General features: G+C 56.5%; 111 protein-coding genes, 1 tRNA gene, 1 other RNA gene, 1 CRISPR repeat array and 2 riboswitches (1 of these 116 running past the window's edge). Of the genes, 63 read left to right on the top strand and 50 right to left on the bottom strand.

Annotated elements, in window-relative coordinates; translation table 11 throughout:
* The 3 genes from Q8O73_RS19560 to Q8O73_RS19550 form a co-directional block, all read right to left on the bottom strand.
* A protein-coding gene (locus Q8O73_RS19560) for a TAXI family TRAP transporter solute-binding subunit (RefSeq protein ID WP_305559889.1) crosses the window boundary here: on the bottom strand, positions 1–192 show its start. It extends 759 nt beyond the left edge of the window; the window shows 192 of its 951 coding nt (coding positions 1–192); its start codon is at positions 190–192; the stop codon falls past the left edge of the window.
* A gap of 458 nt (positions 193–650) precedes the next feature.
* On the bottom strand, positions 651–2036 hold the full coding sequence (locus tag Q8O73_RS19555; RefSeq protein ID WP_305559888.1) for a sigma-54 dependent transcriptional regulator: 1386 nt from the start codon (positions 2034–2036) through the stop codon (positions 651–653).
* The gene (locus Q8O73_RS19550) at positions 2033–3805 is read right to left on the bottom strand and encodes an ATP-binding protein (protein WP_305559887.1); all 1773 of its coding nucleotides are present in this window, start codon (positions 3803–3805) and stop codon (positions 2033–2035) included. The genes Q8O73_RS19555 and Q8O73_RS19550 overlap by 4 nt, the downstream gene beginning before the upstream one ends.
* Positions 3806–4060: 255 nt before the next feature.
* Here Q8O73_RS19550 and Q8O73_RS19545 point away from each other — a divergent pair, with 255 nt between their 5' ends.
* The 7 genes from Q8O73_RS19545 to ptsP all read left to right on the top strand — a co-directional run bounded on the left by Q8O73_RS19545 (position 4061) and on the right by ptsP (position 10580).
* Positions 4061–4777 (top strand): response regulator transcription factor, encoded by a 717-nt coding sequence (locus Q8O73_RS19545; RefSeq protein WP_305559886.1) that lies wholly within the window; start codon positions 4061–4063, stop codon positions 4775–4777.
* Between the two features lie 71 nt (positions 4778–4848).
* The gene (locus Q8O73_RS19540; RefSeq protein WP_305559885.1) at positions 4849–6501 is read left to right on the top strand and encodes a stimulus-sensing domain-containing protein; all 1653 of its coding nucleotides are present in this window, start codon (positions 4849–4851) and stop codon (positions 6499–6501) included.
* A 78-nt stretch (positions 6502–6579) separates the two neighbouring features.
* Complete coding sequence (locus Q8O73_RS19535) at positions 6580–7014, top strand: HPr kinase/phosphorylase (RefSeq protein ID WP_305559884.1); 435 nt, start codon at positions 6580–6582, stop codon at positions 7012–7014.
* Complete coding sequence (rapZ, locus tag Q8O73_RS19530; protein WP_305559883.1) at positions 7011–7961, top strand: RNase adapter RapZ; 951 nt, start codon at positions 7011–7013, stop codon at positions 7959–7961. The genes Q8O73_RS19535 and rapZ overlap by 4 nt, the downstream gene beginning before the upstream one ends.
* 13 nt (positions 7962–7974) lie before the next feature.
* On the top strand, positions 7975–8379 hold the full coding sequence (locus tag Q8O73_RS19525) for a PTS sugar transporter subunit IIA (protein WP_305559882.1): 405 nt from the start codon (positions 7975–7977) through the stop codon (positions 8377–8379).
* 63 nt (positions 8380–8442) lie between these two features.
* Complete coding sequence (locus tag Q8O73_RS19520) at positions 8443–8718, top strand: HPr family phosphocarrier protein (protein WP_305559881.1); 276 nt, start codon at positions 8443–8445, stop codon at positions 8716–8718.
* Positions 8719–8795: 77 nt separating this feature from the next.
* Positions 8796–10580 carry a phosphoenolpyruvate--protein phosphotransferase gene (ptsP, locus tag Q8O73_RS19515; RefSeq protein ID WP_305559880.1) on the top strand — a complete coding sequence of 595 codons (1785 nt, stop codon included), beginning with the start codon at positions 8796–8798 and terminating at the stop codon, positions 10578–10580.
* Between the two features lie 20 nt (positions 10581–10600).
* Here the strand turns inward: ptsP and Q8O73_RS19510 are convergent, their stop codons facing one another.
* The 5 genes from Q8O73_RS19510 to Q8O73_RS19490 form a co-directional block, all read right to left on the bottom strand.
* Positions 10601–10891 carry a type II toxin-antitoxin system RelE/ParE family toxin gene (locus Q8O73_RS19510; RefSeq protein WP_305559879.1) on the bottom strand — a complete coding sequence of 97 codons (291 nt, stop codon included), beginning with the start codon at positions 10889–10891 and terminating at the stop codon, positions 10601–10603.
* Positions 10888–11157 (bottom strand): CopG family ribbon-helix-helix protein, encoded by a 270-nt coding sequence (locus tag Q8O73_RS19505; RefSeq protein WP_305559878.1) that lies wholly within the window; start codon positions 11155–11157, stop codon positions 10888–10890. Before Q8O73_RS19505 ends, Q8O73_RS19510 begins: the two co-directional genes overlap by 4 nt.
* A gap of 137 nt (positions 11158–11294) precedes the next feature.
* Entirely contained in the window at positions 11295–11915 is a 621-nt protein-coding gene (locus Q8O73_RS19500) for a LysE family translocator (RefSeq protein ID WP_305559877.1), read from the bottom strand.
* On the bottom strand, positions 11912–12547 hold the full coding sequence (locus Q8O73_RS19495; protein WP_305559876.1) for a LysE family translocator: 636 nt from the start codon (positions 12545–12547) through the stop codon (positions 11912–11914). The genes Q8O73_RS19500 and Q8O73_RS19495 overlap by 4 nt, the downstream gene beginning before the upstream one ends.
* Complete coding sequence (locus tag Q8O73_RS19490; RefSeq protein WP_305559875.1) at positions 12544–13125, bottom strand: peroxiredoxin; 582 nt, start codon at positions 13123–13125, stop codon at positions 12544–12546. The genes Q8O73_RS19495 and Q8O73_RS19490 overlap by 4 nt, the downstream gene beginning before the upstream one ends.
* 102 nt (positions 13126–13227) lie before the next feature.
* Between Q8O73_RS19490 and Q8O73_RS19485 the strand changes: the two genes are divergently transcribed.
* The 3 genes from Q8O73_RS19485 (at position 13228) to Q8O73_RS19475 (ending at position 16560) form a co-directional block, all read left to right on the top strand.
* Positions 13228–14610: a PLP-dependent aminotransferase family protein gene (locus tag Q8O73_RS19485; RefSeq protein ID WP_305559874.1), complete on the top strand. Its 1383-nt coding sequence runs from the start codon at positions 13228–13230 to the stop codon at positions 14608–14610.
* Between the two features lie 177 nt (positions 14611–14787).
* A complete protein-coding gene (ahcY, locus tag Q8O73_RS19480) occupies positions 14788–16083 on the top strand; it encodes an adenosylhomocysteinase (protein ID WP_305559873.1) in 1296 nt (431 codons plus the stop codon).
* A gap of 93 nt (positions 16084–16176) precedes the next feature.
* Entirely contained in the window at positions 16177–16560 is a 384-nt protein-coding gene (locus Q8O73_RS19475; protein ID WP_305559872.1) for a 5-carboxymethyl-2-hydroxymuconate Delta-isomerase, read from the top strand.
* On the opposite strand, the gene Q8O73_RS19470 is transcribed toward Q8O73_RS19475, so the two are convergent.
* From Q8O73_RS19470 to gstA, 3 genes are read right to left on the bottom strand one after another with little or no spacing between them, the layout of a single operon-like run.
* On the bottom strand, positions 16561–16779 hold the full coding sequence (locus tag Q8O73_RS19470; protein ID WP_305559871.1) for a 4-oxalocrotonate tautomerase family protein: 219 nt from the start codon (positions 16777–16779) through the stop codon (positions 16561–16563).
* Complete coding sequence (locus Q8O73_RS19465) at positions 16767–17162, bottom strand: nuclear transport factor 2 family protein (RefSeq protein WP_305559870.1); 396 nt, start codon at positions 17160–17162, stop codon at positions 16767–16769. The genes Q8O73_RS19470 and Q8O73_RS19465 overlap by 13 nt, the downstream gene beginning before the upstream one ends.
* Positions 17159–17770 carry a glutathione transferase GstA gene (gene gstA / locus Q8O73_RS19460; protein ID WP_305559869.1) on the bottom strand — a complete coding sequence of 204 codons (612 nt, stop codon included), beginning with the start codon at positions 17768–17770 and terminating at the stop codon, positions 17159–17161. Before gstA ends, Q8O73_RS19465 begins: the two co-directional genes overlap by 4 nt.
* Before the next feature lie 175 nt (positions 17771–17945).
* Here gstA and Q8O73_RS19455 point away from each other — a divergent pair, with 175 nt between their 5' ends.
* Positions 17946–18248 carry a helix-turn-helix domain-containing protein gene (locus tag Q8O73_RS19455; RefSeq protein ID WP_305559868.1) on the top strand — a complete coding sequence of 101 codons (303 nt, stop codon included), beginning with the start codon at positions 17946–17948 and terminating at the stop codon, positions 18246–18248.
* Between the two features lie 42 nt (positions 18249–18290).
* On the opposite strand, the gene Q8O73_RS19450 is transcribed toward Q8O73_RS19455, so the two are convergent.
* Both Q8O73_RS19450 and Q8O73_RS19445 read right to left on the bottom strand, forming a co-directional pair.
* The gene (locus tag Q8O73_RS19450) at positions 18291–19223 is read right to left on the bottom strand and encodes a DUF294 nucleotidyltransferase-like domain-containing protein (protein WP_305559867.1); all 933 of its coding nucleotides are present in this window, start codon (positions 19221–19223) and stop codon (positions 18291–18293) included.
* A gap of 13 nt (positions 19224–19236) precedes the next feature.
* Entirely contained in the window at positions 19237–20487 is a 1251-nt protein-coding gene (locus Q8O73_RS19445; protein ID WP_305559866.1) for an HD domain-containing protein, read from the bottom strand.
* 244 nt (positions 20488–20731) lie between these two features.
* Between Q8O73_RS19445 and Q8O73_RS19440 the strand changes: the two genes are divergently transcribed.
* Positions 20732–23200: a PAS domain-containing sensor histidine kinase gene (locus tag Q8O73_RS19440; protein ID WP_305559865.1), complete on the top strand. Its 2469-nt coding sequence runs from the start codon at positions 20732–20734 to the stop codon at positions 23198–23200.
* A gap of 23 nt (positions 23201–23223) precedes the next feature.
* Here the strand turns inward: Q8O73_RS19440 and Q8O73_RS19435 are convergent, their stop codons facing one another.
* Both Q8O73_RS19435 and Q8O73_RS19430 read right to left on the bottom strand, forming a co-directional pair.
* On the bottom strand, positions 23224–24186 hold the full coding sequence (locus tag Q8O73_RS19435; RefSeq protein ID WP_305559864.1) for a D-glycerate dehydrogenase: 963 nt from the start codon (positions 24184–24186) through the stop codon (positions 23224–23226).
* 30 nt (positions 24187–24216) lie between these two features.
* A complete protein-coding gene (locus tag Q8O73_RS19430; RefSeq protein ID WP_305559863.1) occupies positions 24217–24792 on the bottom strand; it encodes a hypothetical protein in 576 nt (191 codons plus the stop codon).
* Positions 24793–24929: 137 nt separating this feature from the next.
* On the opposite strand from Q8O73_RS19430, the gene Q8O73_RS19425 reads away from it, so the two are divergent.
* Together Q8O73_RS19425 and Q8O73_RS19420 are read left to right on the top strand one after the other, a co-directional pair.
* Positions 24930–25544, top strand: a complete 615-nt coding sequence (locus tag Q8O73_RS19425; RefSeq protein ID WP_305559862.1) for a hypothetical protein — start codon at positions 24930–24932, stop codon at positions 25542–25544.
* A 365-nt stretch (positions 25545–25909) separates the two neighbouring features.
* On the top strand, positions 25910–26254 hold the full coding sequence (locus Q8O73_RS19420; protein WP_305559861.1) for a hypothetical protein: 345 nt from the start codon (positions 25910–25912) through the stop codon (positions 26252–26254).
* An 8-nt stretch (positions 26255–26262) separates the two neighbouring features.
* Here Q8O73_RS19420 and Q8O73_RS19415 read toward each other — a convergent pair whose 3' ends face one another.
* The 4 genes from Q8O73_RS19415 to Q8O73_RS19400 form a co-directional block, all read right to left on the bottom strand.
* The gene (locus Q8O73_RS19415) at positions 26263–27723 is read right to left on the bottom strand and encodes a DUF4139 domain-containing protein (RefSeq protein WP_305559860.1); all 1461 of its coding nucleotides are present in this window, start codon (positions 27721–27723) and stop codon (positions 26263–26265) included.
* Positions 27724–27841: 118 nt separating this feature from the next.
* Complete coding sequence (gene fliW, locus Q8O73_RS19410) at positions 27842–28324, bottom strand: flagellar assembly protein FliW (protein ID WP_305559859.1); 483 nt, start codon at positions 28322–28324, stop codon at positions 27842–27844.
* Positions 28325–28438: 114 nt separating this feature from the next.
* Complete coding sequence (locus Q8O73_RS19405) at positions 28439–29821, bottom strand: adenylate/guanylate cyclase domain-containing protein (RefSeq protein WP_305559858.1); 1383 nt, start codon at positions 29819–29821, stop codon at positions 28439–28441.
* Positions 29805–30545, bottom strand: a complete 741-nt coding sequence (locus Q8O73_RS19400; protein ID WP_305559857.1) for a Crp/Fnr family transcriptional regulator — start codon at positions 30543–30545, stop codon at positions 29805–29807. Before Q8O73_RS19400 ends, Q8O73_RS19405 begins: the two co-directional genes overlap by 17 nt.
* 514 nt (positions 30546–31059) lie before the next feature.
* Here Q8O73_RS19400 and Q8O73_RS19395 point away from each other — a divergent pair.
* From Q8O73_RS19395 to Q8O73_RS19365, 7 genes are all read left to right on the top strand, one after another.
* Positions 31060–32085 (top strand): DctP family TRAP transporter solute-binding subunit, encoded by a 1026-nt coding sequence (locus Q8O73_RS19395; RefSeq protein WP_305559856.1) that lies wholly within the window; start codon positions 31060–31062, stop codon positions 32083–32085.
* Positions 32086–32174: 89 nt separating this feature from the next.
* A complete protein-coding gene (locus Q8O73_RS19390) occupies positions 32175–32660 on the top strand; it encodes a TRAP transporter small permease (protein WP_305559855.1) in 486 nt (161 codons plus the stop codon).
* The gene (locus Q8O73_RS19385; protein ID WP_305559854.1) at positions 32657–33925 is read left to right on the top strand and encodes a TRAP transporter large permease; all 1269 of its coding nucleotides are present in this window, start codon (positions 32657–32659) and stop codon (positions 33923–33925) included. The genes Q8O73_RS19390 and Q8O73_RS19385 overlap by 4 nt, the downstream gene beginning before the upstream one ends.
* A gap of 9 nt (positions 33926–33934) precedes the next feature.
* On the top strand, positions 33935–34786 hold the full coding sequence (locus Q8O73_RS19380; RefSeq protein ID WP_305559853.1) for a shikimate dehydrogenase: 852 nt from the start codon (positions 33935–33937) through the stop codon (positions 34784–34786).
* A 9-nt stretch (positions 34787–34795) separates the two neighbouring features.
* Positions 34796–35467, top strand: coding sequence for a GntR family transcriptional regulator (locus Q8O73_RS19375; protein ID WP_305559852.1), 672 nt, complete (start codon positions 34796–34798; stop codon positions 35465–35467).
* Between the two features lie 21 nt (positions 35468–35488).
* On the top strand, positions 35489–37369 hold the full coding sequence (locus Q8O73_RS19370) for a bifunctional sugar phosphate isomerase/epimerase/4-hydroxyphenylpyruvate dioxygenase family protein (RefSeq protein ID WP_305559851.1): 1881 nt from the start codon (positions 35489–35491) through the stop codon (positions 37367–37369).
* 10 nt (positions 37370–37379) lie between these two features.
* Entirely contained in the window at positions 37380–37820 is a 441-nt protein-coding gene (locus Q8O73_RS19365) for a type II 3-dehydroquinate dehydratase (RefSeq protein WP_305559850.1), read from the top strand.
* Here Q8O73_RS19365 and recR read toward each other — a convergent pair.
* The 4 genes from recR to ffs form a co-directional block, all read right to left on the bottom strand.
* Entirely contained in the window at positions 37817–38410 is a 594-nt protein-coding gene (recR, locus tag Q8O73_RS19360; protein WP_305559849.1) for a recombination mediator RecR, read from the bottom strand. The two genes, Q8O73_RS19365 and recR, sit on opposite strands and share 4 nt — an antisense overlap.
* A gap of 65 nt (positions 38411–38475) precedes the next feature.
* Positions 38476–38799 carry a YbaB/EbfC family nucleoid-associated protein gene (locus Q8O73_RS19355; RefSeq protein WP_305559848.1) on the bottom strand — a complete coding sequence of 108 codons (324 nt, stop codon included), beginning with the start codon at positions 38797–38799 and terminating at the stop codon, positions 38476–38478.
* Positions 38796–40610, bottom strand: a complete 1815-nt coding sequence (locus tag Q8O73_RS19350; RefSeq protein ID WP_305559847.1) for a DNA polymerase III subunit gamma/tau — start codon at positions 40608–40610, stop codon at positions 38796–38798. Before Q8O73_RS19350 ends, Q8O73_RS19355 begins: the two co-directional genes overlap by 4 nt.
* A 166-nt stretch (positions 40611–40776) precedes the next feature.
* Positions 40777–40871: signal recognition particle sRNA small type (ffs, locus tag Q8O73_RS19345), an RNA gene on the bottom strand.
* A 183-nt stretch (positions 40872–41054) separates the two neighbouring features.
* Between ffs and nudC the strand changes: the two genes are divergently transcribed.
* Positions 41055–41981: an NAD(+) diphosphatase gene (gene nudC, locus Q8O73_RS19340; RefSeq protein WP_305559846.1), complete on the top strand. Its 927-nt coding sequence runs from the start codon at positions 41055–41057 to the stop codon at positions 41979–41981.
* On the opposite strand, the gene Q8O73_RS19335 is transcribed toward nudC, so the two are convergent.
* Entirely contained in the window at positions 41978–42349 is a 372-nt protein-coding gene (locus tag Q8O73_RS19335) for a DUF1636 domain-containing protein (protein WP_305559845.1), read from the bottom strand. The genes nudC and Q8O73_RS19335 overlap by 4 nt on opposite strands.
* 52 nt (positions 42350–42401) lie before the next feature.
* On the bottom strand, positions 42402–43283 hold the full coding sequence (locus Q8O73_RS19330; protein ID WP_305559844.1) for a LysR family transcriptional regulator: 882 nt from the start codon (positions 43281–43283) through the stop codon (positions 42402–42404).
* A 161-nt stretch (positions 43284–43444) separates the two neighbouring features.
* Between Q8O73_RS19330 and Q8O73_RS19325 the strand changes: the two genes are divergently transcribed.
* Entirely contained in the window at positions 43445–44053 is a 609-nt protein-coding gene (locus Q8O73_RS19325; RefSeq protein ID WP_305559843.1) for a glutathione S-transferase family protein, read from the top strand.
* 59 nt (positions 44054–44112) lie between these two features.
* Here Q8O73_RS19325 and dapE read toward each other — a convergent pair whose 3' ends face one another.
* From dapE to Q8O73_RS19300, 5 genes are all read right to left on the bottom strand, one after another.
* A complete protein-coding gene (dapE, locus tag Q8O73_RS19320) occupies positions 44113–45252 on the bottom strand; it encodes a succinyl-diaminopimelate desuccinylase (protein ID WP_305559842.1) in 1140 nt (379 codons plus the stop codon).
* Between the two features lie 109 nt (positions 45253–45361).
* Positions 45362–46207 carry a 2,3,4,5-tetrahydropyridine-2,6-dicarboxylate N-succinyltransferase gene (gene dapD / locus Q8O73_RS19315; protein WP_305559841.1) on the bottom strand — a complete coding sequence of 282 codons (846 nt, stop codon included), beginning with the start codon at positions 46205–46207 and terminating at the stop codon, positions 45362–45364.
* Between the two features lie 1242 nt (positions 46208–47449).
* Complete coding sequence (locus Q8O73_RS19310) at positions 47450–47701, bottom strand: hypothetical protein (RefSeq protein WP_305559840.1); 252 nt, start codon at positions 47699–47701, stop codon at positions 47450–47452.
* Positions 47702–47743: 42 nt separating this feature from the next.
* A CRISPR array of direct repeats spans positions 47744–48041; the repeat unit is 36 nt; unit sequence GGTGTAGTCCCCCTCAATTTGGGGGTGATCTCCAAC.
* A gap of 145 nt (positions 48042–48186) precedes the next feature.
* Positions 48187–51858 (bottom strand): type VI-A CRISPR-associated RNA-guided ribonuclease Cas13a, encoded by a 3672-nt coding sequence (gene cas13a / locus Q8O73_RS19305; RefSeq protein ID WP_305559839.1) that lies wholly within the window; start codon positions 51856–51858, stop codon positions 48187–48189.
* A gap of 87 nt (positions 51859–51945) precedes the next feature.
* A complete protein-coding gene (locus Q8O73_RS19300) occupies positions 51946–52638 on the bottom strand; it encodes a pyrimidine 5'-nucleotidase (RefSeq protein WP_305559838.1) in 693 nt (230 codons plus the stop codon).
* A gap of 249 nt (positions 52639–52887) precedes the next feature.
* Between Q8O73_RS19300 and Q8O73_RS19295 the strand changes: the two genes are divergently transcribed.
* The gene (locus tag Q8O73_RS19295) at positions 52888–54594 is read left to right on the top strand and encodes an EAL domain-containing protein (protein ID WP_305559837.1); all 1707 of its coding nucleotides are present in this window, start codon (positions 52888–52890) and stop codon (positions 54592–54594) included.
* Here Q8O73_RS19295 and Q8O73_RS19290 read toward each other — a convergent pair.
* The 5 genes from Q8O73_RS19290 to Q8O73_RS19270 form a co-directional block, all read right to left on the bottom strand.
* Entirely contained in the window at positions 54588–55490 is a 903-nt protein-coding gene (locus Q8O73_RS19290) for an ABC transporter substrate-binding protein (protein WP_305559836.1), read from the bottom strand. The genes Q8O73_RS19295 and Q8O73_RS19290 overlap by 7 nt on opposite strands.
* 89 nt (positions 55491–55579) lie before the next feature.
* The gene (locus tag Q8O73_RS19285; protein WP_305559835.1) at positions 55580–57205 is read right to left on the bottom strand and encodes a phosphoenolpyruvate carboxykinase; all 1626 of its coding nucleotides are present in this window, start codon (positions 57203–57205) and stop codon (positions 55580–55582) included.
* Between the two features lie 208 nt (positions 57206–57413).
* The gene (locus Q8O73_RS19280; RefSeq protein WP_305559834.1) at positions 57414–58169 is read right to left on the bottom strand and encodes a HugZ family protein; all 756 of its coding nucleotides are present in this window, start codon (positions 58167–58169) and stop codon (positions 57414–57416) included.
* Complete coding sequence (locus Q8O73_RS19275) at positions 58166–58360, bottom strand: DUF1289 domain-containing protein (protein WP_305559833.1); 195 nt, start codon at positions 58358–58360, stop codon at positions 58166–58168. Before Q8O73_RS19275 ends, Q8O73_RS19280 begins: the two co-directional genes overlap by 4 nt.
* A 159-nt stretch (positions 58361–58519) precedes the next feature.
* Positions 58520–58717 carry a CsbD family protein gene (locus Q8O73_RS19270; protein ID WP_305559832.1) on the bottom strand — a complete coding sequence of 66 codons (198 nt, stop codon included), beginning with the start codon at positions 58715–58717 and terminating at the stop codon, positions 58520–58522.
* Positions 58718–58903: 186 nt separating this feature from the next.
* Here Q8O73_RS19270 and Q8O73_RS19265 point away from each other — a divergent pair, with 186 nt between their 5' ends.
* Complete coding sequence (locus tag Q8O73_RS19265; protein ID WP_305559831.1) at positions 58904–59518, top strand: RNA methyltransferase; 615 nt, start codon at positions 58904–58906, stop codon at positions 59516–59518.
* Positions 59519–59532: 14 nt separating this feature from the next.
* On the opposite strand, the gene Q8O73_RS19260 is transcribed toward Q8O73_RS19265, so the two are convergent.
* Positions 59533–60465 carry an AraC family transcriptional regulator gene (locus Q8O73_RS19260; RefSeq protein WP_305559830.1) on the bottom strand — a complete coding sequence of 311 codons (933 nt, stop codon included), beginning with the start codon at positions 60463–60465 and terminating at the stop codon, positions 59533–59535.
* A 103-nt stretch (positions 60466–60568) separates the two neighbouring features.
* Between Q8O73_RS19260 and Q8O73_RS19255 the strand changes: the two genes are divergently transcribed.
* Complete coding sequence (locus Q8O73_RS19255; protein ID WP_305559829.1) at positions 60569–61318, top strand: SDR family oxidoreductase; 750 nt, start codon at positions 60569–60571, stop codon at positions 61316–61318.
* Positions 61319–61387: 69 nt separating this feature from the next.
* Here Q8O73_RS19255 and Q8O73_RS19250 read toward each other — a convergent pair whose 3' ends face one another.
* From Q8O73_RS19250 to Q8O73_RS19240, 3 genes are all read right to left on the bottom strand, one after another.
* Positions 61388–63634, bottom strand: a complete 2247-nt coding sequence (locus tag Q8O73_RS19250) for an anthranilate synthase component I (protein ID WP_305559828.1) — start codon at positions 63632–63634, stop codon at positions 61388–61390.
* A gap of 261 nt (positions 63635–63895) precedes the next feature.
* Positions 63896–64870 carry a potassium channel family protein gene (locus tag Q8O73_RS19245; protein ID WP_305559827.1) on the bottom strand — a complete coding sequence of 325 codons (975 nt, stop codon included), beginning with the start codon at positions 64868–64870 and terminating at the stop codon, positions 63896–63898.
* A 108-nt stretch (positions 64871–64978) separates the two neighbouring features.
* Positions 64979–65623 (bottom strand): phosphoribosylanthranilate isomerase, encoded by a 645-nt coding sequence (locus Q8O73_RS19240; protein ID WP_305559826.1) that lies wholly within the window; start codon positions 65621–65623, stop codon positions 64979–64981.
* Between the two features lie 142 nt (positions 65624–65765).
* On the opposite strand from Q8O73_RS19240, the gene ubiE reads away from it, so the two are divergent.
* The 3 genes from ubiE to Q8O73_RS19225 are packed head-to-tail and all read left to right on the top strand — an operon-like array spanning position 65766 to position 68554.
* Complete coding sequence (ubiE, locus tag Q8O73_RS19235; protein ID WP_305559825.1) at positions 65766–66539, top strand: bifunctional demethylmenaquinone methyltransferase/2-methoxy-6-polyprenyl-1,4-benzoquinol methylase UbiE; 774 nt, start codon at positions 65766–65768, stop codon at positions 66537–66539.
* A gap of 11 nt (positions 66540–66550) precedes the next feature.
* Entirely contained in the window at positions 66551–68104 is a 1554-nt protein-coding gene (gene ubiB / locus Q8O73_RS19230; protein WP_305559824.1) for a 2-polyprenylphenol 6-hydroxylase, read from the top strand.
* A gap of 21 nt (positions 68105–68125) precedes the next feature.
* Positions 68126–68554, top strand: coding sequence for a GNAT family N-acetyltransferase (locus Q8O73_RS19225; RefSeq protein WP_305559823.1), 429 nt, complete (start codon positions 68126–68128; stop codon positions 68552–68554).
* Between the two features lie 70 nt (positions 68555–68624).
* On the opposite strand, the gene Q8O73_RS19220 is transcribed toward Q8O73_RS19225, so the two are convergent.
* Positions 68625–70283 (bottom strand): methyl-accepting chemotaxis protein, encoded by a 1659-nt coding sequence (locus tag Q8O73_RS19220; RefSeq protein WP_305559822.1) that lies wholly within the window; start codon positions 70281–70283, stop codon positions 68625–68627.
* Between the two features lie 514 nt (positions 70284–70797).
* Here Q8O73_RS19220 and Q8O73_RS19215 point away from each other — a divergent pair.
* From Q8O73_RS19215 to Q8O73_RS19195, 5 genes are all read left to right on the top strand, one after another.
* The gene (locus tag Q8O73_RS19215) at positions 70798–72267 is read left to right on the top strand and encodes a tetratricopeptide repeat-containing glycosyltransferase family protein (protein ID WP_305559821.1); all 1470 of its coding nucleotides are present in this window, start codon (positions 70798–70800) and stop codon (positions 72265–72267) included.
* A gap of 94 nt (positions 72268–72361) precedes the next feature.
* Positions 72362–72841: a xanthine phosphoribosyltransferase gene (gpt, locus tag Q8O73_RS19210; RefSeq protein ID WP_305560000.1), complete on the top strand. Its 480-nt coding sequence runs from the start codon at positions 72362–72364 to the stop codon at positions 72839–72841.
* A 66-nt stretch (positions 72842–72907) separates the two neighbouring features.
* Positions 72908–74086 (top strand): sorbosone dehydrogenase family protein, encoded by a 1179-nt coding sequence (locus Q8O73_RS19205; protein WP_305559820.1) that lies wholly within the window; start codon positions 72908–72910, stop codon positions 74084–74086.
* Between the two features lie 71 nt (positions 74087–74157).
* Positions 74158–74231, top strand: a tRNA-Gly gene (locus tag Q8O73_RS19200).
* 310 nt (positions 74232–74541) lie between these two features.
* Positions 74542–75195 (top strand): hypothetical protein, encoded by a 654-nt coding sequence (locus Q8O73_RS19195; RefSeq protein WP_305559819.1) that lies wholly within the window; start codon positions 74542–74544, stop codon positions 75193–75195.
* 193 nt (positions 75196–75388) lie between these two features.
* Here the strand turns inward: Q8O73_RS19195 and Q8O73_RS19190 are convergent, their stop codons facing one another.
* Positions 75389–75829 carry a MarR family winged helix-turn-helix transcriptional regulator gene (locus Q8O73_RS19190; RefSeq protein ID WP_305559818.1) on the bottom strand — a complete coding sequence of 147 codons (441 nt, stop codon included), beginning with the start codon at positions 75827–75829 and terminating at the stop codon, positions 75389–75391.
* A gap of 85 nt (positions 75830–75914) precedes the next feature.
* On the opposite strand from Q8O73_RS19190, the gene hmgA reads away from it, so the two are divergent.
* The 3 genes from hmgA to maiA all read left to right on the top strand — a co-directional run bounded on the left by hmgA (position 75915) and on the right by maiA (position 78992).
* The gene (gene hmgA / locus Q8O73_RS19185; protein ID WP_305559817.1) at positions 75915–77252 is read left to right on the top strand and encodes a homogentisate 1,2-dioxygenase; all 1338 of its coding nucleotides are present in this window, start codon (positions 75915–75917) and stop codon (positions 77250–77252) included.
* A gap of 70 nt (positions 77253–77322) precedes the next feature.
* Positions 77323–78327 (top strand): fumarylacetoacetate hydrolase family protein, encoded by a 1005-nt coding sequence (locus Q8O73_RS19180; protein WP_305559816.1) that lies wholly within the window; start codon positions 77323–77325, stop codon positions 78325–78327.
* A gap of 8 nt (positions 78328–78335) precedes the next feature.
* Positions 78336–78992, top strand: coding sequence for a maleylacetoacetate isomerase (gene maiA / locus Q8O73_RS19175; protein ID WP_305559815.1), 657 nt, complete (start codon positions 78336–78338; stop codon positions 78990–78992).
* Positions 78993–79039: 47 nt separating this feature from the next.
* Here maiA and Q8O73_RS19170 read toward each other — a convergent pair whose 3' ends face one another.
* A complete protein-coding gene (locus Q8O73_RS19170) occupies positions 79040–80338 on the bottom strand; it encodes an L-fuconate dehydratase (RefSeq protein WP_305559814.1) in 1299 nt (432 codons plus the stop codon).
* Positions 80339–80456: 118 nt separating this feature from the next.
* Between Q8O73_RS19170 and Q8O73_RS19165 the strand changes: the two genes are divergently transcribed.
* The 17 genes from Q8O73_RS19165 (at position 80457) to Q8O73_RS19085 (ending at position 97065) form a co-directional block, all read left to right on the top strand.
* Positions 80457–81236 (top strand): IclR family transcriptional regulator, encoded by a 780-nt coding sequence (locus Q8O73_RS19165; RefSeq protein ID WP_305559813.1) that lies wholly within the window; start codon positions 80457–80459, stop codon positions 81234–81236.
* 105 nt (positions 81237–81341) lie between these two features.
* Positions 81342–82379 (top strand): aldo/keto reductase, encoded by a 1038-nt coding sequence (locus Q8O73_RS19160; RefSeq protein ID WP_305559812.1) that lies wholly within the window; start codon positions 81342–81344, stop codon positions 82377–82379.
* On the top strand, positions 82376–83257 hold the full coding sequence (locus tag Q8O73_RS19155; protein WP_305559811.1) for an amidohydrolase: 882 nt from the start codon (positions 82376–82378) through the stop codon (positions 83255–83257). Before Q8O73_RS19160 ends, Q8O73_RS19155 begins: the two co-directional genes overlap by 4 nt.
* 26 nt (positions 83258–83283) lie before the next feature.
* The gene (locus Q8O73_RS19150; protein WP_305559810.1) at positions 83284–84621 is read left to right on the top strand and encodes a sugar ABC transporter substrate-binding protein; all 1338 of its coding nucleotides are present in this window, start codon (positions 83284–83286) and stop codon (positions 84619–84621) included.
* Positions 84622–84736: 115 nt separating this feature from the next.
* Positions 84737–85630: a carbohydrate ABC transporter permease gene (locus Q8O73_RS19145; RefSeq protein WP_305559809.1), complete on the top strand. Its 894-nt coding sequence runs from the start codon at positions 84737–84739 to the stop codon at positions 85628–85630.
* Positions 85627–86490, top strand: coding sequence for a carbohydrate ABC transporter permease (locus tag Q8O73_RS19140; RefSeq protein WP_305559808.1), 864 nt, complete (start codon positions 85627–85629; stop codon positions 86488–86490). Before Q8O73_RS19145 ends, Q8O73_RS19140 begins: the two co-directional genes overlap by 4 nt.
* A 27-nt stretch (positions 86491–86517) precedes the next feature.
* On the top strand, positions 86518–87603 hold the full coding sequence (locus tag Q8O73_RS19135) for an ABC transporter ATP-binding protein (RefSeq protein ID WP_305559807.1): 1086 nt from the start codon (positions 86518–86520) through the stop codon (positions 87601–87603).
* 9 nt (positions 87604–87612) lie between these two features.
* A complete protein-coding gene (locus Q8O73_RS19130; protein ID WP_305559806.1) occupies positions 87613–88728 on the top strand; it encodes a mandelate racemase/muconate lactonizing enzyme family protein in 1116 nt (371 codons plus the stop codon).
* Positions 88728–89051 carry an L-rhamnose mutarotase gene (locus tag Q8O73_RS19125; protein ID WP_305559805.1) on the top strand — a complete coding sequence of 108 codons (324 nt, stop codon included), beginning with the start codon at positions 88728–88730 and terminating at the stop codon, positions 89049–89051. Before Q8O73_RS19130 ends, Q8O73_RS19125 begins: the two co-directional genes overlap by 1 nt.
* A 26-nt stretch (positions 89052–89077) precedes the next feature.
* Positions 89078–89812, top strand: a complete 735-nt coding sequence (locus tag Q8O73_RS19120) for an SDR family oxidoreductase (protein WP_305559804.1) — start codon at positions 89078–89080, stop codon at positions 89810–89812.
* A 65-nt stretch (positions 89813–89877) separates the two neighbouring features.
* Positions 89878–90720, top strand: a complete 843-nt coding sequence (locus tag Q8O73_RS19115) for a fumarylacetoacetate hydrolase family protein (protein ID WP_305559803.1) — start codon at positions 89878–89880, stop codon at positions 90718–90720.
* Between the two features lie 179 nt (positions 90721–90899).
* A complete protein-coding gene (locus tag Q8O73_RS19110) occupies positions 90900–92318 on the top strand; it encodes a TrkH family potassium uptake protein (protein ID WP_305559802.1) in 1419 nt (472 codons plus the stop codon).
* Between the two features lie 152 nt (positions 92319–92470).
* Positions 92471–92697: riboswitch (cobalamin riboswitch) on the top strand.
* Between the two features lie 31 nt (positions 92698–92728).
* Positions 92729–92866, top strand: a complete 138-nt coding sequence (locus Q8O73_RS19105; RefSeq protein WP_305559801.1) for a hypothetical protein — start codon at positions 92729–92731, stop codon at positions 92864–92866.
* Positions 92866–93720, top strand: coding sequence for an ABC transporter ATP-binding protein (locus Q8O73_RS19100; protein WP_305559800.1), 855 nt, complete (start codon positions 92866–92868; stop codon positions 93718–93720). Before Q8O73_RS19105 ends, Q8O73_RS19100 begins: the two co-directional genes overlap by 1 nt.
* A gap of 33 nt (positions 93721–93753) precedes the next feature.
* Entirely contained in the window at positions 93754–94713 is a 960-nt protein-coding gene (locus Q8O73_RS19095) for an ABC transporter substrate-binding protein (RefSeq protein WP_305559799.1), read from the top strand.
* Positions 94714–94831: 118 nt separating this feature from the next.
* Entirely contained in the window at positions 94832–95866 is a 1035-nt protein-coding gene (locus Q8O73_RS19090; RefSeq protein WP_305559798.1) for an iron ABC transporter permease, read from the top strand.
* 194 nt (positions 95867–96060) lie between these two features.
* Entirely contained in the window at positions 96061–97065 is a 1005-nt protein-coding gene (locus Q8O73_RS19085) for an aspartate-semialdehyde dehydrogenase (protein WP_305559797.1), read from the top strand.
* A 79-nt stretch (positions 97066–97144) separates the two neighbouring features.
* On the opposite strand, the gene Q8O73_RS19080 is transcribed toward Q8O73_RS19085, so the two are convergent.
* Both Q8O73_RS19080 and purU read right to left on the bottom strand, forming a co-directional pair.
* Entirely contained in the window at positions 97145–98581 is a 1437-nt protein-coding gene (locus tag Q8O73_RS19080) for a sensor domain-containing diguanylate cyclase (protein ID WP_305559796.1), read from the bottom strand.
* A gap of 133 nt (positions 98582–98714) precedes the next feature.
* The gene (gene purU, locus Q8O73_RS19075) at positions 98715–99581 is read right to left on the bottom strand and encodes a formyltetrahydrofolate deformylase (RefSeq protein ID WP_305559999.1); all 867 of its coding nucleotides are present in this window, start codon (positions 99579–99581) and stop codon (positions 98715–98717) included.
* Positions 99582–99851: 270 nt separating this feature from the next.
* Here purU and Q8O73_RS19070 point away from each other — a divergent pair, with 270 nt between their 5' ends.
* From Q8O73_RS19070 to Q8O73_RS19055, 4 genes are all read left to right on the top strand, one after another.
* The gene (locus Q8O73_RS19070) at positions 99852–101300 is read left to right on the top strand and encodes a TrkH family potassium uptake protein (RefSeq protein ID WP_305559795.1); all 1449 of its coding nucleotides are present in this window, start codon (positions 99852–99854) and stop codon (positions 101298–101300) included.
* Positions 101301–101443: 143 nt separating this feature from the next.
* The gene (locus Q8O73_RS19065; protein ID WP_305559794.1) at positions 101444–102028 is read left to right on the top strand and encodes a TetR/AcrR family transcriptional regulator; all 585 of its coding nucleotides are present in this window, start codon (positions 101444–101446) and stop codon (positions 102026–102028) included.
* A 21-nt stretch (positions 102029–102049) separates the two neighbouring features.
* Positions 102050–102346, top strand: coding sequence for a YciI family protein (locus Q8O73_RS19060; RefSeq protein WP_305559793.1), 297 nt, complete (start codon positions 102050–102052; stop codon positions 102344–102346).
* A complete protein-coding gene (locus tag Q8O73_RS19055) occupies positions 102343–102954 on the top strand; it encodes a DNA-3-methyladenine glycosylase I (RefSeq protein ID WP_305559792.1) in 612 nt (203 codons plus the stop codon). Before Q8O73_RS19060 ends, Q8O73_RS19055 begins: the two co-directional genes overlap by 4 nt.
* 155 nt (positions 102955–103109) lie before the next feature.
* Here Q8O73_RS19055 and Q8O73_RS19050 read toward each other — a convergent pair whose 3' ends face one another.
* The 3 genes from Q8O73_RS19050 to Q8O73_RS19040 form a co-directional block, all read right to left on the bottom strand.
* Positions 103110–104591 (bottom strand): HAMP domain-containing sensor histidine kinase, encoded by a 1482-nt coding sequence (locus Q8O73_RS19050; protein ID WP_305559791.1) that lies wholly within the window; start codon positions 104589–104591, stop codon positions 103110–103112.
* A gap of 77 nt (positions 104592–104668) precedes the next feature.
* A complete protein-coding gene (locus Q8O73_RS19045; protein ID WP_305559790.1) occupies positions 104669–106099 on the bottom strand; it encodes an NAD(P)/FAD-dependent oxidoreductase in 1431 nt (476 codons plus the stop codon).
* Between the two features lie 3 nt (positions 106100–106102).
* Positions 106103–106873, bottom strand: coding sequence for a TVP38/TMEM64 family protein (locus tag Q8O73_RS19040; protein WP_305559789.1), 771 nt, complete (start codon positions 106871–106873; stop codon positions 106103–106105).
* Between the two features lie 211 nt (positions 106874–107084).
* Positions 107085–107159: riboswitch (SAM riboswitch) on the top strand.
* Between the two features lie 79 nt (positions 107160–107238).
* On the opposite strand from Q8O73_RS19040, the gene metZ reads away from it, so the two are divergent.
* The 3 genes from metZ to folE all read left to right on the top strand — a co-directional run bounded on the left by metZ (position 107239) and on the right by folE (position 109623).
* Positions 107239–108441 (top strand): O-succinylhomoserine sulfhydrylase, encoded by a 1203-nt coding sequence (gene metZ / locus Q8O73_RS19035; RefSeq protein ID WP_305559788.1) that lies wholly within the window; start codon positions 107239–107241, stop codon positions 108439–108441.
* 134 nt (positions 108442–108575) lie between these two features.
* Positions 108576–108968 (top strand): Co2+/Mg2+ efflux protein ApaG, encoded by a 393-nt coding sequence (gene apaG / locus Q8O73_RS19030; protein WP_305559787.1) that lies wholly within the window; start codon positions 108576–108578, stop codon positions 108966–108968.
* A 64-nt stretch (positions 108969–109032) separates the two neighbouring features.
* Positions 109033–109623 (top strand): GTP cyclohydrolase I FolE, encoded by a 591-nt coding sequence (gene folE, locus Q8O73_RS19025; RefSeq protein WP_305559786.1) that lies wholly within the window; start codon positions 109033–109035, stop codon positions 109621–109623.
* 42 nt (positions 109624–109665) lie between these two features.
* Here the strand turns inward: folE and Q8O73_RS19020 are convergent, their stop codons facing one another.
* Positions 109666–110205: a low molecular weight protein-tyrosine-phosphatase gene (locus Q8O73_RS19020; protein WP_371135112.1), complete on the bottom strand. Its 540-nt coding sequence runs from the start codon at positions 110203–110205 to the stop codon at positions 109666–109668.
* A gap of 120 nt (positions 110206–110325) precedes the next feature.
* Here Q8O73_RS19020 and Q8O73_RS19015 point away from each other — a divergent pair, with 120 nt between their 5' ends.
* Both Q8O73_RS19015 and Q8O73_RS19010 read left to right on the top strand, forming a co-directional pair.
* Complete coding sequence (locus tag Q8O73_RS19015) at positions 110326–111285, top strand: helix-turn-helix transcriptional regulator (RefSeq protein WP_305559785.1); 960 nt, start codon at positions 110326–110328, stop codon at positions 111283–111285.
* Positions 111286–111394: 109 nt separating this feature from the next.
* Positions 111395–112660 carry a hypothetical protein gene (locus Q8O73_RS19010; RefSeq protein WP_305559784.1) on the top strand — a complete coding sequence of 422 codons (1266 nt, stop codon included), beginning with the start codon at positions 111395–111397 and terminating at the stop codon, positions 112658–112660.
* 6 nt (positions 112661–112666) lie between these two features.
* Here the strand turns inward: Q8O73_RS19010 and Q8O73_RS19005 are convergent, their stop codons facing one another.
* Positions 112667–114055: an MATE family efflux transporter gene (locus Q8O73_RS19005; protein WP_305559783.1), complete on the bottom strand. Its 1389-nt coding sequence runs from the start codon at positions 114053–114055 to the stop codon at positions 112667–112669.
* Between the two features lie 63 nt (positions 114056–114118).
* Positions 114119–114856, bottom strand: a complete 738-nt coding sequence (locus tag Q8O73_RS19000; RefSeq protein ID WP_305559782.1) for a glycerophosphodiester phosphodiesterase family protein — start codon at positions 114854–114856, stop codon at positions 114119–114121.
* Positions 114857–115343 lie beyond the last annotated feature (487 nt).

Here is a 115343-nt window from a genome sequence, read left to right as displayed (position 1 = left end):
CTGGGTACGGGCGCCCTCGATCTTTTCGCCGTAAATATTGGCAAGGGCCGCACCCAGCGGATAATAAACGCCCGAGGTGCCCCCGGAAAGAACATTGATAAATTCATCGGCCTTGGCAACCGACAGGCTGCCGATGCTGAGTGTCGCGGCAATAACGCCAGCCAGAACGGATTTCGTTGCGATAGATGTCATTGTGACTTCCTCCCTTGGATGTCGTGGTTTTTTGACGTGGCCTGTCCCCGAAAGGCAGAAGGCCACGATATCGGACAGTAGATGATGTTAAGGTAATCCCGAAAGGCACACTAGCGCACAAATGCAGGTCAAAGCGGACAGAGCACAGAAATCCGGACTGCAAACCCGATGGGGCAGTTCAGACATTCCAGGATCATGACCGTAAAAACGCCCTGCAAGGCATGTGATGTTCCTCCCGATAGCCGTATTGGTTTTTGTTATTTTGGCCGACACACGCAAGTGTCATGCCAGATTGCCCAATATTATTTTGTTTTAAAATCAAAGGGCTGCTGAATCATAATCAATGTCATCGGCGGTTTTTTGCCGATTGTGACGCCGACATAAGCAAAAAATTGCCGATTTTCCAGTCACGCTCCATCGCAGGGTATCATCAAATGGCGTTGGCACAAATTGTCCTGTCAGGGAGCGTCGCGGCGCAGATCGAGCTTTTTCATTTTTTCATTCAGGGTACGACGCGGCAGGTCGAGTTCATCCATAACCGCCTTGATGTTGCCGTTATGGCGATCAAGGGCGTCGCGAATGATCTGTTGTTCAAAGCGGCGCATCCGGTCTGTCAGGGTTTGACCGGTTCCGGTTCCTGATTCCGGGGCCGTCTGATCGGGGCCGGGTCGAAACAGGCGCGGCCATTTTTCCTGGGCGGTGCCGGTCAGAAGAACATAACGTTCCGCCAGATTTTTCAATTCCCGGATATTGCCCGGCCAGTCATGGTCCAGCAAGCGGGCCAACAGGCTTGCGGGGGGCTTTTCATAGGGTCTTTCAAATGTTTCTGCCGCGCGTTCGGCAAAGATATCAAACAAGTGGGGGATATCTTCCGTGCGTTGTTTCAACGGGGCGATTTTGAGTTCAAACGTATTGATGCGAAACAAAAGATCTTCGCGGAACCGCCGTTCGGCCACGGCTTTTACAAGGTCTTCGTTGGTGGCACAGATCAGGCGAAAATTGATTTTGACCGGGATATTGGACCCGACCCGAACCACTTCGCGCTGTTCGATCACACGCAGCAGCTTGGCCTGCAAGGCAAGGGGCATGCTTGAAATTTCATCGAGAAACAGCGTGCCGTTATCGGCATGTTCGACCCAGCCGATGCGGCGTGCGGCGGCCCCGGTAAAGGCCCCTTTTTCATGCCCGAAAAGCTCGCTTTCGGCGGTGTTTTCGGGAATGGCCGCACAATTGACGGCAACAAAACGCCGGTCATGGTGCGGGCCAAGGTCATGAATGGCGCGGGCGACCAGTTCCTTGCCGGTGCCGGTTTCGCCCGAAATCAAGACCGCAACCCCGGTCGGGGCGATATTGGCAATTTCGGCTTTCAGGGCCTGCATGGCCCGGCTGTTGCCGATCAGGCGGCTGTCCAGGCTGCTTTTTTGCGAAACCTGCATGCGCAACAGGCGGTTTTCGATCACCAGTTTGCGTTTTTCGATGGCCCGGTCAATGGTGCCCAGAATGTCGCGCGGCTCGAACGGTTTTTCGATAAAATCATAGGCCCCGATCTTCATCGCCTCCACCGCCATCGGCACATCGCCATGCCCGGTCATCAGGATCACCGGGATGTCGCGATCAATGGCAAAAACCGATTTGGCAAAGGTGATGCCATCCATACCGGGCATTTTGACATCGGTCAGGATTACCCCGGCAAACCGGGCGGTGATGTCTTTTTGCGCCGTTTGCGGATTGGCATGGCTGCGCACTTTATAACCCGACAGTTCCAGCCATTGTGACAGGCTGGCCCGCATCGCGGCTTCGTCATCGACAATGATGACCTGGGGTTCGGAAAGGTGCGATGTCATGATGGCGGGTCCCCCTGCATCAAGGGCAATTGAATTTCAAAACAGGCCCCGGCCCCGGCATTGTTACCGGCTTTGATATTGCCGCCGAAATCGCGCACGATCCCGTAGGAAACCGACAGGCCAAGGCCAACCCCCTGTCCCGGTTCCTTGGTGGTAAAGAACGGATCAAACAGAAAATCGATGGTTTCGTCATCAATGCCCGGGCCGGTATCAATGATCCGGACAATGGCGAAATTGCCCGACCGTTCAAGATAAACCGCAATTTGCTTGTTGTGGCATCCCTCCATGGCATCAAGCGCGTTGCGCATGACATTGACAAAAACCTGTTCAATCCGGACCAGATCGGCATGGACAATCAGATCGGGTTCCTGTTGCCACAGCGACAATACGCATCCTTCGGTCTGAAGTTGCGATGCCAGCAACCGGGTGACATTGTCGAGTGCGGTTCTGAGATCAACCGGGACCAGAACCCCGGTTGATTTGCGCGAAAATGTTTTCAGTTGGCCGGTAATCGCCCCCATGCGTTCGGTCAGTTCGGCGATTTGGGCGACATTCTGATCCAGCCCGTCGATTTGGCCGCGTTCCAGCATCAGCCGGGCACTGGCGCAAAAGGTCCGGATGGCGGCAATCGGCTGATTGATTTCATGGGCGATGGCCGCCGACATCTGACCCAGGGCGGCCAGTTTTCCGGCCTGAACCAGTTCCTGCTGGGTGCCGCGCAGTTCGGCCTCGGTTTTGCGTCTTTCGCCGATTTCTTCTTCAAGGCGGGTATTAAGCGCCTGAATACGGGTAAATTCTTCGGATTTGCGCTGGGATGCCAGTTTCAGTTCGCGTTCGCGCAGAAATAAAACCAGCAGCACAATCAGCCCCGATGCGATGGCCGACAGCAACAAGACAGTCATCTGCCGTTCGATGACATAATCCATTGGCGTCAGATAAGACAGGTTCCAGTCGCTGCCGCTGACTGGTTTGACATCGCGCAGAAACCGGTCAGCGCCGATTTCAAGGATACCCTCCGTGCCCGACGGGTCGGGGTCGATATCCATCGGGATCAGTTCCTGCCCGTAATATTGCCGGTTGCGGGCGATAGTGTCGCGTTCCTGATCGCTCAGCGGGCGCAGCATCCGGTATTTCCAGTCGCCCCGGCTGGTCAGGATGATGACGCCGTTTGCATCGGACACAAACACGCTTTCCCCGCCCCCGCGCCAGCTTTGTTCCAGTTCATCGAGTTCGATTTTGACCGTCACCACACCCATGATCGTGCCGTTTTTCAAAATCGGGTGCGATATGAACAGGCCCGATCGCCCGGTTGTGACACCGACCCCGAAAAAGAAACCTTCGCCACCGCTTGCTGCGTCGCGAAAATAGGATCGAAAGCCATAATCGTTGCCGACAAAACTGTCGGGGGTTCCCCAGTTGCTGGCCGCGACCGTCATGCCATCAATATCCATGACATAAAGGGCCGCCGCGCCGGACCGGTCATTGACCTGCTTCAGATATTGATTGGCGGTGTCGGCCTGCCGGGTTCCCGATACAATATCGATAACCTCGTGGTGGCGTGAAACGACATAGGGCAAATAACGATATCGTTCGACCGTTGCGCGCAAGGTGCTTTCATAAAGGGCAAGGCGCGCCTGTGCGGTTTGTTGCAATTGGTCGATGGTCAGGTTGCCGGTCGCATTCACCGCCAGCCAGACAACCAGCCCGGCAACTGCAAGGCCGACAAGGCTGAGCGATGCACGGCTATAGGATACGAGCCAATGGAACATTGCCGCCCTTTGTTGCTGCGATTGGTGACAGGCTGGATGACACTTATGGGGTTTGTACCGGGGAAGTCAATAAACCCGCATTGATCTGCCGGTATGAATACCCGGCTTTCAGGGCATAGGGAATATGGTAAAAAACAAATACGATATTGTATCTAAAACCTTGATTTTGCCCCAACCGGCTATTTTTTCGCCACAATGGGATGTAATTTGATAGGTTCAATTATCAGTTTTATGTGTCCAGATGACGAGGCCAATGTGAGCAAAATCGCACTTGTGGATGACGATCGCAACATTCTGACATCGGTTTCGATGGCGCTGGAAGAAGAAGGTTATGAGGTCACGACCTATTCCGACGGATCGGAAGCCTTGCACGCCCTGACCAGGGATGAGCCGGATCTGGCCATTCTCGATATCAAGATGCCGCGCATGGATGGTCTGGAATTACTGACCCATTTGCGCAAGAAAACCCAGATGCCGGTGATCTTTCTGACATCGAAGGATGACGAGGTCGATGAACTGACCGGTTTGCGCATGGGGGCCGATGATTATATCAAAAAGCCGTTTTCACAGCGTTTGTTGCTGGAACGTATTCGTACCCTGTTGCGGCGTGCCGAATTGATGCGGGCGGGCGGCATTCGTCCCAACGGATCGGATGACATGCTTCAGCGCGGCGATCTGGTGCTGGACCCGTCACGCCATATGTGCAGCTGGAAGGGCCAGCATGTCAATCTGACCGTGACCGAATTTCTGTTGATTCAGGCGCTGGCAAAACATCCGGGCCATGTGAAAAACCGCGATCAGCTGATTGATGCGGCGTATGGCGAACATATTTATGTCGATGACCGTACCATCGACAGTCACATCAAGCGTCTGCGCAAGAAATTCCGCGAAACCGACACCGAATTCAAGGAAATCGAAACCCTGTACGGCGTCGGGTATCGTTATCGCGACACTGTGGTTGTGCCGGGATGATTCCGGTTATGTCCGGCCTTGTAACTGTGCGGGTCCGTGACAGGTGTCTTCAGCCTGAAATGCAGATATGAATGAGTGAACATCCCGCATCCGGAACCCCGCCCGGTTCCGGTCCATCCGAATATCGTGCCGGTCGTCTGGAAGAACGGCACGGGCTGTTTTCGCCGTTGACGTGGCGGATTCTGGCTGTAAATGCGCTGGCGCTTTTTGTGCTGGTGGCGGGGATTTTGTATCTGGGTCGCTATAAACAGGAACTGATTCATTCGGAACTTGAGGCGATGGCGGTGCAGGCCGAAATGTATGCGGCTGCCCTGTCCACATCGGCGGTCGGGCCGGGGGATGACGCCACCGAACGGGTGAAACTTGAAGTCGCACGGGAAATGGTGCGCCGCCTTGTCGGCATTACCGGGGCGCGGACCCGGCTGTTTGCCGCCAACGGGCAACTGATTGCCGACAGCCGCAATATCCGGGCCTTTGGCGCCGGGGCGGTGCAGGCCGAAGATTTGCCGCCGCCGGGCGAAGAAGACCGGTTTGCCGAAATCATGCGCTATCTGACCGACGGGCTTTTGACCCTGTTTGAGGGTGAAAAGCCCTTGCCGCTTTATGTTGATCCGCCGATTGCCAGCGCGGCCGATTATCCCGAAGTCCGTGCCGCCCTTGGCGGTTATTCACGCGGCGTGGTGCGGGTTGACCCACAGGGGCAGCGGGTGTTGTCGGTGGCGGTGCCGGTCCAGCGTTTCAAACGGGTTCTGGCATCGGTGATGCTGACCAAAACCGGCGATCAGATTGAAACCGCCCTTCAGGCGGTGCGGCTGGATATCCTCAAGATTTTTGTGTTTGCCTTTGGCATTACGGTGTTGTTGTCGATTTATCTGGCCGGGGTGATTACGCGGCCGCTGAACCGGCTGGCGCGGGCGGCGGAACGGGTCCGGCGCAGCAAAAACCGGCAATTTACCATTCCGGACCTGACGGATCGCAATGATGAAATTGGTGATTTGTCGGGCACCTTGCGCGATATGACCGAAACCCTGTGGGACCGGATGGATGCGATTGAACGGTTTGCCGCCGATGTCGCCCATGAAATCAAAAATCCGCTGACCTCGCTGCGCAGTGCCGTGGAAACGGCGGTGCGCCTCAAGGATCCGGAACGCCAGCGCCGCCTGATGGAAGTTATTGCCGAAGACGTGCAGCGCATGGACCGTCTGATCAGCGATATTTCCGATTATTCGCGCATGGATGCCGAATTGTCGCGGGCCGAAAGCGAAAATGCTGATCTGCGATCCTTGCTGCAAACCCTTTCGGAACTTTACAATGTGACGGAGGGGGGGGCGTCGGTGACGGTCAAGGCCCCGGAAAACCTGATGGTTCCGGCCCTTGAAAGTCGTCTGGTTCAGGTGTTCCGCAATCTGATCAGCAATGCCATTACCTTTTCCCCGCCGGGTGGCGAAGTCCGGGTGCGGGCATGGCGTGATAAAAACGAGGCCGTGATTACGGTTGAGGATGACGGGCCGGGGATTCCGCCGGGCAAGGAAAGTGCGGTTTTTGACCGGTTCTATACCGAACGGCCGCAGGGCGAAAAATTCGGCCAGCATTCGGGGTTGGGCCTGTCGATTTCCCAGCGCATTGTCGCGGCCCATAATGGCGAACTGACCGCCTCGAACCGGATGGTCGATGGCAAGGTCGCCGGGGCGTGCTTTACCTTGCGTCTGCCCTTGCAGGTGTGACCTTTTTCATTTTTGTTCGCTGCAATGCACATTCGCCGTTTGACAAGCGCTGTGCCCGCGATCATCGTTTCGCCCGACATGGTACAAATACACGCAAATTGTGTTGCCCTGCGCGGTCATGGCGTTTTGTTGCGCGGACCGTCGGGGGCTGGCAAATCCGATCTTTCCCTGCGGCTGATCCGGCGGGGCGGGTGGCTTGTGGCCGATGACCGCACGGTTTTGCATGCCGAGAATGGCGCGTTGATCGCACGGGTGCCGACGGTGATTGAGGGTCTTCTGGAAGTGCGCGGCATTGGCGTGGTCGAAGTGCGCCATCGCAAACAGGCACATATCCGGGTGATTATTGATCTGGTGCCGCCCGAAGAGGTTGATCGTCTGCCCGATCCCCATCATGATGTTGTCTGCGGGATTACGGTGCCGGTCTGGCGGTTATGGGCGTTTGAAATTGCCGCAACCGAGAAAATCGAAGTGGCGCTGGCCATCGCAACAGGCGAGATGCGGACGCGGATATGACACAAACCGATCAGATAGATTCCGCCGATGCCAAAGAAAACGGCAGCATCGGCAAGCAAACGGCGCGGCTGGTGCTGGTGACCGGGGTGTCGGGGGCGGGCCGGACGACGACCCTTAAAATCCTGGAAGATTTCGGGTTTGATGCGGTCGATAATCTGCCACTGCGCCTGTTGCCCAATTTTCTGGTGTCCGATGCCGATCTGGGTGCGCCTTGTGCCATCGGCCTTGATATCCGCACCCGTGATTTTGGCGTGGATCAGTTTGCCGATATTGTCCGTTCCTTGCGTGCGCAGCCGGGGCTGGAACTGACATTATTGTTTGTTGATGCCGACACCACGATTTTGCAGCGGCGCTTTACCGAAACCCGCAGGCCCCATCCCCTGACTCAGGACCGCCCGCTGATTGATGCCATCACGCATGAAAAACGGCTGATGGCGCCGATTGCGACGCTGGCCGATATGATCATTGATACATCGCGTCTGAAACCTGCCGAATTGCGCATGATCCTTTTGGACCAGTTCCATATTGGCGACAAGGATGGCATGTCGGTCTTTGTCAAAAGTTTCTCGTTTCGGCAGGGATTGCCGGGCGAGGCCGACCTTGTTTTTGATGTGCGCTTTTTACGCAATCCGCATTATGATCCCGAGCTTCGCGTTTGTACGGGGCTGGATGACCGGGTGGGGCGCTATATTGAACAGGATGGCGATTTCGCCGGTTTCATGACCCGTCTGAAAGATCTGATTGCGCCGATCTTGCCCCGATACGCCGAAGAGGGCAAAAGCTATCTGACCATTGCGATAGGTTGTACTGGCGGACAGCACAGATCGGTTTATATTGCGCGGCTGTTAAATGACTGGATTGGCCAGCTTGGCTATGATGTTCATCTCAGCCATCGGGACAAACCGGCCGAGCCGGATGAACAGAAATCTGGGGGAGAAGCGATATGATGGAGAAAACGGCATGATCGGAATGGTGCTTGTCACCCACGGCGATCTGGCAAGGGAATTTGTTGCGGCGCTGGAACATGTGGTTGGTCCGCAGGAAAATATTGCTGTTGTGTGCATCGGGCCGGATGACGACATGGAAAAACGGCGCGCCGATATTCTGGCCTGTGTCGGCAAGGTCGATACCGGCAAGGGGGTTGTGCTGTTGACCGACATGTTTGGCGGCACCCCGTCCAATCTGGCGATTTCGATCATGGAACAGGCCCATGTCGAAGTCATTGCCGGGGTCAATTTGCCGCTTTTGATCAAACTGGCCTCGGTACGGATTGACGGCACTTTGACCGAATCGGTCAATGCGGCACAAGAAGCCGGCCGCAAATATATCAATGTCGCGTCGCGTTTGCTGAGCGGCGAGGAATAAAAACAATATTATTTCGGGTCAGACAGCGACCGGCTGCGCTGGCCCGGACAAGCGGGGACAAAAATGGGGCAGACTGAAAAGCGGATCGTGACCATTGTCAATCAGCGCGGTTTGCACGCGCGGGCAGCGGCAAAATTTGTTAAACTGGCAGGCGAATTTGACGCCCGCGTCATGGTGCGCAATCGCGGCACCGAGGTTTCGGGGGTGTCGATCATGGGGCTGATGATGCTGGCAGCATCAACCGGCACCGATATTGAAATCGAAGTTTCGGGCAGTGAAGGGGCAAAGGCGCTGGGCGCGCTGACCGATCTGGTCGAGGCCGGATTTCACGAAGACTAGGGTTTCGGCCCATACCCGCTTTCTGATCCGGAAGGCGGGCAATCAACAGGCAGAACGCCGACAGGAAACGTTTGACAGTGACACCGCAAGATACCAGCGGCCCCCAACCTGTTTCGTCACGCCGGGTTTTGACCGGGCTGGGCGTATCGGGGGGCATTGCCATTGGCCGGGCCTTTGTCGTGGACCGGCAATTTGTCCATGTGCCGCGCCATCGTCTTGAAAATGATGATATCAACGCCGAAATTGCCGCCCTGCATCAGGCAGTGGCCAGTAGTATCGAGCATTTGCATCGCCTGAAAAACCAGTCCGGGGCGCGCGACAGTGCGGCGTCCGAAGAACTGGGATTTTTGCTGGATGCCTATATCCATATGTTGACGCAATCGCGGCTGGTGCGCGGGGCCGAAGAGCGCATCCGCGATCAGAACATGAATGCGGTATGGGCGGTCAGCGATGTGATCGAGGATATCACCGGCCAGTTCGAGGCGATTGACGACCGTTATCTTGCCGCCCGGGCATCGGATATTCGCGATGTCGGGCTGCGCCTGATGCGCAATCTGACCGGCGAAACCGACCGGGCCTTTGACACCGCCCCGCGCGGGGCGATTCTGGTGGCCGAGGAAGTCAGCCCGGCCGATATGGCGCGGCTTGAACCCGGCCAGATTGCCTCTTTCGTCACGGCGATTGGCGGGGCCGAAGGCCATGCCGCGATTATGGCGCGGTCCTTAGGCCTGCCTGCCGTTCTGGGGGCGACCGGCATCATTGGCGGTGTGTCGGGCGGCGAGATGATGATCGTGGACGGCACACGGGGCGAGGTAATCCTGCGACCCGATGCCGCCGATCTTGACCGATATCGCCAGCGTCGGGATGACTGGCTGGCGGTGCGGCAGAAACTGTTGCGTTTGCGCGATGTGCCGTCCGAAACATCGGACGGGGTGACGCTGGATCTGCATGCCAATATCGAATTACCGGTCGAGGTTGCCGGTGCACTGGCCAATGGGGCCACCGGCATCGGGCTGTTACGCAGTGAATTCATGTTCATGAACAAACGCTATTTGCCGGGCGAAGACGAACAATATCGCGAACTGGCCGATATCGTGACGCAGATGGGCGGCAAACCGGTGACGATCCGCACCCTTGATATTGGCGGTGAAAAACTGGCGCTGTCGCTTCAGGAAGAAATGGGCACGGGGCCAAACCCGGCATTGGGGCTGCGCGGGGTGCGGTTGTCGTTGCGCAGGCGCGATCTTTTGGAAACGCAACTTGCGGCAATTTTGCGTGCTTCCTTGCTGGGGCCGGTGCGGGTTTTGATTCCGATGGTGGTCAGCATTCATGAAATGATCCGGGTGCGGCAGGTTTACAACGCGGTTGCCAAACGCCTGCGTCAGGACGGGCATGGCATCCCGGATATGTTGCCGCCGTTGGGGGCGATGATCGAAATTCCGGCCGCCGCCCTGACGATTGATGCACTGGCGCGCGAATGCGAATTTTTTGCCATCGGCACCAATGATCTGACGCAATATACCCTGGCAATCGACCGCAGCGACGATCAGGTGGCGGATTTGTATGACCCGTTGCATCCGGCGGTGTTGCGCCTGATCCACGAGGCGGTGACGGTGGCGGGCCGCCATGATATTCCGATCAGCGTTTGCGGCGAAATGGCCGGTGATCCGCGTTATACGTCATTGTTTATCGGCTTTGGCCTGCGCAATCTGTCGATGTCGCCGGTCAATTTGCTACCGGTCAAACAACGCCTGCGCAAGATTGACCTGCGCACCGCCGCAGATCATGCCGGGCGGGTGATGGAACAATGGGATTCAGCCCGGATTGCCATGATGCTGGATGATTTCAACGATCTGGCGTGATCAGAAACGCAATCAGCGTTTCAATCGGCCAGTTTATCCGGCCATTGGCGGTGGTCATGACGCACCGCCAGAATATCGACATGTGTGGATGTAACCCGATAGGCGATGACAAAGGGTGTTTTGCCAATCACCAGTTCGCGGGTGCCGTCAATCCGTCCACTGCGCCCCATCATCGGATGATGGGGGAGAAGATTGGCGCGGGTGCGAATCCCCGACAGGATTTTTTGCGCGGCGACCGGGTTCCGGGCGGCAAGAAAATCAAAAATTTCCGAAAGGTCGCGTAATGCCGGACGGGTCCAGCGCAAAATCATGCGGAGTCTTTCGACAGGGCCTGTGCGGCTTTTTGATCAAAACTGTCAAACAGCCTGTCAATGTCTTCGGGCGATGCAAAATCCCCGGCTTCTGCGGCGGCCAGCCCGTCTTCGATTTGGGCCTGCCAGCGGGTTTCTTCACGGATATAGCGGTCGATGGCTTCATTGACGATGACGTTACGGGACCGCTGCTGTTCCTGTGCAAGGGCGTCAATTTTTTCCAGCGTGCCGGAATCGGTTCTGACGGAAAAATTCTGAGAGGACATTTTGCCGACCTTTGACAGCAGTCATGAAAATGGTTGTATCCGATGATATGGCAGATCAGGGCAGATGACAATTGCCAGACAGATGCCAGAGGCGGCCATGATGCCCGATGATTTTACGATCCGGCGTGAGGGAACCCCTATTTGTCCAGTAACAGCCGAACCCCAAAGGCCGCCAGCATCAGACCCATCGCCCGTTCAAAATACAGACGGACCTTCTGATATTGCCCCCGGATAGGGCGGGATGACAGCAAGATGGCCACCGACCCGTACCAGACGATTTCGATGACAAAGGCCCCGGCCAGAATGACGCCTTTTGCCCAAAGGGCGGTTTGCGGGGGAATGGCGGCGGCGTAAATGCCGATAAAAAAGGCGATGGCCTTGGGATTGGACAGGCACATGATAAAGCCGTGCCGCCATCCCTGGGCAAAGCTGGAGACATCCGTTGCATCTGTGGTCGGCAGGGGCCGGTTTGCACCGCGCCATGCCAAAATGCCCAACCAGATCAGATAAAGACCGCCCGCCAACTGGATGGTGCGGGCCAGCCAGCCGATTTGGGCGAGGACGACGGCAAGTCCCACCATTGTCAGAATGGCGTAAATTGTTGCCCCGGATGCCAGCCCGAAAGCAGCCCCGAAGGCGGCCCGTTTTTCACCGGCCATTGCCATGCGCGATATCAGGGCAAAACTGGGGCCGGGGCTGATGACAATGGCCAGATAAATGCCAAGGGCGGCGATGATGACGGCGATATTTCCATTCATCCGATCACCAGCCGGATGGCGGCGAAAACAAAAAACAGACCCAGAACGGCATTGATCCCGCGTTGGGCCCGGCTGTAAAGACGGACCATGACCGGGGTGGAAAAGGCGATGGCCGCCGATGTGTAAAACAGGATGGCAAAGGCCATCGTCCCGCCCAGAAGAATGGCGACGACCCAGACGGGTGCGCCGGGTTTCAATCCCAGCGAGATGATGGCAATCCATGCCAGAATGGCCTTGGGATTGGTCAGGTGAATGCCCCAGCCACGCAAGAAATGCCCGCCCGGACCAGAAATGCCCTTGGCCGGGGCCGGTGCAAGCGGATCGTGCCGGGATGTGGCCGACCGAAAGGCCTTGAAGGCCAGAAACAGCAAATAAAGGCATCCGGCAATGCGGATGATATCAAGCGCGCCTGGCCATGACGCCAGCACGGAAGACAGGCCAAGGGCGGCCAGCATCCCCCATGTAAAGGAACCGCAGACAACGCCCAGTCCAAGGGCGACACCGGCCTTGCGGCCCGATCCCATTGCTGTGCCCATGGTCGATAGCAAGGCGGGGCCGGGGCTGATGGTGGCAAGGATGAAGGTGGCATAGGCGATCAAAATGCCCGGCCCGTAATATGCAAGGGGGGTCATGGCTGGTGGCTCCGGTCTGTCGCCAGCCAGTCGAGAACCTGTGCGGCGCTGTGATGGGGGGGAAATACCGGATAGAAAACCTTGATGATCCGGGCATCGCGGCAAATCAGTGTCACCCGCCGCAAAACCGGACGACCGGCGGCTTTCACCTCAAACAGCGGCAGGGAAAGGGCGCTTTGAAAAGCAAGGTTTTCATCGCTAAGCAGATCATAGGGCAAATGAAGGCGGGCGATTTCACCGGCAAGATACGCCGGGGACTGGGTGGCAAGGCCAAAAACAGTGGCCCCGAATGCGGCAAGGTCGCAGTGATGGTCGCGAAATGCGCAGGATTGTGGCGTGCATCCACGGGCACCGGGAATGGCATCCCAATTGTCTGGCAAGCCCGCATCATCCTTGCCAGACATCGGGTAAAGATACATCACCACCAGACCACCAAGCCCCGCCATGTCAACAGAACGGCCCGATGCGCCGGTCAGTGTGACCGGCGGCAGGGACAGGCCGACAAGATGGTCGCAGGCCCCGTCATCAACAGGGGCAGGCAGATAGGGCGGCAATTCGGGATGCGGGATCGATGTCATGGAATGTGCCCTTGCAGGATATGAATATCCGGCAGCATAAAAAATGTGACACTTTTTGAAAATTGAAATAGTGTCACATGACACTTATTAAAGGAACCCGTTGTGCGATTGCAATCCCCGTGGCGGCCCCGCCTTGCCGATAATGCCGCATCCCCCTCCGACCGGCTGGTGATGGCGCTGGCCGATGATATTCTGGAAGGCAGGCTGCCATCGGGGGCACGGGTGCCGGCCCATCGCGATCTGGCCTATCAGTTGGGAATCGGGGTGGGAACGGTTACCAAGGCCTATGCTGTTCTGGAACGGCGCGGCCTTGTGCGCAGCGTCAAGGGTCGGGGGACTTTTGTGGCGGTGGCGGTGGCCCGGCGGGGCGATAGTGTCGATCTGAGTGTCAATACCCCGCCGCCGATGCTGGGCGAACATTTGCTGGCGCAGACACTGGAGACGATATCGCGGCAGGTTGATCCGGTGCTTTTCACCACGTATCCGCCTGCGGTGGGACATGATGAACATCGCCGCCTGCTGGCATACTGGTTTGAGGGGCTGGGCATGGTTGTCCGGCCGGAAAATCTGATCCTGTGCAGCGGGGCGCAACAGGCCCTTAATATCGCCTTTTCGGTTGCGATCCCGCCGCGCGGGACGATTTTGACCGAGGCCCTGACCTATCCCGGTGCGATTGCGCTAGCCCGCCATGCGCGATACCGGCTGACGGGGATTGCGATGGATGACGAGGGCATGATGCCCGATGCGCTGGAACAGGCGCTGGCGGCGCGGACAGACCGGTCGCAACCGGTGGCGGTGTATGTCACGCCGACCATGCATAATCCGACGACCGCGACGATGGGATATGCCCGGCGGGTGGAAATTGCCCGGATATGCCGACATCACGATGTTCTGGTGATCGAAGATGATGTTTATGCCCTGACGGCGGCGGCGGAATTTCCGCCAATTGCCATGCTGGCCCCGGAACGGACATTTTACGTCAACAGCCTGTCAAAAACCCTCAGCCCCGGCCTGCGGATTGGCGGGCTGGCGGTGCCGCCGGGCTGGATGGATCAGGCCGAAACGGCCTTGCGGGCCACCGGTCAGATGGTATCGCCATTGTCCTGTGCGGTGATGGGGCAATGGTTGTCGGATGGCACGGCGTCTTCGATTCGCGGTGCAATCCGGCGCGAGGCCGGGCGGCGGCGGTCTGTGGCCCGGCATATTCTGGGGGCGGCAATGCATTTGCCGAACCATGACGGGTTTCATGTCTGGTTGCCGATGGATCGGCAGGCCGCGCACCATGTGGCACATGCGGCCGCATCCCTTGGCATTATCGTCACCCCGCCTGCGGCGATTGCGGTTGACCCCGATGGCCCGGCAAGCGGGATACGGTTATGTCTGGGGGCGGTAATGCCGGGGATTTTGCCCGATACGCTGGCCCAGATCGCCCGCATCATCACCCATCGCCAGAATACGCCGTTACCGGCGCATCCGTCGGTCTGAGGCAGGGCCGTCATCGTCTTAAAATGCGCCGCAACGCAGAAAAGACTTGATGTCGATATAAAGATATCTTTATATAGATGGAATGCGGAGGCGATTATCGCCCGCGACAGGATTTCAAATACGCTTTTGCTGCCCGGACGGGGCGGGAAGGGCGTTGTTTTGTATGATGGAGACGACATGTCCAGTTTTACCGATTACAAGGTCGCAGACCTTTCGCTGGCCGATTGGGGCCGCAAGGAAATTGCGATTGCTGAAACCGAAATGCCGGGCCTGATGGCGCTGCGCAGCGAATTTGGCGCCAAGCAGCCTTTGAAGGGTGCCCGCATTGTCGGTTGCCTGCATATGACGATCCAGACGGCGGTTCTGATTGAAACCCTGACCGCGCTGGGCGCGACGGTCCGCTGGTCGTCCTGCAACATTTTCTCGACCCAGGATCAGGCCGCCGCCGCGATGGCCGCCGCCAATATCCCGGTTTTCGCCTGGAAGGGTGAAACCGAAGAAGAATTCTGGTGGTGCATCGAACAGACCATCAAGGGGCCGGATGGCTGGACCCCGAACCTGATTCTTGATGATGGCGGCGATGTGACGCAGCTGATCCATGAAAAATATCCGGAAATGCTGGCCGATATCAAAGGCCTGTCGGAAGAAACCACGACAGGCGTGCATCGCCTGTATGAAATGGCGAAAAAAGGCCAGCTCAAGGTTCCGGCGATCAATGTCAATGATTCGGTCACCAAATCGAAATTCGACAATCTGTATGGCTGCCGTGAATCGCTGGTTGATGGCATCAAACGGGCGACCGATGTGATGGTTGCCGGCAAGATCGCCGTGGTCGCCGGTTATGGCGATGTTGGCAAGGGTTCGGCCGCATCACTGCGCAGCCAGGGTGCCCGCGTTCTGGTGACTGAAATTGATCCGATCTGTGCGCTTCAGGCCGCGATGGAAGGCTATGAAGTCACGACGATGGAAGATGCCGCCCCGTATGGCGACATTTTCGTCACCACGACGGGCAATATCGACATCATCACGCTGGACCATATGCGCCTGATGAAAGACCGGGCGATTGTCTGCAATATCGGCCATTTTGATTCTGAAATTCAGATCGGGTCGTTGCGCAATTACAAATGGCACAATGTCAAACCGCAGGTGGACGAAGTCGAATTTCCCGATGGCAAACGCCTGATCGTTCTGGCCGAAGGCCGTCTGGTCAATCTGGGCTGTGCGACCGGCCATCCGAGCTTTGTGATGTCGGCATCCTTCACCAATCAGGTGTTGGCGCAGCTTGAATTGTGGAACAATTCCGGCAATTACGAAAACAAGGTCTATGTCCTGCCGAAACATCTTGATGAGAAAGTTGCCGCCCTGCATCTTGACCGTCTGGGCGTCAAGCTGACGAAGCTGAGCCCGGCACAGGCCGATTATATCGCCGTGCCGCAGACCGGCCCGTTCAAGCCGGATCATTATCGCTACTAGGCGATTCTGATACGCGATTTTTGAGAAAAGCCGGTTTCGCAAGAGACCGGCTTTTTCTATGATCACGGCATTGTTTTCAGCAAGGGTGCCGACATGCCGCAACTCAGGATCGAATATTCCGCCAATCTCCCGGTCGGGGATCATCTGCGCCCCTTTGCATTGACCCTGCACCACGCCTTGGCGGAAATTGCCGCGACGGATGTCGGGGCGTTTAAAACCCGGTTGTCGCGGCTGGAAGATTGGGTGATTGGCGATGGCGATGCCCGGCATGCGATGTTTCATGTCGATGTCCGGCTTTTGACCGGGCGGTCCGATGCGGTCAAGCAGGCAGTGGGGCAGTGTGTTCTGGATCAGGCCGTGAAAATGCTGTCAGACCTTGCCGACGGGCGGGAAGTTCAGGTCACGGTCGATATCAGTGATATGGACCGTGACCATTACCAGAAACAGGTGATTGCCGGTCGGGGCAATATTGTTTGATTATTTCGTCTGGCGCAAAGTCTTGACCGGAAGTCCTGAAATGCCCCAGTTTTCCAGTGGCACTTCATCAATAACCACAAAAGTCGTTTTGGGGTCTTTGCCAAGTACGGTTTGAAGCAGGTCGGTGACACCGGCGATCAGCTGGTGCTTCTCTGCATTGCTTGGGCCAAGGCCATCGGGGCCGCCTTCACGGGTGATTTTGATATTTACATAGGGCATGCCTGTTCCTCCCCGGATACATAGACGAAAACCTTGGTTACGATGCGCCATTCGACGCCATGACGCACCAGAGTCAGGAAATCGAGGTAATTTCGCCCCATCATCGACATGCGGGCCATTACGCGGGCAAGCCGGGCGCTGCCAAAAGAAATTTCAAGAACAGCTTCATCGCGGAAATCACCACGCTTTGCAGGGGCTTCTCGTTTGTCGATTCGCGCCATATAGGATTCAAGGTCGAGATAAAGCTCATCGCCTTCTGTGGTGCAGACATAGGAAAGTTCAGGGTGAAAGATTCCTCGCAGCATCGTGCTGTCGGCATGATAAAGACCTTCAAAATAGGTCTCCATCAGCCGGGAAATCGCGCTGTAATCTGTCGGTGTCATTGGATCAACCCTTCAGCCCGCATCGCGGCCTGTGTTGCGGGCCGCATCGCAATGCGGGACATGAAAGCCGCAAGATTTGGCCAGGTTGCCAGATCAATGCCTGTGAAATTCGCCCAGTTGGCGACCACAAACAGATACGCATCGGCAATGGAAAAACAGTCATTCACCAGATATTCACGACCGTCAGAAAAATTCGTTTCGATGTGATCGAATTTCACCCCGACATTTTTTAGGGCCGCGGTTTTTTCGGCCGCTGTGGTTCCGTCGCGAAAAAGTGGCCCGAACGCCTTGTGCAATTCGGATGATATGAAAGTAAGTTGTTCAAACATCCGGGCACGCGGCAGAGCGGCAATCGTCGGCGCAAATGTTCCGTCAGGTGCGCTGTCGGCAAGAAACTGAAGGATTGCCGCGCCCTCGGTCAGGATTTGTCCGTCATCAAGCTGAAGGGCAGGGACATAGCCCTTGGGGTTGATCTTCCGGTAATTTGCGCCCTGTGCTGTTTGTCCGGTGGCGGTGTCAACGGCTTCGATGTCGAAGGGTTGGCCGGTTTCCTGCAAGATAATATGGCTTGCCAGGGAACAGGCACCCGGCTTGTAGAAGAGTTTCATTGGATTTCTCATTTTGTCTGGATTGGTAAAGTGTCAAAATGGCAGGGACAGTTTACATTGACAACAAAGTAACCAATGGTTACCAATGAAAATGGATTACCTGACAGTAACCTGGTAACGCGCCATGCCCCTCAAAATGACCCACAATAAAAGCCCACAACCCCCGCAACCCTGCATGTTGACCGAATGCATGTCGGTCATTACCGGTGCCTGGGCTCCGAACGTCATCTGGTCGCTTCGCGCCGGTCCCCGGCGTTTCAGTGAATTGCGTGCCGACATACCGCCGATCTCGGCCAAGGTGCTTTCAGCCCGTCTGTCGGAACTTCAAAAAAGGGGGATTCTGGTTCGTCATGTCCGGCGCACATCACCGCCTTCGACCGAATATGAATTGACCCCGCTGGGGGCCGAACTGATACCCGCACTTGATGCTATTGTTGCGGTCGGGCATCGCCTGAAAGCTATTCGTGCAAATATCTGAAGAAAGATTCGCTTTCTCTCTGACCGGAAAGGGGCCGTATCTTCACATCAACAATGCTTCATGGATCGGATGATCCGGGGCGTAGCGATGATTGAGCAGTGCGATCAGTTCGCGGGAAAACTGTTTGCCGTTATCCAGAAGCGACCGCATTTCCGGGTGATGCCGGTCATTGGGGTCGATTTTTTCCAGTCGGGTGCGGGTCTCGGGGTCATTAAGCTGGGCCAGAAAATGATCGTAAAGATCAAGGGCCGCAAGGCAGCGGGGGCCAAAGACGGCCTGCAAACGGTCAATCGGTGGCAATTGCAGTAATTGCGACAATTTTGCACGTTTGCCAACATAATCAAGGCCAGCAGTTTCTGCCGCCGCAATAATGCCGCCGAAATACAGCATCTTCCGTGAAAAAACCAGTTTCAGGCGCCGTGGTGCCCAGGCCTTGGCATGGCCTTCGCGGGTTTTGATTTCAAAATCGACGCTGATGGTGCGGTAATAGCGGATCACGTCATTGACCAGAAACCGGGCAATGGAATCGCTGGTGACGGTATCGGTGACATAATTGGCGATCAGCTGATCAAAAAAGGCCCGTTTGCCGTTTTCATTATACAGCCATTCACATTCCAGCAAAAACAGCAGGCGGCGCGTCGTGATCGAATTGGTATCGCCATCAAGTCCGATGCGATTGACCAGTTCCTCGGCCGGGACATAGGATGAAAACGGCCCGTTGGCGGCCGGTTTTTTGGCAACCGCCGCGCCCAGAATATCGGCAACATCCCGGTAAGGGGCAAGGTTGCGGTCGGCCTCGCGCCCGATCAGGAAATAATCCAGATCGGACTGGTCCGATGCCTCGTGCCGGCCGAATGATCCGGTCACCACCACGCAAAACGCCCCGCCATGCAAATGCCGTGCAAGGGCATCGCGCATTTCGGCAAGGCGGGCGGCGGAATAGGCCTGATTTTCGGTGATGGTTGCTGGCAGCACGGGCACCCTGATCCTAGTCAAACAAACTGGCGGCGGCGGCCTGCTGGGCAGGATCGGCAAGGTTGCCCACCCGGCGCAGAAAGCTGTTTTTTTCTTCGTAATAGCGTCTGGACAAATCGGCAAAGCAGGTGACGGGGGCGGTGGCGTCGATATTGAATTCGCGTTTGGGGACTTTGGTGGTGTGGGCATCCGGGGCGGCATCGGTGATGCGGATCCCTTCGGCATCGACGACATCGGCGACACCTTCAAGTTCGATGCGGTTTTTCAGGCTGAACAGGAATTTGCGAAAGGCCGGATGGGTGCGCAAAAAGGCCGGTTCGCCCAGCAAAAAATCCCGTGCGGCAAAATCCGGCGCATTTTTGACGACAAATTCGCGGCACAGATGATCGGTGGCAAAGCACATCGGACCAAAAATGAAATTGCGATAGATGTCTTCTTTCAGCTGCCAGAATTTATCCAGCCGTTTGAGCGATTCTGCATCCAGTTTGACCGCCGCTTCGAGCAACAAACGCGGATGACAATGGACATGATGGGGATGGATATAGGTTTTGGTGCGGCTGATGCCTTCAAGCGTATCGATATTGACCGGGCCGGAAAACAGGGCCGCATGCGGATGGTCCGATTTTTTCGCCAGCAGGGCAATCACCGCCATCGGATCGACATCATGTTTTTCCAGTAAATGCCGGACAGACAAATCCAGATCAACCGCACCGGTGATGATTTTTTCGGTCAGTTGATGATGATTGAGGTTAAAACGCCGGGCAAATTCCGGTTCCAGGGTATGGGAAAACGGGCCATGACCGATATCATGCAACAGGGCCGCCGCCCCCAAAAGATCGCGGTCGGCTTCATCGAGCCCGTTCAGGCGACAATAATGTTGCGACAGCAGGGCGACCCCGATGCTGTGATCATAGCGCGAATGGCGGATATTGGCCGGTTTGCCGTTGGGATGAAACAGATAATCGATGGCCCCCAGAAACGAGATGTCGCGCAGCCGTTCAAAGGCGCGCGAAGCCACCAGTTTTTTGTGCAAAGGCCGGTCAAAGGCCGATCCGATTTGCGCCCGCTTGAAATGATAGCTGTATTGCGGCGCCGTGGGGAAAAGCTGATTCCATTCGCGAATGTCGTCGGCGTTAAAATCACTGTCGAACAAATCGCTTCGGGCCGGTTGCGGCAGGGGTGCAGGCGCAGAGATGCGGACGGACGGGGCCGGTTTTTTTTCCGGCGGCGCGCTAAAAAGGTCCATCTGCGGTTTTGCACTCATTTTCGTAAAACCGGGTTGCTTCTTAAAAGGGTCATATATCGGCAGACATAGCCCGATTCAGGCCTTATGTCATTGCGGATTTTCTTGAAATCATCGAAACTGACGGGGCGTAGCGCCCTGAAAAATCGCGCGGGTGGCGCGGAAAAAACATAATTTTGCAAATGGTTGCTAGCTGGTGACAGGGGTTTTGTCCATATTCCGGAACTGTATTCTGCCCGCCCGATCCTTCTGGCGGCGCGCCGCCATGTTTGTCGTGATGCCAATTGTGATGTTGGCGGCATTCCCGGCAGCGGCACAAGGCATGACGGGCGAAAGTGGCGGGTTGATGTCGGTTCTGGCCGGGCTGGGCAACCGGGAATGGCTGGTGATCGGGATTGCGGCCTTTGGCGGGGCGGTGATTGCAGGGGCAATTGGCTGGCGGTTATCAATCCGGATGCGCCGTCATCTGGACGAAGCCGAACAGCATGAATCGCGTCTGGGCGATCTGGCCGCGCAATTTACCCAGTTATTCCATGCCGGGCCGGACCCGGTGTATTATTGGAGCCACAAGGGCTTTGCCGAGGGGGCCAGCCCGTCTTTGCTGCGGGCCTTTAACCTGACGGCGGAGTCGCGCTTTCCCGATCTTCTGGAACAATTGCGCGACGAAGATGCCAAAGCCCTGAAAGACCGGGTGCGAGGCCTGAAATCCGGGCATGAACGGTTTGAAATCTGGATTGCGACGCTGGATGGCCGCAAATTTCATGTGATGGGCGGGGCGGCGCGCAAGGATCGCAAAAGTACGGTTCTGGCCCATGCCTTGTGGTTTCGCGATGAAACCCGTCATACGCGCGAACGCGAACATCATGCGGGCGATACCGCCGTCCTGCGGCGCGAGGCGCAGGGGTTGCGGCTGTTAATCGACAGTCTGCCGTTTCCGGTGTGGCGGCGCGATGGCGATTTGCGGCTGATTGATTGCAATGATGCCTATGTCGAATCGGTGGAGGCCACAACGATTGCCGAGGTGATCAGTGGGGCGGTCGAACTGGGCATCGGGGTTATTCCCGATCAGGGCCGGGCCCTGGCCGCCGCCGCCCTGCGCAGTGGCGAGGCGATGACCCGCGATTATCATATTGTGGTGGCGGGCGACCGCAAATTATTGCGGATTACCGAACGCCCGCTGGGCCCCGATGGCGACACCGGCAGCATGATCGGCTTTGCCATTGATTGCACCGCGATCGAGGATTTGCAGGCCGATTTGTCGCGCCATATCCGCGCCCATGCCGGGGTTCTGGAAAATCTGGGCACGGCGATTGCAATTTTTGGCGGGGACAAGCGGCTGATTTTCTTTAACGCCGCCTATGCGTCGCTATGGGGGCTGGACGAGGACTGGTTATGGGCGGAACCCGCCCTTGATGATGTGTTGCGGCGGTTGCGCGATGAACGCAAATTGCCCGAAGTCACCGATTTTGGCCAGTTCCGCGATCAGGAAAACCAGCGGTTCATTGATCTGATCAAGCCCGAGGAAGATTTGCTGCATCTGCCCAATGGCATGACCTTGCGGCGCTTTATCTCGCCCCATCCGTTTGGCGGGCTGATGTATGCCTATGAAGATGTCACCGACAAGCTGGTTCTGGAAAGCAGTTACAACACCCTGATTGCGGTGCAGCGTGAAACACTGGAAAACCTGCATGAAGCGGTGGGCGTGATCAGCGGCGATGGCCGGTTGCGGCTGTATAATCATGGCTTTGCCGATTTGTGGGAACTGGATGATGTTTTCCTGTCATCGGCACCGCATCTGTCCGATGTGATTGAAAACGCCAAAAAATTCTGGATGGCGCGGGATGACTGGGACCGTTTCAAAAGCCGGATGGTGGCGCGCATCACCAATCATGAACCGATGTCGGGCCGGATTGAACGCGCCGATAACAGCATTGTGGATTTTGCCATTGTGCCATTGCCCGACGGGGCGGTGATGATGTCATACAGCGATGTCACCGATACCATCCGGGTCGAACGGGCCCTGCGCGAACGTAACGAGGCGCTGCGCACCGCCGATCAGATGAAATCGGATTTTATTTCCACCGTGTCGCGGGAACTGACCCGGCCGCTGGATCATATCAATGGCGAGGCAGACCGCCTGATCCCGCATCTGCATGGCAATGTCGCGCAATCGGTCGAAACCATCCGGGCCGAGGCGCAAAGCATGCTGGCGCTGGTTGATGACATGCGCGATCTGGCGACACTGGGATCGGGGCAGGTGGCACTGGAACTCGATACCGTTGATCCCAGACGGTTGCTGCGCAGTCTTGAAGCCCTGACACGGGCACGTCTGGCGGAACTCAATGTGTCGCTCAGGCTGTATTGTTCGCGCAATATCGGCTGGATGGTGGCGGACGAGCGGCGTTTGAAACAGGCGCTGTTTATTCTGGTGACCAATGTGTTGCGCACCGCCCCCGAAGGCAGCGAGGTGTCGGTGGTGGCACGTCGGCGCGGCGAGGATATCGACATTACCATCGGCCTGACCGATGAAACCCCGCAACCGATGCTGTTTGAAGGATTGCGCGACGGCGAACCGGCATCGGCCCGGCGGGCGCTGGGCATGGCGATGGTGCGTGCTGTGGTGGAAATTCATGGCGGCCGGGTGAAAATCAGCCGCGACGGCCATGAAATTTCCTGCATCCTGCCTGCCGGGGATGACGAGAATGACGCCGATCCGGCAGGCGATGCACCGTAAGGAAATTCAGGTGTGTTTCTTTCCTATGCCGACACCGTAAACGGCACCTTTTTCCCGGCGAAAAAGGCATCGAGGTTATCAAGGGCGCGAAAGCCCATGGCGTTGCGGGTTTCAATCGTTGCCGATCCCAGATGCGGCAACAAAAACGTATTGGGCAGGGTGCGATAGGCCGGGTTGATGTTGGGTTCACCGGCAAAGACATCCAGCCCGGCGGCCATCAGCTTGCCCGATTTCAGGGCCGCAATCAGATCGTCGTCGCGGACGATATCGCCGCGTGCCGTGTTCACAAGGATGGCTCCATCGGGCAATTTGGCAATGAAACCGGCATCGACCATGCCTTTGGTCTGGGCCGTTGACGGGCAATGCAGCGACAGAAACTGGCAATGGGGCAAAAGGCCGTCAATGCTGTCATGGAAGGTTGCACCACATTCAAGATCGGCCGACAGGCGGGTGCGGTTGTAATAATGGATATCCATGTCAAAACCGCGCGCACGTTTGGCAACGGCCTGCCCGATCCGGCCCATGCCGATAATCCCCAGTTTTTTGCCTGAAACCTGGGTGCCCATCATGTGGGTGGGGCGCCAGCTGCTCCAGCTTGCGGTGCGGATTTCGGCTTCGCCTTCGCTGGCACGTCGCGCTGCGCCCAAAATCAGCAACAGGGCAATATCGGCGGTGGCGTCGGTCAGGACATCCGGGGTATTGCCGACAATGATCTTGCGGGCGGCACAGGCCGCAAGATCAATATGATCGGTGCCGACCGAAAAGCTGGCGATAATGCCGACTGTATCGGGCAGGGCGGCAATGAATTGGGCGTCAATCGGATCGCCGACCGACACCAGAACCGCCCCGGCCCCCTGACACAGCGCCAGAATATCATCGCGTGACAGCGGCGCATCGCCTTCGTTAAGGCGGACATCGTATGTGGCCCGTGCCCGCGCTTCGACATCGGCGGGCAGGCGGCGGGTAATGGCAAGAACCGGTTTCATTGTCTGTTTTCTCCCTGATCGTTCATTTTTTTAAAAGAAATTGCCAAGTGCCACCCGAATGCCAATCGCGGTGATGGTCAGCGACAGCAAAAAATCAAACAGCACAATGGCCGCCGCGGTCAAAACCGGCACGGACAAGGCCAGCATGGTGATATAGCCGCCATAAACCAGCATGGCGATCACGGCAATCATCACAAATCCGCCCGCACCCAGCCCCGGAAACAACAGGCCCAGCAAAAGGGCGAGCAGATACACCGCCATTTGCAGGACGCTGGACCAGTTATAGATCGTGATGAAGGCGATATAGCGCGATGTGCGGTCAATCATCGGGGCAATGTGAAACATCGCCAGCGGAAAGGCGACCCATTTGATGACAAAGGATATGGTTTCCACCACCATATAGCGCCCGGTCGGGAAGGCATCCTGTGCAGCGTCAATATCGGACCAGCGCAACAGGAAAAAAGCCGGAAAGACAATGGCGGCGGCAAAAAAAGACCGCCAGAAAGCCGGGATGGAATAGTCAAAAAAGGCCAAGCCCCCGGCATCGCCACGGGCGATGCGCCATGTTCCATAAAGCGCACGCAGGGTTTCCGAAGTCATGATCATGATTGCGACTGTCATTCCGGGCAGGTTAAGCTAGGTTCGCACCCTAACCCCGAGTGAACGGCTTTCACAAGTCTGTTTGCGGTGCGTCTGATAAGGATACCGGTCTGTCGGGGCCGGTTTTTGACAAGGTGGCATGAATGTCTGCGAAATTGTCGGCTTTTTTGCCGCGTCTTCGGGAAATCGAGGCCTCGGATGCGGGGTCGCTGGCGCATGGGCATTTGGTGCTGGAAATGGCAACCGCCCTTGATAAAGCCGATGCGGACGAGGCCCTTGCCCTGTTTGATCAGGCTGAAGGAATTTTCCGTCATCACCATGCGATACATCCCGATGCGGCGATGGCCGGGCTTTCGCATTGTCTGAATAACCGGTCGGCCCTTTTGGCCGATCAGGAAGACTGGCAGGCGGCGATTGCCGCCGCCAGCGAGGCGGTGACGATCCGAAGATTGCGCCTGGCCGGGGCAAGCCGGACGCAGCAAGATGCGATCCGGATGGATCTGGGCTATTCGCTGGGTGCACTGGCCCGCGCACAGGCCGGGGCGGGGCATTTGCAACAGGCGATTGCGTCTTGTGGCGATGCCTTGCAGGTCTTGCAGGATTTCGCCGGGCGCAAACAGGACCCGGCCTTTGTCCTGCTGGGTAAATTGATCGGGTTTTATGTCCAGTTATGCACGATGGCCGGACGCAAGCCCGATGCAGCATTGCTGATGCCATTGGCCATGGCGTTTACCGATGCCAGCCAGAAAAAATCCTGACCTCAGCAGGGGCACCCCCACCAAACCCGTCTTTCCGGTCCTGACCACGCAAACCGGGTCGGCCCCGACAGCATGGACAAACCTCGGGCTTTTGTCGGCCTGACGACCGGACCCGCCACAAGACGGCTCCCCGCTTTCGCGGCTGTGACGGCAGAGACGCAACCCCGCCCAAAACCCGCTATTGCTGCGACCCCGGAACCCGGACAAACTTCGGGCTTCTGCCAGCCTTGCCAGCAAGCCCGCTGACGGTCCCCGGCATGCCCGAAACTGTCAGGAAATATTGCCACCTTGCACGCCGTAGACAAGACGCAATTAGGGTGTCTTGACAAATGGCCGGGTCAGACCGCCCGCGCAATGCCACCGTAATGGCTTTTCCACCCGCCGGTCATAATCTTGCGAGCTGGCCCGCCGCCTTGTCTGTCTATGTATCGCTGCATCATCATTATCTTTCCTCTGGCCCAAACGCAAAAACCCGCAAGGCATCAAGCCTTGCGGGTTTCGGTCCGGGCGGAATTGTCCCGTTGACTTTGCTGTTATGTCACAGCAAAAAGAACAAATCAAGAACTATTTTGTCAAAAAAGCAAAAAAACTTTGCCTGCGCGCCGCTGCCCGACAAAAAGAGACAGAAAATCAATGGGTTGATAGAATCAGGGACGCAGATTTTTTCTGCGTCCCTGATCATTTTCGCGGAAAAAAGGTGTTTCGGATAAAGCCCGGATCAGCTGTTTTCGCTGCTGACCGACCAGCGCAGGGTGGCTTCTTCGCCTGCGGGCAATTCAATTTTCCAGCGGATCTGACCGGCTTCAAGCTGTTCATGTTTGTGGGTTTCATCGGTGATGATCCAGCCGCCCGGCAGGCTTTCGTCAATCGTGACGGTTTCGGTGCGGGGGCCGCTGTTTTTGATGGTCCAGCTCATGGTGCTTTTGATCAGGTCGGGCATATTGGGGACTGGCTTGCGGTCATATTCCACCACCTTGCGCGACCCGGTGATGTTGCTGGCCTGTCCAAGGGTCAGGGTCGCCTTCCGGCCCGCCGGGGTCAGGGTGATGTGGTCTTCGCCCAGAAAGGCAGTGGTGGTTTCGGCCGTGCCGGTGCTGTGATCGCCATAAATGCGGATCACGCCATCGGGCCACGGGCTTTGCCCGTCCGGGCTGCCGTCATTTTCGACAATCAGGCGCAATTGCGGACGGATGAAATCTTCGCTGTAATCGCGGCCACTGTAATAAATATTGCCATTGCCGTTAAAAATCACTTCGCGGGTGGCGGCAAGATCGCGGGTTTCCAGCAAGGGCAGGGTGACAACATCGCCATCTTTCATGTCCAGCCCGGCAAACGGGCCATAAAGATGGAGGTTTTCAAGGGTGCTGCGATCTGCCTGTGCGCCGCTGTCGGCCATGGCCGACATCATCATTTCACCACGGGCCGCCTTCATCATCGGGGCGGGCGATACCCGGTTGGGGTCGCCTGCGACCAGCCGCAATTCGGCGTCTTCGATGTCACCGCCGCTATTGTTGGTGATGCGGGCACGCGCGCCAAAGGACAGGGTTCCGGCGTCGCTGTTGTAATGGCCGACATAGGCGGTCTGCCATGTGATGCCGCCCATCAGATAGGCCAGCGACACATGATCGGTGGCCGCCGCCGTTTCAACGGTGGCGTGGAATGCCGGTTTTGCCAGAACATCGCCGGGTAGGGCCGGAAGAACGACATCATGGGGGGCGACATATTCGACGCCGTCCTCGCTTTGCACAAGGGCAAGATGGTTGATGGCCAAAAGGGTGGCATCAATCAGATCATTGTCGCGGCGGATTTTGACATCCTGCCCGATAAACGCACCCAGCAGGCTTTGACTGTCGATGCGGTGCGCACCCAGACGGGTCGAGACCAGCCGCAATTGCGCGTCCTTTCCTGATCCGATCAGGATGGAATCATCAATCAGGGTGGCGGGCAAATCTTCGATGCGCAGGGTTTGCAGGCCGGATGCCAGCGCCCCGTTGCGGGTTTCGGTGATCATGGCAAGGTTACCGGGATACACCGTCAGGCGCATTTTGCTGCGCTCGGTTGCGGTCAGGGTCACGGTGCTTTCGGCGGCACGGACCCCGGTTGCGACATCGGGAAAAGCCAGAAAAGACGCGCCAAGCAGGGTGGCGACGGCCAAGCGATTGCGCAATGAAGATGCCATTTATGTTTCCTTCGGGAAAATCCAATAATTTCAGACTGCAATCTTGCCGGGAAACATGGCAGCAAAAAGGACAAGGCGGAATATTTTTGTGAAATTATATCAGGATCGGATGCCCCGGTCAGCTATCGAGCATTTTGCGATAGGGATATTCTTCATAAGGCAGGGTGCGCTGCCAGGCGACCTGACGTTCGGTATCGATGATAATCGGGGCGCGCAGATTGACCGACATGCGCATGGCTTCGCCGTTATTTTCGTCCTTGTGCAGGGTGACGATGAACAGGATGGCAGCATCATCGGGTGCAATGGCAACCGATGACAACATTTGCGTCATGTGGCTTTCCTTGATAACGCCGCTGTCGGCATTATAGGGGGCGACGACAAAGGCCAGTTCCGGTTCGGTCAGGCTTTGCAGCAATTTAAAGCAACCGGTGGTATCACCGGGAAAATTCGCCAGTGCAAAAACATTGTGATTCTCAAACCCGGTCAGGCCGGTGGGCATGTAAATCGCCTTGTCCCACTGAAATTCCCGCTGGCCAAACAGGGTTTTGATGCTGACGCTGGTGGGCGTATCAGCAGGCTGGCTACCGGTTGTTTCGGTCATCACGGTTCCTTTGATCCTGATGCGGACGGCGTGTTGCACCATCATGGTGGGAACGTCTGAATATTTTGTAACTTTTGTTATCTTGGTCGTCGGGTCTGCACATTCAAGGGCGGGTTATCCCAGCGCAGAAGCCGCACTGTGCGGGCGGGCCTGATAGCGGACCGGGATCGGGGTGCTGAACCCCTTGACGCGGATGTCGTCCTGACCGGCAAAAGACGCCATCATCAGGGCGTGTGTCGCGGGAATTTCGCGGGCCAGTTGCCCGGCGAAACTGCAACTGAGCACAATTTCGGCATCAAGATCGCGGGTAGCGCGTTCAAGGCGGCTGGCCAGATTGACGGTGGCCCCGATCACGGCCGGGGTAACGGCCTCGCCCTCGCCGACATCGCCGACCACGGCGGGGCCGAAATGCAGGCCGACCCCGATGCGTAAGGGCCGGTTTTGGCCGTCCTTTTCCTGCCATTCACTGATACGGTCCAGCATAGCCTGGGCGGCGGCAAGGGCATTGGCCGTCGGGGCGGGGATATCTTCAAATGCCCCGAAACTCGCCATCATGGCATCGCCGATATATTTTTCGACAATCCCGCCATAGGCGGCAATCTGGGTGGTCATGATGCCGTGGAAACTGTTGAGAAGGCGCATGACATCCTGCGGATCGCGGTTTTCGGCATAGCCGGAAAAACCGATAATATCGGCAAACAGGATCACACAATCGCGGCGTTCGCCGATTCGTACCGGTTCGTCACGGTCGGCCAGCTGATCGGCAAGGGCGGCGGGGAAATAGCGCGCCAGATTGCCATGCGCCCGTTCGGCCGCGGCAAACTGTTTGATCAACAGGCGCAGGCGCGACACCATCACCGCACAGGCTAGGGTAAAAACCACAACAAGGATCACCTGTTCGATCAGGGACGACACATCCAGAAATTCAGGCCGCATATAGGTGGCGATCAGTTCGTCCTGATCGGGGTTCCATTCATCGCCGAAATGTTTGGGAATCAAAACGCCGGGCCGTTCGATCAGCCAGCCAATGCCAACGCCCCAGGCAATCACCAGCCACGATCCGAACCACAGGATCAGGCGGGGGGAAAATGTCATGATCACCAATGCCATCATGATCATGGAAAAGACAACACCGCGATCCTGGGCGACAAAGCCATAAACCCATGCCGGATGTTGCGTCAGCGGATTAAGCGGATCTGGCACGACCGAGACATAGACAATCAGGGCGGCATCGACAATCGCCAGAATATAGAGCATCCAGCGCCAGTTGCGGCCATACCATGCGACAAAAATCTGGATAAAAACGCCGGGAATGAACCAGCCCAGAACTTCCAGCAGGGAATACAGCTCGCCTGTCGGTAAATCGGGTTTGCTGAACAGCAACAGGATAAAGGCGAGCATGACGATGCGCAGAAAGGCCACAACAAACAGGCCGCGCCGTTCTTCACGGGCGACCAGACTGTCAAACAATATGGAATGTTCAGGTTTTGGTTGCATCTGCCAGAAGTTTTTTCAGCCCCTCGCTGTCGCGGATCACAAGGCGACCATCGCGGCGCGTCACCAGATCAAGCTTTTCAAATTCGCGCAGTTTCTTGTTTACGGCCTCTCGGGTGACGCCGAGCATATAGCCCAGTTCCTGTTGCGAAAGCGGCAGGGAAATGCGGATGCCATCGGGGTCCGGCCCGCCATGACGTTCGGCCAGCCATAACAGACGTTTGACAAGGCGCCCGGTCAGATCAAGGAAATTGGCATCTTCCAGCAGGGCACTGACCCAGCGCAGGCGACGGCATAGAAGGGCGGTGATATGGCGGCGCAATTCCGGTTCGCGGTCAAAAATATCAAAAAAGGCATCACGCGATATGAATAACAGGCGTGTCGGCCCAACGGCGCGGGCGCTTGCGGTGCGGGGTTCATTATCCAGAAGGGCGATTTCGCCAAATACCGCACCGGGGGCCAGCACATTGAGGACAATTTCCTTGCCGGACCCCGACAGGCTGGAAATCCGGACCTTGCCCGCCTCGACCGCATAAAGGCCGTTGGCCGGGTCGCCTTTTTCAAACAACAAATCGCCATCTTCAAGCCGGGTGACTGTGGCGCACTCGGATAATTGCGTCAGCAGGGCGGGTTCAAGGTCTTCAAACAGAAAACTGCCCGCGAGAATCCGCGAGGCGATTTTGGCAAGCTGTGGCGTTGCGGTCGATGTCGATGTGAAACTGTTCACTGCGTTCTCGGGTGAAGAGGCGTATCAATGGGGTCGGAGATAACCAACAACCTCCAGCGTATCACGAAACAGTGTGGATATCACAAGCCTTTATACCCGGTCGGTCTGTGCTTGTGATTGAAATATTGATGGCCTTCGCTGATATGTTTCCAGATGGTTGTCTCTGGCATGGGGAACCTTGTCTCCCCGGGGTTCCCAAAGATCCTGGCCGGTGTTGCCCGCACATTCATTGTCCCCGCGATGATACAGGCATTGCGGGTAACACCACCGGGGTCGCGCATAACCCGAACCTGTTTTCTGTTTTCGGCATTATCCTGAGGGGTGATGCCGTTTTTTTGTTTTTTGGCAAGAAGCGTTCCGAAAAATCGGGCATCGTCAGATTATAAAATAGTATATTTGACAAAATCTCCTATATTTTTTAAATTATCCTAATTCCGGAGAAGGAAACCTGCCCAAACAAGAGCTGTTGCGAACGCAGCCGGGCATTCCGGACTTTTTTAATCGGGAGGAACGAATGAAACTTTTATCCAAATCTGCCTTGCTGGGGGCAGCATCGCTGGCCGTTGCCGCGTTTGCCATGCCGGCACAGGCCGCAGACATCACCCTGAATTTTGCCCATGTCGATCCGGCAGAATGGCAAACCTCGAAAAAAGGGGCGGCGTCGCAGGTTTTCAAAAATATTGTCGAGGCCGAATCTGCCGGGCGGATTGCGGTTGAACTTTTCCCGGCAGGGTCATTGGGCGGTGAAACCGATCTTTTGCAAAATACTCAGGATGGCACGCTTGCCATGTCGATGGTGTCGGGTCCGTTCTCGCAATTGTGCCCCGAGGCGGCCGTTCTGGACGTGCCTTATATGTTTCCGTCGGCCAATGTGGCGTGGAAAGTTCTGGATGGTGAATTTGGCGACGAACTCGCCGCGCTTTGCCTTGAAAAAACCGGCTTGCGCACGCTGGCTTATGGGGAAACCGGGTTCCGCAATTTCACCAATTCCAAACGTCCCGTGGCTGAGCCCAAGGACATGCAGGGTCTTAAAATCCGTGTGATGACCGTTCCTCTGTATGTCGAGATGGTCAAGGCACTGGGTGGGGAGCCGACCCCGATTCCGTGGCCGGAAGTGCCGACTGCACTGACCACTGGCACAGTGGATGGGCAGGAAAATCCGATCAGTGTGATCTATGCCAACAAATTCTATGAAATGCAGAAATATCTGACGCTGGATCGCCATGTTTATGGCACCGATTTCATCCTGATCAATAATGATTTGTATGAAGGCATGTCTGAAGGCGATCAGGCCTTGCTGCGCCGTGCGGCAGGCATTGCCGCCACGGTGGGCCGCGCGATCCAGCAGTTCAATTCTGCCGAAGGTGTTGCCAAACTGGCCGAGGCCGGCATGGAAGTGACCACGCCGACGGCTGATCAGTTGAAGGCCTTCCGCGATACGGCACAGCCCGCCGTTGTCGAATGGTTGTCCGGGCAGATTGATGCCAGCTGGATCGACAAGCTGAAAACAGCCGTCAGCGACGCTGAATCCTCGATGTAAGCCACGGTTTTCGCCGACTGGCGGCGCGCCGGATCGGGTTCCTCCTTGGTCCGGTGCGCTGTCTTTTTTCCCGCAGGGAGGATGTCCCGATGCGCAAGGCTGAAAATGCCTTTTGTCTTTTGCTTGCCGGTCTTTCAGGCCTGAGCATTTTCATTGTCTTTGCCGTGGTCTTTGCTGGGAGTGTCAGCCGGTACGCCTTTTCGTCGCCGTTTCAGTGGAGCGAGGAAGTAGCGAAATATGCCATGATTTACGGCTGCATGTTTGGCACGGCCTATGCCTATTTGCGCGGGTCGCAGATCAGTTTCAGTCTGGTGACCGATTTGCTGTCAGAACAGGTGCGCACCCGTCTGAGCGTTATGGTCGATGCGGCGACGCTGATTCTGGGCGGGGTTTTGATCCATGCCGGGCTGATCTTTGCAGGCAAGCGCGGAGGGATTACCTCGTCCGGGCTGGGCATTCCGATGTATTGGGCACAAATCGCCCTGAGTGTGGGCGGGGTTTGTCTGTTTGTGGCAGCGGCACTTCGTCTGTTATCGGCCTTGCGTCGAAACCGGGGCGGGGAACAGCCATCATGATTGCGTCGGTTTCGCTTTTGATCCTTCTGGCGATTGGCGCGCCAGTGGCCTTTGCCATCGCGCTGGCGCTGGTTGTGTATATTTCAACTGCGACCTTTACGATTGATCTGGTGCCGCAGCGGATTTTCGCCGGGCTGGATTCCTTTACCATTCTGGCGATTCCGTTGTTTGTTCTGGCCGGGGAACTGATGAATGCCAGCGGCATTACGCGGCGCGTCATCAATCTGGCCAATGCGCTGGTCGGGCATGCCAAGGCGGGTCTGGCGCAGGTGAATATCTGGTCGTCGGTGATTTTTGCCGGTTTGTCGGGGTCGGCGGTGGCCGATACATCGGCCCTTGGCCGTATTTTCATTCCATCGATGGAAAAGGAAGGCTATCCGCGTGATTTTGCGGCGGCATTGACGGCGGCATCGTCGGTGATCGGGCCGATCATTCCGCCCAGTATTCCGGTGATTATTTATGCGCTGATCACGACGGGCGTTTCCGTTCCTGCCCTGTTTCTGGCCGGGATTATCCCCGGAATTTTACTGGCGGCTGCCCTATCGGTTTATGTGCGGATTTTTGCCGCCGGTTATACAAAATCGCGCCCACGGACCCCGTTTCGGGATCAATTACGGGCCTTGTGGCAGGGGTTGATCCCGTTATTCATGCCGGTTTTTGTGATCGGGTCGATTTTGGCCGGGGTGGTGACACCGACCGAAGCGGCGAGTTTTGCCGTGGCATATGCCCTGATTGTCGGGTTGTTTGTGTTTCGCGAACTTAAATTTGGCGATCTGCCGACGATTTTTGCAGCATCGATGCGCGATTCATCGACCATCCTGATCATTATGGGCACGGTGGGTGCGGCCAACTGGTTCATGACATTTGCGGGTATCCCGCAGGCGATCAGCGGGTTTGTCCTGAGCTATGTCGATAGTCCGGTGATGTTCCTGATTTTGATCAATCTGATGTTGCTGGTGGTTGGTTTGATGCTGGAAGGCATTGCGGCAATGCTTGTGCTGGTACCGATTCTGCATCCGATTGCCATCAGCCTAGGGATCGACCCGACCCATTTCGGAATTGTGGTGATTTTCAATTTGATGATCGGTCTGATTACACCGCCGATGGGATTGTGCCTGTTTGTTGCCGATGCGGTTGCCAATGTCGGCATGGGGCGGATGATCCGGGCGATCATGCCATTGTTTGTGGTCGAATTTCTGGTGCTGGTGATCATTACCTTTGTCCCCGGACTGGTGACATTTTTGCCGCGACTGTTTGGTTTTTAGGGCATGGACATGATGTTGAAACTGGGTTTGATCGGAAAAGGCATTTCCCGCAGCCAGTCGGCCCGGCTGCATGTGTTGCTGGGTCAGATGTGCGGACTTGAAACCCGTTATGATTATCTGGATACGCAAGGGATTGAGGGGTTTGACATTGAGGCCCGCCTGAGATCCTGCGAGGCCGAAGGGTATCGCGGGGTCAATGTCACCCATCCTTATAAAACCGCCGCCCGGCAATTGATTACCCCGGCGGCACGTTTGCCGCGTGCCTTGGGGGCGGTCAATACGGTGCTGTTTGCAGCGGATGGCTGGTTGGGGGACAATACCGACTATGTCGGTTTCATGCGCGGTTATCGCGGGCAGTTTGGTGATGTTCGGCCCGGAATGGTGGTGCAACTGGGGGCAGGCGGGGTTGGTCTGGCGACTGCATTCGGGCTGCGCGGTTTGGGGGCGGATCGGCTGTGCCTTCATGATACCGATGAGGGGCGCGGGCGGGAACTGGTCGAGACAATGCGCCGGGCGGATTTCAACGCCGAATTTGTGACGGCATCCGATCTGGCCGATGCGGTGCGGATGGCCGATGGCCTGATCAATTGTACGCCGATTGGCATGAACCAATATCCCGGGAGCCCGTTTGATATCCGCCTTCTGGGCGGGCAAAAATGGGCGTTTGATGCGGTTTATACCCCGGTTGAAACGGCATTTTTGCGGGCATCAAAACAGGCCGGGCTGAACATCCTGACCGGGTTCGAGCTGTTTTTCTTTCAGGGGGTCGAAGCCTTTGAAGTGTTTAGCGGGCACAGCATTGATGCGGATGCCGCCCGAAAAGAGTATTTCAAAACCTATCCCGAAGCCCTGATTGCATAAGAGGATATCATGAGCAGCATTACCGCCACCCCGAGCGCCACTGTCGCCGATACGGTCTATACCGAAATTCGCGATGATATCCTGTATGGCGAGTTGCAGCCGGGTAGCAAGCTGAAACTGGACGGTTTGCGCGAGCGCTATAATGTCAGTGTGAATACCCTGCGCGAGGTTTTGAACCGTCTGTCGGCCTTTGGCTTTGTCACTGCCGAAGGGCAAAAGGGATTTCGGGTGGTGGAAACCACGCGCACCAATTTTCATGAACTGACCGAAATGCGGTTGTTACTGGAAATCGACGGGCTGGCGAAATCGATCAAGGCCGGAGATGTTGAATGGGAAGCCCGCATTGCCGCCGCCCATCATAAATTGTCGAAGGTCGAACAGCAGATGCTGGGCGGGCAGAATCGCGATTTGACCGCGCTTTGGAGCCAGTATGACCGTGAATTTCATCAGGCGCTGATTTCGGCCTGTGGATCGCAATTACAGATGAAAATGCACCGCGAGATTTTTGACCAGTTCCGCCGTTATGTGGTGATCGAACTGAAAACCCACGGGTTTCGTGCCGAAGAAATCATTGATGAACATCATACGATTTTCGATCTGGCACTGGCGCGGCGCGGGGACGAGGCATTGGCCGCCCTTGCCGATCATATTGTGACCTATCGACGCCGGTCACAGAACTGATAACCCCGGAGGGGTAAGGATATGCTGACATCGATTGCCACGGTTTCGCTGAGCGGCGATTTGCGCGAAAAACTGGACGCGATTGCCGATGCCGGTTTTGACGGGGTCGAGATTTTTGAAAATGATCTTCTGACCTTTGACGGATCGCCAAGGGATGTGGGGCAGACCATTCGCGATCTGGGTTTGAAACTGGTGACTTTTCAGCCGTTTCGGGATTTTGAAGGCATGCCCGAACCCCAGAGAACGCGCGCCTTTGATCGTGCCGAGCGCAAATTTGATTTGATGGCGGAACTGGGAACAGATCTTTTGATGGTGTGTTCCAATGTCTCGCCGCAGTCTTTGGGCGGGTTGGACCGGGCGGCCCAAGACCTTGCCGAACTGGGTGACCGTGCAGCCAAACGGGGACTTCGCATTGCATTTGAAGCCCTGTCATGGGGCCGGCATATCAGCGATTATCGCGACAGTTGGGAAGTGGTGCGTCGGGCCAGTCACCCGAATGTCGGCTTGGTGCTTGATACATTCCACATTATGGCGCGCAAGGTGCCGATCAAGGCGATTGCATCAATCCCCGGCGATAAAATTTTTCTGGTGCAGGTGGCTGATGCGCCAATTCTGGAAATGGACCCGTTATCCTGGAGCCGCCATTTCCGGTGTTTCCCCGGCCAGGGGGATTTTCCACTGGCGGATTTCATGCGCAATCTGGCGCAGACCGGCTATGACGGGCCGTTGTCACTGGAAATTTTCAATGACCAGTTTCGGTCCAGTTCGACGAAAACCGTGGCAAAGGACGGTTTGCGGTCCCTGATTTATCTGGGGGACGGGGTGGAGGGGGTGACGGTTGGCGCGAAGGCAACGACCCTGCCACCCAAGGCCGAGGCACGCCATGTTGAATTTGTTGAATTCGCGGTCGAGGAAGAAAACGCCGAAAGCCTTGCCACCCTTTTTAGCGCCATGGGGTTTGAAAAACGCGGAAGCCATCGCAGCAAGGCGGTGACATGGTGGAAGCAAAACAACATCAATTTCGTGATCAATTGCGAAAAGGATGGCTTTGCCCATGCCTATAACATCGTGCATGGCCCGTCGGTTTGTGCGGTGGGGCTTAAGGTTAATGATGCCGGGGCGACGATGAACCGCGCCGAGGCCCTGTTGGCAGCACCGTTCCGCCAGAATGTTGCGCCCGGCGAGATTGAAATGCCCGCCATTCGCGGGGTGGGCGGCAGTCTGATTTATTTTCTGGATGATCAAAGCGAACTGGCATCGATCTGGGATGTGGAATTTGATGCTGCCACGCCCGATGCCGGGCCGAAAACATCGGGGTTGTTACAGGCCGTCGATCACGTTTCCTATTCGATGCAATATGAGGAAATGTTAAGCTGGTTGTTGTTTTTTACCGCGATCTTTGATCTGGGAAAAATGCCGACCCTTGATATTCCAGATCCCGGCGGACTGGTGCAAAGCCAGGTCGTGCAGGCCCGCGATGGCGGGGTGCGCCTGATCCTGAACGGATCGCAAAGCCCCAATACCCAGCATTCGCAGTTTTTGTCGGAATTTTTCGGAAGCGGGGTGCAGCATATTGCCCTGTCGAGCAGCGATATTTTTGAATCAGTCGCCCAATGTCGGAAAAATGGCGTTGAAATCCTGCCGATTCCGGAAAATTACTATGACGATATCGAGGCGCGGTTTGGTTTGAGTCCCGATTTGCTGGATCGTTTGCAGGCCAATAACATCCTGTATGACCGTGACGATGACGGCGAATATTTTCAGGCCTATAGCAAAACATTCGCCAGCCGCTTTTTCTTTGAACTGGTGGAACGGCGCGATTATCGCGGGTTTGGCGCGGCCAATGCGCCGATCCGGCTGGCTTCGCAAAAGCGCCTGAACCGGCGCGACACAAGTGATTGAAGGGCATGATATGACGCCGAAAAACATTCGGGTGATCAATGGTCCGAACCTCAATCTTTTGGGGCAGCGTCAGCCGGAAATTTACGGTTATGACACCCTTGCCAGCATTGCCGATAAATGTGGGGTTGTTGCCCGCGATCTGGGGGTGGTTGTCGGGTTTGAACAATCGAACCATGAAGGGGCGATTGTCGACATGATCCATGCGGCACGGGGGACTGTGTCGGCGATCATCATCAATGCCGGGGCCTATACCCACACATCGGCGGCGATCCACGATGCCCTGAAAACTTTTGACGGTTATGTGATTGAATTGCACATTTCCAACCCGCATGCCCGCGATGAATTCCGCCATCATTCCTGGATCAGCGCGGTGGCCGATGCCGTTATTGCCGGGGCGGGGGCCTATGGGTATGAATTGGCGGTACGGCTGGCGGCGGAAAAGATTGCCTAAACGGCACTTCGCGACCGCAGGGCGGCATTCAGGGTGCCGTCATCGAGATAATCCAGTTCGCCGCCGACCGGAACACCATGTGCGAGGCGGGTGATTTTTACCCCGGTTTCGTGCAAGCGTTCGGTGATGTAATGGGCGGTGGTCTGGCCATCGACGGTGGCATTGGTGGCAAGGATAACCTCGGTCACCCCGGTATCACGCACCCGGCGCACCAGATGATCAATCTGCAAATCATCCGGACCGATGCCATCGAGCGGCGACAAGGTGCCGCCCAGAACGTGATAAAGGCCCTTATAGGCATTGGCGCGTTCAAGCGCCCACAGATCCTGGACTTCCTCGACCACGCAAATCATGTCGTGTTGCCGGTTGGCGGTGCTGCATATATGGCAGGGATCGGTGACATCGATATTGCCGCAAGTTTTGCAAGTGGTCATGGCCTGCGCGGTTTCTTCAAGCGCATGGGCCAGCGGGATCATCAGGGTTTCGGGTTTTTTGAGCATCTGCAACACCGCACGGCGGGCCGAACGCGGCCCAAGGCCGGGCAGGCGCGACAGCAATTTGATCAGATTTTCAATTTCCCGTCCGGTCATGAAAGCCCTGTGCGGTGCAAAGGGTGGCGCAAGGCCGCCCTGTCGATGTCTGGAAAACCCGGTGATCAGAAAGGCAGTTTGAAGCCTTCGGGCAGATTGAGGCCGCCGGTGACGTCCTTCATTTTTTCCTGCACGGCGGCTTCGACCTTGACCTTGGCGTCGTTATAGGCGGCAACGATCAGATCTTCGAGGACTTCGGTGTCTTCGGGATCGACAATGGTTTTGTCAAGCGACAGGCCGCGCATTTCGCCCTTGCCGTTCAGCATCACCCGCACCAGTCCGGCCCCGGATTGGCCCTCAACCTGCAAGGTTACGAGGCTTTCCTGCATTTCCTGCATTTTGGATTGCATCTGTTGGGCCTGTTTCATCATTCCGGCAAGGTTCTTCATAGCTCGTCGTCTCCTTCGAGATAAAACGCATCATCATAAACCGATCCGCCTTCCTTTTCCTCGTCGGGCGTTTCTTCCTGCCCGGCAGGCAGGTGAACGGCGACGATTTTGGCCGACGGAAATGTATCGAGAACAGCCTTGACCAGCGGGTCGTGCGAGGCATCGGCCTTGCGCTGTTCAAGGTCTTCAAGTTCCTGTTCCTTGAGGGTCGGGGCACCGCTGTCGCGTTCTGACACTGAAACAATCCAGCGTTGCCCGGTCAGGGTATTCAGCGCCTTGATCAGGCGGCTGGCAAGGTCGGGTTTGGCCCCCTGTGCCGGGCGAAATTCAATCCGGCCCGGTTCAAATTTGACCAGATGCACATAATTGCGCAACTGAATGGCAAGGGCGGCTGTATCGCGATCGGCGCGCAGCAAATCCGATACCTCGGCCAGACTTTCGGGCATTTTTGCGAAAACCGGTTGCGGCGGGGCCGCGACATTGGGTTCGGGCGTGGCTTGTCGGGCGACGGCCATCGCCCCGCCGCCATTGACCACCTGCATGCGTGGGCCGGAACCGCCGCCATTTCCACCAGCACCACCGGAATTGCCCGGCGTACCGCCCGCAGCCGGTGTCATTCCGGTGCGCAATTTTTTGATCAGGTCGCCGGGCGGCGGCATTTCGGCGGCATAGGCCAGACGGATCAGGATCATTTCGGCGGCCTGAATCGGCGAGGGCGCAATCCGGGTTTCTTCCAGACCTTTTAACAACATCTGCCAGGCGCGGGTGAGTTGCGGCATTGCCAGTTTGGTGGCGATTTCGCGGCCGCGTTCGCGTTCAATCTGCGAGACGCCGGGGTCGTTGGTGGCCTCGGGCGACAATTTGACGCGGGTCAGCCAGTGGGTGAGATCAAGCAAATCCTGCAACATCACCGCCGGATCGGCCCCTAGCGCATATTGCGCACTCAACAGCGCCAGCGCCTCGTTGATTTCGCCTTTCATGGTGGCGTCAAACAGATCGAAAATACGCGACCGGTCCGACAGGCCCAGCATGTCGCGGACTTGCTGCGTTGTGACGGTGCCTGCTCCATGCGAAATTGCCTGATCCAGAAGGCTCATACCATCGCGGACCGATCCGTCGGCGGCGCGTGCAATCAGGGCCAGGGCTTCGTCCTCGATCCCGGCTTTTTCCAGATCGGCGATACGCCGGTAATGGGCGGTCAGTTCTTCGGTCTGGACCCGGCGCAGATCAAACCGCTGACAACGTGACAGGACGGTGATCGGAATTTTGCGGATTTCGGTGGTGGCAAAGATAAATTTCACATGTTCGGGCGGCTCTTCAAGGGTTTTCAGCAACGCATTGAAGGCGTTTTTCGACAACATATGCACTTCGTCGATGATGTAAATCTTGTAGCGTGCCGAAGTCGGGCGATAGCGCACGCCGTCAATCAGTTCGCGGATATCATCAACACCGGTGCGCGATGCGGCGTCCATTTCCAGAACGTCAACATGGCGGTCTTCGGCAATCGCCCGACAGTTTTCACACACACCGCAGGGATGGATGGTGGCGTTGCCGGTGCCATCGGGGCCGATGCAATTAAGCGCACGGGCAATGATGCGGGCGGTGGTGGTTTTGCCAATGCCGCGCACCCCGGTCAGAACGAAGGCATGGGCCAGACGCCCGCTTTCGAGCGCATTGGACAGCGTTTGCACCATCGGCCCGTGACCGATCAGTTCCCCGAAGGTTTTCGGGCGGTATTTGCGGGCCAGAACCTGATATTCGGTTTTCGGCCCGGTGCTGTCTGTGCTGGCGGTGTCGATCTGATCCGTCATGGGGTCCCGTCCGGCATGTTGTGTCGTATCGCGCGTTTGTGTTTTAGCAGCATCGGGGCCATCGGGGAAAGACCCGATCGCATTCCGGCATGCTCCACGCACCATAAACAGCGCCATCCCCGGCAAAGCCGCGATTTTTGGCAAAAATCATATGAGGGGGAAAAGGGTGAGAGACCGGACCGCGACCCGGAAAAACTCGTTACGGCTGCTACCTTCCGGTCCTGACCGGGTTGGCGAGCGGTCCGTCCACGACCAGCCTCTCGCCCCCTATATCGCGCAAGGCGATACAAAACGCAAGGGGTGTGTGGGAAATTTCAGGGCGATTTTGCCGTTGATGATCAGCCATACCTGATTGCCGGTTGCGTCCGGGGAAGGGCGGAGTAATGTTCTGTCAGAAATCAATTTGACCGGTCGTCGTGCCGGTTGCGACAAGACGGATCACCCATGAGCAGGCTTTTTTATGTTTCCGACGGGCAGGATCGTGATGCGGCGATCCGGGTGTCGGGTCAGTGGCGGCAGACATTGTTGCGCGAACGCGATGTGCGGATTTTGGTCTGTTATGGCGGTGATCCACTGTTTGCCGGGCCGGAAGACAGCGGTGCGCATGATATCCTGATTCTGGATGCTGCCCGGTTGTTGCGGCTTGATATCGATCACGAATCGGCAAGCTGGGTCTATCTGGGGCGCAATGACGGGCGACCGGTTCTGGCACTTGATCTGTCGTCGTTGCTGCCCGACCGTGATCAGGCCGCAGCGATGATGCAGGGCACCTTTGGCGATATGCGCACCCGCATGGCGGCCCTGCCTGACAGGGATGCCGCCCTTGCTGCGCAGGCGCGGGCGTTGTTTATCTGGCATCGCAAACACCGGTTTTGCGGGGCGTGCGGCCATCCGACCGTGATGTTGGAGGCCGGATACCGGTTGAAATGCAGCAACCCTGAATGTGGTATTGATCATTTTCCGCGCATTGATCCGGCGGTGATCATGCTGGTGCATCATCAAGATCATGTGTTGCTGGCGCGATCCCCGCAATTTTTGCCCGATACGGTGTCGGTTCTGGCCGGGTTTGTCGAGCCGGGGGAAACACTGGAACAGGCGGTGCAGCGCGAAGTGTTTGAAGAAGTCGGGATTCGGACCGCAACACCGCGCTATATCGCATCCCAACCCTGGCCGTTTCCGGGGTCGTTGATGCTGGGTTTTGTGGCAGAAGCCGAGACCATCGATATCGTGATTGATGAAAAGGAAATCGAATTTGCGATGTGGGTGCATCGCGACGAGGTGGATGGCCTGCCCGCCCGCGGCATTAATCTGCCGCGCCCGATTTCGATTGCGCGGTATTTGCTGGAAAACTGGAAGGCCGGGAAAATCTAGGATGCCGGAAAGGGCGGAATGCGGGCAATGACATTGCGGCGCAGGCTTTCGGGCCGGTCGCGCCACGGCACAATACCATCCGCGGTAAGGGCATAAAGCCGGGCGAGTTCGCACAGATCGTAAATCATATCGGCATCCAGATTGCCATAAACATACCCCCATCTGTCCGGCCCGTTCAGGGCGACCGAACAGCCCGATTTGCAATTGGTCAGGCATTCGATCGGCAGGATGTCAAACGGCATGTCCGGATCGGTGCAATTTTCCGTCACCCTGTCAAACAGCAGCTTGCCATGACGTGGTTCGTCTGTCCCGTTGGCCGATGAGGCGGTGCAGGTGATGCAGATATTCAGGCGGGGTTTGGTCGTCATGGCATCCGGGTTTGGTTTATTTTGATTGATGATGTTGGAGGGGCGCATCCCGTCAGCTTGCAAGCTGTGCGGTCAAGCGTTCGTCGCCGACAAGACGGTTTACATGGTCCTGAATGGCAGCGGCCAGTTGCCGGTCCACCAGCGGATGGGACGTATCGGCCAGGATCAGCGCCACCCCGACCGCAGGCAGGGGCGGGAAGCCGTCGCGGGCGTCAAGGATCAGGAATTCATCGGTGACACTGGCGGCGGCAAGGGCGGCAACCCCCAGCCCGTCACGGACCAGATGCAAAAGCGATGCGGCCTGCCGCGTGGTGGCAAACAGGGTAAAGGGCCGGTCGGCCTTGGAAATCGCATCAATTGCCCAAGCGTGAAATTTGCAATCTTCGGCCGGAAGGACAAGGGGAATGGTGTCAAGTTCATGCTGTTTATGGATCGGGGAACTGACCCAGACACCCGGTTCATGGCGCAGGAAATAGCCTTCTTCGCCCTTTTCCGAGCGGCTGATGATCGAGAGGTCAAGTTCTCCCTGATCAAGCATGCGGTGGAGCAGGATGGTCGGATTGACCGAAATAAAGAATTTGGCCGCCGGATGAACCGACCGGATGGCGCGCAAGGCCAGCGGCAGGATTTTTTGCGTATAGTCATCCGGGCATCCGATCCGGATCGGGCGGGAGGCATCATGCCCGCGCAATTTACCCATGGCTTCGTCCTGCAAGGACAGTATCCGCCGTGCATAGCCGACAAAGGTAATGCCTTCGTCTGTCAGGGTGACATTGCGCCCGTCGCGTTCAAACAGCCGGTTGCCGACCAGTTCTTCCAGACGTTTCATCTGCATCGAAAAGGCCGATGGCGTGCGGCCAATGCGGTCGGCGGCGCGGTTGAAACTGCCGCATTCGGCAAAGGCAACAAAACTGCGCAGCAGGTCGGCATCCATGTCGCAGCCCTCACTCTCTTTCTTCCGGATCAAATAAAATGATCAATGAAATTGATGGATGTGATCAAAACTATGCGATTGTTCTGCTGCGCGCCAGACGCAAATATCGCCTGTGACCGGGCCGGTTCATTTCGCCAGAAAATGCACCAAGGATATTTGACATGATATTGCACGATTTTTTACCGTCCGGGAACGGATACAAGGCGCGTTTGCTGTTGGCGTTGCGCGGGCAGGCGTTTGAGCTGAAAGAATATGACATTACCCGCGGCGAAACCCGCACGGCCGATTTCACCGGCCGGATCAATGCCAATGGCCGGATTCCGGTGCTGGAACTCGATGACGGGCGGATGTTGCCCGAAAGCAACGCGATCCTGATGTTTCTGGCCGAAGGCACCGCGCTTTGGCCCGATGATGCGTGGGAACGCGCCCAGGTGATGCAGTGGCTTTTTTTTGAACAATATGAACATGAACCCACCATTGCCGTGTTGCGGTCATGGTTCGGGGTCAAGGGATTGCCGGAACATGCCGATATTCTGGTGCCGATGAAACAGGCCGGGGCGGACAAGGCCCTGAAGGTGATGGAGCAGCGTTTGTCGGACCATGACTGGCTGGTGGGCGATGGCCTGACGATTGCCGATATTGCGCTGTATGCCTATACCCATGTCGCGCCGGAAGGGCGGATTGACCTGGCACCTTTTGCCGGGATCAACCGTTGGCTGGCGCGGATTTCTGCCCTGCCCGGCTATGTGCCGATTACGTGGAAGCCCTGAACCCTTAAGGCCGGGATGTCGGTGATTGCCAACAGGCCGCCGACATCCCGCCATATGGTTCAGTCGAAATAGCTGTTGAGGATTTTGATATAAATTTCCGTCAGCTTTTCGATATCTTCAACCATCGCATGTTCATCGACCTTGTGCATGCTTTGCCCGACAAGGCCGAATTCGGCGACTTCGCAATATTTCTGGATAAAACGGGCATCCGAGGTGCCGCCGGTGGTGGACAATTCCGGGCGGTGGCCGGTGATTTTTTCCGAGGCATCGGCAATCAGACCGGCCAGTTTGCCCGGTTCTGACAAAAATGCCTCGCCCGATATCTTGACCGTCAGATCATGCGCCCCGGCATAGTGCGCGCAGGTGTCCCGGATCCATTTTTCCAGATCGGCCCCCTGATGCAGATCGTTGAAACGGATATTGAAAGCCGCGCTGACCCTGGCCGGGACCACATTGGTTGCCGGGTTTCCGGCATCAATCGTGGTGATTTCAAGGTTGCTGGGCTGAAAATGCGGGGTGCCGTGATCCAGTTCGCGATGGCACAGCGCATCCAGCACCCCGATCAGGCGCGGAATCGGATTATCGGCCAGATGCGGATAGGCGACATGCCCCTGCGCGCCATAGACCGTCAACCAGCCGGTGATCGAGCCGCGCCGCCCGACTTTCATCATTTCGCCCAGATATTTGGGGTTTGTCGGCTCCCCAACCAGGCAAACATCGAATTTTTCGCCGTGATTGTCGCACCAGTCGATCAGCCGCACCGTGCCATTGACCGCATCGGCTTCTTCATCGCCGGTGATCAGGAAACTGATGCTTTCGTCAAAATCGGGGCGGGCGGCCAGAAAGGCATCGACCGCGCCGACAAAACAGGCAATGCCGGTTTTCATATCGGCGGCCCCGCGCCCAAACAGGCGGCCATCCACCACTTCTGCGCCAAACGGGTCAACACTCCATGCCGCAACATCCCCGGCGGGGACAACATCGGTATGACCGGCAAAACAGAAATTGCGGCCCTGTGTGCCGCGCCGGGCATAGAGATTGTCAATCGGATCAAGGCCGTCTTCGGCAAACACCTTGCGGGTGACGGTGAAACCGCGGGCTTCGAGCGTTGCCTGCAACACATCCAGCGCCCCGGCATCATTCGGGGTGACAGACGGGCAGCGGATCAGGTTGCGGGCAAGATCAAGGGCGACGGACATCGGGCAAAAAACCTTTGGCTGGCGACAGATACAGAAACGGGGCGAAACCGCCATGATGCGTCTTCGCCCCGTTGTTATACGCAATCAGATCACGGCATCACAACAGCGATCAATCGCGCAGCAATTCGTTGATCGAGGTTTTGGAACGGGTTTTTTCATCAACCCGTTTGATGATCACGGCGCAATACAGCCCCGGCCCCGGCTTGCCATCAGGAAGCGGTTTGCCCGGAATGCTGCCCGGAACGACAACCGAATAGGCCGGAACGCGGCCGATAAAGGTTTCGCCGGTATTGCGGTCGATAATCTTGGTCGATGCGCCGATGAAAACCCCCATCGAAATCACCGCCCCTTCTTCGACAATCACGCCTTCGACGATTTCCGAACGGGCGCCGATAAAGGCGTTGTCTTCGATAATCACCGGCCCGGCCTGAAGCGGTTCGAGAACCCCGCCAATCCCGGCCCCGCCTGACAGATGAACGTTTTTGCCGATCTGCGCACAGGATCCGACGGTGGCCCAGGTATCGACCATCACGCCGCTATCGACATAGGCGCCGAGATTGACAAAACTGGGCATCAGAACCGTGCCCGGTGCGATATAGGCCGACCGGCGCACGATGCTGCCCGGAACGGCGCGGAAACCGGCGGATTTGAATTCGGCCTCGCCCCAACCGGCGAATTTTGACGGCACCTTGTCCCACCAGTTGGTGTTTTCGCCGGGGCCACCGGGAATGGCGGCCATGTCATTAAGGCGGAACGACAGCAAAACCGCCTTTTTCGCCCATTGATTGACCACCCACGCCCCGCCGGTTTTTTCGGCGACTCGCAGGATGCCGCTATCAAGCGCGGTCAGGGTCTGTTCCACGGCCTTGCGCACTTCGCCACTGGTGGCGGGGCTGATCTGGTCGCGATTTTCCCAGGCGACATTGATGACGCCTTCGAGTTGTGCCTTGTCCATCGTCGGATTCCTTGCGCTGGTCTGAATACCGGGTTGCGGCGCAGAATGGTCAAAGCCGCCCGGCAAGTCAACTGCGCGGGTGCAGGGCGGGCGCAAAAAGCGGCGAATCGGCCCCGATCCCCACCCCGCCCCCCACCCAGATCCGGGAACCCCCGACCCGCATCGCACAGGATGCGGGCCTGTTTCCGGCATCCCGGCCCCGCCTTTAACAAATTGATTTTGAATGATTTTTGATCAACTGGCGGGATGCAGATAAAGTTTTTTCAAAAAATCTGAAAAAAGTTCTTGATTTGTTCTTTTCATTGCAGCATAACAGAAAAGTCAACGGGACAATTCCGCCCGGACCGAAACCCGCAAGGCTTATGCCTTGCGGGTTTTTGCGTTTGGGCCAGAGGAAAGAGGCGATGATGATGCGTTACTACATGGACAGAGAAGGCGGCGGGCAAGCCCGCAAAATCATGACCGGCGGATGGAGGAGCCATTACGGGGGCATTGCGCGGGTCCGCTAACCCGGCCATTTGTCAGGACGCCCGAATTGCGTCTTGTCGGTGGTAAGACCTGCCCGGATCGGGGCGGGTGCCATCCGGCCTTGCCGGGAGTGGCAGGAGCGGGGGACGGGTCCGAAGACGGCCTGTTGGCATGACTGACGGATGCCCGAGGTGCGCCTTGTGGTTGGCCGTGCCTGCCCGGATCATGGCGGGAGCTGTCCGGCCTTGCCGGGCCTGTTGGCACGGCGGGCAGAAGCCCGAAGTGTGTCCGGTTCCCGTCGAGGTGACGGGAAAGCCGTCTTGCGGCGGGGCCGGTTGATGCGGGGCGGAAGCCCGATGACGGAAGAAGACCCAAGCCTGCATTTTCGGATGCGGCGGGTGAGGCAGACGGGGGTATGGGCGCCATATCAGGTACCCCTGATGGAGCCTCGCCAAAATCCCACGGGGGTAGTCCGTCTTGTGTGCATCGGTCCTGCGCCGTTGGCGATTTGGGTGGTTTTGGGTGGGGGTTTCTGGCCGTCACCGCCGCGAAAGCGAGAGCCAGCTTGCGGTTGCCGGGTTTCCGGGGGGCATGGGAAGGGCGATGGCGGAGGCCTTTTCAGGATGCATCATGGTATCACCAAAGTCAGGAATTGGAGGGGACAGAGACATTTTCATGATACGTCAGGGTGCCACGAAAGTCAGGGATTGGCGGTGCGTTATGGCGACCAGAACACGCGAGCAATTTGCACCACAGATCAATTCGGAAATTCTGTCAGCTATCTGCGATCTGGCACAGGATGAAGGACGGCAATGCAGGCCCTGAGAGATGAGGCGCTGACCGATCTGCAATCCGCGCCGAAATGAGTTTGGCGGCAGACTGAGCCTGCGCCATTTCAACGCCCCACCGATCACCGGCGATTGCGCGTAACGGCGGGCCGACGGTGAGCAAAGCCGTATGCTTGTGCTTTAAAACCATCGGTGCATTTGGCATGCCGCCCGGCCAGATTTTCTTCGTCGGCGTCACGGGAACCAATCCTGTCAAAATTCAGGGATTGGCTCCCGCCTTTTTCCGGGCACGTCCAATTTGGGGGTGATCTCCAACTTGGGCGGGGCAGGGGTACGGATGCCGTCGGTGTAGTCCCCCTCAATTTGGGGGTGATCTCCAACTTGAGAAGATTGGCAGAAAAACTAGGGTAAGGTGTAGTCCCCCTCAATTTGGGGGTGATCTCCAACAGGCCTTACCATCTCATCTTGCAAATCAAAGGTGTAGTCCCCCTCAATTTGGGGGTGATCTCCAACGAAAAGCATCTGTTCGAGACGATCCTGCAGGTGTAGTCCCCCTCAATTTGGGGGTGATCTCCAACAGGATTCCCGGTTCCTGTTGATCTGTCAAGGGAATCTGGTGAAATGACCGGGGCATTGTCGTGTTTTTTCCCTTGTTTCACCGGTTTTTTCGCCGGTTTTTGTCGGTTTGTGTTGCCCGTTTTGCGTGTGGCGGCGAGTTGCGGGTCATTTGATGAAAAGCGTATCGGGATTGCGCCAGCCGGTGATGTCCTGTGCCGGAACTGTCTTGCCGCCGAACAGGGTGGCGACCATCGCCCCGAAATCGTTGCCATGCAGGTTTTCGAGGATTTTAAATCTTTCGTCGTTTCCGTTTCCGGTTTTTTTGCGGATTTGCGTTTTGCCTTTTTTGAAATGTTCGGCCTGTCTGGCAAACAGGTTTGCACCGTGCAATTTGTGATCATCCCCCATTTGCCAGTTCAATACCAATCCCTCGCGGGCCAGCAATTCGATGATGGATTGGCTGACGGCGTTTTTCAGTTTGCGGTCATAGGCCATCAGGGTGCGGGCATCATTTGTCGCCGCTGTCAGGTCCGGTTTTGCGCCATTGTTGCGCAACATATTTAAATGGGCGAAATGGTTGCGCAGGCCCCGGATTGTTTCCGGTTGGACATTTGGCATGGCGCAGGAAACCGGTTTTGCAAGATTGAAAAAGGTTTCCAGTTCCTTTTGGAAGGAAGCGGTATTTTGCGGATTTTGTTTGTCAAGGGCCGCAATCACCTGGCCTTCTGCCAGTTTGGTCAGGCCACCGGATTTAAATACTTCGTCCGGTTTCAGACCGCGATGATGCATCAGGGCAAGCAGGACGAAATACAGATCGCGTTCCCACAGGCCGGAAAAATCCACCAGACGGCCCAGAACCGTCATCATCAACCGGTGCAGGCGGACATGATTGGTCAGGGTGACATGGGCGGCGTTGTGGCGGTGTGTGATGACGCCGCGCAAGGCGCGGATATAAGAACGCAGGTCATGGGTTGAGAATTTTTTAGGAGACCGGGTTGCCCGGTCATGAAGTTCTTCGCGCGTTTTCTGATGGTGGGCGATGGGGGTGCTGGCGGGTTTGCCATCCGGGGCGGTGGTGTTGGTGAACCATGTGTTTACGTTGTCATGCGTGATTTTATGGGCATCAAAAATATCTTGCAGGGCGGACAAATGACCAAATCGCATGATTTCGCGCAAGCCCCGGCGCGGCAGGCGGTCTGTCATGCCCGGCACCGGTTCGGGAAACATCCGGTCAAAATCGCCTTGCTGGTCATAAAACCTTGAAAAATCGCCAATCCCGGCCAGATGTTCGCCGCCTGAAAATTTGGCGTCATGCATATCGAGATACAATGTCATGACCCGAAGCAGTTGTTTCGTGGTTTCGCGCCTGGCTTTTTCGGTGCTGTTGCCGGTTGTGTCGCGGTTTGTTTTACGGTCGCTGCCAAGGACAATATATTTGCGGATTTGATGGGCGAGTTTGCCAATTTCCTCCACCGGGATCAGATGGAGGATGAAATACAGCACTTTTTGCCAGTCTTCGCCCGTGACGGGTTTTTTGTCTGTTTCGGCATCGTGAACAGGGATGGCGGGCCGGTTTGCATATTTGGGCCGTAAAACAAAATCCAGTCCGTCTTCGCGCAGATATGCGGCAAAGCCCTGTGCGACCACATCGCATTGCAGGTCGCCGATAAATTTGGCCTGATCCTGTGCGTTTTCGCCATCGGACTGATAGCCGCGCGTAACCGCCATTTCGCTTGCGGTTGCACGGGTCAGGTCAAAAAAGAACCGGGAAACCGGCGGTTGCCCATCCTGTGGTGAAAAATCAAAATTCGGCAACAGTTTGGAAGCCCGCGATGCAATGAGTTTTTTTGCCGTGGCGTTTTTACCATTGATGGATTTGGCTTCTTCGGTGGCGCGGCTGGCAGATTTTTCAACCCATTCGCGCAGGATCGGGGCCGGACGGGTTTCCATCCAGCGGCGGAAGGGCCGGTTGTAAATCAGTTTCAGAACCGTATAGCGGCATTGTTCGTCGGGTTTTTCTTCCATCCTCTGGCGGTTGCCAAGTCGTGGCAGGCCGAGATTGTCATGGCCTTTCCATGCCTTTTCATGACGATCGAGCACCCGGCGCAATTTTGGCAGGGGAAGTGTTTCTGTTCCTGATTCGGGATCGGCCAAAAGGGATAAAAGTTTGCTGACCTGAGCACCCTCGTAATAATCCCCGCATTGGCAGGCGGTCAGGGTTGCGTGCAATTGCGCGATCCGGTCTTTGTTGTCGTCATCCCACAAGTCCTTTATGGCCGAGGTTGCCGTTTGCAATTCGGCCTGATCAATTTTCGGATGTGCGGCCAACCCGGTTAAAGTTTTCAGAAAGTGCGACGGTTCGGTGAAATGAAATGATGTGTGGCGAAGCTGTGCGGTTTGTCGCAAGGCCATGTGCAAAACCGCCTTTTCACGGGCTTCGTCCCCGGTGAAATGCGGGCTTTTGCTGCCAAACAGCAATTTGCATTTTTTGCGGTAATGGGGGGAATCGAGACGGGCTATCGCGGCCTCAATTTCCTTTCCGCCAAAAATATCACCGTTGGCCACGTTATCGGGATCGGTCCAGTCGGTCAGGGTGCGGCTGGCAAGGGCGATGACATGTCGCCAGACGCGCACGAAGGCCTCGTTACGTTTGATATCGGATTGTCCGTCGCTGCTCCAGAACCGGCTTTTGTCGATTGTGGCGGGATCGGGCCAGTTGGCGATGACGCCCGTGCCGTTTTCATGTGCCTGATAATGGATGATTTTGCCCAGCCGGATCAGGGTGTTGATATCGCGGTTGGTGCGCACAACCCGCAGGCGGGCAAACAGCGCATCCATATTTTCTGGCAGGATTCTCAGATGGTCGTTTTTGCAATTTCCCTTGACGATCCGGCTGTAATAATCGCGCACCGCCATATGCAGGTTATACAGACCGGGGGCGTCATCCTTGACGGTTTCAGGTTTTTGGCCGGGAAAGAGTTTTCCATAATGGTTGTATAATTCCTCTGCCGCGATGGGGCGGGGCAGGCGGAAAGTTTTTGTTCTTTTTTCTTTTTCCTGAAAACTCTTTTTCTTGTCGTCCTGAAATTTCGCGACCTTCTTATAAATTATGGCGGCGATATCGCCTGCTGCTTTATAGGTCGTTTTGTCCCTGTTGTGGTCGGTGGAGGACCAGCCATTATCGGGATTGTCGATGATCAGGGGGTCTGTTTTTTTTAAAAAATTCCGGGCGATGCTTTGCGCACGCCGTTCGATCAGGCCGGTCTTGCGTTGGGGTTTCTGTGATTTTATCTGGCATTGGCCTTCATCCCGCTTTATCCGGTATTCGCCTTCATACAGATGTTTGTAAATTTTCGCGGCAATGTCTTTGGCCTGTTGTTCGGTGATTTCACCGGGGGCCATTTCATCGGCAAAGGTTTTGTACCAGCGGCCTGTTGGTTCGGGTTCGGGCAGAGTTTTGCCTTGTCTGTCTTTTCTGGGCTGGTAGTTTGCCTCCTTGTCCCACGGGGCGATTTTCCAGTCCCATATGGCTTTCAGTCTGTCCCGGTCTTTATCGGGCAAAAGATTTTGGTCCCGCACATGATCCCATGCGGCCTTCCCCAAAACCGTGCGCAGATGTTTTTGTCTTTCGGTCGGGCCGTTCTTGCCCGATGGTTTGGTGGCGATTTTGTCAATTGCCGAAATCCATTGCGCAATCACCAGTTCGCTGTGGCTGGTGGCAAAGGGCGTTATGTCGCCTTTTTGACTGATTTTGCCATCGCGCAGCAGGACGCGCTGCCTGTTCTGGACTGTATCGCTGTCAACATGGCTGCGGCCATAAGGCTTGATGATTTGCATTTCATTCCCCCCGATGATGTCTGATCGGGAGTATGACCGGCGCAAGGCGGCGGGCGCAACTGTCCTTAAGAGGGGGAGGGGCGGCGGTTATGCCGCCACAGTGTCGCCCGCAAGGGCGCGCAAAAAGCCGGTGATGTCGGTGGTGTGGTGGGTGATGCGCGGGTCGTCGCGGCCGTCCTGCGCCCAGTCGATATCGGTATGGATCAGCACCGTGGTCATGCCAAGATCGCGGGCGGGCAACAGGTTTTTGGCCATGTCTTCAAAAAACACCGCACGGGTCGGGTCGATATCATGGCGCGACAGCAACAAATTATAGGGTTCGGGTTGCGGTTTGGGGATGAAACCGGCATCGACGATATCGAAAATGCCGTCAAAATGCCGGGCAATGCCCAGACGGTCCGTTACCCGTTCCGCATGGCCGCGCGAGGCATTGGTGAAAATCACCTTGCGGCAGGGCAGGGCGGCAAGGGCGGCATCCATCATCGGGGCGGGATCGACCACTGACAGATCGATATCATGGACCTTGCCCAGATAATCGGCCGGGTCCACCTGATGTTCGAGCATCAGGCCGCGCAGCGTGGTGCCGTAACGGTAAAAATAATCCTTTTGCACCAGATGCGCCTTGTCGGCAGGCAGGCCGAGATGATCGCGGACATAGCACCCGATCAGGGCGGAAACCTGCGAAAACAGATCGCAGCTTGCCGGATAAAGCGTGTTATCGAGATCAAAGATCAGGATGCTGTTATGATCAATTTCGGGAAGGGCGGCGGCGGAAGTCATCAATCCTGATCCGTTCTGATTCTGATGCAAAAACCGATACTGCCCCAAATCCGCCCCGGATCGCAATGGTATTGCCGGATTTCGGGCGGCAAACCCGCCGGGTGGAAAATTTCCCGTAAAGGTTATTTTAATTATCCTAAGGCACATCATATAGACTGGATATGTCCGGTTGTTGCCTGTGCAGGGCCGGGCGGCACAGGATGGTTCGCAAGGGGGAACCGCGTGGGCAGGATTGCGGACGCGACAGGTATGCGGCAATTGGAAAAGAATCTGAGACAACGCACAGTGACCTTGCGCAGCGAACGAAACCGGTTTGCCGCCCTGGCCTTTGTCTGGGGTGATTTGCTGTTGGAGCTGGACGAGGATTTGCGCATTGTTTTTGCGTCCGGCGCGTCTGACGGCTTGCTGGGCCGTGACATTGCCGATCTGGAAAACCACCTGTTCCGCGATTTTCTGGCACCGCAATTTCGGCCGCTGGTGCAGGAAATGCTGCATGTGGCGCAACGGCGCGGGCGGATGGACAATATTCTGGTGCGGTTTGTGCGCCCCGATGAAAGCCTGAGTGCGCCGGTATCGATGTCGGGGTATTTCCTGCCCGATCTGGGCGGGCATTTTTTCGTTGCCTTGCGGGTGTCGGTCAATTCCCTGCCCCATGAATTGGCGCAATCGATTGAACGCGATCGCGCAACCGGCCTTCTGGATGAGGAAAGCCTGTCGCGGGTGGTGACAGAACGGTTGATGGCGCAACGCGAAACCGGCATTCGTCATAAATTTTCGATGTTTACCCTTGATGCCTTTGTGCCGCTGTGTGACCGGATGGAAGCCGTGGCGCGCGATGAAATGTTATCGAGCATCGGGGCGTTTTTGCGCGCCCATTCGGTGGCGGGTGACACGGCCGGGCGGTTAAACACCCATCAGTTCGGCCTGTTGCACCGGCCCGATGTGGCGATTGGCGATCTGGAAAAACGCATTGCCGAATGCGCCCGCGATGCCGATCCGGCGGGCAAGGGCATTGCGATCAAAACATCGGAAACCGATTTTACCGCCGGGGTGATGCCGCCGGGCGATCTGGCACGCGGGGTTCTGTATTCGATCCGGCGGTTCTGCGACACGCAGAAACACGGTTTTACCTTTTCGCGCCTGTCGGGGCAGATGCCCAATCTGATCAATGATACATTTGGCGCGATGCGCGATTTTGGCGCACGGGTGGACCGGCTGGAATTCGAGGCGGTTTATCAGCCGATTGTGCGGTTACCCTCGGCCGAGATTCATCATTTTGAAGTTCTGGTACGGTTTCATGATGATGAGGGGGGTCTGATTCCGACCGACCGCCTGATCACCTTTGCCGAACAGGTGCATATGATCCATCGTCTTGATCTGGCGATGATGCGCCGGACCCTGAAATGGATCCGCACCCAGCTTGACGAAGGCATCGATGCGCGGGTGGCGGTCAATGTATCGGGGCATAGTCTTGAAAACCCGGATTTTTGCCGGTCAGTCATTGCCCTGTTTGAAAAGAACCGCGATGCCTTGCCGCAATTGATGCTGGAAATCACCGAAACGGTCGAAATCACCGATCTGGACATGGCGGCGAAGTGGCTGGGCCGGTTCCGCGATTTTGGCGTGGAAATCTGTCTGGATGATTTTGGCACCGGGGCGGCGAATTTCCGGTATCTGAGCGTTTTTGACATTGATTATGTCAAGATCGACGGGGCATCGATCCGCCAGTCCCTGAAAACAGCCAAGGGCCGGGCCTTTCTGAAATCACTGGTCGATCTGTGCCATCAGCTTGATATCGAGGTGGTGGCGGAAATGATCGAAACCGACGAGATGCGCGATCTGGTGACCAAGGCCGGGTTTGATTATGCGCAAGGCTATCTGTTTGGCAAACCCGAGGGCGATATTACCGCCTATTGGCGGACCTTGGGCCGCAAAAAGAAGCGGCAGCGTCAATAAAGCCAGTTGCTGCGCTTTTTCAGGGGTTCAATGTCGGCCACCCCGTATTTTTCCAGAATGCTGTCATAAATGCCGTTGTCGCGCACGGTTTCAAGACCGATATTGAGGCGTTGCAACAGCCATTCCGCCCCGGCAACATGTTTGGAAATGCAGCTGTAATACGGTGCCTGAACCAGTTCTTGGTAGGAAAGCGGCCCCGGTTCGCCCCACTGTTCCCCCCACTGTTCTCCCAGGGCCTGTCGGGCAAAAACGATGGGGGCGCGAAAGGAATAAATCGCGTCGATGCGGTTGCCATAGAGCATTTTCAGCAAGGCATCCTCGCCATTGGCGGTCTGGACATCCAGCCCGGCATCGCGGGCGGCCTGTTCAAGGTTATAGCCTGCAATTACGCCGATATTGATATGTCTGGCATCTTCCAGCCGGTTGATGTGGCCAATCAGCCGGTCCGATGTGGCAAACAGCCCGATGCGGATTTTCCCCAGTTCATCGGAAAACAGCATGTCGCGGGTGCGGTCCGGGCTCCAGGAACAGGAACATAATCCGTCAACCTGCCCGGTTTCGGCCAGCATCAGGGCGCGTTTCCAGGGGTAAAACGGTGTTTCGACGCCAATATTGCTGACCGCGAAGGCGGCGCGCAGGATTTCGATGTCATAACCGGGATGGGACGGTGTATTGGCGATTTTTGACGGCGGAAACGGGTTGCAGGCCAGAATGACCGATTGCCGGGGCTGGTCCGGGGCGGCGGGTTGGCTTTGCGCCTGTGCGGTGATCGGGCCAGCCAGAAGGGCGAAGATGAGAACAGCGACAAGATGACCCGACCGGCACAACATATGGGATTCCGTAACAGTGGCGTTTTGTGCCAGCCCGATGATCGGGACTGGAACTTGTGGCTTCATTCTGGGCCAATTATTCTTAACAAAAGAAAAAAGACCGGCGTTGTTTTGCGCCGGTCTTTTGCGGTCAGGTGAATGACCGGTCTGGTTTGTTATTCTGCGGCCTTGATTTCGGCGGTGCTGCGAATGGCGGCATCGCGGGTGGCGGCATCGACAGAATCCTCGAATTTGGCGAAGTTTTTCTCGAACCGGGCGGTCAGATTGGCGGCGGCGGCATCATAGGCCCCCTTGTCCGACCAGCTTTCCCGCGGATTGAGAACTTCGGCCGGGACATCGCCGCAGGCAGTCGGATATGCCAGACCAAAGAACGGGTCGGTGGCAAATTCGACCTGTTCCAGATCGCCATTCAGCGCGGCATTCAGCAAAGCGCGGGTATAGCCGATTTTCATCCGCGACCCGACGCCATAAGCGCCACCCGACCAGCCGGTATTGACCAACCAGCAATTGACGTCATGCTTTTCCATCATTTCGCCCAGCAATTTGGCATAGACGGACGGATGACGCGGCATGAAAGGTGCGCCAAAGCAGGCGGAGAATGCGGCGGTCGGTTCCTTGACCCCTTTTTCGGTCCCGGCAACCTTGGCGGTATACCCCGACAGGAAGTGATACATCGCCTGGGCCGGGGTCAGTTTCGAGAGCGGCGGCAAAACGCCAAAGGCATCACAGGTCAGCATGACGATGTTTTTCGGATGACCGCCGCGCCCGGTTTCCGAGGCATTGGGAATGAATTCAATCGGATAGCTGGAGCGGGTATTTTCGGTATGACGGCCATCGTCGAGATCAAGCTCGCGCGATTGTTTGTTCATCACGACGTTTTCAAGCACGGTGCCAAAACGCTGGGTCGTGGCATAAATTTCCGGTTCTGCCTCGGCCGAGAGTTTGATCACCTTGGCATAACAGCCGCCTTCAAAGTTAAAGACGCCGTCTTCGCCCCAGCCATGTTCGTCATCACCGATCAGGGTGCGCGACGCATCGGCCGACAGGGTGGTTTTACCGGTGCCCGACAGGCCAAAAAACACCGCCGTATCGCCATCCGGGCCGATATTGGCCGAACAATGCATCGGCATCACGCCCTTGGCCGGCAGGATATGGTTGAGAACCGAGAAAATCGATTTCTTGATTTCACCGGCATACCATGTGCCACCGATGATCACCATTTTGCGTTCAAAACTGACGATCACGAAGACTTCGGAACGGGTGCCGTCGATTTCCGGATCGGCTTGCAGGCCGGGGGCATGCAGCACGGTGAATTCCGGGTCGAAATTGCGCAATTCGTCTTTTTCGGGCTGGATGAACATGTTGCGGGCAAACAGATTGTGCCACGCATTTTCTGTGATCACCCGGACCGGCAGGCGGAATTGCAGGTCGGAACCGGCATAACAATCCTGTACGAACAATTCGGTGCCCTGAAAATAAGCGCGCACTTTCTGATACAGGCGCTCGAACACATCGGGGCTGACCGGGCGATTGACATCACCCCAGTCGATATCGGCTTTGGAACTGTCTTCTTCGACAATAAAACGGTCCTGGGGGGAACGACCGGTATGTTCACCGGTCAGGGCGACAAAGGCGCCGCCCTTGGCAATCTTGCCTTCCTGACGGCGGATCGCATGTTCGTAAAGGGCAGCAGCGTCCAGATTCCAGTGAACGGCGCCAAGATTTTTGAGGCCATGAGTCTCAAGGCCTACACGGCTGACAACGGGTCCTGATTGCAGCACGGATCTCTCCTGGTGGGAAGGTTTTGGGATTTGTGAACAGGCACGTACATTAGCAAAACGTGGGGGTTTCGCCAAAGTTGCGACATATTGTTACAATGATCTGGCAAAAGCAACTGCTGCTTTGCCTTTATACCGAGGAATCCGTAGACGGTTTGCGTTTGTGAAAATCCGGATTTCAGAAACGCAGATAATGTCGAAACGGGCCGGTTCAGGCCATAGATATGCGCGCTTTCTGGCACATTTCGACCAAAATCTGACGGGCGGCGGCGGGGCTGTCGATGGTTTTGGCAAAGTCGATTCTCTGGACGGTTTCCTGATCGGTGATCAACATGCCGTCGCAATCGATATCGGCCATGATCCAGCCGCGGTCGGCATCCAGTTTGCCAAAATAACGGGCGATATCGGCAAGGGCATCGCGATGGTCGGCATTCATATGGTCGATGATATGGGGGCGGGCATCGCGCAGGGCATCGACCCCGGCGGCCAGAAATTTTGCGCCGGGCAGGCGGCGCTGTTTGCCAAATCCGCCGACCCAGTAAATTTCCGATATCGCGACACGATAAAAGGCGAAATCGCCAAACCCGGCATACAGGGCGGCGGCCGGATGGGCGGCAAGATAGCGGGCGCGCAGATCGGGGGAGGCATCGCGATGGGCGGTGCCATAAACCGTAAGCCGGGCGGAGGCCGTATCGGGGGCGGCAGTGCCGGTGCCTGCTGCGACATATAAGAGCGACAGCCGGGGATCGTTGTGCAAATGGCGGCTGTGATCGGCGAGACCGGACATCAGCAAAACCGGCGTGCCATCGCAATCGCAGGCGGGAACCACCATCGAGGTCGATGGCCAGCCGGGCCCGGCCTGTGCGGCGGCGTCCGACAGGGTGGCAAGGGCGGCATAACGGCAATGGCGCATCAGATTGCGCAGGCTGTGCGCATCATTGCCGGGAATATCGGGGGTATCGGTCATTGGGCATCGGCCTTGGGACGCGCGGCGGCCTGTTCGCGGCGCTGTCTGACTAGGGTCATGATGCGTTTTTTCTGGCCGTCGCTGGCGGTGATCCATGCGGCGATTTCATCCCCGGTGCGATAACAGCCGGAACAATAATGCGCCTTTGGATCAAGGATGCAGACACCAATACAGGGGGATTTGACAGCCATCGGGACCGGGATGCTCGTTTGTTTCAGGAAACCCAATATGGCCGGGATCACCGGCATCAGGCAAGCCCCTGATACACCGAAACCCGCAAGGTGAGGGGGCCTGACGGGTTCCGGTGAGGTGCAGATCAGGGTTGGGGCCCTGTATGCGACCTGTGCAGATCAGAGGCGGTCGAACCACCGGCTGATCTGTTTGTCGGCTTCTTCGCGGTTGATGCCATAGGTTTCCTGAACGACACCGATCAGCTTTTCGCGTTTACCTTCAACGCGATCAAGATCATCATCGGTCAGCTTGCCCCATTCTTCTTTGGCTTTGCCGCGCAGTTGTTTCCATTTTCCTTCAATCTGGTCCCAGTTCATTGGGTTTCTCCATTTTTGTTTCGGTGCAGTTTGCTACATTATTAAAACGTCGGGGTTGGCTGATTGTTCCATGGCCGGTTTGCCCGCCTGACTTGATCCTGCTGGCGCTTCGGGCTATAGCCCCTGTCAGTTCTTTTTTGGGGAGTGTGTGTCAGCGCACCGCAGGCGTGCAGCACGGAGGGTATCATGCGCGGTTATTTCGGGATTGGAATCGAAGGGGCGAGCAAGCCTTTGAATGTGGGCACCCTGTTTCGGTCGGCCCATGCCTTTGGCGCGGGGTTCGCCTTTACGGTCGATGCGGATTTTTGCCACGATACCGCCCATGCCACCGATACTTCCAAGGCATCCGGACAGATGCCCTATTATCATTTTCCCGATCTGGATCATCTGATGTTGCCGACGGGCTGTTCGCTGGTCGGGGTTGAACTGACCCCCGATGCGATTGAATTGCCCAGTTTCAAACATCCGTCGCGGGCGGCCTATATTCTGGGCCCGGAACGCGGCCATCTGTCGCCCGAAGTCCAGAGCCAGTGCGATTTCATCATCAAAATCCCGATGCGCTTTTGCATCAATGTGGCGATTGCCGCCAATATCGTGATGTATGACCGCCAGATCACCCTTGGCCGGTTTGCACCGCGCCCGGTGCGGGCCGGGGGGCCGATTGAAGCCAAGCCGGAACCTTTTTATGGCGGATGGATTTCGCGGACACGTGCAAAACGCAAAGGCGATCCGGAAAAATTCCGTCAGGCTCCGCCGCCCGATTATTCGGTGATTGATGGCGCGCTTGACGACGACGCCTAGATGTTTGCGTGCGGTTATGCGGGGGCGTTGATCAGGTGATTTGCAGGTTCGGCCTGTTGACGGGCAAAGCGGGCGGGCGGTTGTCCGACCTTGCGTGAAAAGGCGACGCTAAACGCACTGGTCGATCCATAGCCCACCTTTTCGGCAATTTCGGCCATGGTGTGTTGGCGGTGGCGGAGCATGGATTTGGCCAGCGTCATCCGCCAGTTCAGGATGTATTCCATCGGTGCCAGACCCAGTTTGCGATTGAATGTCGTAAAGAAGGCCGAACGCGACATTCCTGCCGCCCGTGCAAGATCCGCAACCGTCCACGGGGTCTGGGGTGTTTCGTGGATATGGCGCAGGGCGCGGGCGAGTTTCGGGTCGGAAAGCCCTTTTACCACTCCTTTGCTGTCACCGGTTTCACCGGCGGAGCGCAGGGTTTCAATCAGCAAAACCTGTAGCAGGTGATCCAGCACAACATTTCGGGCCGGGCGATCTGCCAAGGCTTCTTCGCGCACCAGTCTGGCAAGGTTTTCAAGGCGACGTTCTTTGCGAACGACAAAAAAATCCGGCAACAGGGAAACCAGTAATTCGGCATCCGGTGCGCCAAAATGGCAGTAACCGATCAGGAGGCGGACGTCTGGTTTGCCATCAGCCTGCCCAAGGCGAACAGGTGAGTCCGGCTGAAGAACCGGCCGGGTTTCCAGACCTTTGGGCGCGGGTGGATTGATGCTCGACATTGCAAAATCGCAAGCCGCCGGAATCAGCACAAAATCCCTGTCACCCAGATGAATTGGGTCATGACCATCCATCTCAAGGCAACACTGCCCGGCAAGAACCATACAGTAATAGGCTTGACCGACTTCGGTTCGCTGCACGCGCCATGCGCCGGATGCATCGACCCGTTTTGAATGGCGGGCACTCGGTTGAAGGAGTGAGATCATATCGGCGAGGGGATCGGACAATCTGTACTCTGGCTAAATTTTTATGGATTTTCCATTATAGTCCGTACAATCAATGCCGTCTAGAGTGTGCCCATTCCAATCATAAAAGTGAGGCACTGATATTATGAAGAGTGTGATGATTACCGGATGTTCTTCGGGGTTTGGCTATGCGATTGCGTGCGCTTTTTTAGCGCGCGGCTGGCGGGTGATTGCGACGATGCGATCCCCGCGCAAGGACATTTTCCCCGTTTCGGAAAACCTTCTTGTTTTACCCCTTGATGTCACCGACGGGGACAGTATCGGACGCGCAGTTGCAAAGGCCGGGCAGATTGATGTGCTGGTCAATAATGCAGGGATCGGGTGGCTCAACGCATTGGAGGGGACATCGGACGATGTTATCCGCAAGGTTTTTGAGACCAACACCTTTGGCACAATGGCAATGACCCGCGCCGTTCTGCCGCAATTTCGGGCGCAAGGGTCGGGCGTGGTTGTCAATGTGTCTTCGACAACGGCTTTGGTGCCGATGGACCTGTTGTCGGTCTATGGTGCGAGCAAGGCCGCAATAAATCATTTTACCGAGACACTGGCGCTTGAACTGGCGCCGTTTGGTATTCGCGTGCGTCTGGTGGTTCCGGGCCGTGCGCCAGAAACGCCGTTCGGAACGACGGCAAAATCCCTGATACAGGAAGCAGGCGGTTTCCCCGAGGCGTATCAGGACCATGTTGCCAAGGTTTTTACCAAGCTTGAGCAATCTTCGGATGGTTTGGTGACCAGGGTTGAAGATGTTGTGGATGCTGTCTGGCAGGCGGCAACGGACGCGAATAGTCCCAACCGTGTTCTTGCGGGTGCGGATACAAAGGCACTTGTCGGATGATATTTGGGGCGGCCCCAAAATGAAGAAAGCAACGGCCGCAAGGGAGGGTGCGGCCGTTGCTGTGTTTGATCAGGCCGCCTTGATGTCGGCGGTGTCATCGTCATCGGGTTTTGTTTCGTCGTTTGCGTCGGGCATCTGGCCGTGCGGGTTGCGCAACAGATTGGCGATCATCTGCATTCCAACATCGCCCTGCAAGGTCAGCAGGCTTTCGGGGTGGAATTGCACGGCACAAATCGGCAGAACGGCGTGCCGGATTGCCATGATGACGCCATCGCTGCTTTGGGCGGTAACGCGCAGATCGTCGGGCAGGCTGTCGGCATTGGCAAACAGCGAATGATAGCGCCCGACCCGGATGGTGTCGGGCAGGCCGTCAAATAACGGGTCGGTGGTATCGAGTTTCACCGCCGAGGGTTTGCCGTGCATCGGCTGATCCAGTTGCCCCAGAGTGCCGCCGAAAAATTCGACGATCCCCTGCAAGCCCAGACAGACGCCAAATACCGGCAGGCCATGGGCCAGTGCGCGTTCGATATTGTCTTTCAAATGGTAATCATCGGGCCGCCCCGGACCGGGCGAGAGCACCACCAGATCGGGTTTGAACCGATCGAAGGCCTCGTCCGGGAAGCCGGGGCGCAGGGTCAGGGTTTCGGCCCCGGTGGCGCGGATATAGCTGGCAAGGTTTTGCACAAAACTGTCTTCGTGATCGATCAGCAAAACCCGTTTGCCCGCCCCGACATGGGTTGGGTCGATCACCGGCAGGCCGGAATCGGGCCGGGTGACGGAATCGATCATCGCCGAGGCTTTCAGTACGGTTTCGGCTTCTTCGGCGTCGGCATCTGAATCATAGAGCAAGGTCGCCCCGGCGCGGATTTCGGCAACGCCCTGTTTCAGGCGCACCGTGCGCAATGTCAGGCCGGTATTGAGATCGCCATTGCACAGAACCGCCCCGATCGCCCCGCCATACCAGGCACGGGGACTGCGTTCGACGGTTTCGATATGGGTCATGGCGGCGCGTTTGGGCGCACCGGTGACCGTCACCGCCCAGCAATGGGTCAGAAAGGCATCCAGCGCATCAAAACCATCGCGCAGACGGCCTTCGACATGATCGACGGTGTGGATCAGGCGTGAATACATTTCAATTTGCCGCCGGCCCAGAATGCGGATGCTGCCGGGTTTGCAAACCCGCGCCTTGTCATTGCGATCCACATCGGTACACATCGTCAGTTCGGATTCTTCCTTGGCGGAATTCAACAGGGTGCGGATATTTTCCGCATCCTCCATCGCATCGCGCCCGCGCGCAATCGTGCCGGAAATCGGGCAGGTTTCGACACGTTGCCCGGTGACGCGCACATACATTTCCGGCGATGCGCCAATCAGATGTTCGCCATCCCCCAGATTGATCAGAAAACCATAGGGGGCCGGGTTGCGGCGTTTGAGGCGGCGAAAGATTTCGGATGGTTTGACATCGCAGGCGGTGCGAAACACCCGGCTGGGCACGACTTCAAACAATTCGCCACGGGCAAAACGCGGTTTGACATCGCGGACAATGGCGGCGTAATCGCCGTCTTTCATGTCGTTTTCAATATGCTGATTATTGCCGCGTGACGGGGGATGATCGGCCCCGTTGCGGGCGATGCCGTCGGTGCTGTTACCGTCAATGCTGAAATCATAATCAATGCGGGTGGCGATGCGGGTGGCGTGATCGACCGTGACCAGACAATCGGGCAGGAAAAGATGGATATCCTTGTGATCCGGCTCCCGATCCTGTTTGAGGGCAATCTGTTCAAATTGCAGGGCAAGGTCATAGCCAAAGGCACCATACAGGCCCAGCCTGTCATCGCCCTTATGCGCGAACAGATCGCGCAGGGCGCGGATGACGGAAAACAGGCTGGGTTGCTGGCTGCGTTCTTCTTCGGGGAACCATCCGGCCGGGCGGGCGACGGTGCCGTATAATCCGTCCTCGCCCGCCGTTATGCCTTCGACATGGGGGTGATTTTCCAGAATCCGGGCGATGGGCGGCAACAGGATGCGCCCGCGATCATTGAGCGCCCGCACCGCAAAACCGCGATCCCGCCCGGTGATTTCCAGGGGCGGCTGCGCAAACCCCATATCCCAGCGGGCATAACGACCGGGAAATTCATAAGAAGAAGACAGCAACACACCCTTGTTACGGTCGAGCTGGTCAATCAGGGTTTCGGTGGCATTTTCATAGGCCAGCGGGGTTTGCAGGCGCAGAATGCCGATGCCGCCATCGGTGACATACCGGTATTGACTGACGGCGGGTTCGGATGTTGATGCGGACGGGGTCGGAAGGGTCACTTTTTTGTCTCCGGTTGCGGGCGCTGCCGCAGGCGGGACTGTTTTCAGGGATATAATGACATGATGTCTGAAAACACAAAACCGCCTGCAAGAACAGGCGGCCAGGGGTGATCATCGGGTGATCAGGGCATGAGTTTGGCCGCCCGCGTTTGCGGACCACCACCAACGATTTGCAATGCGGGTCGGGTTCATGCCGTGTGTTTTCATGGGGATACTATTGTGCAGGCTATGGGCGCAGGTCAAGCGATTTTGATCGCAGTATTACGAATCCGGCGTTTCTGACAGGTCGATATACAATGGCTTGTGGCAATGCGGGCAATATATCCGGTCATCAAGATGTTTGTGATGAATGTCGCGCACATGGTTCAGAATGTTTGCGGCCTGTTGGTCGCTTAACCCCAATTCATATTGATGGAATTCCAGTTTGCGGCGCACGGCCTCGGTCAGGCGGTGGCCGGACAGATGTTGTGCGGCGGATTGGCGAAAACTTTCTTCGCGGCGGCGTAATTCACTGCTGAAAGCGGAGGCCAGAATACCGGCCGGAACCGCGACAATGCCAATGCCGGTCAGGGCGATGACGGAGGCAAAAGCCTTGCCGCCGGTGGTGATCGGAACCACATCGCCATAGCCCACCGTTGCCAGGGTGATGATGGTCCAGTAAAGCGATTTTGGCAGGTTATCAAAGACTTCGGGCTGTGCTTCGTGTTCCAGCAGGAAAATGATCCCGGCGCTGAACACCAGAAGACAGGCCAGTGCGGCCAGTGCGGCGGCAAATGTTCCGATCTGTTGGCGAACGACGGAGGCCATCAGTTCCAGCCCGCTGGAATAGCGGCTGAATTTCAAAAGCCGTAACAGGCGTATGATCCGGATAAAGCGCAGATCGATGCTGGTGAAAATCATCAGAATGGCAGGCAGAATCGCCAGGATATCCACCAGCGCCATCGGCGTGATGATATAGCGTAACCGTCCAAATCGTGTGTCAAAGGCCGGGTTTTCGGGGGCGGTCCAGACGCGTCCGGCATATTCGATGATGAAAACCGTCATCGAGATGATTTCAATCGTCAGCAGCAAGGTGCCAAAAGAATCAGCAATCGGTTCTACGGTTTCAAAGATCACGGCGATGACGCTGATGATGATCAAAAGCGACAGGCCGATATTGGTCAGCCGCGCCGCCAGAGAACTGCGATAATCGGGCGATAACAACAAGTAGCAGCGCTTGCGCAATGTATCGGCCATGGGGTTTCGCTTTGATCTGTGGAACGGCCCGTCAGGGGGCCTGCATATCCATCATGTGCCATGGCGACCAACAAACCGTTAAGAAACCGACGGCTTAGGGGCCGCACCCTAATACCCCTTTGCCGCACGGACAAAGGCATTGATTTTGCGGGCATCCTTGACGCCTTTGGTCCGTTCCACCCCGGATGACACATCGACCCAGGGGGCCTGTGAAATGTGCACCGCCTCGGCGACATTGTCGGGGGTCAGGCCACCGGCCAGCATCCAGTCGCTTTTCCATGTCCGCCCGGTCAGCAGGGTCCAGTCAAAACTGACGGCATTGCCGCCGGGAAGGGCGCTGTCTTTTGGGGGTTTGGCATCGAATAACAGGAAATCGGCGACGCCGTCATAGATATCGCGGGCGCGGTTGAGATCATCGGCGGTGCTGATCGCAATCGCCTTCATGGTGCGCAGGCCGAATGTATCGCGGATTTCACGCACACGCGCCGGGTCTTCGGAGCCATGCAACTGAAGCACATCGAGCCGGGCGGCATGAATGGCGGTTTTCAGGGCTTCGTCCCCGGCATCGACAAACAGGCCGACTTTCAGGATGCTGTCGGGCACCCGTTCGGTCAGGGTTGATGCCCCGTTCAGGGAAATGTGACGGGGGCTGGGCGGGAAAAACACATAACCCAGCGCATCGGCCCCGGCACTCATGGCGGCCAGAAGGGCGTCTTCGCTGTTAATACCGCAAATTTTGACCATGCAGCTCATGGGCGGAATCCTGTTGTTTGGGCGGGGGTTATGAGGTGTTTCAATTGGTCCTAGCAGAAACCGGAACCATTCAACAGGATATTTGCATCTTGCGGTGGCTTTGCACTGGCGATCAGACGGTTGCTGCGCTATTTTCCCGACCATGAGCAAGCAGCAAGGCCCCGCCGCGGGCGAAACCGGCGAAAAGAAAACCCATTTTGGCTTCCGCGATGTGCCGGAAAGCCAGAAAGCATCCATGGTGCGCGAAGTTTTCGATACTGTCGCGTCCAAATATGACCTGATGAACGATCTGATGAGCGCCGGGGTGCATCGGTTGTGGAAAGATGCGTTCATTACGGAATTGCGCCCGCGTGCGGATATGCATTTGCTCGATGTCGCGGGCGGCACGGGTGACATTGCCTTTCGTTTCCTGAAAAAGGGTGGTGGCAATGTGACGGTCTGTGACATCAATTATGAAATGTTGCATGTCGGGCGGGACCGTGCGGCAGATCATGGCATTTTGAACAATATCGACTGGATGGTGGGCGATGCGCAGAAATTGCCGCTGCCCGACAATTCGGTCGATGCCTATACCATCGCCTTTGGCATTCGCAATGTGACGCGGATCGAAGATGCCCTGGCCGAGGCGCACCGGGTTCTGAAACCCGGCGGGCGGTTTTTGTGCCTTGAATTTTCCAAGGTGATCCTGCCGGGGTTCGACAAGGTTTACGATCTGTATTCCTTTAAATTATTACCCGAAATTGGCCAGATGATTGCGGGTAATCGCGAGGCCTATCAGTATCTTGCCGAAAGCATTCGCAAGTTTCCCGATCAGGAAAGCTTTGCCGCGATGATCCGGGCGGCCGGATTTTCGCAGGTGCGTTATCGCAATCTGTCGGGCGGGATCGCGGCGATCCATTCCGGCTGGCGGGTCTGAGGGCAAACGTCATGATCCGTTTTGTCCGCAACAGTTTCCGGCTGATCACGATGGCGCGCACGCTGGCACGCCACGATGCGCTGTTTCCGCTGGCCCTTGTGCCGGGCGGGCGCATTCTGGCCGGGGTGGCGCGCATCACGGCGCCGTTTTCGCGCAATCCGTCATTGGCACCCGGACGGCGGTTGGCGCGTGCGCTTGAGGAACTTGGACCGGCTTTTATCAAGCTGGGCCAGACTTTGGCGACACGGGCCGATCTGATTGGGGATGATGTGGCGGCGGATTTATCGTCGCTTCAGGACCGGTTGCCGCCGTTTTCCGGCGCGATTGCCAAAAAAATCATTACCGAACAACTGGGCGGGCCGTTTGAACTGCTATATGCGGAATTTGATGAAACGCCGGTGGCGGCGGCATCTATCGCGCAGGTGCATTTTGCGACAACCCCCGATGGCCGCGACGTGGCGATCAAGGTGTTGCGCCCCGATATCGAAAAGCGATTTGCCCGCGATCTTGATCTGTTTTACTGGGCGGCAGAACTGGTTGAACTGACGCAGCCGCGTTTGCGCCGCCTGAAACCGGTTGAAACCATCAAGACGCTGGAAGACAGCGTGCGCCTTGAAATGGATTTCCGGTTCGAGGCGTCGGCGGCATCGGAATTTCGCGATAATTTTGCCGGTGATCCGACCTATTATGTGCCGCAAATCGATTGGGAACGCACCGCCCGTCATGTTCTGACGATGGAGCGGGTACATGGGGTGCGCATTGACAATGTCGAAGCCCTTGATGCGATGGGGATTAACCGGACCGAATTGCTGGCCCGGGCGGCGGCGGCGTTTTTTCAGCAGGTGTTCCGCGACGGTTTTTTCCATGCCGACATGCATCCGGGCAATCTGTTTGTCGATGAAAACGGCCTGGTCAGTGTGGTTGATTTTGGCATTATGGGCCGGGTGGACCGCCAGACTCGGTTGTATCTGGCGGAAATGTTGCTGGGATTTCTGACCCGCGATTATCGCCGGGTGGCCGAAGTGCATTTCGAGGCCGGATATGTGCCGCGCGACCAGTCGGTTGAGAATTTCCAGCAGGCCTGCCGGTCGATTGGTGAACCGATACTGGGCAAGCCATTGGCCGATATTTCGGTCGGGCGGCTGTTGGGGCAGTTGTTTCAGGTGACGGAAACCTTTGGCATGGAAACCCAGCCGCAATTATTGCTGCTGCAAAAAACCATGATTGTCGCCGAAGGCCTGTCGCGGATTCTGAGCCCCAATGAGAATATGTGGGAATTGTCGCGGCCTTTGATCGAAGACTGGATGCGCGATAATCTGGGCCCCGAAGCCCGCATTGCCGATGTCACCCGTCAGGCCGGGACCATGTTGCGGCGGTTGCCCCATGTTCTGGAAGCCGCCGAACGGGTATCGGGGGTGATGACCGATCAGGGATTGAAATTGCATCCCGAAACGGTTGCCGCGATGCGCGGACGATCCGCCAACCGGCGTGGTGGTGTGTCCAAAAACGCCATGCTGTTATGGGTGGCGATTGCCGCCCTTGGCGTGGCGTTGTTCCTTAAATAAAGCTTTTCGGGATGATGCGACATGACCGGCATTGACATCAGTTGCGACCGAGACCGGGTGGATCTGGATTACTGTTATGACTGCATTTCCAATTCCTACTGGTCGATGGGCCGGTCGCGCCGGGAATTTGAAAAATCGGTGGCGATGTCGATCCCGGTCAGTGCGTTTTGCGACGGGCGTCAGGTCGGTTTTGCTCGTGTGGTGACCGATTACATCGCCATTGCCTATGTCGCCGATGTTTTTGTCGATGCACAATACCGGCGGCGCGGCATTGCCAGCCGGATGATCAATGCCCTGCATGATCATCCCGATATGCAACGGGTCAGACGATGGTTGCTTGCGACCCGGGACATGCAGCCACTGTATCGTCAGCATGGTTATGCTGATCTGGGTGGTTTGCTTATGATGCGGCTTGAGGAAGACGCCCCGAACCGGCCCCCGCGGATATAAAAAAAGCGCCACCCGACGGGATGGCGCTTTTGATATTGGGCCGATGGTATTGTGACGACCGGGGAAATCGTCAGCTTTTGCGGACATCGGCCAGGAAATTGCCGACTTCGTTGCGCAGGGTGCCTGATTGCGTACCGAGTTTTTCGGCGGCATCCAATACCTGACGGGCCGCATCGCCGGTCTGGCGGGCGGCTTCCTGCATTTCGCGGATATGGCTGGTGACTTCCTGCGTGCTTTGCACCGCCATCTGCACCGAATTGGAAATTTCGCGGGTGGCGTCGCCCTGTTCCTTGACGGCAGATGCGACTTCAACCGCAATTTCATTCAGATCATTGATGATGGTGGTGATGCCGTCAATCGCGCCGACGGCCTGTTGGGTTGATCCCTGAATACCGGAAATCTGGGCCGAGATATCCTCGGTCGCCCGGGCAGTCTGATTGGCGAGGTTTTTCACCTCGTTGGCGACCACGGCAAAACCCTTGCCGGCATCGCCCGCACGGGCGGCCTCAATCGTGGCATTGAGGGCGAGAAGATTGGTTTGTTCGGCAATTGCCTGAATGATTTGCACGACTTCGCCGACTTTCTGTGCGGAAACATCCAGCCCCTGCACCATACCATTGACGCGGTTGGCCTCGGTCGCGGCATTTTTGGTGATGTTGGAAGTGTCATTGACCCGCGAACTGATATCCTGGATCGAGACGGACAATTCCTCGGCGGCGCTGGCGACCGTATCGACGCTGTGATTGGCCTGTTCAACGGCGGCGACCACGGCCTGCGATCCGGCTTCGTTTTGATGCACGGCGGCGACCATTGTCTGGGCGACCTGTTGCATTTCGCCCGATGCCCCCGATACGCCGTCCACCACACCCATCACGGTATGTTCAAAACGCCCGGCCAGATCATTCATGGTGTCACGTCGCCGGATTTCGGCGCGTTGGCGTTCCTGTTCGCGTTCGTGGTCCAGTTGCGAGACGCGGGCGGCATTTTCCTTGAATACCTGAACCGATTCGGCCATCTGGCCGATTTCATCATTGCGGCCCAGACCGGGAATTTCGACATCCTGATTGCCGTTGGCCAGATCAATCATCACCGCATTGATGCGTTTGAGCGGATTGACAATCTGACGGCCCAGGGCAAACCATGTCGCCCCCAGCAACACCACCAGAATGGCGGCGGCAAGGGCAAGCTGTGCCAGCATCGCCTGTTGCACCGCTGTATTGACCTTTTCAAGGCTCCAGGCGATTTGCAGGGTGCCGCGCAGGATGTCTGCATCGCGGCGTTTGGAATAAATAGAGATCGGGGCGGCGACAATCACCGCATCATCGGCGATAAAGCTGATGACTTCGCTGTTTTCAATTCGGGTCTGATCGGGAGCGAGCAAGGCCGTCAGGTCAAAAACAGGCAAATGGTCCGCCTGATATTCGGCCATCATGTCGCCCGATTTGTTGATTGTCAGCAAGGTTGCCAGTTGCGAGCCTTCCTTGTCGCTGAGCTTGCGGAATTCCTTTTCAATCGCATTGCCATCCATCGCGACAACCCCGGCCTGCACGGCGGTGGCCAGCATTTCGGTTTTTTCGACAGACTCATTATACATGATGTTGATCATGGCGGTGCGTTGAGAGATGGTCTGGATGGTCATCATCGCGCCAAAACCGACAATCAGCAGGGCAACGATCACAAGAATAACTTTTCGTCCGACGGAACCGCCGGACTTGATTTTTTCGGCCATGTAGGTCTCCCGGTCCTTAAAATACCCAGCCTGATTTTGTTTCCTCTTTGCCTGACATCGTTGTCGCGATCCTTTGATGTCGCGATTTTGATCCTTTGTCAGGACCGTTTCCGGCGCACACCCCATGCGTTGAAAACGGATTTTTGTGACGGTTCTGACGGGGGATTTGTTGTGTTGTTTCCCGTCAAAGGCCGTGCGGCGTCAGCTTTCCTGTTCTTGAGGATCGATAACAATCGAAGGCTACCCGACGTACCAAAATATCTGAAACGATTAGCACGAATTTGGCAAAAATTTTTCAGGCGGGGGATTCCATGCCATTTTCAACTGTTGCAAGGGGAATATTTAGCGGAATCTTTCACTGAAATGCGCGGATCACCGGGGCCTGGCGAATCGGTGTGGAATCGGGTGCCGGTTTATCTGGCGGTAAAAATCGGTGCGAGGCCCCGAAATGCTTGAGTTTTGGGGCCATTCAGCCGACGATATGCCATCAACAGGGATCGGGGAAAACAACACAATGTCACCATCGGGCGAGCAGCCGGGCAACACGGCCGTTAAAACGATCCGGCAGGAAAAAAAGACCGCGACCACCAACCCGGCATCCTCGGGTGTCGGGATGTTCGAGCGTGCCCTTGCCGCCCATCAGGCCGGAAAACTGGACGAAGCGATCCGCCTTTATGGCGCGATTTTGCGCCAGAAACCCGACCAGCCGGATGTTTTGAACAATATCGGGGTGGCCCTGCGCCGGACCAAACGGTTTGAGGCCGCACTTGCGGCCTATCAGCGGGCGGCGACATTGCGGCCCGGCAATGCCGGGCTGTGGACCAATATGGGCAATTGCCTGCGCGAAATGATGCGCTATGACGCGGCGATTGTGGCCCATGACCGGGCATTGGAACTTGACCCCGATACCAAAACCCATCCGTTTAATGCCGGTCTGGTCTGGCGCGATTTGAACCGGATGGACCGGGCGATTGACATGTTTGACCGGGCACTTGCGATTGACCCCGATTATATCGACGGATTGTGGGACCGTGCGCTGGCGTATCTGACGCAGGGCGATTATGGCCGGGGATGGCCTGCTTATGAAGTGCGCCGCCGATTGGCCGATAATCCGATCCGGCCCCTGAAAGATGTGCCGGAATGGGATGGCAAGGCCAGTTTGCGGGGCAAGACGATTTTGCTGCGGGCCGAACAGGGCTTTGGCGACATGATCCAGTTTGCCCGGTTTGTGCCGCTGGTGGCCAAAAAAGCCGGGCATGTGATTTTGGAATGTCGCAAGGAACTGATGCCGGTGATGCGCACGGTTGCCGGGGTGGGAAGTGTTTTGGAAAAAGGCGCAAAGCCGCCCGCCTTTGATGTGCATCTGCCTTTGTTAAGCCTGCCGTATGTTTTGGACATTGGCGAGACGCAATTGCGCGAAGTGTCGCAGGATGCCTATCTTGCCCCGCCGGAAAACCGCCATGCGACCATTCCGGTTCCGGCCGGGGCGGTTCTGAAAGTCGGGATCGTCTGGGCGGGGAAACTTAACCCGCGCGACCGGTCCTGTCCGCTGGAACGGTTTTTGCCGCTGATGACCGATGGCCGGGCGGCGTTTTACAGTTTTCAGGTTGATGACCGGCGCGCCGATATCCTGCGGATCGGGGCCGATGCCTTTGTGACCGATTTTGGCGACCATATTCACGATTTTGGCGACAGTGCCGCGCTGATGCGCGAGATGGACCTGATCATCACAATCGACAGCGCCCCGGCACATCTGGCAGGCGCATTGGGCCTGCCTGTCTGGATGTTGCAGCTTTATACCACCGACTGGCGCTGGATGGTGGGGCGCACGGACAGCCCGTGGTATCCGTCGATGCGCCTTTACCGGCAGGAACAGCCGGGGGATTGGGATGCGCCCTTTGCCAGACTGCAAAACGATTTTACGACATTGGTCGCGGCGCGTTTTGCGGCGACAAACTCGGGGCGGGATGCCTCCGGGGCTTGAGTTTCGCGGCAACTGGGCGTAGGAAAGCGGCTTTATGATTTTATCCGCCCGTCGCATTGTGCGGATGGCAGGTTTTGCGCAGGAGAACATGGCTGTGAGCGAAGGCGCCTATAACAAGGGATTCCCGGTTTCGTGGGAACAGATGCACCGCGACGCCCGTGCGCTGGCATGGCGTTTGTTGGAAAAAGGCCCGTATAAGGGGATTATCGCGATTACCCGTGGCGGGCTGGTGCCAGCGGCGATCATTGCCCGCGAACTGGATGTGCGGCTGATTGATACGGTGTGCGTGCGCAGCTATTCCGACAAGACACGCGGCGATATTGAATGGCTGAAAGATGTGTCGGGCGATGGCGAAGGCATGTTGATCATCGACGATCTGGTCGATACCGGCAAAACCGCCCGTGCGGTGCGCGAAAAATTGCCCAAGGCACATTTCGCAACGGTTTACGCCAAGCCGCAAGGCCGCGAGATTGTGGACAGCTTTGTGACCGAAGTGTCCCAGGATACGTGGATTTATTTCCCGTGGGATATGGAGCTTTCGGTTAACGCGCCGATTTCGGAACGGGTGCGTTAATCCGGTCCCGGCAGGACCGCGTATCTTTCTGGGGGACCGTTTCGTTTCACAGACAGGAGAACAGCGATGTCCGCCTTGACCCCGGATCGACATTTTGACGACACCGCCCGGCCGCCGATGATCCGGCGGGCCGGGCGTTTTGTTTGTGCCGCCATGCTGGCGACAACACTGATGGCGGTGCCTGTTGCCGCATCGGCCACGGATGCCATTCCCGAGCGGTTGCAACGGGTGATGGATACCCTGACCCCGGCCAGTGGCTATCGGCTTGCACTGTTTGCCGCGGTGGATAATGCGCGTTCGATTGCGGTGGCCCCGGAACTGGGGGGTGTTTTTATCGGCAATCGCGGGTCAAACCTTTATTTCGTGCGCGATGCGGATGGGGATGGGGTTGCGGAAGACGTTCATCTGATTTCCCGCGATTTCAAGTTGGCCAATGGCATTGCCTATAAACCCGGCACCCTGTTTGTCGCCGATCAGCACCGTATCGTGTCTTATGATCTGGATGGTTTTGATGGCACCAAACTGGGTCCGGCGCGGATTTTGTTTACCAATTTGCCGGACAAACGTCATCATGGCTGGCGCTATGCCGCGTTGTCGCCGGATGGCGGGCGGTTGTTTGTGGCGGTGGGCGCACCGTGCAATATTTGCAAGGTCAGTGGCCTTGAAGGCACGATCATTGACATTCCGGTGACGGGCGGCGCACCGCGCATTTTTGCCAGCGGCATACGCAATTCGGTTGGTCTGACCTTTCATCCCGATACCGGCGCATTGTGGTTTACCGATAATGGCGGGGACAATCTGGGCGATGATATTCCGCCCGAAGAATTGAACCATGCGCCCGAGGCCGGGCAGTTTTACGGGTATCCGTGGTATGCGGGGGGTGATACGCGGTCGCCACAATTCAGGGATGAATCCCTGCCCGCCGGGGTGACATTTCCCGAATTTACCTTTCCGGCCCATAACGCCGCCCTTGGCCTGACCTTTTATCAGGGGGATGCGCTGATTGCGTTGCACGGATCATGGAATCGCACGGAACCCGATGGGTACAAGGTGGAACGGGTGCGGTTCGAGGATGGCAAGCCGGTGGACAGCACACCGTTTCTGGCGGGATTTCTGCGCGAGAATGGCGAGGTTCTGGGGCGGCCGGTTGATATCAAGCCTTATGGCGATGGCAGCATCCTGATTTCCGATGACCATGCCAGTGCCGTCTGGCGGATGGTGCCGGTCGGTGAGGGCGGCAATTAAATAATTTGACCGCCGGGATGGCGATCCTCCTTGCGCGGCGAAACGGGCTGGGCTATAAAACGCGCCGCAAAGCGGGTGTAGTTCAATGGTAGAACGGCAGCTTCCCAAGCTGCATACGAGGGTTCGATTCCCTTCACCCGCTCCAGCTTTTCCCAGATCCCCCAAAATTTACGATTATGTCTGCGTCATTGATGTTGCAATTCGAACGAACCCGTAATGGAATGATAGTTGCCTGAAAACAACGCGGTGTTCGTTTTGGTCGGCCAGCAAAACTGACACCTTTCGTTGTTCGTCAAGTCGCATTGGTTCACGATGATCCCGGCATCACAGAAGCATGTCGTTCGTTGGGCCTTTCAAAATCCACGTACTACAATGCTTTGCGTGAATCTAAGATCAATCACGTCAACGCTATTGCTAATTAATTATCGAAGAACAATCAGGAAATTGGGTATCGAATGAGTGAAAACATTCTGGTTAAGGTCTTACCTTATCTTTCTCCGATCATGGTGGTGCTAATCGGTGCTTATCTAAATCACTACTTATGGATCAGTAGAACAAGATCAAAAGATCACTGTGAAATGGTGGAGAAATTTGTCGGTGATCGCGACATCAGCACAACTCATAATCTACTGTTAGAAACCCAGTTTCGAACCCTTTACAAACGACAGGCAGAAGCATCGATCATCCGCTTCTTGTTGGACTGCTCATATCCCATACTTCGAATAAACCAATACAAAATTGGACATAATTATTTAGAAAAATGTACGGACAATATTGGGAAAGTCACTGGCTTCAATTTGATATCCCGCATTAGAAACGAGACTAAACGAAGATGGATATACTGGGGATACATGACGACATATACTGGCATTGTATTGGGTACAATGTATCCAATAATTACCTACAAAGTTCAAATTTTAGAATTTTTTGATAGATTTGGATATTCGCTATTAATTCCTTTAATGGGGTTGATAATTGTTGCTATTGGCACGGCTTTCATAGCCCTGACAGAAGCAGTTCAAATCGATAATGCGGCGAAACTTGTCGAAGCACTGGATCAAGAAAATACTCGTGCCAATGATTCTGCTGGTTTCGAAGAAACACCCTGATTTGTTGGCCGCAATTCGGACTCATAAAAAAATCCAATTGAGTTCGAAATATTGATCCAGTGAGATGGCAACTCATTGATTTATTAAGAATAATAAATTCGAAGTGATAGGTGTTCAGCTTCCCAAGCTGCATACGAGGGTTCGATTCCCTTCACCCGCTCCAGCTTTTCCAGCACATCCCCCAAATTTACGGTCATGACGGCGTCATTGATGTTTCAATGGCGGTCAGGCCGTTTTCAAGTTGCGTCAGGGCGTCCTTGCCCAGAAGGGTTTGCAGGGTCTGTTCATAGTCCTGCGCCATCGCGACCAGTTCGCGGTAATGTTGGCGACCCAGCGGGGTCAGTTCCAGATTTTCCACCCTTCGGTCTTTGGTATCCTCAATCCGTTTCAGCCAGCGCCGTTGTTCAAGGGCGCGAACCGCCCGGCTGACCTTGGTTTTGTGCATGGCGGAATGTGCGCCGATTTCGGTCGCGGTCATCTGGCCGCAACTGCCAAGGGCGGCAAGGGTGCGCCATTCTGGCCGGGTCATCTGAAAGGATTCGCGGTATCTGGCGGCAAAGCGCAGGCTGATCCTTTCTGCCGCACGGTTCAGGCGATAGGGCAAAAACGTTTCAAGGTCAAACGGCAGGTCCATTGGCGATCCTTGATAGTTACAAAAGTGACAGTTATGGTTGAAACCTGTTTTGCGAATGATAGCTTTTGCGCAAGGGGATGCAAGCATGGTTACGGCCCCGCCATCCTGCCTGAAATACATGCCGGGTTTTGGCAATGATTTTGAAACCGAATCACTGCCCGGTGCCTTGCCGCAAGGCCAGAACAGCCCGCAAAAATGTCCTTACGGGCTTTATGCCGAACAGCTTTCGGGATCGCCCTTTACCGCGCCGCGCGGGGCCAATGAACGGTCCTGGCTGTATCGCATCCGGCCATCGGTGCGCCATATGGGGCGGTTTGTGCGGATTGATTATCCGTTGTGGAAAACGGCACCCTGTATCGAGGATCATGGATTGGCGTTGGGCCCGTTGCGCTGGGGCCCGGTGCCGCCGCCGGAATCCGGCGAGAAACGGCATTTCATCGCGGGGATCAGCACGATTACCACCGCAGGCGATGCTCTGACCCAGACCGGGATGGCCAGCCATATCTATGTTTTCAATGACGATATGGTGGATGATTATTTTTTCAATGCCGATGGCGAGATGCTGATTGTTCCGGAATGCGGGGCGATTTCGGTTTTCACCGAACTGGGCCGGATGGAGGTTGCGCCGCTGGAAATTTGTGTGATCCCACGCGGCATGACCTTTCAGGTGCGGGGTCTTGGCGACGGGGATTTTTGGCGCGGTTATATTTGCGAAAATTACGGGGCGAAATTCACCCTGCCCGATCGTGGGCCGATCGGGGCAAACTGCCTTGCCAATCCGCGCGATTTCAAAACACCGGTGGCCGCCTTTGAGGACAAGGAAACCCCGTGCCGGGTGCATGTCAAATGGGGCGGGCAGTTTCATGTGACCGATATTGGTCATTCACCGCTGGATGTGGTGGCGTGGCATGGCAATTATGCGCCCTGTAAATATGATCTGGCGACATTTTCGCCGGTAGGGGCGATTTTGTTTGATCATCCCGATCCATCGATTTTCACGGTTCTGACCGCGCCGACCGAACAGGCGGGAACCGCCAATGTTGATTTTGTGATTTTCCCGCCGCGCTGGCTGGTGGCGGAACACAGTTTCCGCCCACCCTGGTATCATCGCAATATCATGAGCGAATTTATGGGCCTGATTTGTGGCCGGTATGACGCCAAGGAAGAAGGATTTGTGCCCGGCGGTTTCAGTTTGCATAACATGATGTTGCCGCACGGGCCGGACGCCACGGGTTTTTTAAAGGCAACAGAAGGGGATTTGATCCCGGTCAAACTCCGGGACACAATGGCCTTTATGTTTGAAACGCGCCTTGCACAGCACGTCACCCGATTTGCCGCAACACTGGAAAGCTTGCAGGATGATTATCCTGATTGCTGGGAGGGACTGGAACGGAAATTTGACGGCACACCGGGCGCGAGATAATCGCGCCTGCGTTACAACAGGGCAGGCCGCCTTCACACGCAACAGGTCCTGACCCACAGGGGAAATGTTCATGAAACTGGCAACGCTGAAAGACTCGACCCGCGACGGGAAACTTGTCGTGGTTTCAAAGGATCTGACCCGCTGTTCCGAAGTTGGCCATATTGCCCGCACCCTTCAGGCCGCCCTTGATGACTGGGCGCATATCGCCCCGCGACTGGAAGAAGTCGCCCGCGGCCTTGAAACCGGGTTTCAACCGGCCATCCGGTTTCATGAACATGATGCGGCATCGCCCTTGCCGCGTGCCTATCAATGGGCGGACGGGTCGGCTTATCTGTCCCATGTGGAACTGGTGCGCAAGGCGCGGGGTGCTGACATGCCCGACAGTTTCCGCAGTGATCCCCTGATGTATCAGGGCGGGTCGGATTGTTTTATCGGCCCGCGGGATCCGATACGGGTGGCGGACGCAGATTTTGGCATCGATCTGGAAGGCGAGGTGGCGGTGATTGTCGGCGATGTGCCGATGGGGGCCGGTGTGGACGAAGCACGGGCGGCGATCCGTCTGGTGATGCTGGTCAATGATGTGTCGTTGCGCGGGCTGGTGCCCGGTGAACTGGCCAAGGGATTTGGCTTTTTCCAGTCCAAACCGTCATCGGCCTTTTCGCCGGTGGCCGTCACCCCCGCCGAACTGGGCGAGGCATGGGATGGCGGCAAATTGCATTTACCGCTTTTGGTCGGGGTGAACGGGCAGGCCTTTGGCCGGGCCAATGCCGGGGTGGATATGCATTTTGATTTTGGCGAGCTGATTGCCCATGCTGCCAAAACCCGACCATTATGCGCGGGCACCATCATTGGATCGGGAACGGTATCGAATGGCGGGGCGAAACCGGTATCGCAAGGCGGGGCGGGATATTCCTGCCTTGCCGAAGTCCGCATGATCGAGACCATCGAAACCGGGGCTGCGGTGACACCGTTTTTGCAATTTGGCGACATGGTGCGCCTTGAAATGAAAGATGCCACCGGGCATTCGATTTTCGGGGCGATTGAACAGACGGTTGAAAAATACGAAAAGGCCTGAGACTTCGCATGAGCAACAGCAGCACGGTTTTTTATGATTACTGGCGATCCTCGGCCAGCTATCGGGTGCGGATTGCGCTTAATATGCTGGGCATGGAATACCGGACCGTGCCGGTGGATCTTTTGACCGGGCAGCATCGCACGCCCGGTCATCTGGCCCGCAATCCTCAGGGATTTGTCCCGGCGCTTGAAATCGATGGTCATCTTTTGACCCAGTCGGTGGCGATCATTGAATATCTGAATGACACGCGGCCCGGTTGCGGTTTTTTGCCCGCCGATCCGGTGTTGCGTCATCATGTGCGGGCCTTGGCGCATGTGATTGCGATGGATATTCATCCGGTCTGCAATCTGGCCGTGGTCCGGCATGTGATGGCGCTGGTCGAAGACGGCGAGGCGGTGCGGGACGACTGGATGGTGCGGTTTATTTTTGACGGGCTGAGGGCATTTGAAACCATGCTTGATCAGCAAGATGGCCCGGTACGCGGCGCATTTTGTTGCGGCGATGCACCGACGCTGGCCGATTTTTGCCTGATCCCGCAGCTTTATAATGCGGAACGCTGGCATGTTGATGTGACGGGATTATCGCGGATCGGCGAAATTGCGGCGGCCTGTGCAACAATCCCGGCCTTTCAGGCGGCCCATCCGGACCGGGTCAAACCGGGATGATCCAAAACGATATCGGGGCGGCGATGTGAAACGCCGCCCCGATGATTTTAATCCTGCCAGACCGACCCGGTGGGGAAGGTATGGTCGCGGATGCTGTCGGGTTTGATGGTGATCGAAAAACCCGGCGCGGTTGGTGCGATATAGCGGCCCTTGCGGATGATGCAGGGTTCCTCGAAATGCTCGTGCAGGTGATCGACATATTCCAGTACCCGGTCCTCCATCGTTGCCGAGACGCAGATATAATCAATCATCGACAGGTGCTGGACATATTCACATAATCCGACACCACCCGCATGTGGGCAGACAGGTTTGTTGAATTTTGCCGCCATTAGCAGGATCGCCATGATTTCATTGACCCCGCCGACCCGGCAACTGTCGATCTGCACAACGTCAATGGCGTCAGCCTGAAGGAATTGTTTGAAGATGATGCGGTTCTGACAATGTTCGCCGGTGGCAACCCGGATCGGGGCGATGGCATCGCGGATTTGCTTGTGGCCCAGAATGTCGTCGGGGCTGGTCGGTTCTTCGATGAACCACGGATCAAATTGCGCCAGTTCCTTCATCCAGTCGATGGCCTCGCCGACTTCCCAGTTCTGATTGGCATCCACCATCAATTTGCGGTCCGGCCCGATGACGTCGCGGGCGATGGCGCAACGGCGTTTGTCATCGGCAATATCGACGCCGACCTTCATTTTAAGGTGGGTCCAGCCTGCATCGATGGCCTCCTGACACAGGCGGCGCAGTTTGTCATCGTCATAACCCAGCCAGCCCGCCGAGGTGGTATAGGCCGGATAGCCATCCTGCATCATTTCGGCGATGCGGGCCTGTTTGCCCGGTTCGGCCTTTTTGAGGATCGCCAAAGCCTCGTCCCGGGTGAGGGCATTGGTCAGATAGCGAAAATCGATGCACTCGACAAATTGTTCGGGCGACATGTCGGCAACCAGTCGCCAGACCGGTTTACCCACCGCCTTGCCCCACATGTCCCAGATGGCATTGACCACGGCCCCGGTGGCCAGATGCATCACGCCCTTGTCCGGGCCGAGCCAGCGCAACTGGCTGTCGCCGGTTAGATGCCGCCAGGTTTCGCCCATATTGGTGGTCAGGTCCGCCAGGGATTTGCCGACCAGCAAATGCGACATTGCCTTGATCGCGGCGACACAAATGTCATTGCCGCGCCCGATGGTAAATGTCAGACCATGCCCCTCCAGCCCCGGCATGTCGGTTTCGATGATGGCATAGGCCGCCGAATAATCCGGGTCCTTGTTCATGGCGTCCGAGCCATCCAGATGCCGGGAGGTGGGGAAACGGATATCAATTGCCCGAAGCCGGGTGATTACTGGGTTCATGGCCAAAATGCCCTTTAATTTTATAAATGGAACTTCATTTTAAATATGAGATATCAAGAAGCTTGGCAAGAGGGCTTTTTTCGGAAAAGCTGCAACATCCCGTCAGCAAGAGTATGTCATGACCGAAGATAACAAGCGCACCTACAAGGCCCCGGCTCTTGAAAAGGGGTTGGAAATTCTGGAAATCCTTGCCGCAGAACGCCGCCCGATGAGCATGAGCGCGATTGCAACATCGCTGGGCCGGTCCAAGAACGAGATTTTCCGGATGTTGTCGGTGTTGGAGCAAAAGGGATATCTGGAACGGCGCGAAGGGTCGGAACAGTTTCATATCACCAATCATTTGTTCGATCTGGGCATGCAGGTGCCGCCGGTATCAACCTTGCTGGAAGCCGCCCTGCCCAAAATGCGCCGTCTGGCCGAACGCCTTGGGCAATCGTGCCATCTGGCGGTGCCCAGTTCCGATCAGATGGTGGTGATTGCCCGGGTCGAAAGCCCCGGTGCCATCGGGTTTTCGGTGCGGGTCGGCTATCGGCGCAGTCTTGCCGATTCTGGGTCGGGCAAGGTGTTGCTGGCCTGGATGTCGCCGGAACGTCGCGCCCCCCTGATGGAATATTTCGCCGAACGGTTGGGCCCGGCCTTTAATCCCGAGGTTTGGGAATATGAACTGAAGGCGTTTCGCGCGCGGGGTCATGTCGAGGTGCAAAGTACGGCAACAGTTGGCATTATCGATGTTGGTGCGCCGATTCTTCAGGGTGAAGACGGCGAAATCCTTGCCAGCCTGACCATTCCGTATCTTGGCGGACCCTCCACGCCCTATGGCGTGCGCGACACGGTGCCATTCCTGACGGAAACGGCGGCGGAAATCAGCCGTCTGGCCGGGGCGCATGGCGGTTTTTGATCGGCTGTGCGGGAATGAAAAGAGGCAGAACCCTTTTTTATTGAAATAACGATTTAAATATGAAACATTGCTGCTGTCGCAGAGTGCAGGCAGGGAGCAATGTTTATGGCCTATCCGGTGCGTCAGGTGGGAACAACGGGAATCGCGGTGTCGGTTCTGGGGTTTGGCGGTGCGCCGATTGGCAATATGTACCAGCCGATCACCGATGCGCAGGCCGGGGAAACCCTGCAAACCGCATGGGATTGCGGGTTCCGGTATTTTGATACGGCGCCGCGTTATGGATATGGCCTGAGCGAACGGCGCATGGGCGATTTCCTGCGGGCGCAGACAGAGCCTTATATCCTGTCCACCAAGGTCGGTCGGTTGTTGCAACGGATTGACGGGCCGGTTCCGACGGATCGCCCGTTTGTCGAGGCCCTGCCGTTTGTCGAGGTTTTTGATTACAGCTATGACGCGGTGATGCGGTCGGTCGAGGATAGCTGGCACCGGTTGGGCCTGCGGCGGATTGATATTGCCTATATCCATGATATCGGCCGTCTGACCCACGGCGATGCGGCGCATGGCAAATTGATGCGTGATGCCATTGATGGCGGGGCGCGGGCGCTGGACGAATTGAAAAAGGCCGGGGTGATCGGGGCTTATGGTCTTGGTGTCAATGAATGGCAGGTGTGCCTTGAGGCCCTGCAATCCTGTGACATGGATGTGTTTTTGCTGGCCGGGCGTTATACGTTGCTGGAGCAGGAGGCGCAGGAACAGTTTTTGCCGGAATGTGTGCGGCGCAAGGCATCGGTGGTGATTGGCGGGGCGTTTAATTCCGGTATTCTGGTCACCGGCCCGAAACCGGGAGCCAAATATGATTATGAAGATGCGCCGCCTGCAATCCTGGAACGGACCGCCGCGATTGCGGCGATTTGCCGCGATCATGGCGTACCCTTGCCCGCGGCCGCCCTGCAATTCCCGCTGACTCATCCGGCGGTGGTATCGGTTATTCCCGGTGCCGCATCGCCCGATCATGTGCGGCAGGCCGCCGCGTGGGCCGGTTTGCCGATTCCGGCGGCTTTGTGGCGCGATTTGCGTGATGCCGGGTTGTTGCGTTTTGATGTGCCGGTGCCCGGTGATGGCGGGATCGGGGGCGGTCAATGACCTTGAGCACCGTAAAATCAGCGGGCTGGATTGATGCGCATCAGCATTTCTGGCAACCGGCACGCGGTGATTATGGCTGGTTGACGCCTGATCTGACGGCGCTGTATCGCGATTTTATGCCCGGTGATTTGCAGGAAATTCTGGCGCAACAGGGCATTGCCCGGACCGTGGTGGTGCAGGCCGCCCCCAGTGTGGCGGAAACCGCGTTTTTGCTGGACCTTGCCGCCCGGCATGATTTCATTGCCGGGGTGGTGGGCTGGATCGATTTCGGTGCATCCGATGCGGTGGATCATCTGCGCAACCGGGCGCAAAACCCGACTTTTGTCGGAGTGCGCCCGATGATCCAGGATATTGCCGATATTGACTGGATGCTGAACCCGGCCTTCGACCCGGTGTTTCAGACATTGATTGATCTTGATCTGGCATTTGATGCGCTGGTCCATCCCCGGCATTTGTCCAATTTGCACCGGTTGGTGATGCGCTATCCGGACTTGCGGGTGGTGATTGATCACGGGGCAAAGCCGAAAATCCGCAATGGCATTCACGGCCCGGATGGCTATGACACATGGGCACCTTTGATGACGGAATTCGCCCCTTTGGGCAGCGTGTCTTGCAAAATATCAGGCCTTTTGACCGAAGCGGGGCCGGGGGCGGGATTGCATGATCTGAAACCTTATCTCGACCATTTGCTGCGGGTATTTGGCGCGGATCGCCTGATGTGGGGCAGTGACTGGCCGGTTCTGGAACTGGCGGGGGATTATGCCGCATGGGCGGATATGAGCCATCGCTGGCTGGGCGGACTTCGGTCCGATGACAGTGCAAAGATCGCCGGAACAACGGCGGCAAAATTTTATCGTATGTCAAAAAACGCCGGATAAACCGGCATTATCAGGAGGCAACGTACATGAAAACCAATAGAAAGGCGTTTCTCGCCGGATCGGCCCTTGGGCTTTTGGTGCTGGGCGCAACAAGTGCAACGGCTTTGGCCGCAGACGAGCTTATGGGCGATTTTACCGGTGTGACCCTTCAGGCGAAACTGATTGGCGGCAATCAGTATGAACCGCTTTATGCCCGTATCACCGAATGGGAACAGGCAACCGGCGGCAAGGTCGATATCATTTCAAAGAAAAGCCATTTTGAAATCGACAAGGAAATCAAATCCGACATTGCGGCGGGTTCGACCGGCTGGTGTGTCGGCTATAACCACACCAGTTTTGCCCCGCAATATACCGGGCTTTATGTCGATCTGGCGGAATATCTGTCCAAGGACACGATTGATGCCTTTGTGCCCGCAATGATCGGTGCATCGACGGTGGACGGGGATCTGGTGATGTTGCCGCGCGCGCAGTTTGACGTCAGTGCGCTGTATTACAAGAAAAGCCTTTATCAGGACGATGCCCGCAAGGAAGCCTTCAAGGCGGAATATGGGTATGATCTTGCGCCGCCTGCGACCTGGGCGGAATTCAAGGATCAGGCGATTTTCTTTGCCGATCCGCCGAATTTTTATGGCACCCAATATGCGGGCAAGGAAGAGGCCATCGTCGGGCGGTTCTATGAATTGCTGGTGTCCGAAGGCGGGGCGATGTTCGATGCCGACTGGAAGCCGACCTTTAATTCCGAAGCCGGTCAGCGTGCCCTGCAATTGTTTGTCGATCTGTATGCGGCAAAGGCCGTGCCGTCTGGCGTTTTATCCTATGTCTGGGATGATCTGGGCAGCGGCTTTGCCAGCGGTTCGGTGGCGCTGAATCTGGATTGGCCGGGTTGGGCCGGGTATTTCAACGACCCGAAAGAATCACGGGTGGCCGGGGATGTCGGCGTGATTGTCCAGCCGCAAGGATCATCTGGCAAACGTACGGGTTGGTCCGGGGCACATGGTTTTTCGATCACCGAAGGGTGTGCGAACAAAGAGGCCGCCGCCTCGCTGGTCTGGTTCCTGACCAGTCATGACAGCCAGTTGATCGAGGCCAAAAACGGGCCGTTGCCGACCCGAAAGGATGTCTGGACCGATCTGATCGCCTTTGTTCATGACAGCGGCGATGATTATCGTTCCGAGGTTTTGACGGCATTTCAGGAAGCCGCACAGCATGCCTTTCCGGTTCCGCAATTTCCGGAATGGGTCGAAAGCACGAATTTGATCTATCCGGAATTGCAGGCGGCCATTCTGGGCGACAAATCCACCAGTCAGGCGCTGGACGATGCGGCGGAACGGGTGGCCGATATGATGGCCGATTACGGATACTAGGCAACAGTCGGCTTTCTGGCGGCTTGTCCCTCCCTCGGGCTGCCGGAATCATGGGGTGATCAGTCCGGGTGCGGACTGATCACCGATGTCCTGAAATTTTCACCGGTTGTCGCGCATGAAACGCAAAATCCTGAGCCCGCCCGTTTTGTTATTGCTGCCTGCGATGATCATCATCGTTGCGGTGATCCTGTTGCCGTTGCTGTTGTCGCTTTATACCAGTTTCACCCCGTTCAAACTGACGCGGCCCGATACGTTTTACCGGTTTATCGGCCTGCGCAATTACGAACGGCTGTTTACCGATGTTTATTTCTGGGCGGCTTTCGGCCGGACTTTTGTGGTTCTGACGATTGCACTGAATGTTGAAATGATGTTGGGGCTGGGTCTGGCCTTGCTGGTGAACCGGGCGATTGCCGGGCAGCGCACCTTGCGGACCATCATGATGTTTCCGATGATGTTTTCGCCCATTCTGGTCGGGTTTCAGTTCAAATTTCTGTTTAATGACAATATCGGGCTGGTGAACAATGCCCTGCAAAGCCTTGGCATTGCGCAGGCTATCCCGTGGCTGGTGGATGAATATCTGGCGCTTTTTGCCATTCTGACGGCGGAAATCTGGTCTTCGACCTCGATCTTTGCGATTTTGATTCTGGCCGGGTTGATGGCGATCCCGCGGGATCCGATTGAGGCGGCCAAGGTGGATGGTTGCACGGTCTGGCAGACCTTTCGCCATATTACCCTGCCTTATCTGATGCCGTTCATGTTCATTGCCATGACGATCCGCTCGCTGGATATCGCACGGGCCTATGACATTGTGCAGATCATGACGGCAGGGGGACCGGCGCGTCGCACCGAACTGCTTTGGACCCTGATTTCGCGCACCGGCTATGTCGATGCCAATATGGGGCTGGCCAATGCCATGGCCTATATTTCGATTTTCCTGTCGATCTTTTTTACCTGGTATTTTTTCCGCAAACTGATGGCCGCGCGCCGCTATATGGGAGGGGCACAATGATGGTATCGCATGCCAGCCGCAAGATTTTGCTGAAATGGGGGCGTTGGGTCGGCACCTTTGTCGCCATGAGCCTGATTTGTATTCCCGGCCTGTGGATTGTGTTGTCGTCCTTTCGGCCCAATGTGGAAATCCTGTCGAAACCGGCAGTGTGGATTCCCGAAAACATCAATCTGGATCATTACCGGGCGATTTTCAGTTCCGATCCGGGGCAGGGGGCGGTACCGGTCTGGAATTATTTCCAGAATTCAATGATCATCGCCTCGACCAGCACCCTGATCGCCATCATTATCGGCATGGCCGGGGGGTATGCCTTTGCCCGGTATCGGTTTCGCGGCAAAAATACCCTGTTTTTGGGATTCATGCTGTCGCGGACGGTGCCCGGGATCGCCTTGTCGCTGCCGCTGTTTATCGTTTATGCCAAACTGGGCATTATCGACACCGAATTTGGCATGATCCTGATTTATGTGGCGTTGAACCTGCCCTTTACCATCTGGCTGATTGACGGGTTTTTCCGGCAGGTCCCCGAAGAACTGGGGCAGGCGGCACAGATTGACGGCTGTACGCCGTGGCAGGCCTTTTGGCATGTGGAATTTCCGCTGGCGAAATCGGGCGTGGCGTCGGCGGCGATTTTTGCCTTTCTGACCAGCTGGAACGAATTTGCGCTGGCCAGTCAGTTGACGCGATCCACCGGTTCAAAAACCCTGCCGGTCGGGCTTCTGGATTTCACATCGGAATTTACCATCAATTGGGGCGGTATGTGTGCGCTGGCGGTGATCATGATTGTACCGGCGCTGTTACTGACCTTTGTTGTTCAAAAACATCTTGTCGCCGGTCTCACCTTTGGCGGTGTCAAAGGTTAATCCCGCGAGATCAGCAGGAAGTGTAAAATGGCTGTTGTTACTCTTGAAAAAGTCGTCAAACGGTATGGCCCGCTTGATGTGGTGCATGGCATTGATCTTGATATTGCGCATGGCGAATTTGTTGTGCTGGTCGGGCCGTCGGGCTGTGGGAAATCAACGACGCTGCGGATGATTGCCGGGCTGGAAGATATTTCTGACGGCACCATTCGCATCGGGGACCGGGTGGTCAATGATTTGCCGCCGCGCGACCGCAATGTGTCGATGGTGTTTCAGAATTACGCGCTGTATCCGCATATGAATGTTGCGGAAAATCTGGGTTTCAGTCTGAAAATCGCCAATCGCCCCAAGGATGAAATTACGCAACGTGTTGCCGAGGCCGCCGGGATTTTGGGCCTTGATGATTTGATGGATCGCCTGCCGGGCCAGTTGTCGGGCGGGCAGCGTCAACGGGTGGCGATGGGCCGTGCCATTGTGCGCCATCCCGATGTGTTTTTGTTTGATGAGCCGCTGTCCAATCTGGATGCCAAATTGCGCACCCAGATGCGAACCGAGATCAAAAAACTGCATCAAAAGGTCAAAACCACGGTGATTTACGTCACCCATGACCAGATCGAGGCCATGACACTGGCGGACCGGATGGTGATCATGCGCGGCGGCCAGATCGAACAGGTCGGCAGCCCGATGGATATTTTCCACAATCCGGCCAATTTGTTTGTTGCCCAGTTTATCGGTAGCCCGCCGATGAACCTTGCCGATGGGGTTGTTACCGATGCCAAAACAGTGCGGCTGGAAAACGGAATGGAATTGCCCCTGACCGCCGATATGGCCGGGCGGGTCGCAGCGGGAACGGCGGTGGTCATGGGCATTCGTGCAGAAGAAATGGTGTTTGAAGGACATGGTGATGCGGGGGCGCAATCCACCCGCGTGGATATTACCGCCAGCCTGAGCGAGCCGCTGGGCAATGAAAGTCTGGTGTTTTTTGAATTTTGTGGCCGCGAATGGGTGTGCCGGATGTTTGATCCGCGTCCGGTGGAGCCGGGCGAAAGCCTTGGCGTGCATCTGAATATGGACCGGGTGCATCTGTTTGACAAAACAACCGAAATCCGGCTTTAGGGGGCCACAATGGCACGCATCACGCATGTTGAAATCCGCATGGTTGATCTTAAGCCCCAAGTGGTGCGGACCGATGCGATTCAAAGTTTCGTCAGTCAGGAAACCCCGATTGTGCGCATTACCGATGCCGATGGCATGGTTGGCACCGGTTATAGCTATACCATCGGGACGGGGGGATCGTCGGTGGTGGCCCTGTTGCGCGATCATCTGGCCCCACGACTGATCGGGCGGGATGCCAATGCGATCGAGGCGATCTGGCACGATTTGCTGTTTGCGACCCATGCGACATCGGTGGGGGCCATCACGTCGCTGGCGCTGGCCGCGATTGATACGGCACTTTGGGATTTACGGTCACGCCGGGCGGGGGTGCCGTTGCATCTGCTGGCCGGGGGGGCAAAGCCGATGATCCCGCTTTATACGACCGAGGGCGGCTGGTTGCATCTGTCGCAGGAACAACTGGTTGAAGATGCCCTGGCGATGCAGGCAAAGGGATTTGGCGGGGCCAAGATCAAGGTGGGTCGTTCGTCCGCATCCGAAGATGTGGCTCGGTTGGCAGCGGTGCGGGCGGCGGTTGGCCCGGCCTTTGAAATCATGACCGATGCCAATCAGGGATTTGATCTGGGCGAGGCCGTGCGCCGGGCGCGGTTATTTGAACCGCTGGATATTGCGTGGTTCGAGGAACCTTTGCCATCGGATAATATTGTCGGCCATCGCCGTCTGGTGCAATCGACATCGCTGCCGGTGGCGGTCGGGGAATCGCTTTATAGTCCGGGGCAGTTTCGCGATTATCTGGTCGCGGGGGCCTGTTCGGTCGTGCAGGTGGATGTGGCGCGGATCGGCGGCATTACGCCGTGGCTGAAAGTGGCGCATTTGGCGGAAAGTTTTGATGTTGCCGTTTGTCCGCATTTTTTGATGGAACTGCATGTGGCGCTGTGTTGTGCGGTGCCCAACAGTCGCTGGCTGGAATATATCCCGCAGCTTGACAGCCTGACCCATTGTGGATTGCGCATTGAAAACGGTGCCGGGGTGCCGTCAGACGAACCGGGACTGGGCATTGACTGGGATTGGGAGGCGATTGCCCGGGCGCAATGTTTTGACCCGATCCAGATTGCGGAAGGTGCCTGATGAAACATGTTGGCATGGTCATCCGGGTGCGCCCGGAAAAACTGGCGGAATATAAAAAATTGCATGCAAATCCGTGGCCGCAGGTTCTTGAAATCCTGCGCCAGTATCATGTGAAAAATTACGTGATCTATCAGCATGATGACCTTTTGTTTGGTCATCTGGAATATCATGGCGATGATTATCAGGCCGATATGAAAAAGGTTGCCGCCCATCCGGTCACACAGGAATGGTGGACCTTCACCGATCCCTGTCAGGAACCGCTTGCCACCCGCAAGCCGGGTGAATGGTGGGCCGAAATGGACGAAGTGTTTTTTATGGCCTGATCGCGGGCCAAAGCAGGAGAAATGACATGACAGGCAGACTGGCAGGGAAAAAGGCGGTGATTACCGCCGCCGGACAGGGGATTGGCCGGGCGACGGCGGAAATGTTTGTTGCCGAAGGGGCCACCGTGATTGCAACCGATATCAATGACGATGCCCTTGCATCGCTGTCGGGGATGGAAACACGGCGGCTGGATGTCACCGACGGGCAGGCGATCATTGATTTTGCCCGCGATGTCGGGGCGGTGGATGTGCTGTTTAACTGTGCCGGGTTTGTCCATCACGGCAGTATTCTGGAGTGCGGCGAGGATGATTTTGATTTCAGTTTTGATCTGAATATCCGGGCGCAATACCGCATGATTCGGGCGTTTTTACCGGCGATGCTGAAAAATGGTGGCGGGTCGGTGATCAATATGTCGTCGGTGGCCTCGTCGATCAAAGGGGTGCCGTTGCGCTTTGTCTATTGCGCCAGCAAGGCCGCGGTGATTGGCCTGACCAAATCGGTGGCGGCGGATTTTGTTGCACAGGGTATCCGGTGCAATGCCATTTGTCCGGGCACGGTGGAATCGCCGTCGTTGGAACAGCGCATTGCCGCCCAGGGCGGTGATATTGACGAGGTGCGCAAGGCCTTTGTCGCCCGCCAGCCGATTGGCCGCATTGGCAAACCATCGGAAATTGCCGCCCTTGCCACCTATCTGGCGTCCGATGAGTCGGGTTATACCACCGGTACCACCCATATCATTGATGGCGGCTGGATCAATTGACGCCGGGGGGATGCCCCGGTTAGGTTAATCATCATACCAATGAAAAATCCAAAGGATAAAGACAGATGAAATTGTTGCGTTATGGCCCGGTCGGGGCGGAAAAACCGGGGATGCTGGATGGAAAGGGGATTATCCGTGATTTGTCGTCGGTGATTGCGGATCTGGACCCGACAACGATTTCCAAGGCGACATTTGATAAAATTGCGGCCCTTGATCCGACCGGTTTACCGGAAGTTTCAGGTGATGTGCGGCTTGGCGCCTGTGTCGGGCGGCCGGGGAAATTCATTTGTATCGGCCTGAATTATTCCGACCATGCGGCGGAATCGGGTATGGCGGTGCCGCCGGAACCGGTGATTTTCTTTAAGGCGACATCGGCGGTATGCGGGCCTTATGACAATGTGGAAATTCCGCGCGGGTCGCAAAAAACCGACTGGGAAGTCGAACTGGGTGTGGTGATTGGCAAACACACCAAATATGTATCCGAAGCCGATGCGATGGATCATGTCGCCGGATATTGCGTGATCAACGATATTTCCGAACGTGCCTTTCAGATCGAACGGTCCGGACAATGGGTGAAGGGCAAAAGTGCCGATACCTTTGGTCCGACCGGCCCGTGGCTGGTGACGCGCGATGAAATTGCCGATCCGCAGAAACTTGATATGTGGCTGGAAGTCAATGGGCAGCGGTTCCAGAATGGCAGCACGGCGACGATGGTTTATGGCGTGCAGTTTGTTGTCAGTTACCTGTCGCAATTCATGAGTTTGCAACCGGGCGACATCATTTCAACCGGCACCCCGCCCGGCGTTGGCATGGGCCAGAAGCCACCGCTTTATCTGAAACCCGGTGATGTCATGGAACTGGGGATCGAGGGGCTGGGCCGTCAGAAACAGACGACTGTTGCGGCCTGACCTGATCGGGATGAATGCAGTTTGGGGGCGGGGAAACCTGCCCCCAAACTGTTTTGCAGGATGGGGTTGCGTATCAGCACGTGCGTTGAACGCTTTTTGACGCTATAAGCCGCGTTTGCGAAATTGCGGTGGGTGTTGCTTTGTTACGGCTGCAACCGATTTTTTTTATTGTCGGGACAATGGTGATTATCATCGGTGGGGCCATGGTGGTCCCGGCGATGGTCGATCTGTATTACGATAATGCCGACTGGCAGATTTTTGCCCAGGCCGCGGCGATTACCATTGGCCTTGGTGGCATGGTATGTCTGGCCTGCCGGTCCGATATCGGGCCGCGCGTCAGCCCGCGTCAGGGATATGTCCTGACGGCGTTTTCGTGGATCGCGGTCAGTGTCACCGGGGCGCTGCCGCTGTGGTTTTCGTCGCTTGATCTCAGCTTTACCGATGCGGTGTTTGAAACGGTTTCCGGCCTGACGACCACCGGGTCGACGGTTTTGACCGGTCTGGATGACATGGCGCCGGGATTGCTGGTGTGGCGGTCCTTGCTGCAATGGCTGGGCGGGATTGGCATTATTGTGACCGCCCTTGCCCTGTTGCCGATGATGCGGGTCGGCGGGATGCAGCTTTTTCAGATGGAAAGTTCCGACCGGTCCGAAAAACTCAGCCCGCGCATCCGCGAGATGTGCCTGCAAATCGTTATGATTTACGGCATTCTCAGCCTGATCTGTATGGTGTTGTATCGTGTGTTCGGCATGAGCTGGTTTGACGCCATCAATCATGGCATGTCCACCCTTGCCACCGGCGGCTATTCCACGTCTGACATGTCCTTTGCCAAATTTGAGTCAAGCCTTGCCCTGCACTGGGTTGGCACGGTGTTTATGATTGCGGGTGCATTGCCCTTTACCGCCTATGCCGTTCTGGTACGCAAACGCAGCTTTGCGCCGATGATGCACAATACGCAAATTCGTCTGTTGTTGCTGATCATTACGTTTTTCACCGCCTTGCTGACCATCCGGCTGTTGCATATTTCCGATGACGGATTTTTACGGTCCGTGACGATGGCGGCGTTCAATCTGGTTTCGGTGATCACGACCACCGGGTTTGCCTCGGGTGATTATCTGGAATGGGGCCCGGCGGCGATCATGCTGTTTTTCTTTGCCACCTTTATTGGCGGCTGTGCCGGATCGACATCGGGTGGTTTCAAGATGTTCCGGCTTTATGTGGTGTTTTCGGGCCTGCGTGCCCATTTCACCCGGTTGCGCAGCCCCAGTGCGGTAGTGGTCAGTCATATCGACAATCATGAAATCACATCCGACATTTATAATGCCGTCACGGTTTATGTGTTTTTTCTGGCCATCAGCTATATCGGGGTCAGTGTCGCGCTGGGACTGGCGGGGCTGGATCTGGTCACGGCGATGAGTGCGGCGGCAACCGCCCTTGCCAATGTCGGGCCGGGTCTGGGGCCGGTTGTGGGGCCGGCAGGGAATTTTCAACCCCTGCCCGATAGTGCAAAATGGGTATTGAATGTCGCCATGGTCCTGGGGCGGCTGGAATTTGAAACCCTGCTGGTGTTGTTGTTGCCGGCGTTCTGGCGCGACTGAGGCCTGATTTTTCCAAATCAAACAGAGGCTGGACAATGGGTGTTTTGTCTGGCAGTTAGTGTTATGTTATAACATAACACTAACTGCGGTATGCCGATGTGTCCGATGTGATGATGTTTGATTTAAAAATTGACGCCCGTAACCCGGATGGGCATTGTAGACCCATCGAAGGTGACCGGATGGCAACAGCCGGTCTGAAAAGGGAACACGACGGCCATTTCGATGATCCGGATGGCCCAACCGTGACTGCCCCCGCAACTGTAGGCGGCGAGCGGACAATCAATACCCACTGGAACGCCGGTCTGACCGGCATCCGGGAAGGCGATTGTTCCGCAATGACCCGTCAGTCAGGAGACCTGCCTGCGATATGTGCATACCGGACCGGGCGGGGTGTCCCGGGGGAGGATGAGATGACTGTTTTGCCTTTGCCGGGCAGGCGGGCCGCATGGTGCGGCATTTCGCTGTCTTTGGCTTTTATTCCGTTTTTTATGGCGAGTCGGGCACGTTGCCCCGATGGTCCCGCCGGTTATGCCGGGGGGATCATCTGATGCAGCTTGTCAGGACCCTTCGCGCCCTTCATCCGCCACGTCCCAGATTTTCCGATCCGCAACCGGCGTCGTTTGCCGGATCGGGCGGGGTGGCCCTGCGTGCCGACCGGCTGGGATGGGAAGAAGACGGTCATCGCATTTTGAACACGATTTCGCTGATGGCGGAACCGGGGGACATTATCGGCATTATCGGCCCGAACGGGGCGGGGAAATCCAGCCTGCTTCGGCTGTTATACCGGTTTGTGCAACCGACCACCGGATCGGTCCGGATTGATCGTGAGGATATCTGGGCGATTTCAGCCGCCGCCTTTGCCCGCAAAGTGGCGGTTGTGTTGCAGGAATTTCCCGCCGATTTCGGTTTGCGGGCCTGCGAAGTTGTGGAAACCGGCCGTATTCCCCATCAAAGCGGCTGGGCGGCGAGCAATCGCCGCGACCGCGAGATCGTTTTTGACGCGATGGAAACCGTCGGGGTGCGGGCGCTGGCAGATCGGGATTTTGCCAGCCTTTCGGGTGGCGAGAAACAGCGGGTTCTGCTGGCCCGCGCCATTGCGCAACAACCGGAATTGCTGATTCTGGATGAACCGACCAATCACCTTGATATCGGTTATCAGTTTGAATGTTTGCGGCTGGTGCGCGATTTGCCGATGACGGTGATTGCCTCGATCCATGATCTGAACATTGCGGCGACCTATTGCGACCGGCTGTATTGCCTTGATCATGGCCGGATGGTGGCATCGGGCAATCCGGATGATGTTCTGACCCCGGATTTGATCCGCAAGGTTTATGGCGTCAATGCGCTGTGCGACACCCACCCGTTTACCGGGCGGCTGCGCATCACATTCGATCCCAATTGATCTGATTTTCCTTTCGTTTCAGGAACCAAATCCATGAAAAAATATGCGATCAGCGCCGTTATTGCGTCTGTTTTTACCCTGTCTGCCCCTTATGCCGCACAGGCCTATCCGGTGACGGTCAAAAGTTGTGACCGCGAGGTGACCTTTGATCAGGCCCCCAAACGCGCCGTAAGCCATGACATCAATATTACCGAAATGATGCTGGCGCTGGAGCTTCAGGATCATATGGTGGGCTATACCGGGATTAGCGGCTGGAACAAAATCACGCCGGGCTTGCAGGGGCGGCTGGGCGATATTCCGCAACTGGCGGAAAAATATCCGTCCAAGGAAGTTTTGCTGGGCGCGGATGCCGATTTTTATTTTGCCGGATGGAATTACGGCATGAAGGTTGGCGGCGATGTGACGCCCGAAACCCTCGCCCCGTTCGGGATCAATGTCTATGAACTGGGTGAATCCTGCATCCATATCATGACCAAGCCGCATGTCAGCATGGAAGACATGTTTGCCGATCTGCTTAACCTTGGCACCATTTTTGATGTGCGTGACCGGGCGGAAAAGCTGGTGGCGGGGTATCGTGCCGAACTGGCCGATATTACTGCCCATACTGCAAAAACCGGCCAGGATTTGCGGGTGTTTGTCTATGACAGCGACGAAGAACGGCCCTTTACCGCCGCCAGATATGCCATGCCGACCGCGATGATCGAGGCGGCGGGCGGCAAAAACATTGTCGATGATGTCGAAAGCAGCTGGACCCGTGTGGGCTGGGAAACCGTGATCGAACGTAATCCGGAAATCATCGTCATCGTCAATTACGGTACGATCACCGCCGATCAGAAAATTGCCTATCTGAAATCCAACCCGGCCTTTGCCAATATCGATGCGGTGCGTCATGACCGCTTTGTCGTGCTGGAATATGACGAGGCGACACCGGGGCCGCGTAATTTGTCGGCGATTGGCAAGCTGGCCCGCGCTTTTTATCCATCGGCATTTTAGGGTTTGGCCGTTTTGATGCGGCCAGACAGGATGACCGGCCCCTTTGGCAGGCCTACCCGATGCCGATCGCCGGGTTTGCCGGGCGGGCCGGTCATTCCTGATTTTAGTGACAGATGACATGAAAATGAAACGGACCTTGCGCGATTGTTCTTTGGGGCTGCTTTTGGCCGCGCTGGCGGTGGTGTTGCTGCTCAGCATTACCTTTGCCGTGGCCTTTGGTCCGGTGCCGATCCCGGCCTTGCAGGTCTGGAAAATTGCCCTGCATCATGTCTGGCCCGATTTGCTTGTCCCCGATTGGAGCAAGGGCCGCGACAGCATTGTCTGGGACATCCGGTTTCCCCGGGTGGTTCTGGGGGCGATTGTCGGGGCGGGTCTGGCGGTGGTTGGCACGGTTTTACAAGGTATCACACGTAACAAACTGGCCGATCCACATTTGTTGGGGGTCAGTTCCGGGGCGGCGATGGGGGCGGTTGTGGTGTTGCTGCATATCGGCATGATTTTTGGGGGGATGACCCTGCCGCTGGGGGCGTTTGCCGGGGCCTTGCTGGCGACGATGATCATTGCCGGTCTGGCCGGGCGCAGTGGCGGGACGCCGGACCGGCTGATTTTGCTGGGTGTGGCGGTATCGTTTGTGCTGGGGGCGATGACCAGCTTGCTGATTTTCATGGCCGATCATCGGGCATCGCATGTGGTGGTGTTCTGGATGCTGGGCGGGCTGGGCACGGCGCAATGGCAAAATTTGTGGTTTCCGGTCGGGGTTCTGATGGTCGGGCTGCTGTATTTGCAATTTCGTGCCCGGCATTTGAATGCTCTGATGTCGGGGGAAGAAACGGCGGCGACATTGGGAATCGAGGTGGGCAATGTGCGATTGCAGCTTTTTGTGATCTGCGCCCTTGTTACCGGCACCATGGTTTCGGTCAGTGGCATGATCGGTTTTGTCGGCCTGATGGTGCCCCATATTGTCCGGCAACTGGCGGGGGCGGATCATCGTCGGGTGTTACCACTGGCCGGGCTGGGCGGGGCGATTTTCCTGATCTGGGCCGATGTGGCGGCACGCACCATTCTGAAACCCGAAGACATGCCGATTGGCATTATTACCGGCCTGGTGGGCGGATTGTTTTTTATCTGGATTACCTTGCGGCATCGTGGTTGAAAGTTGCGCCGCAGCGGCAAAAACGGTTGGAACAATTCCCGTCGGCAGGCGTTTGGGGCATAAGCATGCAGGGCAGATCAGCATTGCATCACGCTGCATTTGCGTCAGCGGCCAAAACCCCTATAATGCGCCCCCGCGAATAATCGCGGCAGTCGAAAACGACCCAAACAAATATGCGAGGATAGACAGTTATTATGAGTGCCGAAAATCTCCATGTCGGTGTCATCGGCGCAACCGGTGCGGTTGGCGTCGAGCTGATCAATGTTATGTTTGATCGCAAGTTCCCTGTGGGTGAACTCACCCTGTTCGCGTCCGAGCGTTCGGCAGGCAAGACCGTGGAGACCAAATACGGCACTAAAACCATCGCGCTGTTTTCGGTTGAAGAAGCCAAACAGTGCGACATCGTTTTTCTGGCTGTTTCCGGTGAGTTCGCCAAGGAATTTGCCCCGCAGATTGCCAAGGGTGCCCTTGTGATCGACAATTCATCGGCGTTCCGTCTTGATGATGACGTGCCGTTGATCGTGCCGGAAATCAATGGTCATCTGGCGAAAACCGCCAAACTGATTGCCAACCCCAATTGCACCACGGCGATTGCCGCCGTTGCATTGTGGCCGTTGCATCAGGCCTTTGGCCTGAAGAAGGTTTTTGTATCGACCTATCAGGCGGCATCCGGGGCCGGACAGCCGGGCATGACCGAATTGCGTGAAGGTCTGGCTGCCGGTTTGCGCGGCGAGAAAGTTCCGGCGGAGGTGTTTGCCCATCCGTTGGCTTTTAACGTCATTCCGCATATCGATACGTTCCAGGATAATGGCTATACCCGCGAAGAAATGAAAGTCACCTGGGAAACCCGCAAGATTTTCGGCGAACCGGACCTTGCCGTTTCCTGCACGGCGGTGCGGATTCCGACCGAACGCACCCATTCGGAATCGATCGTGATTGAAACCGAAAAAGTGGTGACGCCGCAGGCCGCACGCGAGGTTCTGGCCAAGGCCAAAGGGGTCAAGCTGGTGGATGATCCGGCCAACAAGCTGTATCCGATGCCCTTGACCGCGACCGAACAATATGACGTCGAAGTCGGGCGCATTCGCACCAATCTGATTTTCGGCGATCATGGTCTGGAATTGTTTGTTGCCGGCGACCAGTTGCTGAAGGGGGCGGCCCTGAATGCGGTGCAAATCGCCGAGGCATCGATTGCCTGACCGGCATTGCCGTGATTGAAAACAGACCCTGAAAAACGGCCCTTTGCGGGGCCGTTTTTTGTTGTCATATGGGGGCCGATCAGGCCTGTTCGATATGATCGCGGCCGGATTTTTTGGCACTGTAAAGGGCGTTATCGACACGCGAGACCAGGGTGGACAGGCTTTCACCTTCGCGGTGTTCGCTGACCCCGGCGCTGATGGTGATGCGGATATTGTCGCGGCCATAGCGCACGGCATTTTCACGGATGGTATCGGCGATTTCGCGGGTTTTTGCGGTTGCTTCGGCAAGGGAGGTGGCGGGCATTAACAGGATGAATTCATCGCCACCCCACCGGCACAGCGTATCGACCGGTCGCATCAGGTTGCGGATAATATTGGCGGTTTCACGCAGCGCAATGTCGCCGCCGGGATGACCATAGGTATCGTTGACGTCCCGGAATTCATCGATATCGAGACAGACCATCGCAACGCCTTCCTTGCGGCGCTGGCAGGCTTTGACGACATTGTCAAAGACGATATCGAAAACCTGCCGGTTGCAGGCCCCGGTCAGTTTGTCGAGGGAGGCCATGTCTTCAAGGCGTTTTTGATAATTGCGCACCGTGAAATAGGCAATCAACCCGACCAGAATCGTGATGCCCAGCGAAATGACCATATTGAATAACAGGGTATTTTCAATTTTCTGATCGCCAATATGCTGATGCTGTTCGACCAGAAGCAACCAGCCAAATTCCGACACCAGGCGGCTGTTGACGAAAATCGTCTCGCCACCATCCTGATAGGTCAGGGAGGTGCCCGGCGACGTCAGAATTTGCATTGCCAGCGGGCGCAAGCCGGGTCGGTCGTGCAGGGTTTTTTCGCTGCCAAAGCCGCTGCCATGCAGGGTAATATTGCCTTGCCGGTCGACAAAATAAATGTCGCGACCATAACGTTGTTGATAGGTTTCGATCAGGGCGGTGACCGAATTGACCGACAGACCGACACCGGCCACGCCAATCACCTGGTTTTGATAATCACGCACCTGATAATTGACAAAAATCGTCAGGCGCGACCGGTCAGCGGTATCCTGATCGACATTGATTTCAAAAGGTTCTTTGATGTCCCGCGCCCGGAAATACCAGCTATCGGCCGGGTCATCCTCGGAAACCTGTTTCAGAACCCCGCTGGTGTGGTAATAGCGCCGGGTGGCCTCGGACACAAAAAACGCGGTGATGGTTTCGTAGCGGCTTTGGATTTCACTCAGATACCGGGTGATCTGGTCACTGTTTTCCTCGCCTGCCAGCGTCCAGTCACGCATGAAGGTATCATGCGCCATCAGGGACGAAATAAAGATCGGCCGCAACAGGTCGCGCTGAATTTCAGAATAGATATTATCGCTGGTCAGCGGCAGGGTGCTTTCGGCGATCTGTTCCTGAAGGGAATTACGCGCCACAAAAAAACTGACCAGACTGGTGGTCAGAAATCCAAGGGCCAGCAACACACACAGACCGACAACAAAATGCAGTTTTTTTCCGGGCACAGGCAATTTCCGTTTTATGGCGGCCATTTGGATAATGGCGTCAATATATGGGAAAAGTCAGGTTTGCACCATAAGACGATTGGCAGGCAAACCTGACTCTTTCTGACATCGTGCCGGGAACATACCGGATGTTTTAGCGCCGGAAGACAACCGTCTTGTGGGCATTGCGAAAAACACGGTGTTCGCAATGCATCTGGATGGCGCGGGAAAACACCACCGATTCAATATCGCGGCCGATTTCCACCATGTCTTCGGCGGTCATGGTGTGATCCACCCGTTCCACCGCCTGATGAATGATCGGGCCTTCGTCCAGTTCGGCGGTGACATAATGCGCCGTCGCCCCGATCAGCTTGACCCCGCGTTTATGGGCCTGATGATAGGGTTTGGCCCCCTTGAAACTGGGCAGGAAGGAATGGTGGATATTGATGCAGCGGCCTTCGAGTTCGCGGCACAGATCGGTTGACAGTACCTGCATATAGCGCGCCAGCCCGACCAGATCGGCCTGATATTCGCCAATCAGGTCCAGAAGCCGGGTTTCCTGTGCGGTTTTGTCGTCTTTGGTAACGGGCAGATAGTAATAGGGAATGCCATACCATTCGACGATGCCGCGCATGTCTTCGTGATTGGATACCACGGCGGGGATTTCGATGCGCAGATTGTTCGAGGCGACCCGGTGCAGCAAATCATTCAGGCAATGGCCGAATTTGGACACCGTCAGTAAGACCTTGGGTTTGCGATGGAAATCGTGCAATTGCCACTGCATGGCAAATTTCCCGGCAATCGGGGTGAATTTGTCGGTAAATTCGGCCTCGGTCCGCAAGGTTTGCCCGGTTTCAAATTTGACCCGCATGAAAAACCGTTTTGATTCCGGATCGCCAAACTGTTCGAGCTTGGTGACAAAGGCGCCTTCGGCTGCCAGAAAGCTGGTCACACCGGCAACGATCCCGAATGTATCGGGGCAGGTAATGGTCAGAATATAGGTTTTGGCAAATTCGGGCATCACGGAACGGACTTTCTGATGGCGGTGATATGTGTTGATGGGGTATAGCCCGCAATGCACAATCCTGCCAACCATCGAATGACGATTTGTGGGTTGATGTGAAAGAACTGGACATTTTACGGGCTTTGACCAAGAATCCGCCTTCCTGAAATCGGGGAGTCCCCCGAAGGGTACCCTGCCGGTGAATGGCAGGAACAATGGCAAAATGGGGGAATCACATGCCGGGATTGCGAAATGGCGCATACCGTCGCTGTGAGATGAGGCTTTTCCTTGCTTGATTTTCGACCGATTCTTTTCATCATCGGCATTTTGCTGAGTACGCTGGCGATTGGCATGGTCATCCCGGCGCTGGTCGATTTGTATTACGGTCATCCGGACTGGCTGGTTTTTTCGGCGGCATCGGCGGTATCGCTGTTTATTGGCGGTGCCCTGATCATGATGAACCGTACCGATCATTTGAAATTCACATCGCGACAGGCTTTTATCCTGACGACGGCAAGCTGGCTGGTTCTGACGGCGGTTTCCGCCTTGCCTTTTGCCTTTTCCGATCTGGATATGAGCTATACCGATGCGTTTTTCGAGGCGATGTCTGGCATTTCGACCACCGGATCGACGGTGATTGTCGGGCTGGACGGGGCGGCACCGGGGATTTTGCTGTGGCGGGCGCTTTTGCAATGGCTGGGCGGGATCGGGATCATTGTGATGGCGATTGCGGTGATGCCGATGTTGCGCGTTGGCGGGATGCAATTGTTCCGCATGGAAAACTCAGACAAGTCAGACAAGGCCTTTCCGCGTGCGACCCAGATCGCGGTGGGTATTGCCATGTTGTATCTTGGCTTTACAGTGTTATGCGCCATTTTGTTGTGGTGGGCGGGAATGCCCGGCTTTGACGCCATTGCCCATGCGATGACGACGGTGGCGACCGGCGGATTTTCGACCAGGGATGCCTCGGTCGGGCATTTTGACAATGCGGCAATTGACGTGATTATCACACTGGGTATGGCCGCAGGAGCCTTGCCTTTTATCCTGTATTTGCAAACATTGCGTGGTCGGCCGTTTTCGCTGTTTCAGGATGGGCAGGTTCGGACTTTTGTGGCCATTGCCCTGACGGTTATTCTGACCGTGGCGTTCTGGCATTCCAGCACCAACGATGTCGCGTTCCTGACTGCCCTTCGTTATTCGGCATTTAACATCATTTCGGTGATGACCGGCACCGGTTATGCCACAACCGATTACGGCCTGTGGGGGCCGTTTGCGGTGACGGTGTTTTTCTTTGTGATGTTTATTGGCGGCTGTGCCGGATCGACCACCTGCGGGGTCAAGATTTTCCGTCTTCAGGTTCTGTATGAAATCGCCAAGGTGCAGCTTAATCATATGTTGCGTCCGCATGGCGTTTTCATTGCTTATTACAACCGCAAACCCTTGTCCGAAGATGTGACGGAATCGGTTCTGAGTTTCTTCTTTTTGTTTGTATTTTGCTTTGTCGTGCTGGCGGCAAGCCTTGGCGCGATGGGGCTTGATTTTATCACTGCGGTTTCCAGTGCCGGGACGGCGATTGCCAATGTTGGCCCGGGTTTGGGCCCGATTGTTGGTCCGTCGGGCAACTTTGCCACCCTGCCGGACGGGGCGAAATGGCTGATGTCGATTGGCATGTTGATCGGGCGGTTGGAAGTTTTCACCGTTCTGGTGCTGTTTTTCCCGGCTTTTTGGCGCGATTAACCCTATCCACCCATTTTCCGGAATCCCGGGTTTGGTACTTCGCATCTGTCTGACGCTTGACAGAATAGGGCGACCGTCCTAATTTCAGCTTTATTAGGATGGTTGTCCTAATCTGGCGTGATTTTGGTGGACAGGTGTTTTCCATGAAGGACATGACAACGCGCGACCGGATTATTGCGGCTGCCGATCAGTTGTTTTACCGGCAGGGGTTCGAGCATACGTCGTTCTCCGATATTGCCGATGCCGTCGGGATTTCGCGGGGAAATTTTTATCATCATTTCAAATCCAAGGATGACATTCTGGATGCCGTGATTGATGCCCGCCTGACCAATACCCGCAAGATGCTGGATCAATGGGAAAGCAACGGGAATGACCCCGCCGCCCGTATTTGCAGTTTTATCGGAATCCTGATCGTCAATCAGGACAAAATCAAACGCTATGGCTGTCCGGTTGGCACGCTGTGTTCAGAACTTGCCAAGCTGGAACATGCTGCACTGGGCGATGCCAACAAATTGTTCTCGCTGTTTCGGGCGTGGTTGTGCAGGCAGTTCAGCTTGCTGGGTTGCACAGATGATGCGGATGGGCTGGCGATGCATCTTCTGGCGCGCAGTCAGGGAGTGGCGACGCTGGCAAGTGCCTTTCACGACGAAAAATTCATCGCGCAGGAAGTTGCAGACATGCAGGGCTGGTTGCAGTCCTGCATACAAAATGCCGTGCCTTCTGCGTGATCTGGATCAGGAGACAGTCAGATGTTTGTTGTTTTACTTGAATTTTCCGACAACCGGGATCAGGCGGGCCAGTTTATGGACGGCCACAACGCATGGCTTAAACGTGGTTTTGACGATGGTGTTTTCGTTCTGTCAGGTAGTCTTCAGCCCCGGACGGGCGGGGCGATTATTGCCCATAATACGGCCCTATCTGACCTGCGAAACAGGGTGAATGAAGATCCCTTTGTCGCAGAAAAAATTGTTATGGCAGACATTATCGAAATCACCCCGGCCAGAACCGATGCGCGGCTGGATTTTCTGCTGGATGGTGGCCAATGACCGCGACGATAGAGGGGCCGGATGGGCAACCACGTTGTCGCTGGTGCGGGTCGGCACCGGAATTTTTCCATTATCATGATACCGAATGGGGGTTTCCGGTCGGGGATGATCATCGCCTGTTTGAAAAATTGTGTCTGGAAGGATTTCAGTCGGGGTTGAGCTGGCGCACCATACTTGCCAAGCGCGAGAATTTCCGCGCCGCATTCCATGATTTCGATTTTGACCGGATTGCCGAGTTTACCGAACGTGATGTGGATCGTTTGATGAACGATGCCGGTATTGTGCGGCATCGTGGCAAGATCGAGGCGGTGATCAATAATGCGCAACGGGCGCAGGAAATGGTTAAACGCGAAGGATCGCTGGCGGCTTTTATCTGGCGCTATGAACCGGATGCAAAAAATCCTGTCCCACCGCAAAGCGCATCGGTTTCGGCGGAATCGATCACCCTGTCAAAGGAATTGAAAAAGCGGGGCTGGAAATTTGTCGGGCCGACGACGGTTTATGCCTTTATGCAGGCGATGGGCCTGATCAATGATCACGTCGGGGATTGTGTGATCCGGACCGAAATTGACCACGCCCGCCAGAACTTCAAACGACCGGGCCGGTGATCGGGTCAGGGATCGGGAATTTGGCGATACCGGACCGCAGGGGTCAGGAGCGGATCGGGGGATCGGGATTGCTGCCCGGTATCGCTTGAGGACACTGTGGCAGAATACTTAATCTTGGTGAAATCGATAATGAAGTATTTTTCGATAGATTTAATCTATTGATTTCCCGGTGACGTTATTACGGGCAACCGGATGGCAAAGGCGGTCCCATCGGGGCCGGATGATTTCAGGCGCAAATTGCCACCATGCGCGTTGATCAGCTCCCGCGCAATGGCAAGGCCAAGCCCGGTGCCGCCTTTGCGTGCGCTTCCGGCAAAGGGCACAAACAGGTTCTTGATCGCCTTTTCCGGCAGGCCGGGGCCATCATCGGCGATGGTGATGTCGATCATCGCCGATGAGGGGCCAGATGCGGTTTCAGGGGAGGCTTCAACCGGGCGGGCCGCAATGCGGATGGTTTTGGCCCCGGCTTCAAGGGCGTTGCGCACCAGATTGCCAAAAACCCGGAACAACTGATCGTAATCGGCCTCGATCACCAGATTATCGGCAATGTCGAGATCAATATGGGCGGTGCAGGGGTCTTGTTCGTGATCGGTTGTTACGATGCGGTTGGCATGAACGACATCAAGGATCTGTTCGCGGCATTCCTCAAACAATTCGCGCAGGGTGAATCGCGAAATATCAAGGCTGGGCGGGGCTTCGCGGGCATAGGACAGGGTTTGCTCGCTGATATAAATCGCGCGTTCCATTGATGATAACAGGCGCGGCACGACAGCGCGGACTTCTTCATCGGCACTGTTGGCGAGTTTTTCGGTCATCAGCATCGAAGTTGCCAGCGCATTGCGCAAATCGTGGCTGACCTTGGCCGCGGCACTGCCAAGGGCGGCCAGACGGCGGCGCTGATTGAGCATCGCCTGAATATCGTGTTGCATCTGGGCCAGTTCGTGGCGGGCGACGCCGATTTCATCGTCGCGGTCATCGGGGATGATGACATTGCCGGGATCCTGCGGATTGCTGCGAAATCGGATCATGTCGCGGGTGAATTGCCGCATCGGCCGCACCAAAAGATAATTCAGCGCGAAATACACCAGCCCGGCGGTGAAAAACGAAATCACCAGCGACAATCCCATCACCCGCCAGCCAAAATCCCGCATGGCGCGGACCATCGGAGCTTCGCGGATCAGAATTTCGATTTCAAAATTCGGGGCCATCGACGGCATACCGACAACCCGTAACATGCGATTGTCGGTCTGGATCAGGGAATCGAAGGCATCATGCAGGGCGACCGGGATTGAAAAGACCGTCAGGTCAATGTCGCGGTCGATGCGGGTGGGCATATCATCGAGTTGCAACAGCAATTTGCGGCCATCACCGCGCAATACCACGGCATGTACCCCGGCATTCGACAGCAATTCCTTGGTCAGATCGTCGGAAATCATCTGATCGGGGGTGGCTTCAAGGGCCAGTGCCGCCAGATACCCCGAATCCAGATGGGCTTTCAGCCAGTCCACGCGAAATCGGGCGACAGAGGGGGCAAAGACAAAGATTTCGGCCAGCATGACAAAACCGACCGTCAGCACCAGAAGCCGGGCCGATAGTGATTTGGCCCATGGGGGCAATCTGAGATGCGGGCGTTCCATTGCCTCAGATTACCGTGCAAGGGTTGAAATTGCACTTTATTTCAAGAGGCTGACGGGTCATGCCGGTTCGGGGCATTTCAGGCGAATCGCAGCAAAAATCGCACGATTTTGCGGGTTTTTTCGCCAAACAGGCTGGCGGTATAAAAGGAACCCGCCGCACGTTTGGAAATTTCACCCAAGGTCGGATAGGGCGCGATAAAACTGGCAATCGCGCCTATTTTCATCTTTTGGCTGATCGCCAGTGACCATAACCCGATCAGTTCGCCCGCCTGATGGCCGACAATCCCGGCTCCCAGAATGCGCCCGCGTGCGGATGTGATGACTTTGATAAAGCCCGTGGTGCGGTTTTCGGCGCGCGCCCGGTCATTGTCGCCGTAATCCCAACGCAGAACGCGGATCGCATCGCCGTGCATTTTGCGGGCATCCTGTTCGGTCAGGCCGACCTGGGCGATTTCAGGGTCGATATAGGTCACCCACGGCACCGCACTGTGATTGACCTTTGCGGGCAGGCGGAACAGGGCATTGCGAATGACAATTCCGGCGTCGTAACTGGCCATATGGGTAAATTGCAGGCCACCGGTGACATCGCCAATCGCAAAAATTTTGTGGTTATCGGTGCGTAAGCGGGCATCGACCTCAATACCCCGCGGGGAAAATGTGACACCGGCATTTTCCAGCCCCAGATTTTCGACATTGGGCCGCCGACCGGTGGCAATCAGCAAATGGCTGCCTTCAAGGGTGATTTCGGCACCATCGCGGTCAATCACCACCCGGATTGCGCCATTGTGGTTTTCAACCCGGCGGGTTTTGACATTTTCATACAGGCTGATGCCGTTTTCCTCGATAGCGGTTCGGGCGATGGCGACCAGATCGGGGTCATCCTTTGGCAGGATGGTGAACATTTCAACGATGGTGACCTTTGCCCCCAATTGCCGGTGGGCCTGCGCCATTTCAAGGCCGATCGGCCCGCCACCAATCACAATCAGATGGTCGGGACAGGTGCGGTTTTCAAAGATTGTCTCATTGGTGAAAAATGGCACATCGTCCAGGCCGGGAATCGGCGGAATCGCGGCCCGTGATCCGGTGGCAATGACAAACCGTTTGGCCGCAATGCGCGTTCCGCCTGCCATCACTTCGGCGGTTCCGGTAAAGCGGGCCTCGGCGGTGATCACGGTGCAGCCCAGTTTTTCAAACCGTTCGACCGAATCATGGGGGGCAATTTGGGCTATCACACCGTGAACATGGCGCATCACGGCGTCGAAATCGACCGAAACCGGCCCGGCGGCAACGCCCAGTGCCGATGCCTTGTGGGCCGTATCGGCGGCATGGGCGGCGGCCAGCAGGGCCTTGGACGGGACACAGCCGGTATTGAGGCAATCCCCGCCCATCTTGCCCTTTTCAATCAGGACGACTTTTGCCCCCATCTGAACCGCCCCGGCGGCAACCGACAGGCCGCCCGACCCGGCCCCGATGACGCAGATATCGGTTTTTATCAGATCATCGTGCATGGATCAGACCTTTCGGGACAGGTGATGGCGGAATTTTTTATAGGCAACCGGCATCAGGGCCAGAACGGCCAGCCCGATGATCGGGGTGAGGATGCGGGGTTCAAATATAATGCCCAGATCGGGCGTTTCTCCGCGGTCAAAAATAGCCCCCAGACCATCGCCGATCGAGATATAGACAAAACTGCCGGGAATGATTCCAAGGGCGGTACCCAGAACAAAATCGCGCAGTTTGACCCCGAGCAGGGCCGGCACCAGATTGACCAGCCAGAACGGAAACAGCGGCACCAGACGTAAAACCATCAGGTAACTGAAGGCATTTTCGGCAAATCCGGCCTCCATCTTGCGAATGGCGCCTCCCGCCCTGGCGTGCATGACATCATAAAAGGCATAACGTGCCGCCAGATACAGGGCGGTGGCCCCGATGGTGGCGGCAATCACAACATAGAATGTGCCGCTGGCGACCCCGAACAAAAACCCGCAGGTAATGGTCAGAAGCGATCCGACGGGCAGCGACAGGGCGACCGCGACCGCATAGATCGCCATGAAAATCAGAACACTGAGAACCGGCGACGTGGCGACGGCCTGTTGCAGCGTGTCGCGATTTTCGCGCAGCGCCTCAAAGGACAGATAATCCAGCACCCCTAAAAAATACGCCGCCGCCAGACCGGCCAGCAAAACAGCAACCGGAATCATTTTAAGCCAGCCCGGGCGAGCGGTTTTTGATCCGGTTTCAGGGCCGTTTGTCGGGGGAATGTCGGAAGGCGAAGAGGTCATGGGGCCGGTCCCGGATGGTGGTTGTGCGGTCATAAGGCGATCCTTGCGGCGGTGTCATGCCACTTGTTGTTTGCGATATGATCACAGCTTAGAAGGAAAATCTGCCAGATGCTTATGAACTGCTTTCACCATTGCGTGAATTTTCGGTGGGATGAAAGCGTTGCGGCAGGATATCGCGGTTCTTGACGGTCGCCCCGGCAAGGCGTAGTCTGCGCTGGTTCGTGGGATTTGTCGACCGGCTTGCGGCCACGTAAAAAACCGCTAAAGAGGACAGGAAGGCATCGCCGCCCTGACTCAACTTTGCTGGTCAGGGTTTTTTTGTGTCCGCAGCCCTTATGATGCGCGAGACACGCAGGAGCAGGACGATGACGACCGAAAAAAAGGCTTCCGATAGCTGGCGCGCGGCAACCCGTGCGGTCCGTGGCGGCACCAGACGCAGTGCCTTTAGCGAAACCTCCGAAGCCATCTTTATGAATTCCGGCTATGTCTATGACAGTGCCGCCGAGGCCGAAGCCTCGTTTGACGGGACCGGCCCGGAACGTTTTGTCTATTCCCGCTTTGCCAATCCGACCGTTGCGATGTTTGAAGAACGTCTGGCGATGATCGAAGGTGCGGCCCATTGCCGGGCAACGGCATCGGGCATGTCGGCGGTGTGGAATGCGTTGGCGGCCTGTACAAAGGCGGGCGGGCGTGTTGTCGGTTCGCGCGCCCTGTTCGGGTCGTGTGAATTTATTCTGACCACTTTGCTGCCGCGTTTTGGCGTTGAAACCGAACTGGTGGACGGGGCCGATCACGATGCCTGGGCCAAGGCGCTCAGCAAACCGGCCGATGCGGTGTTTCTGGAAACGCCGTCCAACCCGACGCTTGAGATCATTGATATCGCCTTTATCAGCGACCTTGCCCACAAGGCGGGGGCAAAGGTTGTGGTTGATAATGTGTTTGCCACCCCGATTCTGCAACGCCCCATCGAGATGGGTGCGGATATTGTGGTGTATTCTGCGACCAAACATATCGATGGTCAGGGGCGCTGTCTGGGCGGGGCAATCCTGTTTAACGACAAGGAATGGCACGATACCCATCTGACGACATTTTTGCGCCATACCGGGCCAAGCATGAGCCCGTTTAACGCCTGGGTGTTGTTAAAGGGCCTTGAAACCCTTGGTTTGCGGGTGGACGCCCATATTCGCAATGCCGCCGCCCTTGCCGAATTTCTGGAACAGCAGCCGCAGATTTCAAAGGTTCTGTATCCCGGCCTGCCCAGCCATCCGCAGCATGATCTGGCAATGAAACAAATGTCGGGCCGGGGCGGCGGGTTGATCGCCCTTGAACTGGCCGGCGGTAAACAGGCAGCATTTTCGCTGCTGGATAACCTGCAACTGATCGATATATCGAACAATTTAGGCGATGCCAAAAGCCTTGCCACCCATCCGTGGACGACAACCCATCAACGTGTGCCGGGCGACGACAAGATTGCGATGGGCATTACCGAAGGCATGTTGCGTCTGTCAGTCGGCCTTGAAGATATTGATGATCTGAAAGAAGATCTGTTGGCGGCCTTGCGCGTATAATCTTGCAAGACAGGCCCGATCCGATAAAGGCGGCCCGTTTATGCGGGCCGTTTTTTTATCATGTGGTGGTGGCAAAATGTTCCGTGACTGTCTAAATGTGACAGACAAGACGACGAACAGACCGGAGTTGCGCAATGTATGAATCCACGACACATAACATCAGGGTGGCGGTTCAGCCGGTCTTCCTTGATGAACAGTCAGACCCCGACAGCCATCGTTATGTCTGGGCCTATCGTGTTGTGATTGAAAATCGCGGGAACCAGACGGTCCAGCTTTTGAACCGTCACTGGAAAATTACCGATGGCCGGGGCACGACCCAGGAAGTGGTCGGCGAAGGCGTAGTTGGTGAACAACCGGTTCTGGCCGCAGGCGAAAGGTTTGACTATACAAGCGGTGCACCGCTTGCCACACCCAGCGGCTTTATGGTCGGGTCCTATGAAATGACCGATATGGAAGGTCATCATTTCCATATTGCGATTCCGGCCTTTTCGCTCGACAGTCCGCATGGTCGCGCATCTGTGAATTAGTTTTGTCATCCGTATCGGGGTCAGGGCAGATATCCGTTCAGGACAAAAGTTGAAAGAGGAAAAGATGTGCAGCGATAACCGCACAACAGAACGTCCGAGCCGCGAAGAAGCCGAACAGGCTGTGCGCACCTTGTTGCGCTGGGCCGGAGATGATCCCGACCGCGAGGGATTGAAGGGCACGCCTGATCGTGTGGTGCGGTCTTACGGCGAATTTTTTGCCGGTTACAATCAGGACCCCGGCGAGATTTTGCGCCGGACCTTTGAAGAAACCGATGGTTATGACGAAATGGTGGTGCTGAAGGATATCCGCATGGAATCCTATTGCGAACATCATATGGTGCCGATCATTGGTGTGGCGCATGTCGGCTATTTGCCGCGCCGCCGGGTGGTGGGCATTTCCAAACTGGCCCGCGTTGTCGAGGTCTATGCCAAACGCCTGCAAATCCAGGAAAAAATGACGGCGCAAATCGCCAACACGATCCAGGAAGAACTGGATCCGCTGGGCGTTGCCGTGGTGATTGACGCCAATCACCAATGTATGAGCACACGCGGTATCCATAAAACCGGGGTCTCGATGGTGACGAGCCGCATGTTGGGCGCGTTCCGCGATGATCCGATCACCCGGCGCGAATTTTTTGCGATGATTGGCCGTTAATTCCGGAAAATGATGTCAAAGGGCCGCCTTGCGGCGGCCCTTTCATATGTCGTGTTGCTGGCGAATATGGATCAGCAGGGCTTGTGCTGTTTCCTCGATCATCTCGAAAACCTGCGTAAAACCCGATGCGCCACCATAATAGGGATCGGGGACGCTCTGCCCCCGGCGTTCGGGATGAAAATCCAGAAACAGCCTGATGCGATTTTGGTATTCCACCGGGCATTGGCGGGCCAATTCGGCCAGATGTCCGTCATCCATCGCCAGAATATAGTTAAAGCCGGAAAAATCACGGTGCGCAAGTTTACGCGCCTGCAGCATCGATAAATCATAGCCCCGGCTGATTGCCATTTTGCAACTGCGCGGATCGGGTGCTTCGCCGACATGAAAGGCGGTGGTGCCGCAACTATCCGCCATGATTTGATCCGCCAGACCGGCTTTTTGCACCAGATCGCGGAACACACCATCGGCGGTGGGCGACCGACAGATATTGCCGGTGCAGACAAACAGCACAGAAATCACAAACCACATCCCGTTTTGAAAAAAGACCGTATCAAAGACAGCCTTGCATGGAATATCAGACATCGCAAGGTCACGTCTGATTCATGCGGTTTGTAACAGCTTCGTGACATTTTGAAGTGTCGGGTGACGGTGCGGCGATATGTTTGTATGATCGCGCCATTGTGATTTATCTGGTTTGGGTTGATGCAGGAATTTATTGCCTTTGGCCTTCACGCCGCCCTGATCCGCCAACTGGCGTGGTTGCCGCAGGGGTATGATCTGGTGCCCGATGGCACGGTGATGACTGCAGGCCGTTTGCGCAGTGTCCTGTTGCGGCTTGAAGAAACGGCAGGGCCTTATGTGTTGGTCAAGCTGGGTCGTCATCTTGCACTCAAGGAACAGGCGCCGGTTCTGACGATGCTGCGGCATGGCGGCACACCAACCCTGATCGCCGATCGCTGGCGGCGGTTGGAAGGATATTCCCATGCCCGCGGGCGAACGGAATATCAGGTCACCAGCCGGTCCCTGACCATGCATCGCGGCACGGTGCGCGGGCAAGCCCCGGCGCGAGTGGAAAATCTGGTTTTGCTGGGGTTTGTTGCCGGATTGCTTGAAGCCACCGGGGCCGAAGGCCTGACCGCGACGTTATTACCCTCGCACGGTGCGCCGGTAACGATGATCCGCAATGGCAAGCTGGTCAAGGTCAGCAGCGTGGCCGGGCGGGCCTTGCGCTGGCGGATGCGCTGGCAAAGCTTTACGCCGGTTTTGTCGGGCTATCCCTTTATGGCCAATATGCCAGCCACTGCGCCGGGTTATGGGGCGATGCGGCCGGTTGCCAAAAAACTTTGTGCGATCCTGGAACAGGATATCGGGCGGGGCTGGACAATTGATGATGTTGCCGCGCTGATGGAGACCTCGGCCCGCACCTTGCAACGCCGCTTGCAGGCGGCCAATACCCGTTTTTCCGATTTGCTGCGTCTGGCGCGGGTGCGCGAGGCGTGCCGTCTGTTGAATGGCACCGGACTTTCTGTCGGCGAAATCGGTTATTGGTGCGGTTTTACCGACAATGCCCATTTCAGCCGCGATTTTCGTCGCCTTGTCGCCATGCCACCTTCGGTCTATCGCGAGGCCAGTCTTGGTCATGCCGGTCTGACCCATGCCTGACGTCCTTGCGTGGCCTTCGGGCATTGACCGTTGACGGGAGCTTGTTTATCAGGTTTCGCGAATGGTCTTTGTCAGCCGGGATGTGGCGCAATCTGATTTCAGGGGTCTTATGACCGATATTTTCGCACCGACCGATGATTATGCCGGGTTCCTGCCGCCGTTTTTCGCAGACCGCCCGGATGGTGAGGATGTCACCATCCGAAGTTTTATGGTCGGCGATCCGCTGCCTGATCAGGCTGTGCCTGCTATTCCCGATGCGTTGAGGCTGTTTTTCGATCTGGTGGTGCCTGCGGCGGAACGTGCGGGTTCTGACGGGTTTGCGCTTTTGTGGCTGGACCGTCATCCCCATGAACAGCCGGGCTGGCGATTGTCGCTGGCGCATCTTGGCGATGTGGCGGGGCTGGATGCGGCACTGGCCAAGCCGCTGGCACGCTTGGCCAAATCGATCCCGCTGGCCGATTTTGAAACGGCAAGCTGGCAGGAAACCCGCCCGCTCTGGCGCAAACGGGCCGAACCGGTGCGGCTGGTTTTTTGGGGGCGGATGGGGTCTCATGCCCGTGCAGTGGCCGGTCATGGCGATGCAGCGTCGTTTTATCCGCCGGTCGGGGCCGGGTTGCGCATGGATCATGTGCTGTGCGGCCTGCCCTTGCTGGATGATATGCTGGGCGTGCCTTTGGCGCGCGGCGGGCTGAGCTTTGAAGACAGCTTGCGGATCGGTATTTCCCTGGGCCGTGCGCATCTGGTTGAAAGCTGGATCGAGGCCGGGGGCGCGGAAAAGGAACCGTTTTTTCGCCCGATGCGCCTCTGGCATCAGGCATGGTTGGCGGCGGCGGTGCTCGACCCGGCTTTGGCCGCATTGGCGATGGCCGGTCAACCGCCGATGCCGGTGCTGGAATATGGTCCATCGGCCAGCCCGCAATCGCGCCGCGCCGCCCTTGATGATCTGTCGGGCTGGTTAAGCACACTGTTTTTCAATGAGGCCCACCCGGCCCATCGCAATGCCTTTATTGCCGGGGTGCAGCATGCGGTGTGGCTGGATTCCGATTTGCAACAATATGCGCAACCGCAACAACGCGCCGAAATCTTGCAAGGTTTGATGCCTTATTGCCGCTGGTTTCTGGCGATGGCGCTGTATAATCATCTGGGCAACCTGGTCGAAAACCGTGTCAGCGATGACCAATCGGCCTTTTATGAGGCCCTGATTGCCGCCTTGCCGGAACTGGCCCCGCTTGGCCCCTTTGCCACCCGGCGCGATATGGAACAGCATATCATCCGCATTGATGCCCACCGGGCGGCGGCGGCGTTTGATACGCTGGTCCTGCCGTTTTGTGATGTGTTAATGCCGAAAATGAAGCTGGCCGCCGCCCGTCGATAGCGGCAATCAGCGTTGGTAAGGACTGATCGGGCGTTGCGAGACGATCCGAAACCGGATGGCAAGGCCGCTGACCGCGACCAGACTGGCAATCACAATGCCCCAGAATAACCCGGCCACCCCCATATCGCGGACAAAGGTCAGGTAATAGCCGGTTGGTACCATTACCCCGATATAGGAAAACATATGCAGCGCCGTCGGGGCCCATTTGTCCCCGGCCCCGCGCAAGGCACTGATGGTGGCATTCTGTCCGCCATCGGTCGGGAAAATGATCGGCATCAACACCAGCAATCCGGCGGTGGTGGCAATCACCACGGCATCCTGGCTAAACAGCCGCGATACCAGATCGGGAAAGGCATAAAGCGGCAGGCTGATCAAAAACATCACCACCATGGTGGTGACAATACCGACCCATCCGGCCCGCGCCATATCGGCGCGATCCCGTCTGCCATAGGCCATGCCGACCCGCACCGATGTTGCCGATGCCAGACCCAGCGCAATCATGAACATCAGGGCCAGCATCGTCATGGTGATGCCATAACTGGCCGCTCCGATCACGCCCAGACGCCCGGCAAAAAGCTGCATCGTGGCAAATGAGGCGGTTTCCATGCCCTGACTGGCACCAGCGGCATAACCCATGCTCCGCGCCGGGCGGGAATGCGCCCACCAGCCGCGAAACCCGGCACGCAGGGCAAAGATATGATGGTCGCGCATCCACAATATATAAAGCAGCATCGACCCGGCCATGATCCAGCGGATGATGGTTGATGTCCATGCCGCCCCGGCGGCACCCATCTCCGGTGCACCAAATGCGCCATAAACCAGCACATAATCAAGGATCAGATTGATGACATTGGCGATGATCATCATCACCATGCCGGGCAGGGGGCGTTGCAGCCCCTCCATGAAAAACGAACAGGCGATATAAATCATTGCCGCAGGCATGCTGATTGCCAGGATTTTTGCCAGCGATGTAGCGTTTGCGGTAATGTCGTCGGGCTGGCCGCTCAGGATGAAAATCCATTCCGATTGCCACGATATCACGGCAAACAATATGCCGATCAAAATCGCATAGGGGAAACAGCTGCGCCAGACCATGCCCGCTTCATGCGGATTGTCGCGGCCATTGGCGTGCGATGTCATGATCATCACCCCGGTCAGCAATCCGATGCCCGTCACCATCAAAGATGTAAAAGGCGCATGGGCGATATTGAGATAGGCCAGCCCGGCGCTGTCATAATTGCCGACAATAATGGTATCGACCACCGCCATGATCAGCATGCCCAGCCGGGCAATTACCACCGGCAGGGCAAGGCGAAACAGCTCGCTTAAATGGCGTCTGATCCGGTTATTGGGGAAAAGCGGCGGCGTCGGGGCGCTATCGGGGCTGTCCGTCATGGGGCCAATCAGTCTGTCAAAAGGGAAACCGGGGCTATGACCGCACCGGTCAGTCAAATGCTATTATGCTGGTGGGCGGGGGATCGCTGCAATCATGCGCGCCGGATCATCGGTAATCACCGATGTCACGCCCCAGTCAAACAGTTCGGCGGCACGTACCGGATCATTGATGGTATAGCAGACCAACGGCACCCCGGCTGCGACAACTTCCTCTGCTTGCGCCCGGGTCAGGCTTTTATGATCGCAATGCAGGGCGCGGGCGTTCAGGGCCTGATAACGTTCCTGCCAGTTGACCGGAATCTCTTCGACCAGCCAGCCACAAGGAATGCCGGGTAACAGATCGGGGATGACCGCCACGGCACCATCATCGAAACTGGACAGCAAAACCGGTACATCACGTCGTTGTCCGATGCGCTTTGCCACTTCCTTGCATAAGGCAACCGGATCACAGCCCGATGGCTTGATTTCCAGATTAACCCCCATCTCAAGGGCGGCCAGCGTATCAAAGGCGTCTTCAAGGGTCGGAATCCGTTCACCTATATATATGTCGGAAAACCAGCTTCCGGCATCAAGGGCACGCAGGCTGGCCAGATCGTGATGGCCGATGACACCATGGCCGGTACTGGTGCGTTCCAGGGTGTCATCATGAAACAGCACACAGGCCCCGTCCGATGTCAGCGTCACATCGCATTCGATCCAGCGTGCCCCGCGGGCCGACGTCACACGAATGGCGGCAAGGGTGTTTTCCGGTGCTTCGATCGAAGCACCACGATGGGCGATAATATGCGGGATGCGGATCACGATGGGCTGCCTTGTCTTGCTCGGTTAATACGGAAATCAATCTGGCGACGGCTGGCAGGGGCCAGAACGCCGACGCAAAATCTCTTACGCCCGTTCTTTATGATAAAAAAGCGAAAATCCTGTGGCGTTTTACACGCCCTTTGGGTCGTTTCGATGCTGAAGCCATTGGACTCCATAATGGATTCTTCGGATTTTGTCGGGGAAACCTGTTCATTTCAAGGATCAGGCGTGAAGACGACAGATCGTTTTGATAAACCCGAACGCGACAAAATGTGCCTGAACATCAGGGTTTGTGCGGACCGTTTCGGGGGTGGAAAAAAACATCGACGAAAAAGCACAAAAAACTTCAAAAAGGTATTTGACAGTTATGGGTATGGGACCTATAACCCGCCTCCACCGACGGGGTGCGGCGCAGGGAACTGCGGTGTTGACGTTGGTGCGGGGCTTCGGTCCTTGGAAGATTTTGATTAGTTCTTTGACATTGTAG

Origin of the sequence: Thalassospira sp. (genome assembly GCF_030690045.1) — a bacterium.
Lineage (GTDB): Bacteria > Pseudomonadota > Alphaproteobacteria > Rhodospirillales > Thalassospiraceae > Thalassospira.
Note: the sequence above shows the minus strand (reverse complement) of the source record. Positions and strands in the feature narration are given on the sequence as shown.

Coding starts and splice junctions, on each gene's coding strand:
- Q8O73_RS19505 (WP_305559878.1), bottom strand. CDS start 11,157: ATGTCCTCTCAGAATTTTTCCGTCAGAACCGATTCCGGCACGCTGGAA.
- fliW (WP_305559859.1), bottom strand. CDS start 28,324: ATGACCGAAACAACCGGTAGCCAGCCTGCTGATACGCCCACCAGCGTC.
- Q8O73_RS19455 (WP_305559868.1), top strand. CDS start 17,946: ATGTTGACCGAATGCATGTCGGTCATTACCGGTGCCTGGGCTCCGAAC.
- Q8O73_RS19125 (WP_305559805.1), top strand. CDS start 88,728: ATGAAACATGTTGGCATGGTCATCCGGGTGCGCCCGGAAAAACTGGCG.
- Q8O73_RS19040 (WP_305559789.1), bottom strand. CDS start 106,873: ATGACCTCTTCGCCTTCCGACATTCCCCCGACAAACGGCCCTGAAACC.
- Q8O73_RS19100 (WP_305559800.1), top strand. CDS start 92,866: ATGCAGCTTGTCAGGACCCTTCGCGCCCTTCATCCGCCACGTCCCAGA.
- Q8O73_RS19255 (WP_305559829.1), top strand. CDS start 60,569: ATGAAGAGTGTGATGATTACCGGATGTTCTTCGGGGTTTGGCTATGCG.
- apaG (WP_305559787.1), top strand. CDS start 108,576: ATGTATGAATCCACGACACATAACATCAGGGTGGCGGTTCAGCCGGTC.
- purU (WP_305559999.1), bottom strand. CDS start 99,581: ATGCCCGAATTTGCCAAAACCTATATTCTGACCATTACCTGCCCCGAT.
- Q8O73_RS19015 (WP_305559785.1), top strand. CDS start 110,326: ATGCAGGAATTTATTGCCTTTGGCCTTCACGCCGCCCTGATCCGCCAA.
- Q8O73_RS19140 (WP_305559808.1), top strand. CDS start 85,627: ATGATGGTATCGCATGCCAGCCGCAAGATTTTGCTGAAATGGGGGCGT.
- Q8O73_RS19110 (WP_305559802.1), top strand. CDS start 90,900: ATGGTGATTATCATCGGTGGGGCCATGGTGGTCCCGGCGATGGTCGAT.
- Q8O73_RS19390 (WP_305559855.1), top strand. CDS start 32,175: ATGCGCAAGGCTGAAAATGCCTTTTGTCTTTTGCTTGCCGGTCTTTCA.
- Q8O73_RS19420 (WP_305559861.1), top strand. CDS start 25,910: ATGGCTTTTCCACCCGCCGGTCATAATCTTGCGAGCTGGCCCGCCGCC.
- hmgA (WP_305559817.1), top strand. CDS start 75,915: ATGGTTACGGCCCCGCCATCCTGCCTGAAATACATGCCGGGTTTTGGC.
- ahcY (WP_305559873.1), top strand. CDS start 14,788: ATGTCCAGTTTTACCGATTACAAGGTCGCAGACCTTTCGCTGGCCGAT.
- Q8O73_RS19045 (WP_305559790.1), bottom strand. CDS start 106,099: ATGCACGATGATCTGATAAAAACCGATATCTGCGTCATCGGGGCCGGG.
- Q8O73_RS19195 (WP_305559819.1), top strand. CDS start 74,542: ATGAGTGAAAACATTCTGGTTAAGGTCTTACCTTATCTTTCTCCGATC.
- rapZ (WP_305559883.1), top strand. CDS start 7,011: ATGACACAAACCGATCAGATAGATTCCGCCGATGCCAAAGAAAACGGC.
- Q8O73_RS19095 (WP_305559799.1), top strand. CDS start 93,754: ATGAAAAAATATGCGATCAGCGCCGTTATTGCGTCTGTTTTTACCCTG.
- Q8O73_RS19295 (WP_305559837.1), top strand. CDS start 52,888: ATGCGGCAATTGGAAAAGAATCTGAGACAACGCACAGTGACCTTGCGC.
- Q8O73_RS19135 (WP_305559807.1), top strand. CDS start 86,518: ATGGCTGTTGTTACTCTTGAAAAAGTCGTCAAACGGTATGGCCCGCTT.
- Q8O73_RS19275 (WP_305559833.1), bottom strand. CDS start 58,360: ATGGCTGTCAAATCCCCCTGTATTGGTGTCTGCATCCTTGATCCAAAG.
- Q8O73_RS19495 (WP_305559876.1), bottom strand. CDS start 12,547: ATGACCCCCCTTGCATATTACGGGCCGGGCATTTTGATCGCCTATGCC.
- ubiE (WP_305559825.1), top strand. CDS start 65,766: ATGAGCAAGCAGCAAGGCCCCGCCGCGGGCGAAACCGGCGAAAAGAAA.
- Q8O73_RS19500 (WP_305559877.1), bottom strand. CDS start 11,915: ATGAATGGAAATATCGCCGTCATCATCGCCGCCCTTGGCATTTATCTG.
- Q8O73_RS19020 (WP_371135112.1), bottom strand. CDS start 110,205: ATGTCTGATATTCCATGCAAGGCTGTCTTTGATACGGTCTTTTTTCAA.
- cas13a (WP_305559839.1), bottom strand. CDS start 51,858: ATGCAAATCATCAAGCCTTATGGCCGCAGCCATGTTGACAGCGATACA.
- Q8O73_RS19270 (WP_305559832.1), bottom strand. CDS start 58,717: ATGAACTGGGACCAGATTGAAGGAAAATGGAAACAACTGCGCGGCAAA.
- Q8O73_RS19115 (WP_305559803.1), top strand. CDS start 89,878: ATGAAATTGTTGCGTTATGGCCCGGTCGGGGCGGAAAAACCGGGGATG.
- Q8O73_RS19385 (WP_305559854.1), top strand. CDS start 32,657: ATGATTGCGTCGGTTTCGCTTTTGATCCTTCTGGCGATTGGCGCGCCA.
- Q8O73_RS19290 (WP_305559836.1), bottom strand. CDS start 55,490: ATGAAGCCACAAGTTCCAGTCCCGATCATCGGGCTGGCACAAAACGCC.
- Q8O73_RS19465 (WP_305559870.1), bottom strand. CDS start 17,162: ATGACACCGACAGATTACAGCGCGATTTCCCGGCTGATGGAGACCTAT.
- Q8O73_RS19370 (WP_305559851.1), top strand. CDS start 35,489: ATGCTGACATCGATTGCCACGGTTTCGCTGAGCGGCGATTTGCGCGAA.
- Q8O73_RS19105 (WP_305559801.1), top strand. CDS start 92,729: ATGACTGTTTTGCCTTTGCCGGGCAGGCGGGCCGCATGGTGCGGCATT.
- Q8O73_RS19225 (WP_305559823.1), top strand. CDS start 68,126: ATGACCGGCATTGACATCAGTTGCGACCGAGACCGGGTGGATCTGGAT.
- Q8O73_RS19155 (WP_305559811.1), top strand. CDS start 82,376: ATGACCTTGAGCACCGTAAAATCAGCGGGCTGGATTGATGCGCATCAG.
- gstA (WP_305559869.1), bottom strand. CDS start 17,770: ATGAAACTCTTCTACAAGCCGGGTGCCTGTTCCCTGGCAAGCCATATT.
- metZ (WP_305559788.1), top strand. CDS start 107,239: ATGACGACCGAAAAAAAGGCTTCCGATAGCTGGCGCGCGGCAACCCGT.
- Q8O73_RS19475 (WP_305559872.1), top strand. CDS start 16,177: ATGCCGCAACTCAGGATCGAATATTCCGCCAATCTCCCGGTCGGGGAT.
- Q8O73_RS19165 (WP_305559813.1), top strand. CDS start 80,457: ATGACCGAAGATAACAAGCGCACCTACAAGGCCCCGGCTCTTGAAAAG.
- Q8O73_RS19550 (WP_305559887.1), bottom strand. CDS start 3,805: ATGTTCCATTGGCTCGTATCCTATAGCCGTGCATCGCTCAGCCTTGTC.
- Q8O73_RS19470 (WP_305559871.1), bottom strand. CDS start 16,779: ATGCCCTATGTAAATATCAAAATCACCCGTGAAGGCGGCCCCGATGGC.
- Q8O73_RS19335 (WP_305559845.1), bottom strand. CDS start 42,349: ATGACGACCAAACCCCGCCTGAATATCTGCATCACCTGCACCGCCTCA.
- Q8O73_RS19380 (WP_305559853.1), top strand. CDS start 33,935: ATGATGTTGAAACTGGGTTTGATCGGAAAAGGCATTTCCCGCAGCCAG.
- Q8O73_RS19440 (WP_305559865.1), top strand. CDS start 20,732: ATGTTTGTCGTGATGCCAATTGTGATGTTGGCGGCATTCCCGGCAGCG.
- Q8O73_RS19520 (WP_305559881.1), top strand. CDS start 8,443: ATGGGGCAGACTGAAAAGCGGATCGTGACCATTGTCAATCAGCGCGGT.
- Q8O73_RS19220 (WP_305559822.1), bottom strand. CDS start 70,283: ATGGCCGAAAAAATCAAGTCCGGCGGTTCCGTCGGACGAAAAGTTATT.
- Q8O73_RS19055 (WP_305559792.1), top strand. CDS start 102,343: ATGACCGCGACGATAGAGGGGCCGGATGGGCAACCACGTTGTCGCTGG.
- Q8O73_RS19130 (WP_305559806.1), top strand. CDS start 87,613: ATGGCACGCATCACGCATGTTGAAATCCGCATGGTTGATCTTAAGCCC.
- Q8O73_RS19240 (WP_305559826.1), bottom strand. CDS start 65,623: ATGAGCTGCATGGTCAAAATTTGCGGTATTAACAGCGAAGACGCCCTT.
- Q8O73_RS19090 (WP_305559798.1), top strand. CDS start 94,832: ATGAAAATGAAACGGACCTTGCGCGATTGTTCTTTGGGGCTGCTTTTG.
- Q8O73_RS19525 (WP_305559882.1), top strand. CDS start 7,975: ATGATCGGAATGGTGCTTGTCACCCACGGCGATCTGGCAAGGGAATTT.
- Q8O73_RS19190 (WP_305559818.1), bottom strand. CDS start 75,829: ATGGACCTGCCGTTTGACCTTGAAACGTTTTTGCCCTATCGCCTGAAC.
- Q8O73_RS19325 (WP_305559843.1), top strand. CDS start 43,445: ATGATATTGCACGATTTTTTACCGTCCGGGAACGGATACAAGGCGCGT.
- Q8O73_RS19150 (WP_305559810.1), top strand. CDS start 83,284: ATGAAAACCAATAGAAAGGCGTTTCTCGCCGGATCGGCCCTTGGGCTT.
- Q8O73_RS19065 (WP_305559794.1), top strand. CDS start 101,444: ATGAAGGACATGACAACGCGCGACCGGATTATTGCGGCTGCCGATCAG.
- Q8O73_RS19555 (WP_305559888.1), bottom strand. CDS start 2,036: ATGACATCGCACCTTTCCGAACCCCAGGTCATCATTGTCGATGACGAA.
- Q8O73_RS19280 (WP_305559834.1), bottom strand. CDS start 58,169: ATGACCGATACCCCCGATATTCCCGGCAATGATGCGCACAGCCTGCGC.
- Q8O73_RS19535 (WP_305559884.1), top strand. CDS start 6,580: ATGGTACAAATACACGCAAATTGTGTTGCCCTGCGCGGTCATGGCGTT.
- Q8O73_RS19205 (WP_305559820.1), top strand. CDS start 72,908: ATGTCCGCCTTGACCCCGGATCGACATTTTGACGACACCGCCCGGCCG.
- Q8O73_RS19415 (WP_305559860.1), bottom strand. CDS start 27,723: ATGGCATCTTCATTGCGCAATCGCTTGGCCGTCGCCACCCTGCTTGGC.
- Q8O73_RS19160 (WP_305559812.1), top strand. CDS start 81,342: ATGGCCTATCCGGTGCGTCAGGTGGGAACAACGGGAATCGCGGTGTCG.
- Q8O73_RS19445 (WP_305559866.1), bottom strand. CDS start 20,487: ATGAGTGCAAAACCGCAGATGGACCTTTTTAGCGCGCCGCCGGAAAAA.
- Q8O73_RS19510 (WP_305559879.1), bottom strand. CDS start 10,891: ATGATTTTGCGCTGGACCCGTCCGGCATTACGCGACCTTTCGGAAATT.
- folE (WP_305559786.1), top strand. CDS start 109,033: ATGTGCAGCGATAACCGCACAACAGAACGTCCGAGCCGCGAAGAAGCC.
- Q8O73_RS19120 (WP_305559804.1), top strand. CDS start 89,078: ATGACAGGCAGACTGGCAGGGAAAAAGGCGGTGATTACCGCCGCCGGA.
- Q8O73_RS19010 (WP_305559784.1), top strand. CDS start 111,395: ATGACCGATATTTTCGCACCGACCGATGATTATGCCGGGTTCCTGCCG.
- Q8O73_RS19350 (WP_305559847.1), bottom strand. CDS start 40,610: ATGACGGATCAGATCGACACCGCCAGCACAGACAGCACCGGGCCGAAA.
- Q8O73_RS19365 (WP_305559850.1), top strand. CDS start 37,380: ATGACGCCGAAAAACATTCGGGTGATCAATGGTCCGAACCTCAATCTT.
- ubiB (WP_305559824.1), top strand. CDS start 66,551: ATGATCCGTTTTGTCCGCAACAGTTTCCGGCTGATCACGATGGCGCGC.
- maiA (WP_305559815.1), top strand. CDS start 78,336: ATGAGCAACAGCAGCACGGTTTTTTATGATTACTGGCGATCCTCGGCC.
- Q8O73_RS19265 (WP_305559831.1), top strand. CDS start 58,904: ATGCGCGGTTATTTCGGGATTGGAATCGAAGGGGCGAGCAAGCCTTTG.
- Q8O73_RS19245 (WP_305559827.1), bottom strand. CDS start 64,870: ATGGCCGATACATTGCGCAAGCGCTGCTACTTGTTGTTATCGCCCGAT.
- Q8O73_RS19145 (WP_305559809.1), top strand. CDS start 84,737: ATGAAACGCAAAATCCTGAGCCCGCCCGTTTTGTTATTGCTGCCTGCG.
- Q8O73_RS19050 (WP_305559791.1), bottom strand. CDS start 104,591: ATGGAACGCCCGCATCTCAGATTGCCCCCATGGGCCAAATCACTATCG.
- Q8O73_RS19355 (WP_305559848.1), bottom strand. CDS start 38,799: ATGAAGAACCTTGCCGGAATGATGAAACAGGCCCAACAGATGCAATCC.
- Q8O73_RS19405 (WP_305559858.1), bottom strand. CDS start 29,821: ATGCAACCAAAACCTGAACATTCCATATTGTTTGACAGTCTGGTCGCC.
- Q8O73_RS19060 (WP_305559793.1), top strand. CDS start 102,050: ATGTTTGTTGTTTTACTTGAATTTTCCGACAACCGGGATCAGGCGGGC.
- Q8O73_RS19430 (WP_305559863.1), bottom strand. CDS start 24,792: ATGATCATGACTTCGGAAACCCTGCGTGCGCTTTATGGAACATGGCGC.
- Q8O73_RS19300 (WP_305559838.1), bottom strand. CDS start 52,638: ATGACTTCCGCCGCCGCCCTTCCCGAAATTGATCATAACAGCATCCTG.
- Q8O73_RS19395 (WP_305559856.1), top strand. CDS start 31,060: ATGAAACTTTTATCCAAATCTGCCTTGCTGGGGGCAGCATCGCTGGCC.
- dapD (WP_305559841.1), bottom strand. CDS start 46,207: ATGGACAAGGCACAACTCGAAGGCGTCATCAATGTCGCCTGGGAAAAT.
- Q8O73_RS19540 (WP_305559885.1), top strand. CDS start 4,849: ATGAGTGAACATCCCGCATCCGGAACCCCGCCCGGTTCCGGTCCATCC.
- Q8O73_RS19005 (WP_305559783.1), bottom strand. CDS start 114,055: ATGACGGACAGCCCCGATAGCGCCCCGACGCCGCCGCTTTTCCCCAAT.
- Q8O73_RS19435 (WP_305559864.1), bottom strand. CDS start 24,186: ATGAAACCGGTTCTTGCCATTACCCGCCGCCTGCCCGCCGATGTCGAA.
- Q8O73_RS19170 (WP_305559814.1), bottom strand. CDS start 80,338: ATGAACCCAGTAATCACCCGGCTTCGGGCAATTGATATCCGTTTCCCC.
- Q8O73_RS19375 (WP_305559852.1), top strand. CDS start 34,796: ATGAGCAGCATTACCGCCACCCCGAGCGCCACTGTCGCCGATACGGTC.
- dapE (WP_305559842.1), bottom strand. CDS start 45,252: ATGTCCGTCGCCCTTGATCTTGCCCGCAACCTGATCCGCTGCCCGTCT.
- Q8O73_RS19180 (WP_305559816.1), top strand. CDS start 77,323: ATGAAACTGGCAACGCTGAAAGACTCGACCCGCGACGGGAAACTTGTC.
- Q8O73_RS19330 (WP_305559844.1), bottom strand. CDS start 43,283: ATGGATGCCGACCTGCTGCGCAGTTTTGTTGCCTTTGCCGAATGCGGC.
- Q8O73_RS19215 (WP_305559821.1), top strand. CDS start 70,798: ATGTCACCATCGGGCGAGCAGCCGGGCAACACGGCCGTTAAAACGATC.
- Q8O73_RS19490 (WP_305559875.1), bottom strand. CDS start 13,125: ATGACATCGATCCCGCATCCCGAATTGCCGCCCTATCTGCCTGCCCCT.
- Q8O73_RS19425 (WP_305559862.1), top strand. CDS start 24,930: ATGTCTGCGAAATTGTCGGCTTTTTTGCCGCGTCTTCGGGAAATCGAG.
- recR (WP_305559849.1), bottom strand. CDS start 38,410: ATGACCGGACGGGAAATTGAAAATCTGATCAAATTGCTGTCGCGCCTG.
- nudC (WP_305559846.1), top strand. CDS start 41,055: ATGAGCAGGCTTTTTTATGTTTCCGACGGGCAGGATCGTGATGCGGCG.
- Q8O73_RS19085 (WP_305559797.1), top strand. CDS start 96,061: ATGAGTGCCGAAAATCTCCATGTCGGTGTCATCGGCGCAACCGGTGCG.